The 107,262-nt window shown below is 63.7% G+C and carries 127 protein-coding genes, 1 tRNA gene and 2 pseudogenes (2 of these 130 cut by a window edge); 62 read left to right on the top strand and 68 right to left on the bottom strand.

The genetic code is table 11. The annotated features are described in order from the left end of the window. On the bottom strand, positions 1-751 hold the 5' portion of the coding sequence (gene kdgK1 / locus A6E15_RS02610) for a bifunctional 2-dehydro-3-deoxygluconokinase/2-dehydro-3-deoxygalactonokinase (protein ID WP_076143346.1). Its footprint begins 203 nt before the window's first position; the window shows 751 of its 954 coding nt (coding positions 1-751); the start codon lies at positions 749-751; the stop codon falls past the left edge of the window. A gap of 239 nt (positions 752-990) precedes the next feature. On the opposite strand from kdgK1, the gene A6E15_RS02605 reads away from it, so the two are divergent. Continuing rightward, the gene (locus tag A6E15_RS02605) at positions 991-1,239 is read left to right on the top strand and encodes a hypothetical protein (protein ID WP_076143345.1); all 249 of its coding nucleotides are present in this window, start codon (positions 991-993) and stop codon (positions 1,237-1,239) included. A 17-nt stretch (positions 1,240-1,256) separates the two neighbouring features. Here A6E15_RS02605 and rtcA read toward each other — a convergent pair whose 3' ends face one another. Further along, complete coding sequence (rtcA, locus tag A6E15_RS02600) at positions 1,257-2,309, bottom strand: RNA 3'-terminal phosphate cyclase (protein WP_076143344.1); 1,053 nt, start codon at positions 2,307-2,309, stop codon at positions 1,257-1,259. A 130-nt stretch (positions 2,310-2,439) separates the two neighbouring features. Here rtcA and A6E15_RS02595 point away from each other — a divergent pair, with 130 nt between their 5' ends. Next, positions 2,440-3,834 (top strand): MFS transporter, encoded by a 1,395-nt coding sequence (locus A6E15_RS02595; protein ID WP_076143343.1) that lies wholly within the window; start codon positions 2,440-2,442, stop codon positions 3,832-3,834. Positions 3,835-3,848: 14 nt separating this feature from the next. Here A6E15_RS02595 and A6E15_RS02590 read toward each other — a convergent pair whose 3' ends face one another. Further along, positions 3,849-4,790, bottom strand: coding sequence for a DUF7351 domain-containing protein (locus A6E15_RS02590; RefSeq protein ID WP_076143342.1), 942 nt, complete (start codon positions 4,788-4,790; stop codon positions 3,849-3,851). A gap of 126 nt (positions 4,791-4,916) precedes the next feature. Between A6E15_RS02590 and A6E15_RS02585 the strand changes: the two genes are divergently transcribed. Beyond that, positions 4,917-6,212 carry an MFS transporter gene (locus A6E15_RS02585; RefSeq protein ID WP_076143341.1) on the top strand — a complete coding sequence of 432 codons (1,296 nt, stop codon included), beginning with the start codon at positions 4,917-4,919 and terminating at the stop codon, positions 6,210-6,212. A gap of 9 nt (positions 6,213-6,221) precedes the next feature. On the opposite strand, the gene mutL is transcribed toward A6E15_RS02585, so the two are convergent. The 3 genes from mutL to A6E15_RS02570 all read right to left on the bottom strand — a co-directional run bounded on the left by mutL (position 6,222) and on the right by A6E15_RS02570 (position 10,415). Next, positions 6,222-8,459 carry a DNA mismatch repair endonuclease MutL gene (mutL, locus tag A6E15_RS02580; protein ID WP_076143340.1) on the bottom strand — a complete coding sequence of 746 codons (2,238 nt, stop codon included), beginning with the start codon at positions 8,457-8,459 and terminating at the stop codon, positions 6,222-6,224. Between the two features lie 135 nt (positions 8,460-8,594). Next, positions 8,595-9,497 (bottom strand): hypothetical protein, encoded by a 903-nt coding sequence (locus A6E15_RS02575; protein WP_076143339.1) that lies wholly within the window; start codon positions 9,495-9,497, stop codon positions 8,595-8,597. A 117-nt stretch (positions 9,498-9,614) separates the two neighbouring features. Continuing rightward, on the bottom strand, positions 9,615-10,415 hold the full coding sequence (locus A6E15_RS02570) for an SDR family NAD(P)-dependent oxidoreductase (protein ID WP_076143338.1): 801 nt from the start codon (positions 10,413-10,415) through the stop codon (positions 9,615-9,617). A 116-nt stretch (positions 10,416-10,531) separates the two neighbouring features. Between A6E15_RS02570 and A6E15_RS02565 the strand changes: the two genes are divergently transcribed. Together A6E15_RS02565 and A6E15_RS02560 are read left to right on the top strand one after the other, a co-directional pair. Further along, positions 10,532-10,738 (top strand): DUF7534 family protein, encoded by a 207-nt coding sequence (locus tag A6E15_RS02565; protein ID WP_076148162.1) that lies wholly within the window; start codon positions 10,532-10,534, stop codon positions 10,736-10,738. A 143-nt stretch (positions 10,739-10,881) separates the two neighbouring features. Continuing rightward, a pseudogene (locus A6E15_RS02560) lies at positions 10,882-11,596 on the top strand (DUF2270 domain-containing protein). Between the two features lie 80 nt (positions 11,597-11,676). On the opposite strand, the gene A6E15_RS20220 reads toward A6E15_RS02560, so the two are convergent. After that, positions 11,677-12,141 carry a hypothetical protein gene (locus A6E15_RS20220; RefSeq protein ID WP_139326557.1) on the bottom strand — a complete coding sequence of 155 codons (465 nt, stop codon included), beginning with the start codon at positions 12,139-12,141 and terminating at the stop codon, positions 11,677-11,679. Positions 12,142-12,602: 461 nt separating this feature from the next. Between A6E15_RS20220 and A6E15_RS02555 the strand changes: the two genes are divergently transcribed. After that, positions 12,603-13,487 carry an IS1595 family transposase gene (locus tag A6E15_RS02555; protein WP_076143337.1) on the top strand — a complete coding sequence of 295 codons (885 nt, stop codon included), beginning with the start codon at positions 12,603-12,605 and terminating at the stop codon, positions 13,485-13,487. Positions 13,488-13,930: 443 nt separating this feature from the next. Then, positions 13,931-14,464 carry a hypothetical protein gene (locus tag A6E15_RS02550; protein ID WP_076143336.1) on the top strand — a complete coding sequence of 178 codons (534 nt, stop codon included), beginning with the start codon at positions 13,931-13,933 and terminating at the stop codon, positions 14,462-14,464. A gap of 844 nt (positions 14,465-15,308) precedes the next feature. Here the strand turns inward: A6E15_RS02550 and mutS are convergent. After that, a complete protein-coding gene (gene mutS, locus A6E15_RS02545) occupies positions 15,309-18,014 on the bottom strand; it encodes a DNA mismatch repair protein MutS (RefSeq protein WP_076143335.1) in 2,706 nt (901 codons plus the stop codon). Positions 18,015-18,273: 259 nt separating this feature from the next. Here mutS and A6E15_RS20730 point away from each other — a divergent pair, with 259 nt between their 5' ends. Next, positions 18,274-18,459, top strand: coding sequence for a hypothetical protein (locus A6E15_RS20730; protein WP_175607193.1), 186 nt, complete (start codon positions 18,274-18,276; stop codon positions 18,457-18,459). Between the two features lie 7 nt (positions 18,460-18,466). On the opposite strand, the gene A6E15_RS02535 is transcribed toward A6E15_RS20730, so the two are convergent. From A6E15_RS02535 to A6E15_RS02515, 5 genes are all read right to left on the bottom strand, one after another. Then, positions 18,467-18,715, bottom strand: coding sequence for a hypothetical protein (locus tag A6E15_RS02535; protein WP_076143334.1), 249 nt, complete (start codon positions 18,713-18,715; stop codon positions 18,467-18,469). A gap of 50 nt (positions 18,716-18,765) precedes the next feature. Then, positions 18,766-19,089 (bottom strand): hypothetical protein, encoded by a 324-nt coding sequence (locus A6E15_RS02530; protein ID WP_076143333.1) that lies wholly within the window; start codon positions 19,087-19,089, stop codon positions 18,766-18,768. Between the two features lie 48 nt (positions 19,090-19,137). Continuing rightward, a complete protein-coding gene (locus tag A6E15_RS02525; RefSeq protein WP_076143331.1) occupies positions 19,138-19,383 on the bottom strand; it encodes a DUF7861 family protein in 246 nt (81 codons plus the stop codon). Between the two features lie 85 nt (positions 19,384-19,468). Further along, positions 19,469-20,287, bottom strand: coding sequence for an ABC transporter permease (locus A6E15_RS02520; protein ID WP_076143329.1), 819 nt, complete (start codon positions 20,285-20,287; stop codon positions 19,469-19,471). After that, positions 20,284-21,417 carry an ABC transporter ATP-binding protein gene (locus tag A6E15_RS02515; protein WP_076143327.1) on the bottom strand — a complete coding sequence of 378 codons (1,134 nt, stop codon included), beginning with the start codon at positions 21,415-21,417 and terminating at the stop codon, positions 20,284-20,286. Before A6E15_RS02515 ends, A6E15_RS02520 begins: the two co-directional genes overlap by 4 nt. Before the next feature lie 109 nt (positions 21,418-21,526). Here A6E15_RS02515 and A6E15_RS02510 point away from each other — a divergent pair, with 109 nt between their 5' ends. After that, positions 21,527-22,291 carry a universal stress protein gene (locus A6E15_RS02510; protein WP_076143325.1) on the top strand — a complete coding sequence of 255 codons (765 nt, stop codon included), beginning with the start codon at positions 21,527-21,529 and terminating at the stop codon, positions 22,289-22,291. 30 nt (positions 22,292-22,321) lie between these two features. Here A6E15_RS02510 and A6E15_RS02505 read toward each other — a convergent pair whose 3' ends face one another. The 4 genes from A6E15_RS02505 to thiD form a co-directional block, all read right to left on the bottom strand. Beyond that, positions 22,322-23,014 carry a universal stress protein gene (locus A6E15_RS02505; protein WP_076143323.1) on the bottom strand — a complete coding sequence of 231 codons (693 nt, stop codon included), beginning with the start codon at positions 23,012-23,014 and terminating at the stop codon, positions 22,322-22,324. Then, positions 23,011-24,432: an APC family permease gene (locus A6E15_RS02500; protein ID WP_076143321.1), complete on the bottom strand. Its 1,422-nt coding sequence runs from the start codon at positions 24,430-24,432 to the stop codon at positions 23,011-23,013. Before A6E15_RS02500 ends, A6E15_RS02505 begins: the two co-directional genes overlap by 4 nt. Before the next feature lie 70 nt (positions 24,433-24,502). Further along, the gene (locus A6E15_RS02495) at positions 24,503-25,492 is read right to left on the bottom strand and encodes a TIGR03560 family F420-dependent LLM class oxidoreductase (RefSeq protein ID WP_076143319.1); all 990 of its coding nucleotides are present in this window, start codon (positions 25,490-25,492) and stop codon (positions 24,503-24,505) included. After that, positions 25,489-26,850, bottom strand: a complete 1,362-nt coding sequence (gene thiD, locus A6E15_RS02490; protein WP_076143317.1) for a bifunctional hydroxymethylpyrimidine kinase/phosphomethylpyrimidine kinase — start codon at positions 26,848-26,850, stop codon at positions 25,489-25,491. The genes A6E15_RS02495 and thiD overlap by 4 nt, the downstream gene beginning before the upstream one ends. A gap of 267 nt (positions 26,851-27,117) precedes the next feature. Here thiD and A6E15_RS02485 point away from each other — a divergent pair, with 267 nt between their 5' ends. The 3 genes from A6E15_RS02485 (at position 27,118) to A6E15_RS02475 (ending at position 29,019) form a co-directional block, all read left to right on the top strand. Next, positions 27,118-27,390 (top strand): AbrB/MazE/SpoVT family DNA-binding domain-containing protein, encoded by a 273-nt coding sequence (locus A6E15_RS02485; protein ID WP_076143315.1) that lies wholly within the window; start codon positions 27,118-27,120, stop codon positions 27,388-27,390. 2 nt (positions 27,391-27,392) lie between these two features. After that, positions 27,393-27,746 (top strand): type II toxin-antitoxin system PemK/MazF family toxin, encoded by a 354-nt coding sequence (locus tag A6E15_RS02480; RefSeq protein ID WP_076143313.1) that lies wholly within the window; start codon positions 27,393-27,395, stop codon positions 27,744-27,746. 70 nt (positions 27,747-27,816) lie between these two features. After that, entirely contained in the window at positions 27,817-29,019 is a 1,203-nt protein-coding gene (locus A6E15_RS02475) for a PQQ-binding-like beta-propeller repeat protein (protein WP_076143311.1), read from the top strand. Here the strand turns inward: A6E15_RS02475 and A6E15_RS02470 are convergent, their stop codons facing one another. Continuing rightward, positions 29,020-30,054: an AIR synthase family protein gene (locus tag A6E15_RS02470; protein WP_076143309.1), complete on the bottom strand. Its 1,035-nt coding sequence runs from the start codon at positions 30,052-30,054 to the stop codon at positions 29,020-29,022. Between the two features lie 256 nt (positions 30,055-30,310). Between A6E15_RS02470 and A6E15_RS02465 the strand changes: the two genes are divergently transcribed. From A6E15_RS02465 to A6E15_RS02445, 5 genes are all read left to right on the top strand, one after another. Beyond that, positions 30,311-30,901, top strand: coding sequence for a heme NO-binding domain-containing protein (locus tag A6E15_RS02465; protein ID WP_076143307.1), 591 nt, complete (start codon positions 30,311-30,313; stop codon positions 30,899-30,901). Beyond that, on the top strand, positions 30,894-32,519 hold the full coding sequence (locus tag A6E15_RS02460; RefSeq protein WP_076143305.1) for a methyl-accepting chemotaxis protein: 1,626 nt from the start codon (positions 30,894-30,896) through the stop codon (positions 32,517-32,519). Before A6E15_RS02465 ends, A6E15_RS02460 begins: the two co-directional genes overlap by 8 nt. 164 nt (positions 32,520-32,683) lie before the next feature. Continuing rightward, positions 32,684-33,787, top strand: coding sequence for a putative sulfate/molybdate transporter (locus A6E15_RS02455; RefSeq protein ID WP_076143303.1), 1,104 nt, complete (start codon positions 32,684-32,686; stop codon positions 33,785-33,787). A 152-nt stretch (positions 33,788-33,939) separates the two neighbouring features. Next, positions 33,940-34,413, top strand: a complete 474-nt coding sequence (locus tag A6E15_RS02450; RefSeq protein WP_076143301.1) for a DUF7384 family protein — start codon at positions 33,940-33,942, stop codon at positions 34,411-34,413. Between the two features lie 71 nt (positions 34,414-34,484). Then, positions 34,485-35,621, top strand: a complete 1,137-nt coding sequence (locus A6E15_RS02445; RefSeq protein ID WP_076148160.1) for a guanosine monophosphate reductase — start codon at positions 34,485-34,487, stop codon at positions 35,619-35,621. A gap of 39 nt (positions 35,622-35,660) precedes the next feature. On the opposite strand, the gene A6E15_RS02440 is transcribed toward A6E15_RS02445, so the two are convergent. Together A6E15_RS02440 and A6E15_RS02435 are read right to left on the bottom strand one after the other, a co-directional pair. Next, a complete protein-coding gene (locus A6E15_RS02440; protein WP_076143299.1) occupies positions 35,661-36,212 on the bottom strand; it encodes an XTP/dITP diphosphatase in 552 nt (183 codons plus the stop codon). A 95-nt stretch (positions 36,213-36,307) separates the two neighbouring features. Beyond that, entirely contained in the window at positions 36,308-36,961 is a 654-nt protein-coding gene (locus A6E15_RS02435) for a helix-turn-helix domain-containing protein (RefSeq protein ID WP_076143296.1), read from the bottom strand. Positions 36,962-37,044: 83 nt separating this feature from the next. Between A6E15_RS02435 and A6E15_RS02430 the strand changes: the two genes are divergently transcribed. Beyond that, on the top strand, positions 37,045-38,715 hold the full coding sequence (locus A6E15_RS02430) for an NADH-quinone oxidoreductase subunit D (RefSeq protein ID WP_076143294.1): 1,671 nt from the start codon (positions 37,045-37,047) through the stop codon (positions 38,713-38,715). Positions 38,716-39,079: 364 nt separating this feature from the next. Here the strand turns inward: A6E15_RS02430 and A6E15_RS02425 are convergent, their stop codons facing one another. The 4 genes from A6E15_RS02425 to A6E15_RS02410 form a co-directional block, all read right to left on the bottom strand. Continuing rightward, the gene (locus tag A6E15_RS02425) at positions 39,080-39,364 is read right to left on the bottom strand and encodes a DUF5808 domain-containing protein (protein ID WP_006181523.1); all 285 of its coding nucleotides are present in this window, start codon (positions 39,362-39,364) and stop codon (positions 39,080-39,082) included. Between the two features lie 89 nt (positions 39,365-39,453). Beyond that, the gene (locus A6E15_RS02420) at positions 39,454-41,193 is read right to left on the bottom strand and encodes a bifunctional N(6)-L-threonylcarbamoyladenine synthase/serine/threonine protein kinase (protein ID WP_076143292.1); all 1,740 of its coding nucleotides are present in this window, start codon (positions 41,191-41,193) and stop codon (positions 39,454-39,456) included. Between the two features lie 84 nt (positions 41,194-41,277). After that, positions 41,278-41,412, bottom strand: a complete 135-nt coding sequence (locus A6E15_RS02415; protein WP_006181525.1) for a 30S ribosomal protein S27ae — start codon at positions 41,410-41,412, stop codon at positions 41,278-41,280. Continuing rightward, positions 41,413-41,727 (bottom strand): 30S ribosomal protein S24e, encoded by a 315-nt coding sequence (locus A6E15_RS02410; RefSeq protein ID WP_076143290.1) that lies wholly within the window; start codon positions 41,725-41,727, stop codon positions 41,413-41,415. Between the two features lie 161 nt (positions 41,728-41,888). On the opposite strand from A6E15_RS02410, the gene A6E15_RS02405 reads away from it, so the two are divergent. Further along, the gene (locus A6E15_RS02405; RefSeq protein ID WP_076143288.1) at positions 41,889-43,091 is read left to right on the top strand and encodes an outer membrane protein assembly factor BamB family protein; all 1,203 of its coding nucleotides are present in this window, start codon (positions 41,889-41,891) and stop codon (positions 43,089-43,091) included. Continuing rightward, positions 43,084-43,899 (top strand): hypothetical protein, encoded by an 816-nt coding sequence (locus tag A6E15_RS02400; RefSeq protein ID WP_076143286.1) that lies wholly within the window; start codon positions 43,084-43,086, stop codon positions 43,897-43,899. Before A6E15_RS02405 ends, A6E15_RS02400 begins: the two co-directional genes overlap by 8 nt. Here A6E15_RS02400 and A6E15_RS02395 read toward each other — a convergent pair. Further along, entirely contained in the window at positions 43,863-44,081 is a 219-nt protein-coding gene (locus A6E15_RS02395; protein WP_394329266.1) for a helix-turn-helix domain-containing protein, read from the bottom strand. The two genes, A6E15_RS02400 and A6E15_RS02395, sit on opposite strands and share 37 nt — an antisense overlap. Positions 44,082-44,132: 51 nt before the next feature. Next, the gene (locus A6E15_RS20215) at positions 44,133-44,612 is read right to left on the bottom strand and encodes a hypothetical protein (protein WP_139326556.1); all 480 of its coding nucleotides are present in this window, start codon (positions 44,610-44,612) and stop codon (positions 44,133-44,135) included. 307 nt (positions 44,613-44,919) lie between these two features. On the opposite strand from A6E15_RS20215, the gene A6E15_RS02390 reads away from it, so the two are divergent. Both A6E15_RS02390 and A6E15_RS02380 read left to right on the top strand, forming a co-directional pair. Continuing rightward, positions 44,920-45,690 carry a hypothetical protein gene (locus tag A6E15_RS02390; protein ID WP_245800518.1) on the top strand — a complete coding sequence of 257 codons (771 nt, stop codon included), beginning with the start codon at positions 44,920-44,922 and terminating at the stop codon, positions 45,688-45,690. A 569-nt stretch (positions 45,691-46,259) separates the two neighbouring features. Continuing rightward, positions 46,260-46,523: a hypothetical protein gene (locus A6E15_RS02380; RefSeq protein ID WP_076143282.1), complete on the top strand. Its 264-nt coding sequence runs from the start codon at positions 46,260-46,262 to the stop codon at positions 46,521-46,523. Between the two features lie 211 nt (positions 46,524-46,734). Here A6E15_RS02380 and A6E15_RS02375 read toward each other — a convergent pair whose 3' ends face one another. The 7 genes from A6E15_RS02375 to A6E15_RS21300 are packed head-to-tail and all read right to left on the bottom strand — an operon-like array spanning position 46,735 to position 50,177. Beyond that, positions 46,735-47,748, bottom strand: a complete 1,014-nt coding sequence (locus tag A6E15_RS02375) for a tyrosine-type recombinase/integrase (RefSeq protein ID WP_076143280.1) — start codon at positions 47,746-47,748, stop codon at positions 46,735-46,737. Next, complete coding sequence (locus A6E15_RS02370) at positions 47,745-48,494, bottom strand: DNA cytosine methyltransferase (protein WP_076143277.1); 750 nt, start codon at positions 48,492-48,494, stop codon at positions 47,745-47,747. The genes A6E15_RS02375 and A6E15_RS02370 overlap by 4 nt, the downstream gene beginning before the upstream one ends. Beyond that, entirely contained in the window at positions 48,491-48,733 is a 243-nt protein-coding gene (locus A6E15_RS02365) for a DUF7389 domain-containing protein (RefSeq protein ID WP_076143275.1), read from the bottom strand. Before A6E15_RS02365 ends, A6E15_RS02370 begins: the two co-directional genes overlap by 4 nt. Next, positions 48,730-48,939, bottom strand: coding sequence for a hypothetical protein (locus A6E15_RS02360; protein WP_076143272.1), 210 nt, complete (start codon positions 48,937-48,939; stop codon positions 48,730-48,732). Before A6E15_RS02360 ends, A6E15_RS02365 begins: the two co-directional genes overlap by 4 nt. Further along, the gene (locus A6E15_RS21305) at positions 48,936-49,706 is read right to left on the bottom strand and encodes a hypothetical protein (protein ID WP_245800517.1); all 771 of its coding nucleotides are present in this window, start codon (positions 49,704-49,706) and stop codon (positions 48,936-48,938) included. The genes A6E15_RS02360 and A6E15_RS21305 overlap by 4 nt, the downstream gene beginning before the upstream one ends. Beyond that, entirely contained in the window at positions 49,703-49,948 is a 246-nt protein-coding gene (locus A6E15_RS02350) for a hypothetical protein (protein ID WP_076143270.1), read from the bottom strand. The genes A6E15_RS21305 and A6E15_RS02350 overlap by 4 nt, the downstream gene beginning before the upstream one ends. A 1-nt stretch (position 49,949) precedes the next feature. After that, positions 49,950-50,177, bottom strand: coding sequence for a hypothetical protein (locus A6E15_RS21300; protein WP_245800516.1), 228 nt, complete (start codon positions 50,175-50,177; stop codon positions 49,950-49,952). A gap of 353 nt (positions 50,178-50,530) precedes the next feature. Between A6E15_RS21300 and A6E15_RS02340 the strand changes: the two genes are divergently transcribed. After that, entirely contained in the window at positions 50,531-50,842 is a 312-nt protein-coding gene (locus A6E15_RS02340; protein WP_076143267.1) for a winged helix-turn-helix transcriptional regulator, read from the top strand. A gap of 524 nt (positions 50,843-51,366) precedes the next feature. After that, a complete protein-coding gene (locus A6E15_RS20210; protein ID WP_139326555.1) occupies positions 51,367-52,119 on the top strand; it encodes a hypothetical protein in 753 nt (250 codons plus the stop codon). Between the two features lie 124 nt (positions 52,120-52,243). Here the strand turns inward: A6E15_RS20210 and A6E15_RS02330 are convergent, their stop codons facing one another. Continuing rightward, positions 52,244-52,831, bottom strand: a complete 588-nt coding sequence (locus A6E15_RS02330; RefSeq protein WP_076143263.1) for a tyrosine-type recombinase/integrase — start codon at positions 52,829-52,831, stop codon at positions 52,244-52,246. Positions 52,832-53,030: 199 nt separating this feature from the next. On the opposite strand from A6E15_RS02330, the gene A6E15_RS02325 reads away from it, so the two are divergent. The 3 genes from A6E15_RS02325 (at position 53,031) to A6E15_RS02320 (ending at position 55,424) form a co-directional block, all read left to right on the top strand. After that, positions 53,031-53,516 (top strand): hypothetical protein, encoded by a 486-nt coding sequence (locus A6E15_RS02325; protein WP_245800515.1) that lies wholly within the window; start codon positions 53,031-53,033, stop codon positions 53,514-53,516. 128 nt (positions 53,517-53,644) lie between these two features. Next, a complete protein-coding gene (locus A6E15_RS20205) occupies positions 53,645-53,953 on the top strand; it encodes a hypothetical protein (protein ID WP_139326554.1) in 309 nt (102 codons plus the stop codon). A 601-nt stretch (positions 53,954-54,554) separates the two neighbouring features. Next, positions 54,555-55,424, top strand: a complete 870-nt coding sequence (locus A6E15_RS02320; protein ID WP_076143261.1) for a GIY-YIG nuclease family protein — start codon at positions 54,555-54,557, stop codon at positions 55,422-55,424. A gap of 210 nt (positions 55,425-55,634) precedes the next feature. On the opposite strand, the gene A6E15_RS02315 is transcribed toward A6E15_RS02320, so the two are convergent. Together A6E15_RS02315 and A6E15_RS21850 are read right to left on the bottom strand one after the other, a co-directional pair. Beyond that, on the bottom strand, positions 55,635-56,393 hold the full coding sequence (locus A6E15_RS02315; protein ID WP_076143259.1) for a DUF3800 domain-containing protein: 759 nt from the start codon (positions 56,391-56,393) through the stop codon (positions 55,635-55,637). A gap of 119 nt (positions 56,394-56,512) precedes the next feature. Then, complete coding sequence (locus A6E15_RS21850; RefSeq protein WP_076143257.1) at positions 56,513-56,710, bottom strand: hypothetical protein; 198 nt, start codon at positions 56,708-56,710, stop codon at positions 56,513-56,515. Positions 56,711-56,815: 105 nt separating this feature from the next. On the opposite strand from A6E15_RS21850, the gene A6E15_RS02305 reads away from it, so the two are divergent. The 16 genes from A6E15_RS02305 (at position 56,816) to A6E15_RS21295 (ending at position 65,610) form a co-directional block, all read left to right on the top strand. Then, a complete protein-coding gene (locus tag A6E15_RS02305) occupies positions 56,816-57,139 on the top strand; it encodes a hypothetical protein (RefSeq protein ID WP_076143254.1) in 324 nt (107 codons plus the stop codon). Further along, positions 57,139-57,894, top strand: coding sequence for a hypothetical protein (locus A6E15_RS02300; protein ID WP_076143252.1), 756 nt, complete (start codon positions 57,139-57,141; stop codon positions 57,892-57,894). Before A6E15_RS02305 ends, A6E15_RS02300 begins: the two co-directional genes overlap by 1 nt. A gap of 4 nt (positions 57,895-57,898) precedes the next feature. Continuing rightward, the gene (locus tag A6E15_RS02295; protein ID WP_076143250.1) at positions 57,899-58,546 is read left to right on the top strand and encodes a hypothetical protein; all 648 of its coding nucleotides are present in this window, start codon (positions 57,899-57,901) and stop codon (positions 58,544-58,546) included. Next, a complete protein-coding gene (locus A6E15_RS02290) occupies positions 58,543-59,082 on the top strand; it encodes a hypothetical protein (RefSeq protein ID WP_076143248.1) in 540 nt (179 codons plus the stop codon). Before A6E15_RS02295 ends, A6E15_RS02290 begins: the two co-directional genes overlap by 4 nt. Then, positions 59,079-59,657 (top strand): hypothetical protein, encoded by a 579-nt coding sequence (locus tag A6E15_RS02285; protein WP_076143245.1) that lies wholly within the window; start codon positions 59,079-59,081, stop codon positions 59,655-59,657. Before A6E15_RS02290 ends, A6E15_RS02285 begins: the two co-directional genes overlap by 4 nt. After that, complete coding sequence (locus tag A6E15_RS02280) at positions 59,654-60,442, top strand: ATP-binding protein (protein ID WP_076143243.1); 789 nt, start codon at positions 59,654-59,656, stop codon at positions 60,440-60,442. The genes A6E15_RS02285 and A6E15_RS02280 overlap by 4 nt, the downstream gene beginning before the upstream one ends. A gap of 6 nt (positions 60,443-60,448) precedes the next feature. Next, complete coding sequence (locus A6E15_RS20725) at positions 60,449-60,625, top strand: hypothetical protein (RefSeq protein ID WP_006649200.1); 177 nt, start codon at positions 60,449-60,451, stop codon at positions 60,623-60,625. 102 nt (positions 60,626-60,727) lie between these two features. Continuing rightward, positions 60,728-61,003 carry a hypothetical protein gene (locus A6E15_RS02275; RefSeq protein WP_049890738.1) on the top strand — a complete coding sequence of 92 codons (276 nt, stop codon included), beginning with the start codon at positions 60,728-60,730 and terminating at the stop codon, positions 61,001-61,003. After that, the gene (locus A6E15_RS02270; RefSeq protein WP_076143240.1) at positions 61,004-61,495 is read left to right on the top strand and encodes a hypothetical protein; all 492 of its coding nucleotides are present in this window, start codon (positions 61,004-61,006) and stop codon (positions 61,493-61,495) included. Beyond that, positions 61,495-62,232 (top strand): hypothetical protein, encoded by a 738-nt coding sequence (locus tag A6E15_RS02265; RefSeq protein WP_076143238.1) that lies wholly within the window; start codon positions 61,495-61,497, stop codon positions 62,230-62,232. The genes A6E15_RS02270 and A6E15_RS02265 overlap by 1 nt, the downstream gene beginning before the upstream one ends. Positions 62,233-62,238: 6 nt before the next feature. Further along, positions 62,239-62,481 carry a hypothetical protein gene (locus A6E15_RS02260; RefSeq protein ID WP_076143235.1) on the top strand — a complete coding sequence of 81 codons (243 nt, stop codon included), beginning with the start codon at positions 62,239-62,241 and terminating at the stop codon, positions 62,479-62,481. Between the two features lie 59 nt (positions 62,482-62,540). After that, entirely contained in the window at positions 62,541-63,245 is a 705-nt protein-coding gene (locus tag A6E15_RS02255) for a phage tail protein (RefSeq protein ID WP_175607192.1), read from the top strand. Position 63,246: 1 nt separating this feature from the next. Then, on the top strand, positions 63,247-63,462 hold the full coding sequence (locus A6E15_RS02250) for a hypothetical protein (protein WP_076143233.1): 216 nt from the start codon (positions 63,247-63,249) through the stop codon (positions 63,460-63,462). After that, positions 63,459-63,935, top strand: a complete 477-nt coding sequence (locus tag A6E15_RS02245) for a hypothetical protein (protein ID WP_076143231.1) — start codon at positions 63,459-63,461, stop codon at positions 63,933-63,935. Before A6E15_RS02250 ends, A6E15_RS02245 begins: the two co-directional genes overlap by 4 nt. Then, entirely contained in the window at positions 63,932-64,927 is a 996-nt protein-coding gene (locus A6E15_RS02240) for a hypothetical protein (protein WP_066302486.1), read from the top strand. The genes A6E15_RS02245 and A6E15_RS02240 overlap by 4 nt, the downstream gene beginning before the upstream one ends. A gap of 425 nt (positions 64,928-65,352) precedes the next feature. After that, entirely contained in the window at positions 65,353-65,610 is a 258-nt protein-coding gene (locus tag A6E15_RS21295; RefSeq protein ID WP_245800513.1) for a hypothetical protein, read from the top strand. A gap of 35 nt (positions 65,611-65,645) precedes the next feature. On the opposite strand, the gene A6E15_RS02230 is transcribed toward A6E15_RS21295, so the two are convergent. The 4 genes from A6E15_RS02230 to A6E15_RS02215 all read right to left on the bottom strand — a co-directional run bounded on the left by A6E15_RS02230 (position 65,646) and on the right by A6E15_RS02215 (position 68,249). Next, positions 65,646-66,107: a ribbon-helix-helix domain-containing protein gene (locus A6E15_RS02230; protein WP_175607191.1), complete on the bottom strand. Its 462-nt coding sequence runs from the start codon at positions 66,105-66,107 to the stop codon at positions 65,646-65,648. A 121-nt stretch (positions 66,108-66,228) separates the two neighbouring features. Then, on the bottom strand, positions 66,229-66,660 hold the full coding sequence (locus A6E15_RS02225; protein ID WP_076148152.1) for an SWIM zinc finger family protein: 432 nt from the start codon (positions 66,658-66,660) through the stop codon (positions 66,229-66,231). A 247-nt stretch (positions 66,661-66,907) separates the two neighbouring features. Continuing rightward, positions 66,908-67,918 carry a tyrosine-type recombinase/integrase gene (locus A6E15_RS02220; RefSeq protein ID WP_076143226.1) on the bottom strand — a complete coding sequence of 337 codons (1,011 nt, stop codon included), beginning with the start codon at positions 67,916-67,918 and terminating at the stop codon, positions 66,908-66,910. Next, positions 67,911-68,249: a hypothetical protein gene (locus A6E15_RS02215; protein WP_076143224.1), complete on the bottom strand. Its 339-nt coding sequence runs from the start codon at positions 68,247-68,249 to the stop codon at positions 67,911-67,913. The genes A6E15_RS02220 and A6E15_RS02215 overlap by 8 nt, the downstream gene beginning before the upstream one ends. A gap of 644 nt (positions 68,250-68,893) precedes the next feature. Between A6E15_RS02215 and A6E15_RS02205 the strand changes: the two genes are divergently transcribed. After that, positions 68,894-69,127 carry a helix-turn-helix domain-containing protein gene (locus tag A6E15_RS02205; RefSeq protein WP_076143222.1) on the top strand — a complete coding sequence of 78 codons (234 nt, stop codon included), beginning with the start codon at positions 68,894-68,896 and terminating at the stop codon, positions 69,125-69,127. 57 nt (positions 69,128-69,184) lie between these two features. Here A6E15_RS02205 and A6E15_RS02200 read toward each other — a convergent pair whose 3' ends face one another. Further along, the gene (locus A6E15_RS02200) at positions 69,185-69,982 is read right to left on the bottom strand and encodes a hypothetical protein (RefSeq protein ID WP_076143220.1); all 798 of its coding nucleotides are present in this window, start codon (positions 69,980-69,982) and stop codon (positions 69,185-69,187) included. A 317-nt stretch (positions 69,983-70,299) separates the two neighbouring features. Here A6E15_RS02200 and A6E15_RS02195 point away from each other — a divergent pair, with 317 nt between their 5' ends. Next, positions 70,300-70,758, top strand: coding sequence for a type IV pilin (locus A6E15_RS02195; RefSeq protein ID WP_076143218.1), 459 nt, complete (start codon positions 70,300-70,302; stop codon positions 70,756-70,758). 72 nt (positions 70,759-70,830) lie between these two features. Here A6E15_RS02195 and A6E15_RS02190 read toward each other — a convergent pair whose 3' ends face one another. The 4 genes from A6E15_RS02190 to A6E15_RS02175 form a co-directional block, all read right to left on the bottom strand. Next, a complete protein-coding gene (locus A6E15_RS02190) occupies positions 70,831-71,091 on the bottom strand; it encodes a DUF7386 family protein (RefSeq protein WP_076143216.1) in 261 nt (86 codons plus the stop codon). Positions 71,092-71,335: 244 nt separating this feature from the next. Next, entirely contained in the window at positions 71,336-71,590 is a 255-nt protein-coding gene (locus A6E15_RS02185) for a hypothetical protein (protein ID WP_076143214.1), read from the bottom strand. After that, complete coding sequence (locus A6E15_RS02180; RefSeq protein ID WP_076143212.1) at positions 71,587-71,784, bottom strand: hypothetical protein; 198 nt, start codon at positions 71,782-71,784, stop codon at positions 71,587-71,589. Before A6E15_RS02180 ends, A6E15_RS02185 begins: the two co-directional genes overlap by 4 nt. Beyond that, positions 71,781-71,966, bottom strand: a complete 186-nt coding sequence (locus A6E15_RS02175) for a hypothetical protein (protein WP_049965913.1) — start codon at positions 71,964-71,966, stop codon at positions 71,781-71,783. The genes A6E15_RS02180 and A6E15_RS02175 overlap by 4 nt, the downstream gene beginning before the upstream one ends. 122 nt (positions 71,967-72,088) lie before the next feature. Between A6E15_RS02175 and A6E15_RS02170 the strand changes: the two genes are divergently transcribed. From A6E15_RS02170 to A6E15_RS02130, 8 genes are all read left to right on the top strand, one after another. Further along, positions 72,089-72,523, top strand: coding sequence for a hypothetical protein (locus A6E15_RS02170; protein ID WP_076143210.1), 435 nt, complete (start codon positions 72,089-72,091; stop codon positions 72,521-72,523). Positions 72,524-72,541: 18 nt separating this feature from the next. Then, complete coding sequence (locus tag A6E15_RS02165) at positions 72,542-73,078, top strand: hypothetical protein (protein WP_076143208.1); 537 nt, start codon at positions 72,542-72,544, stop codon at positions 73,076-73,078. 141 nt (positions 73,079-73,219) lie between these two features. Further along, the gene (locus tag A6E15_RS02160) at positions 73,220-75,286 is read left to right on the top strand and encodes a carboxypeptidase regulatory-like domain-containing protein (protein WP_076143206.1); all 2,067 of its coding nucleotides are present in this window, start codon (positions 73,220-73,222) and stop codon (positions 75,284-75,286) included. Position 75,287: 1 nt separating this feature from the next. Continuing rightward, positions 75,288-75,866, top strand: coding sequence for a hypothetical protein (locus A6E15_RS02155; protein ID WP_076143204.1), 579 nt, complete (start codon positions 75,288-75,290; stop codon positions 75,864-75,866). Continuing rightward, on the top strand, positions 75,863-76,672 hold the full coding sequence (locus A6E15_RS02150) for a hypothetical protein (protein ID WP_076143202.1): 810 nt from the start codon (positions 75,863-75,865) through the stop codon (positions 76,670-76,672). Before A6E15_RS02155 ends, A6E15_RS02150 begins: the two co-directional genes overlap by 4 nt. A 193-nt stretch (positions 76,673-76,865) precedes the next feature. Next, positions 76,866-78,041, top strand: coding sequence for a hypothetical protein (locus A6E15_RS02140; protein WP_076148149.1), 1,176 nt, complete (start codon positions 76,866-76,868; stop codon positions 78,039-78,041). Positions 78,042-78,285: 244 nt separating this feature from the next. Further along, positions 78,286-78,552, top strand: coding sequence for a hypothetical protein (locus A6E15_RS02135; RefSeq protein WP_084177325.1), 267 nt, complete (start codon positions 78,286-78,288; stop codon positions 78,550-78,552). After that, the gene (locus tag A6E15_RS02130; RefSeq protein WP_076143197.1) at positions 78,549-78,932 is read left to right on the top strand and encodes a hypothetical protein; all 384 of its coding nucleotides are present in this window, start codon (positions 78,549-78,551) and stop codon (positions 78,930-78,932) included. The genes A6E15_RS02135 and A6E15_RS02130 overlap by 4 nt, the downstream gene beginning before the upstream one ends. A 272-nt stretch (positions 78,933-79,204) precedes the next feature. Here A6E15_RS02130 and A6E15_RS02125 read toward each other — a convergent pair whose 3' ends face one another. Then, the gene (locus tag A6E15_RS02125; RefSeq protein WP_076143195.1) at positions 79,205-79,459 is read right to left on the bottom strand and encodes a DUF7692 domain-containing protein; all 255 of its coding nucleotides are present in this window, start codon (positions 79,457-79,459) and stop codon (positions 79,205-79,207) included. Positions 79,460-79,755: 296 nt separating this feature from the next. Here A6E15_RS02125 and A6E15_RS20200 point away from each other — a divergent pair, with 296 nt between their 5' ends. Then, positions 79,756-81,369, top strand: coding sequence for a hypothetical protein (locus A6E15_RS20200; protein WP_076143193.1), 1,614 nt, complete (start codon positions 79,756-79,758; stop codon positions 81,367-81,369). Positions 81,370-81,672: 303 nt separating this feature from the next. Here A6E15_RS20200 and A6E15_RS02115 read toward each other — a convergent pair whose 3' ends face one another. From A6E15_RS02115 to A6E15_RS02085, 7 genes are all read right to left on the bottom strand, one after another. Continuing rightward, positions 81,673-83,292 (bottom strand): DUF7845 domain-containing protein, encoded by a 1,620-nt coding sequence (locus tag A6E15_RS02115; protein WP_076143190.1) that lies wholly within the window; start codon positions 83,290-83,292, stop codon positions 81,673-81,675. A 2-nt stretch (positions 83,293-83,294) separates the two neighbouring features. Then, the gene (locus A6E15_RS02110) at positions 83,295-83,582 is read right to left on the bottom strand and encodes a hypothetical protein (RefSeq protein WP_076143188.1); all 288 of its coding nucleotides are present in this window, start codon (positions 83,580-83,582) and stop codon (positions 83,295-83,297) included. Further along, positions 83,579-84,100 carry a hypothetical protein gene (locus A6E15_RS02105; protein WP_076143186.1) on the bottom strand — a complete coding sequence of 174 codons (522 nt, stop codon included), beginning with the start codon at positions 84,098-84,100 and terminating at the stop codon, positions 83,579-83,581. The genes A6E15_RS02110 and A6E15_RS02105 overlap by 4 nt, the downstream gene beginning before the upstream one ends. A 112-nt stretch (positions 84,101-84,212) precedes the next feature. Then, positions 84,213-85,094, bottom strand: a complete 882-nt coding sequence (locus A6E15_RS02100) for a DNA cytosine methyltransferase (protein ID WP_076143184.1) — start codon at positions 85,092-85,094, stop codon at positions 84,213-84,215. Next, on the bottom strand, positions 85,087-85,326 hold the full coding sequence (locus tag A6E15_RS02095; RefSeq protein ID WP_049965900.1) for a DUF7563 family protein: 240 nt from the start codon (positions 85,324-85,326) through the stop codon (positions 85,087-85,089). The genes A6E15_RS02100 and A6E15_RS02095 overlap by 8 nt, the downstream gene beginning before the upstream one ends. A gap of 168 nt (positions 85,327-85,494) precedes the next feature. Continuing rightward, a tRNA-Ala gene (locus A6E15_RS02090) sits at positions 85,495-85,566 on the bottom strand. Positions 85,567-85,663: 97 nt separating this feature from the next. Beyond that, positions 85,664-86,359, bottom strand: a complete 696-nt coding sequence (locus tag A6E15_RS02085; RefSeq protein ID WP_076148145.1) for a rhomboid family intramembrane serine protease — start codon at positions 86,357-86,359, stop codon at positions 85,664-85,666. A 313-nt stretch (positions 86,360-86,672) separates the two neighbouring features. On the opposite strand from A6E15_RS02085, the gene A6E15_RS02080 reads away from it, so the two are divergent. Genes A6E15_RS02080 through A6E15_RS02070 form a run of 3 tightly spaced genes read left to right on the top strand, consistent with a single transcriptional unit; the run spans position 86,673 to position 89,936 of the window. Next, positions 86,673-87,596 (top strand): SagB/ThcOx family dehydrogenase, encoded by a 924-nt coding sequence (locus A6E15_RS02080; protein WP_084177324.1) that lies wholly within the window; start codon positions 86,673-86,675, stop codon positions 87,594-87,596. Then, the gene (locus A6E15_RS02075) at positions 87,586-88,674 is read left to right on the top strand and encodes a TOMM precursor leader peptide-binding protein (protein WP_076143183.1); all 1,089 of its coding nucleotides are present in this window, start codon (positions 87,586-87,588) and stop codon (positions 88,672-88,674) included. The genes A6E15_RS02080 and A6E15_RS02075 overlap by 11 nt, the downstream gene beginning before the upstream one ends. Positions 88,675-88,676: 2 nt before the next feature. Next, entirely contained in the window at positions 88,677-89,936 is a 1,260-nt protein-coding gene (locus A6E15_RS02070) for a YcaO-like family protein (protein ID WP_076143182.1), read from the top strand. Positions 89,937-90,796: 860 nt separating this feature from the next. Here the strand turns inward: A6E15_RS02070 and A6E15_RS02065 are convergent. From A6E15_RS02065 to A6E15_RS02010, 13 genes and pseudogenes are all read right to left on the bottom strand, one after another. Then, positions 90,797-91,624 (bottom strand): methyltransferase domain-containing protein, encoded by an 828-nt coding sequence (locus tag A6E15_RS02065; protein ID WP_076143181.1) that lies wholly within the window; start codon positions 91,622-91,624, stop codon positions 90,797-90,799. Positions 91,625-91,868: 244 nt separating this feature from the next. Next, on the bottom strand, positions 91,869-92,474 hold the full coding sequence (locus tag A6E15_RS02060) for a CPBP family intramembrane glutamic endopeptidase (protein ID WP_076143180.1): 606 nt from the start codon (positions 92,472-92,474) through the stop codon (positions 91,869-91,871). 236 nt (positions 92,475-92,710) lie between these two features. Further along, a complete protein-coding gene (locus A6E15_RS02055) occupies positions 92,711-94,567 on the bottom strand; it encodes a serine hydrolase domain-containing protein (RefSeq protein WP_076143179.1) in 1,857 nt (618 codons plus the stop codon). A gap of 21 nt (positions 94,568-94,588) precedes the next feature. After that, positions 94,589-94,663: pseudogene (locus A6E15_RS21845) on the bottom strand (twin-arginine translocation signal domain-containing protein); the annotation flags it as partial. 174 nt (positions 94,664-94,837) lie between these two features. Next, positions 94,838-95,146 (bottom strand): 30S ribosomal protein S10, encoded by a 309-nt coding sequence (gene rpsJ, locus A6E15_RS02050; RefSeq protein ID WP_004215311.1) that lies wholly within the window; start codon positions 95,144-95,146, stop codon positions 94,838-94,840. Then, entirely contained in the window at positions 95,147-96,412 is a 1,266-nt protein-coding gene (gene tuf, locus A6E15_RS02045) for a translation elongation factor EF-1 subunit alpha (RefSeq protein WP_076143178.1), read from the bottom strand. It abuts the gene before it with no gap. A 233-nt stretch (positions 96,413-96,645) separates the two neighbouring features. Continuing rightward, entirely contained in the window at positions 96,646-97,593 is a 948-nt protein-coding gene (locus A6E15_RS02040; protein WP_076143177.1) for a homoserine dehydrogenase, read from the bottom strand. Continuing rightward, on the bottom strand, positions 97,593-98,159 hold the full coding sequence (locus A6E15_RS02035; protein WP_076143176.1) for an amino acid-binding protein: 567 nt from the start codon (positions 98,157-98,159) through the stop codon (positions 97,593-97,595). Before A6E15_RS02035 ends, A6E15_RS02040 begins: the two co-directional genes overlap by 1 nt. A 154-nt stretch (positions 98,160-98,313) precedes the next feature. Further along, positions 98,314-98,679, bottom strand: a complete 366-nt coding sequence (locus tag A6E15_RS02030; RefSeq protein ID WP_076143175.1) for a NifU family protein — start codon at positions 98,677-98,679, stop codon at positions 98,314-98,316. A gap of 59 nt (positions 98,680-98,738) precedes the next feature. Continuing rightward, the gene (locus A6E15_RS02025) at positions 98,739-100,157 is read right to left on the bottom strand and encodes an LVIVD repeat-containing protein (RefSeq protein WP_076143174.1); all 1,419 of its coding nucleotides are present in this window, start codon (positions 100,155-100,157) and stop codon (positions 98,739-98,741) included. Between the two features lie 101 nt (positions 100,158-100,258). Next, positions 100,259-101,236, bottom strand: a complete 978-nt coding sequence (locus A6E15_RS02020) for an ROK family protein (RefSeq protein ID WP_076143173.1) — start codon at positions 101,234-101,236, stop codon at positions 100,259-100,261. 170 nt (positions 101,237-101,406) lie between these two features. Continuing rightward, positions 101,407-101,871: a universal stress protein gene (locus tag A6E15_RS02015; RefSeq protein WP_076143172.1), complete on the bottom strand. Its 465-nt coding sequence runs from the start codon at positions 101,869-101,871 to the stop codon at positions 101,407-101,409. Between the two features lie 92 nt (positions 101,872-101,963). After that, positions 101,964-102,425, bottom strand: coding sequence for a universal stress protein (locus tag A6E15_RS02010; protein ID WP_076143171.1), 462 nt, complete (start codon positions 102,423-102,425; stop codon positions 101,964-101,966). A 104-nt stretch (positions 102,426-102,529) separates the two neighbouring features. Between A6E15_RS02010 and A6E15_RS02005 the strand changes: the two genes are divergently transcribed. The 5 genes from A6E15_RS02005 (at position 102,530) to A6E15_RS01985 (ending at position 106,212) form a co-directional block, all read left to right on the top strand. Then, complete coding sequence (locus tag A6E15_RS02005; RefSeq protein WP_076143170.1) at positions 102,530-103,270, top strand: SDR family NAD(P)-dependent oxidoreductase; 741 nt, start codon at positions 102,530-102,532, stop codon at positions 103,268-103,270. 127 nt (positions 103,271-103,397) lie between these two features. Beyond that, a complete protein-coding gene (locus A6E15_RS02000) occupies positions 103,398-104,090 on the top strand; it encodes a YqjF family protein (RefSeq protein ID WP_076143169.1) in 693 nt (230 codons plus the stop codon). Between the two features lie 211 nt (positions 104,091-104,301). Then, complete coding sequence (locus tag A6E15_RS01995) at positions 104,302-105,099, top strand: YqcI/YcgG family protein (RefSeq protein ID WP_076143168.1); 798 nt, start codon at positions 104,302-104,304, stop codon at positions 105,097-105,099. Next, positions 105,096-105,677, top strand: coding sequence for a cysteine hydrolase family protein (locus A6E15_RS01990; protein ID WP_076143167.1), 582 nt, complete (start codon positions 105,096-105,098; stop codon positions 105,675-105,677). The genes A6E15_RS01995 and A6E15_RS01990 overlap by 4 nt, the downstream gene beginning before the upstream one ends. Before the next feature lie 130 nt (positions 105,678-105,807). Then, positions 105,808-106,212 (top strand): hypothetical protein, encoded by a 405-nt coding sequence (locus tag A6E15_RS01985; RefSeq protein WP_076143166.1) that lies wholly within the window; start codon positions 105,808-105,810, stop codon positions 106,210-106,212. A 33-nt stretch (positions 106,213-106,245) separates the two neighbouring features. On the opposite strand, the gene A6E15_RS01980 is transcribed toward A6E15_RS01985, so the two are convergent. Both A6E15_RS01980 and A6E15_RS01975 read right to left on the bottom strand, forming a co-directional pair. Then, on the bottom strand, positions 106,246-106,689 hold the full coding sequence (locus A6E15_RS01980) for a universal stress protein (protein WP_076143165.1): 444 nt from the start codon (positions 106,687-106,689) through the stop codon (positions 106,246-106,248). A 58-nt stretch (positions 106,690-106,747) separates the two neighbouring features. Next, a protein-coding gene (locus tag A6E15_RS01975; protein ID WP_076143164.1) for a ZIP family metal transporter crosses the window boundary here: on the bottom strand, positions 106,748-107,262 show its 3' portion. Its footprint extends 283 nt past the window's final position; the window shows 515 of its 798 coding nt (coding positions 284-798); its start codon lies off the right edge, out of view; its stop codon occupies positions 106,748-106,750.

Genomic DNA, 107,262 nt, shown 5'->3' with positions numbered 1-107,262 from the left:
TGTCGGTCTCGTAGACCCCGTGGTCGTGGACGACGCTGTCGTGCCAGCCGACCGCGCCTTCTTCACCGCGGGTGACGACGACGCTCGTGAAGTCGTACTGCGAGCCGAGCTTGTGTGCCAACTGTCGCGGGTCGCCCTCGAACCCCAGTACGGTTCGAGCGTCGCGAGCGGCGATCACGAGGACGTCGATGCCGGGGAACAGCTTCGTCAGCGTCTCCCGGGCCTCGTCGGGCGACCAGAGCTTGCGACGATAATTGAAGTCGAAGGCGGTGGTCGTCCCGCCTTTCCGAGCCGCTTTGAGCAGTTTCAGCGTCGTGTCCCGCAGCGTCGAGGAGAGCGCCGGCGTGATTCCGGTCGTGAAAAAGACTCGCGCGTTCTGGATCTTGTCGATGTCGATGTCGCGGACCTTCGCCGTCGAAACCGCCGTGTTCTCCCGATCGTAGATCACGTTCGTCCCGCGGGGTTTGCCGGCGTGCTCGAGGTAGTAGGTCCCCTGTCGGCCCCGGTGGCTCCAAGTCACGTCGGTCTCGATGCCGTGGCCCCGGAGTTCGCTGACGACCCGCCGGCCCAGCGGCGTCTCGGGCACCTTCGATAGCCAGGTCGCCGACGCGCCGAGCCGATCGGCCGCGATGGCGACGTTGCTCTCCGCTCCCGCAGCGCGGACCTCGAACTCGTCGGCGTTCTCGAGGCGTTCGTTCCCCGGCGGCGAGAGCCGGAGCATCGTCTCGCCGAAGGTAACGATGTCGCTCACCGGTCGGCCCCCCGAGTTGTACGGCCGCGACGGTCGGTGTGTCCCTCGGTCATACTCCAGCCAACGAACGGCGTTGGTATAAGTTATGGCGGTCTGTCAGCGCAGGATCACGCTGGACCGGAGGCGTCACTTCGGATGGATAAATCACCTGCGGTGGTGCGGGAGCGACAGACGACTTGCGCCACCAACTGTCGTGTCGACCGAACGACTATACCGTCGCGATTCGAACAGTTTTCCGGATGGTGTCGTCAGACGGGCTCAAAACGTGGTTCGACTACCAACTCCTCTTTCTGGGGCTCGCGATCACAGTGGTCATCGCCACCGTCGTGTGGAACCGGCTGGTGTCCTACCTGAGAACGCTGCTGCTCGCGGCTCCGGAGTTCGATCCCGGGACACCGACGTTCGCACTCGCGGTCACGGGAGCGGGGATTCTCGTAATTTCTCTGCTGATCACGCTGGCGGGGCTGTTGAACCGAGAACGGCTGTGACTCCCTGGAGCCACGATCTACTGAATCCCGTCCAGCAGCGACGAGACCGAGACGAGCGTCGTCGCACCGTCGTCCTCGAGGTCGATCTCGGCCCCGAAGGCCTCGAGCAGGTCACACCGGGTGTCGACGTGATCGGTCACGGCCGGGATCCGAACGCGGCCGCCCGCGAGCGCGAGGAAGACAAGCAGCTGGTCGGCCATGTGCCGATCGACTGGGGCCGTCCCCTCGAGGAAGCGGTTCGCGGCGTCGGCGGCGTCCTCGCCGACCCGCTCGGCCGGTTTCCCGCGTTCGCCGAGCGCCGAGAATCCGGCGATCCCGGTTCCGTGGTCGATTCGAAGCACGAGCGCGGAGCCCGGCGAGGGGCTGTCCGCGGTGGTTTCGTTCCGGTCCGCGAGTTCGGGGGCGTCCGAATCGAGCCGCTCGAGCGCCCCCTTTGCCTGCCGGTGGGCGACGTCGCGGTCGGCCAGCGATGCCGATTCGGTCGAGTAGAGGCGCAGGGCCTCGAGCGATCCCCGCTCGCCGAGGCCGATCGGCTCGAGAGCGGACGGCTCGAGTCGGAGCGTGACCTCGCCGCCGCCCTCGGGGTAGAACCCGCGACGCTCGGCTTCGCAGGCGGCCGCGAGGCCGACCCGTCGGAGGAGCGGGAGTTTCACGCGCCGCAGGTAGTCAAGCGGCGGGGACCACGCCACGTCCGTCCCGCCGGTGATCGTGACCGACAGCGGCGACTCGAGGACCGTCACCAGCGGGAGGACGGCGTTACAGAGCAGCGTCGCGCTGCCGGCGGTCCCGATGTCGACGGCGTACTCGCCGCCCTCGAGTCCGCCATCGCCCTCGATTCCGGGGTCGAACGCGACGGTCTCCGCACCCAGTTCCGCGCCCGAAACGTCTGCATCGCAGATCTCGGCCATCGTCTCGAGGACCGCCAGATGCTGGTGGCGAAGCCCGGGCGTCGGCCGGTCGCCGCGGACGTTCTCGAGGCGGATCGGCTCGTCCGTGAGGACCGACAGCGCGAGCGCGGTCCGGACGAACTGGCCGCCGGCGTTCGCGCCGTCGAGTTCGCGCGGGGACATGGGTTCGACTGCGGGCTCGAGGCACCTACCGGTGGCGGCTTCGGGCCGGCTCCGATGAGTGGGTCGTCAACACGGGCCGTGTTTCCGGTTTGTTAACTTTTTCCACGCTCCGCGGAGGAGTTCCAGCGCAATGCGACTCTGGCACGATCCGCTTCGACGACGGTGGCTCCTGTGGGCGATACTGGGCGTTCTCTTCTTGCTGGTCAACGTCAGCCGGCTCTCGACGGCGGTCCTCTCGGAGGATCTGATGGCCGCCTTCGGAACGACCGGGGCACAGTTGGGGACGCTCCACGCCGTCTTCTTCTGGGTCTACGCGGCGATGCAGATCCCGTCGGGCCTGCTGGCCGACCGGATCGGCCCCCGGTTGACGGCCACCGCCGGGGCCGTCGTGATGAACGTCGGTGTCGTCTGGTTTTCCGTCGCGGAGGGCTACCTCGCGGCGACGCTGGCCCGCGGGCTGATCGGCCTCGGCGGGAGCGTGATCTTCGTCTGCGTCCTCCGGTTCTGTGCGAACTGGTACCGCACCGACGAGTTCGCGACGATGAGCGGCGCGACCTTCGCCGTCGCGGGGTTCGGCGGCGTCTTCGCGACGACGCCGCTCGCGCTCGCAGTCGGGCGGTTCGGCTGGCGATCGACGGTCGCCGGACTCGGCGTCTTCGGCCTCGCGGTAACCGTCGTCGCCTTCGCTTTCGTCCGGAACTCCCCGAGCGCCGCCGGCTTCGAACCGCTCGAGGGCGTCCCCGGACAGGAGGTCCTGACGAACGCCCAGCTCAAATCCTATCTCGCCGCCGTCCTCCGGGACCGCTGGCTCTGGGTCGTCAGCGTCATGCTGTTCTGTTCGACCGGCGTGAACATCACGCTCTTCGGACTCTGGGGCGTCCCCTACGTCGTCCAGACCTACGACGTGACGGTGACCCGGGCCTCCACGCTGACTCTGCTTGGCGGGCTCGGGCTGATGGTCGGCCCGCCCGCCGTCGGCTGGCTGGCCGACCGTCTCGAGCGCCGGCTCGAGCTGATGGTCGCCGGCGGAGTCTGTTACACCTGCTGTCTCGCCCTGATCGCGGTCGTCGGAAATCCGCCGCTGCCGGTCGTCGGTGCGGTGTTTCTGGTGAGCGGCATCAGCCTCGGCGCGTTCGTGCTGGGGTACTCGGTCGTGCAGGAACGCCACCCAAGCAGCGCGAGCGGGATTTCGACGGGAGCGGCGAACGCGGCGGCCTTCACCGGCGCGGCGATCTTCCCGACGCTGATGGGGCGGGCGCTCGACGCCTACTGGACCGGCGACCTCGTGGGCGGCGTCCGCGTCTACACCGAGACCGGCTACCGGATCGCGTTCGGGATCGCCACCGTCGCCGGCGCGATCGCGTTCGCCTGTACGGGCTGGCTCTACTACCGCGAGAAGCGGGGTACGGCGAGCCTCACCGACGCGGCCGCCTCGAGCGGCGAGAACCCCGATCCCGATTCGGACGAGCGGGCCGACGAGAAGACGAACGGCGACGACGGCGGTCGAGGCGTCGCCGGCGAATAAATCCGAGCGTACCGCTACCGGTCCGGTTCGGCGCTCTCGACCGTCGCGGACCGGACCGCGAACTCGTCGTCGACGGTGACCAGCAACGACTCGTTCCCGACGGGGATCGAGACCGCACACCGCCACGGATCCGTGGCCGTCACCGACGCGGCGTCTCGGGAGACGCACCACTCGAGTTCCCAGAACGGCGTCGACGAGAGCGAGCGGCCGCGCTCGGCGGCGAACCGAACGACGCGTTCGTCCTCGAGGAGGACCAGCCCGGGCTCCGGTCGAAGGTGATTACCACACCGGCGACAGCGGAAGGTCGCGATCGGATCGTCCGCGGCGTCCGCGTCGGTGCCGTCGGAATCGGTACTGGTGCCGCCGTCGACCACCGACGGAACCGTGACCGCCATCGGCCCCGTACAGGCCGGACAGACCCCGTCGCGGGCGAGTGCCACGTGGGATCGAACGCGCCGGTCGAACGCCTCGAGAACGTCCGGTAACGAGCGGGACTCGAGCCCGCCCGGCGGAAACGGGTACCTGACGAGTCGGTCGTCGCAGCCGGTACACTCGACGACGAGCCACTCCTCGCGGTACGACGCGACGAGCGACGCCGCCCCGCAGTGCGGACAGCGGCCGTCGATCCCCTCGGGGCCGAACGCGGCCCGCCGGTTGTACGTCCCCGCGAGGATCGAGGTCGCCACGGCCCAGCCCGCGTACCGGAGTTCGTATCCGTCGTCGGTCCGCCTGACGAAGTGCCCCGTCAGCTCCCCGAGGTGGTAGTTGAACTGCGCACTCACCTCGGCACCCACCTGCTTGCGCAGCGTCGAGAACGACGTCGGGTACTCCTCCCCCGTGCGACTCCCCTCGAGGAGCGCCCGCAGAATGTCGACCCGGAGATCGTGTCCGAGCAGGGAGAAGGCGTCGGCGGGCGCGAGATCGTCCGGTACCGATCCCGTACGCTCGCGGTCCATGCCTCGAGAGTCGTACCGACGCCGCAATAATCCTGCCGCCGTGGCGCCCGCAGAAGTGTTTCTAATCCAACCAAAACTCGCGTTCGCGAGCGTATTTCCGGGCCCGGCCGTACGTGAGAGACGACGATGTCTCGAGCGCGCGGAGGGCGATCGGTCGCGATCGCCTACTACCTGTACCGGACGGCAGACTCGGTCGGATTCATCTGGCCGGTGTTTACCCTCTTTCTGTTGTGGAACGACCTCACCTACGCCCAGATCGGGACGCTGAGTGCCATCTCGGCGGTTCTCGTCGTCTCGCTGGAAATCCCGACGGGGTACGTCGCCGACCGCTACGGCCGCCGCCTCGTCCTCGGGGCGGGGCTGCTCGCGATGGCCGCCTCGACGGCGGGGTTCGTCGTTGCCGACACCTTTCTCGAGTTCGCGGCGCTGTACGCGCTCTGGGCGCTCTCGATGGCGCTCCAGAGCGGGACCGGCGACGCGTGGCTCTACGACGCGCTCGGCGGCGACAGAGCGGCGGACGAACCGTCCGAACCGCGGGGGTTCACGCGCGTGCGGGGCCGGGGCGGGGCCGTCCACCAGTGGACATCGGCCGTCACGATGATCGGCGGGGGCTTCCTCTACATCGTCCACCCGACCTATCCCTTCGTCGCCTCGGCGTTGCTCAACGCGGCCGGCGTGCTGGTCGTCCTCGCGATGCCGCGAAATGCGCAGTTCGAGGGGTCAACCGCAAACTCGGGGGAAGCGAACGAGCGGATCGGCGTCTTCGAGTCGCTCTCCGTACTCGCCACGCGACTCGCGGTCCCCCCGATTCGGGCGTTCGTCGCCTACGCCGCGCTGTTTTTCGGCATCGTACACGCGGCCGACACGTACGTCCAGCCGATCACGATCGACGTTCTCCGCGCACGGGTCGGTGGGACGCTCGAGACCGTCGCCGTCGCCGGGATCGCAGTTCGATCGGAGGCGCTGCTCGGGGTCGTCTACGCGGGGTTCGCGGCCGTGGCCGCCGTCGGCAGCTACCACGCCGAGACCGTCCGTCGGCGGGTCGGGCTCCGACACGCGCTCCGGTGGCTCCCGGTCTGTGTCGCCGCGTCGTTTCTCCTGCCGCTTGCCGTCCCGCTGCTCGCGGTTCCGGTCTTCTTCGGTATGAAAGGTGGCGAGGCGCTCTCGAAGCCACTCGTCGCACAGTTCCTCAACGACCGGATACCCGACGCCGGCCGGGCGACCGTTCTGAGCGCGGTTTCGATGGGGTATGCGCTCGTCCGTGCGCCGTTGCTGCCCCTGGCCGGCGTCGTCGCGGACCGGGCGACCCCGACCGGGGCCGTCGCCGCACTGGGCGGCGGTTTCCTCGCGGTCGCCGCCGTCGGGTTCCTCCTCGCGTCGCCGCTCGCCGACGCCACACCGGGGGCTCCGTCGGAGGGGTAACCTACCCCGTCAGCCGCCGTGACCAGGATAATCCCGCTCGAACCGATCCTCGATCTCGGCCTCGTCGAACCGGACGATCACCGGCCGGCCGTGCGGGCAGGAATAGGGATTCTCGCAGTCGTCTAACGCCTCGAGCAGGTCCACGACCGACCCCTCGGTCAGCGACGTGTTGCCGGTGATCGACGGATAGCACGCGAGGTCGCCGAGGAACTCGTCGGCCAGCGCGTCGACCGTCTCGGCACCGGCCTGGCGATCGCCCGCGACGAACGAGGCCAACACGTCCCGCAGCCGATCGGGCTCGAGGGTTGCCTCGAGGACGGCGGGGACGGTCGTCACGGCGACGGTGCGGTCGTCGATCCGGTCGGCATAAAAGCCGAGCCGCGAGAGCGCCTCGCTGTACTGGGTAAAGGCCTCGGCCTCGGCGGCGGTCAACTCGAGTTCGACGGGGTCGGCAAGCGCCTGCGCGGTGGGATCGTCGGCGAAGGCCGCCTGCAGGCGCTCGTAGTTGACCCGCTCGTCGGCGGCGTGTTGATCGATCAGGACGAGTCCGTCGTCGGTCTCACAGACCAGATAGGTGTCGTGGAGCTGGCCCAGCACCCGCAAGGCGGGCAGCGAGTCGAACGCGGTTTCCTCGCCCGTCGCGGCCTCGCCGGTCAGGGTCCGCTGCTCGGTCGCGGCGTCGAACTTGCGGCCGGCGTCGCGGTCGCGATTTCGCTCCGGATCCGCGCTCGCGTCGCGGTTTCGGCGCGAATCGGGACCGCTCGAGGCCCCTGTGGTGGCCGCCGGATCGGACTCCGCCGCCGTCTCGCTCGAGTCGGCGACGGACCCGCCGGTGTCGGACGTCGGATCCGCAGCGGGTTCCGCCGCAGTCGGGGCCGTCGACTCGCTCGAATCCGAGCGGGCGCTCGCGACCCGATCGCCGGCCGCGGAAGCCGCGCCGTCGTCAGCCGCGGAATCGCCGGCGTCCGTTTCCGGCCTCGCGTCCGCGGCCCGGTCGGTCGACGACCGCTCGACCGGGCCGTCGTCGTCACCGTCGCGTCCGGTCGGGCTCGAGTCCGTCGACGCCGCCGTTTCGACGCCGTCCTCGAGCGTCGCGGACTCGCCACCGGCAGCGGCCGGATCGGTCCCGTCGCCGGCTCCGCGCGCGTCGGGCCGGACCCGCGCCTCGCCGGGGGCCGACCGGCCGCGAGGGGCGCGCGAGCGAAGCAGTCCGTGCTCGAGCAGGGCCGACTCGACGGCGGCGTCGACCTGCCGACGGACGGCGTCGTCGTCGTCGAAGCGGACTTCCCGCTTGCGCGGGTGGACGTTGACGTCGACCGCCTCGCCGGGCACCGCGAGAAAGAGCGTCACGAAGGGGTAGCGATCGCCGCCCAGTTGCGTCCCGTAGGCCCCCATGATCCCCTCGCGGACGGCGTCGGCCGTGACGGCGCGGCCGTTGACGTAGGTCGCGAGGTAGTCCCGACTCGAGCGGTTGGTCTCCGGGTGGGAGACGAGCCCGGAGACGGACTCGAGGGGGCCCGGCGGGAGGTCGTCGCCGTCGGCCTCGACTGGGATCATCGAGGAGGCGACCTCGCGGCCGTAGACGGCCAGGACGGCGGCCTGGAGGTCGCCCTGTCCGGTCGTCGAGAACACCTCGCGGCCGTCGTGGGTCAGCGAGACGGCCACGTCCGGGTTCGCGAGCGCGTAGCGAGTGACGACGCGGTTGACGTGGGAAAACTCCGTCGCGGTCGTCTTGAGGAACTTCCGGCGGGCAGGCGTGTTGTAGAACAGGTCCTCGATCTCGACGGTGGTTCCCGCGGGACAGCCCGTCGGCTCGACCGCGGTGACCTCGCCGCCCTCGTAGACCAGTTCGGTCCCTGCACCCTCGCTCTCGCGGGGTCGCGAGCGGATGGTCAGCCGCGAGACCGAGCCGATGGTGTGTAACGCCTCGCCGCGGAAGCCAAGCGTCGCGACGCCCGACTCGAGATCCTCGAGCCCGTCGATCTTGCTGGTGGTGTGTTCGCGGACGGCCGCCCGGAGGTCGGCCTCGCTCATCCCGCGGCCGTCGTCGGCGACCCGGATCAGTTCGGTGCCGCCCGCCTCGACGGTGACGGCGACGCTGTCGGCGTCGGCGTCTAAGCTGTTCTCGACGAGTTCCTTCACCGCGCTGGCGGGTCGCTCGACGACCTCGCCGGCGGCGATCCGGGCGACGGTGTCCTCGTCTAACTGGTGGATCTCGGTGTCGTCCTGGGGTGAGTCGGTAGTCATTGCTGGATTCGATTACGGCGGCGGCGGTACCGTCGGCGTTCGTCCCCGTCGTGCGCACTCGATGGGGATCCCCGTGCGCTCCCATCGGTCCTCGTCCGCAGTCCGTTCATGGTTTTGGCTCGCGTTCGAGCGGCGTTAAATTGTGGTTTGGGACTCGGCCGTCCCCCGCCGCGCCCGCTCGATCGCGTCGCGAACGACCTCGGCGTCCTCGATCGCCGACCGATCACAGCGAACGGCCGGTCGCCACCGGCGCTCGAGGACGAGCCGGTCCTCGGTCGTTCGCACGCTGACGATCCGGTCCCACGGGACGAACCGCCTGTACGACGGAATCAGTCGGGGCTCGACGACGATGCCGTCGGGATAGGCGCGGACGTCGGCGCGGGCGTGCTCGAGCCCGGACACCGAGAACAGCGTCAGGTCGTCGCCGCCCGGGGTCGGGACCGAGAGCGTCGGTGCCCACCCGAGGACGACCAGTACGATCGACGGGAGAAAGAACCGGTACGAGGGCGTGCCGACGACGATCGAGGCCCCCGTCCCGACACCGAACAGGGCGAGGCCGAGCCCGATCAGGAACGCGTGGGTCCCGGACTGATACCACGTCCAGTTCGCGAGTACGGCGTCGCGGTCGTCGATCGCCGCACCGACGTAGGCGTCGCGCGTCGTCCGCGACAGCAGCCAGCCCGAGAGGACGACCGCGCCCGCCGCGATGCCGAGCAGTAGCAGCCGCCAGCCCCGTGAGACCGCACCGGTCGCCGAGAGGACGACGGCACCGCCCGCGACGAGCGACGCGGGTACCCAGCAAGCGACGGTCCGCCACCGCCAGGCACCGAATCGGACCACGGCGTCGGCGGTGACGCGCGCGACGACGGCCCCACAGACCAGGCCGGCGGTGAACGCGGTCGGGAGCAGCGCCACGAGACCGTCGCTCGAGGCCCCCGCGGCGACCCCACCGAGCGCGACGAGTCCGACCGCGACCGCCGCGACGTACAGGCCGACGGCCGCAACCACGTCGATGCCGGGGTTCGCAGGCGTCGCCATCGGTCGCACTTGGGAGCCGGTCGACATATTCGTTGCCCGTCCGTGCCACCGGCGTGACGGCCGGGTCGAGCTACTGGCGACCGACACCGGAACGAAGGTACCGAACTCCCGAAGCCGTCAGTCCTCGAGGCCCAGATCCGCAGACATCGAGTTCCCGGCCCGCGGAACGCCTTTTACCGTCACGGTCTCGCCGTTCATGAAGGCGGCGGCGGGGCTGGCGAGGAACTGCGCGACGTCGGCGATGTCCTCGCCGTAGCCGATGCGGCGGTCGGTCTCCTCGCGGGGCGGCATGTCCTCGCTGTCGATGCCGAGCGTCTCGGCGACGCCGGGCGTCTGGATGAGCCCGGGCGCGATGCAGTTGACGCGGATACCGTCCTCGGCCCACTCGACGGCCAGCGTCTCGGTCAGGCGGATGATCGCCGCCTTGGACGCGCCGTAGTGACTCTCGCCGGGCGCGGCGTGCTGTCCGTTGACGCTGGACATGTTGATGATGGCCCCGCCGTCGCCCTCGCGCATGACCTCGCCGGCGAGTTGGGTGCAGTGGACGGTGCTGTTGAGATTGAGGTCGACGATCGTCTCCCAGCCGTTCGCGGAGATGTCCTCGAACGGCGCGACGAACTCACCGCCGGCGTTGTTCACGAGGATGTCGACGTCGCCGAACTCCTCGACCGTCTCGTCGACGAGGGCCTGAACCTGCTCGCGCTCACGGACGTTGCACTCGACGGCCAGCGCCTCGCCGTCGGCCTCGCTGTCGTTGATCTCGTCGGCGACCGGGCCGACGCGATCCATCGAGCGCGAACAGATGGCGACGTCCGCACCGCCCGCGGCAAACGTCTTCGCGATCGATTCGCCGATTCCCTGGCTCGCGCCGGTGACGATGGCGGTCTTCCCCGCCACGTCGAAGTCTGCTTCGTGCATCGTGCTACCGAGTGCCCCGGTATCTCAAAGTTCTACCGATCGCCGACGGCCTCGCCGTGCTGCACGTTCCGCCGACCCCTAGCGAAATTCATATCTTCGGTCCGAAACCCGTCGGTATGAGTTCGTCTCCGCACCGTCGATTCGCCCGAACCCTGGCCGCCTTCGGTGCGATCGCGGTCCTCCTCTCGGCGGTCGCGTCGCCCCCGGATTCGTACACCCAGATCGTGTACGCTGCCCCGCTACTGCTGCTCGCGCTGCTCCTGTCGGTCCTGCGATCGTACACGGACGCGCTCGAGGCGTTCGAACGGGACGGCAGCCAGTAGTTTCCGGTTCACGTTCTTCTTCCGGAGTCGGAGTGACAATCCCGTTCAGGACAGTTGTGTACTGTTCGACATTCTTCAGGACATGACGCTCAGATGACGCCGCCACCACAACTGCTTATGGAGCGAGGAGGTGTCTCTCCCCTATGACCGATTCGAGTAGCGACGAGTTCGACCCGACGGCACCGGACCAACGGGAGATCGGCCGCGAAATGGTCGACGACAGTACGGGACTCGGTTCGGTGATGGCCCACGCCTATCGCGGAGAGATCGAGTGGGGACGTGGCGGCAGCGCCTCGACGAGACGACGAAGTGGGCGGTGACGCTGATGGCAGCGATCCTGACGTGGGCGTTTTCGAGTACCGATAACCCACACTATATCCTGCTGATCGGGATCGTCGTCGTCACGGTCTTTCTGGGTATTGAAGCACGGCGATACCGGGACTACGACGTCTTTCGCTCCCGTACTCGAATCATCCAAGAGAACCTGCTCGCAAACGCCCTCGATCCGTCCCAGGGACTGAAGATCACGACTGGCGAGCGGAACTGAGCAGGGACTATCGTAGGCCGACGCTGAAAGTCTCGTTCTACGAGGCACTCGCAAACCGGCTCCGGCGCGTGTACCTCGCGCTGCTCAGCGTCCTCTTGGCCGCGTGGGTCTTCAGGATCACGGCGTTCGCGCCGCGCCAAGACTGGCTGACGACCGCCGGAATCGCCCGTATCCCCGGGATCGTTGCGGTCGCCGTTGTGGGTGTGTTCTACGTCGGACTACTAGGCGCCACGTTCTGGCCTCACGAGCGCCATGCCAAGGGCGAATTCCGTGAAGGAGACCCGGACGACTGGAAAGAGACGGACCAGTAACTCCGTTCTCTGTACTTACCATGAGTACTGTGTCCGAGAACACAGACAGAGTCAGACAGGCAACTGATCAGTAGGCTTCTTCAACCCAGTGTCTGAAATCTCCCATCTCCTGGATATTCATCGAAATAGTACTTATGGAACTGAGCTATTTGGTCGACAGTTTTTGAGAGTTTTACTGGATCTATAGAATTGATCTCTAACTGAACCTCTGAAAGCCCAGTGGCAGAACTGCCATCTAATTCTGGATAGACGACTCTGACTGTGGGACATCCGTCAGAGCATAATTCACTGAGGTATGTATCAAAATCTTCTCTCTGATTTTCCTTAGCCCAGACATATGGTCTACTGATAGCGTTCTTAGATGAAATAGTTAGTTTAGTCCGGCCGCGTAATTCCCGAAGTACGGGGATTTTCTTCTTTAGCAGATAAAATGATGAATCACATTCCTCAATGTAGTCGACTTGTTTCACTAAAAACTCATCAACTTCTGAGCTTGAGGTTTTATCTTGTATACTTTCTTGGATAGTAGTGTGCCGGTCTTTCATTGACTCCGTAGTCTGGAGTCAAGTGAAATAGGCTCCAACGATCCCACCAACCGTAAGGCTCCCCACATCAAACCAAGAGAATAAGTTCGTTAGCAATCCTATCATTCCGGATTTACGCTTGTTCGCTGCCAGAATAACAAATAGATTAGTATTGGTTTCAGTGGAGAAGGGACATTCGAGAATTCTACAGACAAGAGATGGGTGTCCGAGAATTCGGGTAGAGTCGGACAGGAGAGCGTGAACCACCGGTAAGTACAGTGAATGGAGTTATTGATCACCCACTCATGAGTTGTTATCTATCCAAGCATTTTTTACTACATAGCTTCATGTGTCAACCATGGACAAAATCGGATACCTACACATAGGGAGTACGCTCATCCGTAGGAGATTGTTGATACTGCTGAACGGTCGCTGTGAAGTCAAAGAGGACAAGGGCACCGCGTCAGCGGTGCCCGACACGAATGATTCCACTCGATGTGTTTGGGTCGGAATCGGTCGCAGCGGACCTGTTGCAGCAGGTTCGCTGGTGTGACGGTGTTACCTGTCCCCGCTGCCGTTCTGACCGAACAGTCAGAAACGGCAGCTACAGAGAGTTCCAACGGTATCTCTGTAAGGATTGCGACCGCACGTTCAACGACAAGACAGGCACGATTTTCGCTCACTCGAAGGTTGCACTCCGCCGGTGGCTGTTCTCGATCTACGCGTTTCTCCGGTTTAACACGAGTCTCCGACAACTCCAGTGCGAAATCGAGGTCACACACAAAACGATGCACCGGCGCATCGAGCGCTTCGCCAGAGCGCTCGATGCGCCCTCTCTCGATCTTGTCGGCCCGGTCGAAATCGATGAAGTGTACGTTTCTGCCGGGAAGAAAGGCCGCAAGCGCGACCAGGAGTCGCGCTCGCGTGGCCTGTCCACGCGTGGGCGAGGTTCATACAACGGCGACAAGCCACCCGTGTTCATTCTCGCTGATCGCGGCACTGGACAGCGGTACGTAATCCCAGCGAAAGCCGCCGACGAATCGACGATTCGACTCCTCTTGGCAGACCGCCAAGAGGAGTCGTTGACTGTCTATACTGACGGCTTTCGAGCGTACGAGCCACTCGAAGAAGACGACGCATTCACCCGTGAATACGTCGTCCACGGTGACGGTGAATACGCCGACGAAGAGGTCCACGTCAATACCTGCGAGAGCCACGCGTCGCTGACGCGACGGTGGCTCTCGCCGCATCGAGGTATCTCGAAAGATAAGCTGACACAGTATCTCAGAGCGTTCCAGCTTCGCCGAGAACTATATCGAAAACCGGGACGAGACGCACTCAAACACGCTATTCGAGCAACACTCTGAAATCAACAATGAACTACGCAAGAGCGTAGGGAGTATAGTATTGCTTCTTGGTGGTACTGCACTGCTACTCACCTCAGGTCAAGCAGTTACTGGCCTAATCAGTTTCACACTCGCAGCAATGGTTGTGTATTCCTTCACTGAGCGGCACAAGCACGAGAATAGGACCTCTCCTGCATAAGCGTAAGTATAGCCCGTCCTGTCCAAGAGAGTTTCGACCCCCCCCCAACGGAATGCTGGCGTTCAATTCGCAGACGTAGTTACCGGAAGAACTGTGTCCGAGAAGTAGAGTAGAGGCGGACAGGAAATCGCGTGCCGGCGGTAAGTCAGAGCTGTCGGTACGGGGAGATTTCGCTTAGATCGCCCTGACGCGGTGTCGCTCATTTCCCTCGCGTATCGCCGTGCCTGCAATACATTCGAGACACTGGAGATCCAACGGCCGACAAATGCGGACGATCGTCGAGGCACTCGAACCCGACGTTCCCTACCGCGTGAGACAGCTGTTCGGTCCCGTGATCACCCGTCTCGGGCGAACGCTCGGGCAGCCCCAGTACCGCCTTCGCGATACCGAATACGTCGGCACCATTCAGCGGCCGCTGGGCGAATTCACGGAGACACTCCAGGAACACGGTTTCGAGTGGGACCTATTGGCGTGGTATCACCAGCCGCCGGTCGGGTCGGAGCCGAACGGTAGCTGGACGTATCGTCGGACGTTGCTCGCCGACAGACAGATCCACGTCATCCTCATCGCTCACTCGCCGACGTATATCGACGTGTTCGCCCACGAGGAGTACAACTGGCTGCGACACCCGATTAACCACCTCTGGCAGGTCGGCATCGACCGGAAAGCCGGCAGTAGCAAAATGCGGCGGTGGATCGAGCGTAACGGTATAGCGGTCGATACCAAATCGCGTCGGCGACGACGAGTCGCACAGGCGGTAATAGGCCTCCATAAGGACCTCGTGTCCATCGTCAAGTAGCGTTGGAACAGAGTCGGACAGGCGATCGTGAACCAGCGGTAAGTACAGGGTGTGTCTCATCCGGTCAGAAGGTGTGATTGGGTAGATAGTGGTGAATATGATCGTTGTATCTCTTCAGGGAAACCCGACAGTAAAGTCCCCAGTCGCACTATAATTAGTTCTCCAAAAACCGTCATCTGAAAGCGCGGCCTCGGTTCCAATCCACAGTTCTTGAGGATTCTGTTCGTGATCTCCAGCAAGAAGAAAATCCGTCTTCACGCTTCCGTGGCCGATGCCAGTAGTGTCTGGCATGTCCAAGATAGTCGTCGATGGGTTATCGCCGTCCTGAGAGAGTGTCGCTTTGTATGCGTGGTCGCCTTCCCGAAGGGAGATCCCGGCTGGTGAGAAGCCAGCAGTGGACGGCGGAGAGCGGAATTTGAGCCGGAGTGAGTCGAGTCGAATGCCATCCGGCTGCCACGAAGTCACAAAGAATGGATAGTACTCGCGTTTCTCGTCATCGGTGAACTGTTTTTGGAACTGAATTCGCAATAGATCCTCGCCGTTCTCGCTAAACGCAGTACGACACCTCCATCGTCCTCGATCACACCATCGGCGGTGAGTCGTGTCTCACCCCCCACCGAAGTACACCCAGCTAAGGGTACAGCCATCAATCCGCTTGCAGCGAGATACTGTCGCCGATTCATGAGGTGCTGTGGTCAGAATGTAATCAAATATCTTTTGATGGGTTGTCATCGAAAAGCTCGCATGTCTCCCTACCGATTCAGCCGTTCCGTTTTCGGAACCCATCCGAGCGACGACTGGTAACTCGCACACCCCGACGTCAAACGCGGCATCGGCGGCCGGCTTACTCCTCGAGTCGCTCCTGTAACTCCTGCACCTTCGAGACGAGTTCGATCGGCGGCGTCGTGTTGACGTCGATCGACTCGAGGTCCTCGAGGACGGCCTCGGTCTCGGGGTCGATCGACTGACCGTCGCCCGCCGTCGGGCCGCCGTCGGTCGACGCCGCGGCGGATCCCTGCCCGTCCCCTGACGCCGCGCGCATCGTCCCGCTGCCCAGATCGAAGACCGCCTGTACCGGCTCGCTCGAGGCCCCGCCTTTCGCCTCGATGGCCTTCTCCTCGCGCAGGCGCTCTAAGACCTCCCTCGAGCGGTCGACGACGGGGTCCGGGACGCCGGCGAGGTCAGCGACGTGGACGCCGTAGCTGCGGTCCGTGGGGCCGTCTCGGACCGTCCGCAGGAAGGTGACCTCGCCGTCGCGCTCGTCGGCCGGGCGAGACGACGTCCCGCTGGCAGCCGGCGACTCCGGGTCGCCGGCGACCGCGACGTGGACGTTGGCGACCCGGGGCAGGTTCTCCGCGAGGCCCGTCAGTTCGTGGTAGTGGGTCGCAAAGAGGGTCTTGGCCTTGACCTCGTTGTGCAGATACTCCGTGGCGGCCCACGCGATCGAGATGCCGTCGTAGGTCGCGGTGCCCCGCCCCACCTCGTCCAAGATGACCAGCGACTCCTCGGTCGCGGTGTGCAGGATGTTCGAGAGTTCGCTCATCTCGACCATGAACGTCGACCGGCCCTGTGCGAGTTCGTCGAGCGCGCCGACGCGGGTGAAGATGCCGTCGACGACGCCGATCTCGGCCGCCTCGGCCGGGACGAAGCTCCCGATCTGGGCCAGCAGGACGATACACGCGACCTGACGCATGTACGTCGACTTGCCGGACATGTTGGGGCCGGTGACGACCAGAAAGCCGCGGTCCTCGTCCAGCCGCACGTCGTTGGGCACGAACTCCGTCGTCTGCTCGACGACCGGATGGCGACCCTGCTCGATCTCGAGGCGATCGCCCCGATGTAGTTCCGGCCGCACCCAGCGGTTCTCGGCGGCGTGAGTCGCGAGACTTGCCAGCGCGTCGATCGTCGCCAAGGCCCGGCCGACGTCCTGCAGCAGTTCCGCCCGCTCGGCCACTTCGTCGCGGAGCTCCGCGAAGAGGTCGTACTCGAGGTCGCCGCGCCGGTCCTCGAGCCGGAGGATCTCGCGTTCTTTCTCCTCGAGTTCCTCGGTCGTGAACCGCTTCGAGTTTTTGAGCGTCTTGATCCCCTCGTAGTGATCGGGGACGCCGTCCGCGGCCGATTTGCCGACCTGAATGTAGTAGCCGTCGGTCTTGTTCCGGTCGACGGTAACGTGTGAGAGCCCGTGCTGGCGCTTCTCGCGCTCGGCGAGGGTATCGAGCCACTCCCTGACGTCCTCGTGGCGCTCGATCACCTCGTCGAGTTCCGCGTCGTATCCCGTCCGGAGGAGTTCCCCCTGGGTCACCGTCGAGGGTGGGTCCTCGACGACGGCCTCTTCGAGGGTCTGGCGCAGCTCTCGGGCGACTTCCCGGTCCGGTCGGTCGACGATCGCCGAGAGGGCGGAGTCGGCCAGTTCCGGCGTCGAATCGATCGTCTCGGCCACGGCCGGGAGAACGGCCAGCGTCTCGCGGACGGCGACCAGATCCCGCGCGTCGGCGCTGCCGTGGCTGGCCTTCGAGGCCAGCCGCGCGAGGTCGTAGGCCTCGCCGAGCCGATCCTGGATCTCGTCGCGGGCCAGCGCCGCCGTCGACAGCGCGGCGACGCCGGCCTGACGTTCCTCGAGCGTCTCGAGCGACCGTCGCGGGCGCTGGAGCCACTCTTTGAGCAGCCGGCCGCCGGCGCTGGTCTCGGTGTGGTCGATCGTCGCGAACAGCGAGCCGTCGCCGTCGCCCTGCATCGTTTCCGTGAGCTCGAGGTTGCGCTGGGTAGTCGCGTCCAGCGTGACGTGGTCGTCGCCGTGGTGGGCCTGGATGCGGGTCATCGAGGCCAGCACGCCCGCGCCGGTTTCCTCGACGTAGGAAAGCACTGCGCCGGCCGCGGCGAGCGTCGGTTCGCCGACCGACAGCCGGTCGACGGTCTCGGTCCCGAACTGGTCGCGGACGGTGTGGGCACCGCGTTTGGGTGCGAACGCTTCGGTCTCGTGGAGGGTCAGCGTCGCGTCCAACCGCTCGCGGACCTGCTCGAGCAACTCGTCGTCGGTCCGCACGTCGGGGCCGGGCAGGACCTCGACCGGGTCGAATCGGTAGAGCTCCGTCAGTGCCTCGTCGGCGTCGGTGGCGTCGGCGACGAGGAATCGGCCGGTCGTCACGTCGGCGAACGCGAGGCCGTAGTCGTCGCCGCCGTCGACGACCGCCGCCATGTACTGGGCGTCGGCGTCGCTCGTCTCGAGCAGGGTGCCGGGGGTCACGACGCGGACGACCTCGCGTGCGTGACCGGAGTCGGTCTCGTACTGGTCGGCGACGGCGACGCGGTAGCCGCGCTCGACTAAGGCCTTGAGATAGGGCGTCAGGTCGTCGATCGGCACGCCGGCCATCGGATAGGACGAGCCGTGTGACGATTTCTGCGAGACTTTGAGATCGAGTTCCTCGCTGACGAGTTCGGCGTCCTCGCCGAAGAACTCGTAGAAGTCGCCACACTGCATCGTCAGGAGGTCGGCGTCGGTCCCTTCCTTGAGCGAGAAGAACTCGCCGACGATCCCCGTCGCCTCGGTCATATCCGGTGACTGTCCCTCCACCGCAAAAACCCTGCGGGATCCGCGGTGAACGTGGTCGGCCGGCGACGGGACCGGCGGCCCTACTCGGAGCCGTCGTCGGTCGGCTCGAGCGGGATCGCTCGATCTCGAGGTCGTCGTAGTCGCGTTCGCTGCCGAGAACTGGCGTCTCCCGCGTGTCGACCATCCCCGCGTGAAGCGAGTCGAAGTTCGTCATCCCGTGTTCGTCCTGATACTTGACCGCCTTGAGAACGGCCTGTGAGTGGTCCTCTGGTCGAACCGGGACGAGTTCGACGAGGTTGGAAATCGCTCGAACGCGATCGACGTCGTAGTCGTCGAGGAGGAGAAAGAGTTCGGCGTAGGCGAGGATCGACGTTTCTACCTCGTGGTCGTCGAGGGCAGCTTTCGCCTCGGCCTGCAACCAGTCAGAGTCCTTGAGAAGCGCTAGCAGGAAATCAGTCTCGACGTACATCGTTCGCCGCCTCCTCGCGGGCCAACTCCCGGGCTTCGTCGCGCAGTTCGTCGATCGATTCGTCGTCGAACGCATCGCCGACGGCTTCTCGAAGTCCCTCGAGCGGGTCGTCGTCGATCGGGATCAGCTCGATGTGGTCGCTGTATTCGACGACGTGAAAACGCTCTCCGTGCCGCTCACGGAGATCCTTCGAGAGATATAGCCGTCCGCGGTCGTCAGTTTCCGTCCCCACCGTTCACACGCATACGGTTACAGTGGGTGCTACTTAGATTCTTCCCAAGATCAGTACAGCGTCCCGCCAAGCGGCACGTCCTCGTCGGGCGAGACCAGCACGGGATACCCCTCCTCGCTCGGAACGCCGACGGTCAGCGCCTCCGATTTGAACCCCGCGATCCGCACGGAGCCGAGATTCGTCGCACAGAGTACCTGTCGGCCCTCGAGGTCGGCGGCGTCGTGGTGGTGGTCCAACTGCGCCGCGGACTGGATCTCCTCGTCGCCGAGGTCGATCCACAGCTTGGTCATCTCCGGCTTCTCGGCCTCGGGGAACGGTTCGGCCTCGAGTACTTCGCCCACTTCGATCTCGACGTCGAACGGACTCTCGACCATGCCTCGCGGTACCGTCGCCACCGAAAACTAGGTGTCGGTCCGCGGCCGTCAGCCGCCCCGGGAGCGGTACCAGACGCGGGCACCGATCGGCGACTCGTCGGCCCCGAGGTCGAGTCGCCGGAGGACGAGGTCCCGGATCGCGACCGTCACGACGAGTTCGATCGACTCGCCGCCCGCGGTCGTCACCTCGAAGACGGCGTGACCGTCCCGCTCGGAGACGGCGGCGATCGTCCCGACGGACCACCGCTCGAGGTCGTGGGTGGGTTTGCGCGCGTGGATCCTGTCGTGGGCCATACGGAACTGAACGGGGCCCGCGGGGGAGAGTCTGGCGGCGGCTGCGGTTCCGGACGCCGTCGGTCCGGTGTGGGCCGGAGGCGGGTCAGTAGTCCCCGAGGACGCCGAGCCGACGCGCCCGGCGGGTCGCGTACTGGAAGACCGCGTAGCCGAGCGCGAGGTACCCGACGGCGACTCCGAGCAGGACCGCGAGATCGGCCGCCGGGAACTCCCAGAGGCGAACGTTATCGATCATCGTCCGCTGGAGGAGGGCGCTGCCCTGCGCGAGCGGGAGGAACCGCAGCCAGCCGAGGTCGAACGCGGGCGCGGAGATCAGCACGATAAAGCCGAACTGGAGCAGGTTGAGCCAGTTGCCGACCCGCTTGTAGAGGACGGTCACGCCGCCGGCGGCCAGTCCGAGGCCCAGTACCGAGACGATGCTGAGCGTCGCGACGACGACGATCGTTCCGAGGTTCAACTCGAGGCTCCGCCCGGTCATGAGCAACATGACAGCGAGGAGCACAGACGAGGTAACGAACGACCGGACGATCTTGGCGAGGCCCTTCAACAGCGCCACGGGAGCGAAGCCAAAGGGCGACATCACGTGGCGCTCGAGGGTCCCCCACTGGACCTCGCTCCCGATGTCGTTCGAGATCGAGGAGTACGCCCCGACCGAGAGCGACCACAGGAAGTAGCCGACGATGAGTCCCTCGATGGAGTCGGTCAGCGCCTGCCCGGCGATCGCCCGGCCGCCGTAGAACAGCAGCCCGAAGAAGAACACCGAGATGACGAGCCCGCCGACGGCGTTGGCCGGGTAGCGGACGAAGATCAGGTACTCGCGGTAGAGGACGGCCCGCGCGAGGTGGCGGTAGCCGGCCGGCCGCGGACGGTCGGTCGCGTCCCGCCGATCCGCTCCCGCGCTCATCGGTCACCTCGGTCGCCGCTCGTCAGTTCGACGAAGACGTCCTCGAGGTCCGGCTCGACCGTCCGGACGCGCTCGAGGGTCACGCCGTCGCCGCGAAGCGTCGCCAGCAGCTCGTAGAGGCCGTCGCTGTCGGTCACGACCTCGATCCGGTGGCCGGCGTCGCGTCGCTCGGCCTCGAGCGAATCGAAGCGCCGTCGCAGCCGCGAGACGAGGGCGGCGTCGATGTCGGCGCTCGCGATCCGAACGCAGTGGCGGTCCGTGTCGGACAGCAAGGCGTCGACGGTGTCGTCCGCGACGATCGCCCCGTCGGACATGATGAGGACGCGGTCACAGACCGTCTCGACGACGTCCATGTCGTGGCTGCTGAGGACGACGGTGAGGTCCTCCTCCGCGGCGAGGCGTCGCAGTTCCCGCTGGAGCGTCCGGGAACTCTCGATGTCGAGCCCGAGCGTGGGCTCGTCGAGGAAGACGACCTCGGCGCCGCCGGCGAGGACGCTGGCCAGCGACACCTTCTGTTTCATCCCCCGGGAGAGATCGCGGACCGGAACGTCGGCTTTCGCCTCGAGGTCGAGCTGGGCCAGCAGCCGGTCGTGGCGGTCGCGGACCGAGTCCGGGTCGACGCCGCCGATCGTGGCGAAGTACCGCAGGTTCTCCCGGACGGTCAGCCGCCAGTAGTCGTTTCGCGCCCCCTCGAGCATCGCGTCGACGGCGCCGTAGGCCGCCCGCGGTCGCTCCCGGAGGTCGATGTCGCGGATCCGGACGCTGCCAGCGTCCGGCACGACCATCCCGAGGATGGACTTGATGAGCGTCGTCTTGCCGGCACCGTTGGGCCCCAGCAGGCCGACGATCGAGCCGGTCTCGATGTCGAAGCTCACCTCGTCGACGGCGATCACCGCCGTCTCGCCGTCGCCGAACCGCTTGGACAGCCCGGTGACGGAGACGGCGATATCGCGGTCGGCCGTCGCCGACGGCTCGCGGTCGTCCGGGCGCGTCTCGGTCGGTAGCCGCTCTTTCTCGATCCCCCGGTCGGTTCCGACCGTGTCGTCGCCAGCGGCCGCGCCGGTCGCCTCGCCGAACGCGGCCACGGCATCGACTCCGTTCGTCGTCCCGCTGTTTTCTCGCGCCGTCACGGTACTGGTTTAAGTCCCCGAGCTACAAAAACGCCCGGCCGCCCGTCGAGACGGAGCCGTCCCAGGCCGGGATATATGACGCTGCCCGTGGGAGGACGACTCGTCAGCAATGTCAGACCGCGACCATCGCGTGTTGATCCCGGTCGACGTCCTCGAGGGAGAGAGCGTCCCGCGGACGCTCGTCGACGCGTTCGCGTCGATCCCGGTCGTCCTGCTGGGCTATCGCGAACTCCCCGACCAGATCGGCACGGAGCAGGCACGCGACCAGTACGGTGACCGCATGCGGGCCGAACTCGCGGAGCGCCGGACGGTGTTCGAGGACGCCGGCTGCGACGTCGCGTCGCGACTGGCGTTTACCCACTCCCGACTGAAGACGTTCGAGCGCGTCGCCGTCGAGGAATCGTGCGACGCCGTCCTGGTCTGCAACCCGGCACCCGTCCTCGAGTCGGTACTCGTCGCGATTCGGAGCGACGTCAACGTCGAACACATCGCCCGGTTACTCTGTACGGTCCTCGCCGGTACGACGCTCACGGTCACCCTCTTTCACGTCGCGACCGACGAGGCGGAGCGAGACGCGGGCGCGGAACTGCTCCAGACGGCGCGATCGGAACTGGTGACCGCGGGTCTCGACGACGAGCGGATCGACCGTACGGTCGTCGTCGACGACTCGCCCACGGCGGCGATCCTCGACGCCGCGGCGGCTCACGACCTCCTCGTCCTCGGCGAGAGCCGACCGTCGATCCGCCGTTTCGTCTTCCGGGATCGCGTCGAACGACTGGCGCGGGAGACGGTCGATCCGGTCCTCGTGATTCGCGGCGAGTACCTCGAGGCGACGGCGGAGGACCCGGAATCCGGCGGCGAAAACGAGGAGTAGCGAACGTGCGGGTACACCGACACGCGGAGATCACGTGCCGTCGGAACTCCGAACGACGAGGACCGGACCGACCGACTCGGCGGCGACCCGCTCTTCGTCCTCGCCCAGGAGGAACGACCGCAGCGACGGGGCCCGCTCGCCCATGACGACGGCGTCGTGGTCCGCAGTGGCGCCCAGGAGTGCCTCGAACGGCGCGTCGCCGACCGCAAGTTCGGTCTCGGCGTCGATACCGGCCGCGGCGAGGGCTTCGGCGGCCGTCTCGAGGGATTCGCGGCCGCCGGGCTCGTCGTCGGTCGCGAGAAAGAGCGTGACGTCGATCTCCCGATCGGCGATCAAGTCGGCGACGAACGAACGAATGCGGTCGACGGCGACATCGCCGGAGAGCGCCACGAGAAGCCGATCGACCGGTCCGGTCACGCCCGGAATAGCGTAAGCGTCCGCTCCGGTCTCCGCGGCGACTCGGTCGATCGTCTGCTCCCGATCGTGGGTGAACACGAGGCGGTGGTCGGCCTCGCTGCCGGCCGCTTCGAACTCGGCGACGAGATCGTCGAGGGCGGCGGTCGCCCGGTCCTCGTACTGGAGTCGCGCCTGGTCCGGCGGCGTCTGCTCGGGCAGAACGTGATAGCCCAGTACCGTCACGTCGGTGGACGCGAGCAGCGTCGGCAGTCCCGCCGGGACCGTCTCGCCCTCGAGGATCGCCAGCGGGACGAGGACTCGAGTCATTGGAGTGCCCCCCTGAGCGTGACGTCGCGGGCGTAGTAGGCGTACCACCCGGCGGTCACGAGCATGATCGCGACGCCGATGAGCTGTGACGCGCGTTGCATGAAGCCGATCAGGGCGAAGCTGGCGAGCGCGCCGAGGATCGGGACGACGGGGTAACCGGGAGTCCGGAAATCGGGGTCGTACCACTCCGGTTCGTCGCGACGCAGTGCGAGCAGGGCCACGCAGATCAGCCCGTACGTGATCAGATGCAGGAACGAGGCGACCTCCGCGAGCAGTTCCACGCGACCGGTCGCGACCAGCACGAGGATCGGCCCTCCGGCCATCCCCAGCGCGACGTGGGGCGTGCCATAGCGGAGGTTGATATTGCTCGCCCGTCGCGGCAACAGGGCGTCCTTCGAGACGGCGTAGATGGCTCGAGACGTGCTGAGGATCGACGCGTTCGCGCTCGACATGGTCGCGAGCAGCCCGCCGAAGACGATCGCGACGGCACCGGCCGCGCCGAGGTAGTGGCGGCCGACCTCGACCATGGCCGTCTCGCCGAACTGCGCGAGTCGTTCGCTCCCGAAGGCGCTCGTCGCGACGAAGATCGTCGCGACGTAGAGGACGCCGACGACGAGGACGGAGCCGACCATCGCCAGCGGCAGGTTCCGGCCGGGGTCTTTCATCTCCCCGGCGACGGTCGCGACCTGTGCGAAGCCCAGATACGAGGTGAACACGAGCGCCGCCGTCGTCAGTATCGGCATCGTGCCGAAGGGCGCGAACTGTTCGGGCGCGGATGGATCGCCGATGAGCCCCATCGCGTCGAGGCCGCCGTATCCGAGGAAGACGACCAGGATCGACAGCAGTAACGCGACGATCCCGTTCTGGAGCTTCGCCGCGTTTTCCGTCCCGGTGACGTTCAACACGGTAAAGCCCGCGCCGAACAGCAGCGCAAGCGGGATGACGAGCCCGTCGCCGACCGCGACACCGAGTTCGGCGAGCGTATCGACGGCGTAGTAGCCGAAGCCGACGAGGTAAAACGCCGTCGCGAACACCAGTCCGAACCACAGCGACAGTCCGACGACGGTCCCGGCGAGCGTCCCCAGACCGCGGGAGATGTAGTAGTAGCCGCCCCCGCTTTTCGGCATCGCCGTCGCGAGTTCGGACGCGGGCAACGCGACCAGCAGCGCGACGAGCGCGCCGATCGCGAACGAGCCCGCCGCGGCGGGGCCCGCCTGTCCGGCGGCCAGCCCCGGAAAGACGAAGATGCCCGCCCCGATCATCGTCCCGATCCCGATGGCGAGGCCGCCGGTGAGCCCGAGCGTCCGCTCGAGTTCGGCGTCGTCGGTGATCGTCGCCTCGTCGGTCTCGACCGTCGGCTCGAGCTGCGGTGACTCCCCGTCGACGTTGGTCCCGCCGACCGACGACGAATCGCTCATACCGAACGCGTCTCACGCCTGCCGTATAGCTCTGCTGTCGAATCCGGGGTATCGGGATGCCGGCGGACGCTCAGTCGGTGAGTTCGTCGGCCAGCAGCGCCAGACTCTCGTCCCCGCCGTCGACCGCGTTCGGCACCGCGAGCATGACCTCCTCGATGCCGGCGTCGGCGTAGTCGGCGAGCCGATCGCGGACCTCGGCCGGCGTCCCGGTGGGTGCCGTCCCGAGGTAGCCCGACAGGAAGAACTCGCGGGGCTCGCTCGGGCCGTCCGCGGGCAGGAACTCGTCCCGGAAGGCCTCGCGTTTTCCCTCGGCCGCCGCGGTCGTCTCGCCGACGAAGACGAACAGCTCGGCGGACTTGCGGATCGCGTCGTACCGGGCCTCGCTCTCGCAGTGTTCCCGCAACACGTCGAGCTTGTCGGCAAACCCCGCGGGCTCGAGGGTGCCGTAGTTCCAGCCGTCCGCCAGTTCGGCAGTGTAGCGCAGCGTGAACTGCTCGCCGCCGCCCCCGATCCAGATCGGTGGGTGGGGCTCCTGAACCGGCTGCGGTTCGCAGAAGGCGTCCTCGAGGTCGACCTCGAGATGGCGGCCCTCGTGGCTGTAGCTCTCGTTTCGCCAGAGCCCCTGTACGATCTCTATCGTCTCGGCCAGCCGGCGGAGCCGTTCGGCGGGTGGCTCCCGGAACTCGTAGCCGAAGCGGTCGTACTCGGCCTCGTACCAGCCCCCGCCCAGTCCCAGCTCGAGCCGGCCGTCGCTGATCCGATCGACCTGCGCCGCCATCTTCGCCAGCAGGGCGGGATGGCGGTAGGACTGGCTGGTCACGAGCGTCCCCAGTCGCACCTCGTCGGTGGCCTCGGCGACCGCGCTCAGGGTCGTCCAGCACTCCTGTGTCGCCCGCCGCGGGTCGCCGATCCACGACTGGAAGTGGTCCTCGAGCCAGACCGCGGCGTAGCCCAGCCGCTCGGCCGCGAGTGCGGTCTCCCGGACCGTCTCGATCCCGGTGCCGTACTGGGGCAGGACGATGCCGGTCTCGAGGGCGGCGTCGCCGTCGGCAGGGCTCATCGGGTCACCTCGCGCTCGAGCGCCAGGGTCCGGTCGGCGAGCGTCTCGGGGTCTTCCGCGACGAGTTTCACGAGCGCCTCCTTCCCGACCTCGCCGCGGTCGACGACGGCGACGGGTGGGTCGTCGCGATCCGCGAGGGCCCGCCGGGCCCCCCAGCCCATCGTACTCCCCTCCGTGTCCCTGATCTCGGCCGGCTGTTCGCCGCGGTCGTATTCGGCGATCGGCCACCCGAGGGCCTCGAGCGCGGCCTCGATATCGGCGTCGAACCGGCAGTTGACCGCGAATCGCAGATCGGGGACGAACTCCCGCGCGGAAAGCAGGAAGCGAGCCACGTGGCTCGAGGCCCCGAACCGGACGCCCCGGTTGGGTTGAATCCCCGAGAGCGTGTTCGTAATGCGGCCCTCGACGGCGGCGGTCTCGGCGACGGACTCGGCGTAGGGGGTCGCGCCGGCGACGTTCATCCCCACCTCGGGGACCAGCGCGGAGACGTCGGCCGCGACGAACCGGTCGACGACCGCCTGGACTTCCTCGGCGGTGGGCTCCCGGGCGGCCTCGTTTCGCAGCGGGACCATGTGGTTGACCGCGCCGTGGCCCTCGCCCACGTCGTAGGCGTACCGCACCGCGCGGGCGAGGAAGTCCGTCGCACCCTCGACGGCGGACTCGAGCGGTTCGTCTTTCGCCAGTCGGGCTGCGATCGCGGCGGCCAGCGCACAGCCCGAGCCGTGGGTGGCGTCGGTCCCGACGCGGGGGTGTTCGAACGCCCGGACCGTCTCCGCGGTGACCAGCGTGTCCCGGACCCGCTCGCCGGGGACGTGGCCTCCCTTCACGAGGACGGCGTCGACGCCCGTCTCGAGGATCGCCTCGCCGGCCTCGCGGGCCGTCTCGTCGTCGGTGACGGCGATCCCCGTCAGGGCCTCGGCCTCGTCGGCGTTTGGCGTCGCGACCGTCGCCGCGCCGAGCAGGTCCTCGTAGGCCCGTTCGGCCGCCGGCTCGAGCAGGCGGTCGCCCGAGGTCGCGACCATCACGGGGTCGACGACCAGCGGGAACTCGAAGTCCCGGGCGCGCTCCGCGACGGCCTCGATGACCGCGGTCGTCGCGAGCATCCCGGTCTTGGCCGCGCCGACCGCGAAGTCGTCGGTGACGGCCTCGAGCTGGGCCGCGACCTCCTCGACCGGCAGGACGTGCGTGGACTCGACGCCGCGGGTGTGCTGGGCGGTGACGGCGGTGATCGCCGACGTGCCGAAGACGCCGTGGGCGGCCATCGTCGCGAGGTCGGCCTGAATCCCCGCGCCGCCGCCGGAGTCGCTGCCCGCGATCGTCAGCGCGACCGGCCGGTGCTCGGGTGCTGGTGTTCGCATACGGAACCGTATTCCCGGCTTATACTAAGCGGTGATGGTCAGCGACGCTGAGAGTCGTCCGCAGTGCGATCGACGCCGTCTCCCGTTCGAGGTCGCTCATCGGTCACGGAGGGAGACGACCTCGAGACGGGGACGCCTCGCCCGCGGTCGTTCGGGGCGGAACCATCGGCGGACGAAGCGGCCGGCAGATCCCGTCACGACTGGTTTCGAACGGCGACACGCAGTCCGGACGGCAGCGTTATGAGTATGGATATGATATGAATACGTATGGGCGAGCCAGAAACACGGAAAGTCGGCGATCGCGGGCAGGTAACGCTGCCGAAGCGGCTTCGAGAGGCGTTCGATATCCACGGCGGCGACGAGGTGACGATCCGCGAGGAGGACGACAAGATCGTCATCGAGAAACCGACGTCGCGGGCGGACCTCGCGGAGGGGTATCGACGCCGCGCCGAACACCACCGCGCCCTCGCCGCCGAGATGGACGGGGCCTCGCGTGAAGCGAACGCCTCCCTCGGCGACGCACCCGACTGGGAGGAGTGACGATGCACGTCCGCCGCGGCGACATCGTCGTCGTCGAACTCGATCCGACGCGCGGCTCCGAACAGCGGGGGACCAGACCCTGTCTCGTCGTCCAGAACGACGTGGGCAACGAGAACGCCCCGACGACGATCGTCGTCCCCTTCACCACGTCCTACAGGGGCGAGCGTTATCCCTTCGAAGTGCTGATTCCAGCCGACGAGTGTGCCCTCCGCGAGGACTCTGTCGCGCTCTGTAGTCAGGTTCGAACCGTCTCGATCGACGACCGGATCACGGGCGTCGTCGGATCGGTACCGGACGACCGGATGGCCGAGGTCGACACCGCCCTCGAGTACAGCCTCGGCTTGCGCGAGGTCTGAGCGGCGGGGCGGAACGTTCGATCATCCGCTCCATAAAATACATTCGTCTACCCTCGCCAACAATCATCGAATGCCTTCCAGACGCGAAGTGATGGCCGCCCTCGGTGCGACCGGTATCGCGACCGCCGCGGGCTGTCTCGGCGGTCTGTCGGTCGATCCCGGGACGGACGAATCGTACGCGTGGCCGACGGGCGGCGCGGATCGGCGGAACTCGAGAGCGATCCCCGACGGCGTCGCGCCGCGCGAGGACCCTACCGTCGACTGGCGCGTCGATCTCGAGTCGGCGCACGCGACCGCCGACCCGGTCGTGGTCGACGGGACCGTCCTCGCGACGATCGGAACCGACGTGGTCGCGTTCGATCGGACGAGCGGGGACCGGCGCTGGTCGATCGACCCGAACAACGAGGCCAACACCTACCGCGGGGCACCGACCGTGTACGAGGGGCTGGCGTACGTCCCGGAAGTGGACACGGTGACCGCTCGCGACCTCGAGAGCGGCGCGGTCGAGTGGAGCGAGACGTTCGAGGCGACCATCGGACGGGGGTCGCTACTGGTCACCGACGACGGGGAGAACGGCCGCGTCTTCACGGCCGGCGGCAACTCTCTGCACGCACTCGACGCCGGAACCGGCGAACGCCTGTGGGAACAGGAGCTACTGGGGACCCCGGAGCACTCGCTCGCGAAGTACACTGACTACGTCTACGTCGCGACCGACGGCGGCGAGTTGTACGCCGTCGACGAGCGGGGGACCGTCCAGTGGCGGCGAACCGTCGAGGCCGGCATTCGGAGCGGTCCGGCGGTGCGGTCACTGGACCAGAGCGGGTCCGAGTGGGGCATCGCCGTCGTCGGCGGCGACGGGACGGTCGTGTACTTCGAACCGGACGGAGCGCGGGCGTGGGAGACCGAGATCGGCGGGTTCGGCGACGACGGCATCGCTATCGCCCACGAGACGCTGCTCGCGCGCTCGGGACCGCGGGTGTTCGCGCTCAACCTGGCCGACGGGAGCGTTCGCTGGCGGCTCGATCTCGGCGAGAGCGCGCACAATCCGCCGATCGTCGTCGGCGACACGGTGTACGTCGGCGGCGATCGGCTCCGCGCGATCGACATCGAGGGCGGAATCGGGGTTCGATCGTACCGAACCCGCCACCTCCGGTTCGAGTACGAACCCACCGGCGCGGTCGGCTTCGTCACCGCGGCCGACTCGAAGCTGTTCGTGACAACGAACGTCTTCGGTACCGAGACGGAAACCGCCGAGTTGATCGTTCTCTCGTGATTACGAGCCGTCGCTCGCCGCGGCGGCCAGCTCCGCGTAGGCGTCCCACGACGGATCGGCGTTCGGGTGCGCGAGCCGGTCCCCGTCGACCAGCACCTCGCCGCCGTCGTCCTCGAGCGCCTCGACCCGGCCGATCTCGGCGACCGGCGTCCCCCGATCCGTGAGCGCCTCGCGGACGTCGGCGACGCCGTCGGGGTCGACCGCGATCAGGAGCGAGCCACAGCTGGTCGCCGCCCAGGGATCGATCTCGAGGGCGTCACAGACCTCGCGGACGCCGGGGCGCAACGGGACGGCGTCGCGGTCGATCGAAAACCGGACGCCCGCGCCGTCGGCCATCTCGTTCAGCGCGCCGGCGAGGCCGCCCTCGGTCACGTCGTGCATCGCCCGGACCGGCCCCGCGGCGGCCGCCGTAAGGGCGTCCCGGACGGCGTAGACTTCCTCGAGGCGATCCTGCGCGGCCGAGATCGTCTCGGCCGACCGGTCGATTTCCTCGCCGAAGAGCGTACTCAGCAGGCCGACGGCCTCGACGGCGGGACCGTTCGTCAGGAGGAGTCGGTCGCCGGGGCGAGCCCCGTCGGGCCGAACGATGTCGCCGTGGTCGCCGACGCCCATCGCGGTGGCCGCGCCGACCCACGGGTGGGACGGGTCGGCGTATCGCGCCGTGTGGCCGGTCACGACGGCGACGCCGAGGTCTGCACACTCGGCGTGGATCGTCTCCCAGACGGTCGCGAACTCCTCGTCGGTCATCGATTCGGGCAGCGTGAAACAGATCGAGAGGTGCGACGGCGGGACGCCGCTGACGGCCACGTCCGCGAGGACGAGATCGAGGGCGAACCGCGCGGCCCGCTCGAGGCCCAGCGCGGGCAGGATCGAGAGGGGGTCGGTCGCGGTGACCAGCGCGCGGTCGCCGATATCGAGGACGCCGAAGTCGACGCCGTGGGTCGGCCCGAGGGCGACGTCGTCGCGGTCGGCACCGAGATTCGGCGCGATGTGGCGGTCGAAGAACGCGCGGTCGATCTTTCCGAGGTCGCTCACGGTTGATCGATGCCGATCGGGGATCTTATGACTGCTGGTACGCCCGAGTAATCGCGTGCCTGCGGGGGCCTCCCCGCTGACACCCGCGGCGGTTCCTCGCCGACCGCCGATCCGTGCGAAGCCGTGTCGTAACACCGGCGTTACCCAACTATTTGGGGAAACGGACTATCAGGATCGCGTGTCTGTCCCGAATAGCTATGGAAAGAGATCGGGGCGGGACGGGCGGAGTTACAGGCATCGAATCACGGGGGCCCGGATGCACGGCATAATCCTGCAGACGCTCCAGTCGTTCGTCGTCGACACCTACGGCGAGGACGCCTGGCTGGCGATTCAGGACGCGGCCGACATCGAGGAGAAAGTCTACGTCCCGGTCACGGTCTATCCGGACGGCGACGTCTACGAGATCGCCCGCACCGCCGGCGAACTGACCGATCAGAGCCCGCGGACGATCCTCACCCGGTACGGGCGGTGGGTCGTCCCCGCGTTGCTCGAGACCTACGACCTCCACATCGACGACGACTGGGAGGGGCTCGAACTCATCGCGAACATCCAGCAGTTCCACACCTCACTGCGGACCCGGGACATGACGACGCTGACGACCCCGCGCATTCGGTCGGAGCGGATCGACGAGGACCGAGTCCGGATCACCTACGACTCGGACCGGAAACTCTGTGACGTGGCCCGCGGCGCGATCCGGGGCGTCGCCGACCGCTTCGACGAGGACCTCGTCGCCGAGGAACGGACCTGCATGCACGAGGGCGACGACGCCTGCGTCTTCGACATTCGGCGGCGAGCGCCCGCCGAAGCGGGTGCGGCCATCGTCCGCAGCGGGGAGGCGAATGACTGACCCCCTCGGGACGGGCGGGACGGGCGACTCGTCGCCGATCCCCGGGGCGATCCAATCGGATCGACCGGTCGGTTTCGCCCTCGCGGTCGCCGTGGTCGGACTGGTCGTCGTCGCCGTCGCGGCGGTCGCGCTCGGCGGCCCGACCGCGGCCGTCTTCGGGGCCGGCGTCGCCGGCGTCGTCGTGACGAGCGCCACCGCGGCCGGGATCGCCGCCGCCTCGAGCGCCCGAACCGCGCCGGGCCAGCGCGATCGACTGCGCCAGGGGATCGCCGACCTCACCGAGCGGGTGACGCGCCTCGAGGCCGGCGAGTACGACGACTCCTTCGACGGCGACCGCGAGGACGAGTTCGCGGCCCTCGAGTCATCGCTGGCCGGGATCCGGGAGCAGTTGGCCGACCGCGACCGGACGGACCGGTCGCTGGACGAACTCGAGCGGACGGTCGAGGCCCACGCGGAGACGACGCGGGCGGTCGCCGCGGGCGATCTCACCCGGCGGTTCGAGCGGCCGGACACCCACGAGTCGCTCGACGAACTGGCCGACAACTCCAACGCGATGCTCGCGGAGATCGAGGACACCTTCGGGACGCTGAAGTCCTTTTCCGGCGAGGTCGTCACTTACAGCCGCGAACTCACGACGAGCATGGAGGCGGTGCAGGCCGAGGGCGAACGCACGAGCGAGGCGCTGACCGAGGTCGTCGCGGACAACAGAGAACAGAACGAGCAGCTGCGGACCGTCACGGCCGAGATGGAGAACTTCTCGACGACGGTCGAGGAGATCGCCGCGACCGCCTCCGAGGTCGCCGACACCGCCGACCGGACCGCACGCGTCGGCCGGCAGGGGAGCGAGGCCGCGGGCGACGCGATCACCGGCATGGCCGTGATCGACACCGAGACCGAACGGACCCTCGAGGAGATCGAGGGCCTCGAGGCCGAGGCCGAGCGGATCGACGAGCTGATCGAGTCGATCAGCGAGATCGCCGAACAGACCAACATGCTGGCGCTGAACGCCAACATCGAGGCGACCCGGTCTGACGGGACCGGCGGCGAGGGCTTCGGCGCAGTCGCCGACGAGATCCAGACCCTCTCCGAGGAGGTCTACGACTCCGTCCGGAACGTGGAGGAACGCCTCGAGGGACTCAAGGAACGGGCGATGGCCGCCGCCGACGAGGTCCGGACCAGCCGCGACCGGATCGAGGACAGCGTCGCCGACGTCGAGGACGCCGCGACCGCACTCGAGGAGGTCGCCGGACTCGCCGAGGAGACCAACGACGGCGTCCAGGAGATCTCCGCGGCGACCCAGCAGCAGGCGTCGACGACCCAGCAGGTCGTCGTGCTGGTCGAGGACGCCGCCGAGACGAGCGCGGCGACGGCGACGACCTCCGCTCGAGCGGCCCGCCGGGCGTCGGCTCAGGCGGAGGCGCTCTCCCACGTCGCCCGGAGCGCGACCGTCCTGACCGAGCAGGCCGGCGAGCTGAACGCACAGCTCGTCGCCTACGATACCGAGAGCGGCTACGACCTGCCGGAGCCGCGGACCGCCGCCGACGTCGATCCGGAGGCCGTCTCGACGGCCGACACGACACCGGAGACGATCGGCAGTGGCGGCACCGCGTCCCGATAACGGCGGTCGGGCTGCCGCCGGGACCGACTCGCGGCGGGCCGTTCGGACTGAGGACGGGATCCGAGCTGCCGCTTCGTAACTATCGTCGGTTACTCTCATCGGCTCTCGAAAGGTCGAGACGTTACTGGCAAGAGTCAAGTTCGTCCTCGAATTACCGGGGATAGATGGCGTACTCCTTCGGGTCGCGGAGCGATCACGACCTCGAGTTCTCCGCGGGCGAACTCACGGGTGCGCTAGGGGATTCGGTTACGGTGTTGCCGCTGCTGGTGGCGCTCGCGGCGACGACGAGCGTCTCGCTACCACACGTGCTGGTCGGGTTCGGCGTCTTCCAGATCGTCTGGGGACTCTACTACGGACTGCCGCTGTCCGTCGAACCGATGAAGGCGCTGGTCGGGCTGGCGATCGTCGGCGCACTGTCGTACGCCGAACTGGCCGCGGCCGGACTGCTCGCCGGCGGCGTCTTGCTCGCCGTCGGCCGGTTCGGGTTCGTCGGCCGGCTCCAGCGGGTCGTCGGCGAGCCCGTCATCCGCGGTGTCCAGTTCGCCGTCGCGCTCCTCCTGCTCGAGGCGGCCGTCGACCTCTCGCTCGGGAATCTCCCCGTGGCGGCGGCCGGGCTCGGCGTCGTCGGCCTGCTGGCGCTGGTCGGCCGCGCCCGAGCGAGCGCGCTGGTCGTCCTCGGGCTCGGCGCGGTCGCGGCCGTCGCGACGGCGGGCGTCCCGACGCCGACCGCGCCCGCGCTCGCGGTCTTCCCCGCCGGCCTGCCGTCGGTCTCGGCCGCGGCCCTCGAGGGGACCGTCGCGCAACTGGGCATGACGATCGGCAACGCCGCGATCGCGACCGCCCTGCTCTGTGGCGATCTCTACGACCGGGAGATCTCGGCCGACGCGCTCTCGCGGAGCATGGGCGTGACCTGTCTCGCGGCGATCCCGCTGGGCGGCGTGCCGATGTGTCACGGCAGCGGCGGGCTGGCCGGCAAGTACGCCTTCGGCGCGCGGACCGGCGGCGCCAACGTCCTGCTCGGCGTCGGCTACCTCGCGCTCGCGCTGGTCGCCGCCGGGGCCGTCCTCGCGGCGTTCCCGATGGCCCTGCTGGGCGTCCTGCTTGTCGTCGTCGGTGGCCAGTTGGCTCGAGCGGCCCTCGAGCCCGTCTCGGGCCGCCGGTCGCTCGCGCTCGTCGCGGGGGTCGGCGCCGTCGGCGCGGTCGTCAACGTCGGCGTCGCCTTCGTCGCCGGGGCCGTCGTCTTCTGGCTGGACTCCCGTCGGTCCTGAGCGGTCGCGGCGAGCCGGACGACCTTTGCTGCCGGGGAACCAACCGTCACCGATGCCACCGAGCTGGGCCGATCTGTTCGACCGCGGTGCGGAGTACGACGGCGACCTCGAGTCGATCCAGGACGAACTCGCGGCGATTCGGGAGGAGAGCGATGCCTGAGGAGCCCGATCCCGCCCGCGTCGTCGCGGACGCCGACGTCCTCGCGGCGGACCTGCTGGTCGGCGGGTCGGCCCGCGAGGCGCTCGATCACGTGCGCCGCCACTCGTGGGTCGAACTGGTCGCGAGCGACCCGCTGCTCGAAGAGACCGAACGTCTGGTGACGGCGCTTTCCGACGCCGACCTCGCCGCCGATCACCGCGAGCGCCTCGAGGCCGAGCGGGTCGCGGTCGATCACCCCGAGGACGACCACCCGGCGCTGGCATCGGCGTATCGGGGCGAGGCGGCGCACCTGCTGTCCGACGACGAGCGGCTGCGATCGGCGGAAGCCGGCCTGACGCTCCAGCCCCGCGTCTCGGTCAGCGTCCGGCCGCCGGACGCGTTCACGCGCCTGTTCGATCCCGAGAGTCTGTACGCGGCCGTCGAGGGTGGCGAGTACCCGGGGCCGGACCGGGATCCGCGAGCGTAACCGCCGACTGCGGGCCCGACACACGAAGAACGTGTGACTTATGCGGGGGGAGCCCCTTATTTATGAGGGGAATGACCGATCTACGCGATCTCCGAACCGGACTGAGCTACGGGGACGTTCTCCTCGTCCCGCAGCGCTCGCCCGTCGACAGTCGCAGTACCGTCGACCTCGAGACGCCGTTCACGCCGAGTATCGACCTCGAGACGCCGCTGGTCGCGGCCGCGATGGACACCGTCACGGAGGCCGAGCTGGCGATCGAACTCTCACGGGCCGGCGGCCTCGGCGTGTTGCACCGGTTTCTGACGGTAGCCGAGCAGGCCGAGCAGGTCGAACGAGTGAACGACGCCGACGAGCAGGTGGCCGCGGCCGTCGGGATCAACGAGGACTACGTCGAACGAAGCGACGCGATCGTCGATGCCGGCGTCGACGCGATCGTCGTCGACGTCGCCCACGGTCACCTGGAGCGGACGCTAGAGGCCGTCGAGCGACTCAGCGAGGCGTTCCCGGCAACGGACCTCGTCGCGGGGAACGTCGCGACGCCCGCGGGCGTCGAGGACCTCGCGGCGGCCGGCGCGGACTGCGTGAAGGTAGGAATCGGCCCCGGCTCACACTGCACCACTCGGAAGGTCGCCGGTGCCGGCGTCCCGCAGTTGACGGCGGTCGACGACTGTGCGAGCGCGGCCAAGGACCTGGACGTGACGATCTGTGCCGACGGCGGGATCCGCACCTCCGGCGACGCGGTCAAGGCGTTGATGGCCGGGGCCGACACCGTGATGGTCGGGAGCCTGTTGGCCGGCACCGAAGAGGCCCCCGGCGCGGTCGTCGAGGTCGACGGCACCCGGTACAAGCGCTCGCGGGGGATGGCGACCACCGCGGCCGCGGAGGATCGCGACGACAAGGACGTCGACGTCGACGCGGACGAGGGCGTCGAGGCCCTGACTCCCTACAAGGGGCCGGTCGCCGACGTCGTCGAGGAGTTCTGTGCCGGGATCCGCTCCGGGCTCTCCTACTGCGGCGGCCACACGATCCCGGCCGCCCGCGAGGGTGCCGATTTCATCCGCGTCGCGCCCAGCGCGAAGGACCGCGAGGGGTATCACGCGGACCACGACTGGGAGGGCGTCAGCGTCGAGAGCGAATCCAAGAGCGTCTCCGAAGCGGACCTGACGGCCGACGACGCCTCGAGTTCGCCGGCCGAAGGCGACGACTGAGAACGACGTCTCACCGTCGGACGACGGCCTGTCGGTCCGCTACTCGTCGCGGTCGGCGTACCACTCGGTGAACGCCGCCAGCGCGCGCCCGCGGTGGGAGATCGCGTTCTTCTCTTCGGTACTCATCTCGGCCAACGTCTGCCCGTTGTACTCGAAGATCGGATCGTAGCCGAACCCGCCCTCGCCGCGGGGCGCGACGAGCGTCCCGGCGACCGATCCCTCGAACGTCTCCGTACCGCTTTCGTCCGCGTACGCGAGGACGGTCCGGAAGTGTGCGCGGCGGTTCTCCTCCTCGCTCGCGAGCCGCCAGAGCCGCTCGACGCCGACGGTGTCCTCGACGTACGCCGAGTACGGACCCGGGAACCCGCCGAGCGCGTCGACGAACAGGCCGGCGTCGTCGACCAGGACCGGCTCCTCGCCCCCGAGTTCCGCGACGGCCTCGCGCGCCCCGTGGGCCGCGATCTCCTCGAGCGAGTCGCTTTGAATCTCGGTGTAGTCGTACTCGATCTGCTCGACGGGCTCGATGCCGGAGAGATACTCCCGCGCCTCGCGAGCTTTGCCCTCGTTGCCGGTGACGAATCGAACGGTCATACCCGAGCGGGGGGCCGCGGGCGGAAAATAGGCGTCGGTTGCTCGCCCGAGTCGAGGACGGCACCGACAGACGATCGGGACCGCGACGCGCCCGGCTACAGCTCGAGGGCCTCTATCACGGCCGCTTCCGCCTTCCGGAGGTGTTCGGCGGCCGTCCCGGGCGCGCAGTCGAGTTCGGCGGCGACGTCCTCGACGCCCGCCGCGCGGGGGACCTCGAAGTAGCCGCGGTCGCGAGCGACCCGGAGCGTCTCCCGCTGGCGCGCGGTCAGCGCGCCGACCGCCGCGTCGGCCCCGTCGTACTCGCCGACGCGGTCGACGGTCGTCTCGATGCCGTCGGGCATCCCCTCGAGCGCCGCCTGGAGATCGGTCGGTTCGCCCACGACGGAGAACCGGACCGTCCAGTCCGAGCGGTACTCCAGCGGCGGGAGAACGACGAGGCTGCCGGCAGTGAGGCCCTCGAGGAGCCTCGCGTCGACGTCGGCCGGCAGATCGCGGACGTAGACGGTGAAGGTTCGATCGCCGGTCCGCGTGAGTTCGTAGTCGTCGACGCGGTCGGTCTCGGCGAGCGCGGCCTCGTAGACGTCTGCGTCGCCGACGACGTGAAAGATGAAGGCGTTGTCGTCGTCCTCGCCCGCGAAGTTGCCGTGGACCAGCCGATAGGACTCGAACGCGTCGCTCTCGGCGACGAACCGGTGCATCGGGTGGATCGTCTCGGCGTCGAACCGCAGCGTAAGCCGAACGGTCTTCACGGCCGGATGATCCGGTCTACGTATATAAATAGCCTAGCCCGTGACGCAGAACCGACTCGCCTCGGGTGGCCGAACGAACGGCCATGACAGCGGACTCGACGCTCGATTCGCGGCCGGCGAACGGCGGCGATGCGGACGGGGAGGAGACGCTCGCGGGCCTGCTCGGGGACGCGGTCCTCGGGCGGGACGACCACGAGAACGCGCCGGCGGTCGTGGTCCGGCCCGACGAGGTACAGACGGTGCTGGCGACGCTTCGCGACGAGGCGGAGTTCGATCACTGTTCGTGCGTGACGGCCCAGCAGTATCCGGACCGCTTCGAGACGATCTATCATCTGCGGTCCTACGCGGACCCGACGCGGGAGGTGAGCGTGGTGGTACCGACGCCGACCGGCGAGCCGAAAAGCGAGTCGGCGACGCCGGTCTTCGAGACGGCCGACTGGCACGAGCGGGAGGCCTACGATCTGGTCGGAATCGAGTACGAGGACCACCCCGATCTCCGGCGAATCCTCCTGCCGGAGACGTGGCAGGGGCATCCCCTCTCGCTGGACTACGACGGGGAGCAATCGCAGATCGTTACCCTCTCGGAACACGCGAACCCGATCGCTGGAAGCGAACGCGACGACGCCTCGGAGACGATGTTTCTCAACATCGGCCCGCACCATCCCTCGACCCACGGCGTCCTCCACGTGAAGGCCGTGCTGGACGGCGAGACGGTCGTCGACGTCGATCCCGACATCGGCTACATCCACCGGTGTGAGGAACAGATGTGCCAGCAGAGTACGTACCGCCACCAGATCATGCCCTACCCCGATCGCTGGGACTGGGTGTCCTCGGGACTACTCAACGAGTGGGCCTACGCCCGCACGATCGAGGCCCTCGCGGACGTCGACGTGCCGGAGTACGCGCAGGTGATCCGGACGATGGGGGCCGAACTCTCGCGGCTGGCCTCGCATTTCATCGCCGTCGGCACCTACGCGCTGGACATCGTCGGCGAGTTCTGTGCCGCCTTCCAGTATGCCATCCGGGATCGCGAACTCGTCCTCGACTGTCTCGAGGCGCTGACCGGCCAGCGGATGATGTTCAACTACTTCCGGCTGGGCGGGATCGCCTGGGACCTGCCCGAACCCCGCGGGGAGTTCATCGCGGACGTTCGGGACGTCCTCGACGGCCTCCCCGCGAAACTCGAGGAGTATCACGACCTGCTCGTGACGAACGAGATCTTCCAGCGCCGCTGTGTCGACACCGGCGTCCTGGAACCCGAGGCCGCGAAGGACTACGGCTGTACCGGGCCCGTCGCCCGCGGCTCCGGCATCGACTACGACCTCCGTCGCGACGACCCCTACGGCTACTACGACGCACTCGAGTGGGACGTGGTCACCGAACCCGACGGCGACAACTTCGCTCGCTTGCTCGTCCGACTGGGCGAGATCGAGGAGTCGGCGAAGATCGTCGAGCAGTGTCTCGACCTGCTCGCGGACTGGCCCGAAGACGACCGGACGGTCCAGGCAAACGTCCCGAGAACGCTCAAGCCGGAGGCCGACGCCGAGAGCTACCGCGCCGTCGAGGGCGCGAAGGGCGAACTCGGGATCTACATTCGTTCGGACGGCACCGAAACGCCGGCGCGGTTCAAGATCCGCAGCCCGTGTTTCTCGAACCTCTCGGCGCTGCCCGAGATCGCCCGCGGCGAGTACGTCGCCGACCTCATCGCGGCGATCGGGAGCCTCGACTGCATCATGGGCGAGGTCGATCGCTGATCGCGTCGATCAGTTCATTTCGACGGTGACCACCATTCTCTTCGAAATCACTCCGACGATAGACGTACCACAGCGGAACGACCACACCGAGAAGCGGAAGTCTCGCAGTTAACGCCGGAAGGTGTTTTATTTTCGGGTCGGTATACCCTCTCCGTCGGATATCAATGCGGAGAAGAAGATAGCCCAGATATTGACCGATGATCGCGATTACTGCGATTGACAGTAATATCTCCTCCATTTTAGTATCCATTTCCCACTCATAATAAAACAGTTTAAGCAAAGAGATCAGTGAGATAAACACCGACATACGGAATTATGCATGGGCGCTCTCAGAGCTACTAGCGCGGCTAAAAAGGAAGCGCGCTTAGTCGTCGGTGTCGTCGACGATGACCTCGACGGGCTCGTCGACCGACTCCTCGTCGTCCCCGGACGCGCCCTGTTCCTGTTGCCAGAGCAACGCGCCGGCGACGGCGACGACGATCCACGAGCGCCAGTTGGCGAGGTTGAGGGTGTAGCCGACCCCGAAGGGCTTCTCGACGAGCATCCCCTCGCCGGGCTGCCAGTACGACGAGAGCATGCGACTGATGCTCGGTCGTTCGAAGTTGTACGGTACCCCCAGGATCTCACCGGACGTGGACTTGTCTGCCATGCTCGGCGATACGTCGTCCCCCAATAAAGGGATTGTGTGCTGGTGCCGTCGCCGAGATCGGCCGCCGGCAGTCGGATCACCGACCCGCCCTACGCGTCCGACTGGTAGCGGCCCCTGCCTTCGACTGCCCGCAGCCGCTCGAGGACGCGCTCCGCGCCGCCCTCGCGATATCCCGCACGGACCGCCTCGCGCAGCGGTTCGGGGTCGTCGGCGGTCCCGACGAGGCTCTGGTCGAAGACGTGGAGGTCCATCGCGTAGTCCTCGACGTGGTCGGTGTGGTAGCCCAGGCCGAAGTCGATGAGGTAGGTACGGCGGTCGCTCGTACGAACGTTACGCGTCGTCGGATCTCCGTGGACAAAACCAGCGTTGTGCAGCCGCGCGAGGTGTCGTCCCACGTCTCGGACCCGCTCGACCGTCAGCGACTCGCGGAGGTCCCGCTCGCCGACGTACTCGAGTTCCAGTCGGGCCTCGCGGGGGTCGACGTCCGAGAGGACCGGCGTCGGCACCCCCTCGCGGCGGGCGAGGCTGGTCAGGCGGGCCTCGAGGGTCGTCCGCTCGCGGCGAAGCCGGTCGTCGAGTTCGGGGTGGCGGTAGGTCTTTGCCTCGCGGCGTTTGGCGACGCGGCCGGCCGCGGGCTCGAGGTCGACGAGCGCCTCGGCCCCGCGGACCTGCGTGTCGCCGTCTGCACGTCCCACTGCGAGGTCCGGTTCGTCGGAGCGCTCGCGGTTCCTTGCGTCACCGCTCGCCGTTCCGAGGTCCTCGCTTCGCTCGGACCTCGCCCGCCACGTGACGGGCACCTGATCCGGCCGGAAATCCGGATCGACGCGCGAGTCCGCGAGCGCGAGCGTGTCGCCGGCCTCGTACATCTTCGCGCCCAGCACGGCGATCATGCCGGCGTTGTCCCGCAGGAAACGCGGCTCGGGCGCGTGGAACCGGGCCCCGCGCTGGGCGCACATCTCCGCGAGCATCTCGCGCAGGCGGGCGTTCTGTCCGACGCCGCCGCCGAGGACGAGTTCGTCGCTGCCGGTCAGCGAGAGGGCGCGTTCGGACACCTCGGTCAGCATGCCGAAGACGTTCTCCTGCAGGGAGTAGCAGACGTCCTCGACCGGCACTCCGTCGTCGTAGCGCTGTTTGGCGGCGCTCATGATGCCCGAAAAGGAGAAGTCCATCCCCTTGACGACGTAGGGGAGGTCGACGTAGTCGCCGTCCTCCGCTGCCGCCTCGACTTTCGGCCCGCCGGGGTGGGACCAGCCGACGTGGCGCGTGAACTTGTCGATCGCGTTGCCGACGCCGGTGTCCATCGTCTCGCCGAGGACGCGATAGCGCCCGTTGCGGTAGGCCAGCAGGTGCGCGTTCGCGCCGCTGGCGTTCAGACAGACCGGCGCGTCGAACCCGGAGGTGTGGCGACCGATCTCGAGGTGAGCCACCATGTGGTTGACGCCGACCAGCGGTACCTCGAGCGCCTGGCTCAGCGCGCGGGCGGCGGTGCCGACGACGCGCAGGCACGGTCCCAGTCCGGGACCGCGCGAGAAGGCGACGGCGTCAACAGGCGCAGCCTGTTGGCCCGACGAGCTCCGCTCGTCGACGTCGATCGGCGGTTCGCTCGCGGGACCGTCGTGGGTCTCGCGGGCGTGTTCGAGGGCGCGTTCGACGACGCGTGGCACGGCCTCGTGCATGTGTTCGGCGGCCTCGCGCGGATGAATGCCGCCGCTCTCGGGCTGGTAGGCGTCGCTCTCGATGAAGACGTCGTCGGCTGCGGCGTCGAAGACGGCCGCGCTGGCGGCCCAGGCGGTGCCCTCGATACCGAGGATGCGGGTGTCAGAACTCACGTGTGGTCGCTACCGCCGCTCGGCCGCGGCGCGTAGAGAAACCGGTTGCGGTTCGCGGGGGATCGCGCTGCGGTCGATCCCGCCTTACTCCCACTCGGTGTAGCTGCACTTCCCGCAGTGTTTGCGGTCGCCGTGGTCGGCGAGGAACACGTCACCGCAGCGGGGGCACTGTTCGCGTTCGGTACTCCCGTCGTCGTTGTAGAGTTCGTAGCGCGCCATTTAGGCTTCCTCCGGTTCGGCCTCTGCTTCGTCGTCGGCGCCGATCTTGTTTCGCTCGAGCATGTGGTCCTGCTCGACGTCGCGGGCGTCGTCGGCGGTCTCGTAGACCTTGGCCTGTCCGACGGTCTTTCGCATCCCGAACTTGGTGTCGAGTTTGCGGATGACGACCTCGTCGGCGTCCTTGTTCAGCTTCGCGGCCAGACTGTCCCGAACCTGCAGTCGCTCGGGGGTCGCGTCCTCGTGGGACAGTTCGAAGGTCACGTCGGTCCGATGCAACATGGGGTTTTCCTCTTCGGAAATGATGTCGACGTCCATGATATCACTCAGTTACCCTACTATCCCCGTGTAGCGCCTAAAAGCATTTCGAAGCGGCCACCCGTCGTTCCCCGCGCGGTTTCGAGACCGGAGTCCGGTCCCGTGGTGCAACCGGATCGAAAGTGAACGTATTTACTTATTGAACATACACGTTCACAGGAATGCCCTCCAGACGACAGGCGATCGCGAGCGGCGTCCTCGGGGTTGCCGGCCTCGTCGGCGGCTACGCGGCCGTCGACGACCGATCCGACGCCACGACGATCGACTGGCCGATGGCCCGCTACGACGCCGCCGGAACCGGCCACAGCCCCGACGCGGTGGGCCCGAAAGACGACCTGCAACTCGCGTGGGAGGGGCAACTCGAGGACACCGGCGGCTTCGCGGTCACGCCGCCCGTGGTCGTCGACGGGACGATCTATGCCGGCAACGAGGAACTCGTCGCGTTCGACGCCGCGAGCGGCGACGATCGGTTCTCGTACGGCATCGAACACAGCTCCAGTCCCGCCTACGTCTCCCCTTCGATCTACCGGAGCGGAACGCTAACGGTCGGGACGGACGACGGCATCGCCGGCCTGAACGCCGACGGCGGCCTCCGGGCGTTCGGCGTCCAACTCGGTGCGAACCGATGGGACGGACCGGGCCCGTCTCCGTCCTCACCGCCCGTGAAGGCGCTCGAGGGGGCAACTCCGGTCCCCGCGGACGGGACGGTGTACGTCGCCATCCCCGACCGGAGCGAGGTCGTGGCGCTCGGGGCCACCGACGGCAGCGAACGGTGGCGGCGACGGCTCGACGCCGGCGACGGGTCCGGCGTTACCGTGCGACGGCCGGCGGTCAAGGACGGGACCGTCTTCGTCACCGGCTGGCCGTCCCAGGTCCGGGCCCTCGACGCCGAAACGGGCGATGTCGTGTGGAGCGACGAACTCGACGACGGGATGGTACTCCCGCCGACGGCGACGGCCGACGGAGTCGTCGTCCCGACTCGAGGCGGTCTCTCGGTCTACGAGGCGAACGGCGACGTTCGCTGGTCGCGGGACCTCGAGGGGAACGCGACCGATGGCGCGGTCGCCGTCGCCGATGGCCGGGTGTTCTTCGCGGACGGCACCGAATCGCTGCACGCGCGCGACCTCGAGACGGGGGCCGAGGAGTGGACGCTGTCGTTTACCCAGGAAGCGGCCCCCATCGTCGCGGACGGCGTCGTCTACGTGACCGGCGGCTACGACCTCGTCGTCCTCGACGCCGCCACGGGCGACCGGCGGTTCACCCGCGAAACCGACTGGTTCTTCTCGCAACCGGCGGTCGGTGACGGCGTTCTCTACGTCGTCGACGGCGACAGCGTCCTCGCGCTGGGGGGAACCCATGACTGACGACGACGGCGACGGCGACGACCGGGAACGAGCAGCGACTGACGACGCCGACACGCCGCCGACCGGGATCGCCGGTGCGGTCCCGCGTCTCCGACGCGATCCGGCGCTGCTGGTGCCGTTTACCGTGGCCGGACTCGTCCTCGCGCTCCTCGATCGGCTCCGGCGGTGGGACCCGATTCCGACGCAGGTCACCGGCGACGATGTCTCGATCGGGATCGAATACGCCGGCTACCCGACCGGCGTCCCGGACACGGTCCGCTCGCTCGGGGCGCTCGTCGACCTGAAACTCCCCTATCTCGTCTGGGCGATCGGTCTCGAGGCCCTCGCGCTGGCGGTCGTCGCGGCCGCCGGAACGGTGACCATCGCACGAACGCTCGCGATCGGCGACGGCTGGGACCGGCCGCGATGGAGACGGCGGTGGCTGGCGTATCTCGGACTGATCGTCCTGTTCGATGCGGTCGGGCGGGTGGTCGGCTCCCTCGGTGACGTCGGGCTCGTCTTCGGAGCGGTACTCGCGGTCCCCCTCTTCGCCGCGTTCGTGCGGTTCTTCCTCGCGCCCGCGTTCGTCGTCACCGGTTCGGGGCCGGTCACCGCACTTACCCGGAGCGCTCGCGCGACCCGCGGGATCGGCTGGCGGCTGCTCGCGCTCGTCGTCTGTTTCGGCCTCGCGGCGTGGCTGTTGGGACTCGTTCCGTTCGTCGGGACGGCGCTGAGTACGGCCCTCGTCGGCTCGATGCTGGCTGTCACGATGGCCACGGTCCGAGACGGGCGCTATCGCGACGGGCCGGTCGCCGCCGGATCGGGGTGACGGTCGGTCTCGGTGGCCCGCTCGGCGGCGCCGCTGATGAGCGACGACATGAGCCGGGCTTCGATTCGACGGAGGTGTTGGCCGACCGTTCCCGCAGAACAGTCCAGTCGGGCGGCGATGTCCCCGTAGGTGACCTTGCGAGGTTCCTCGTAGTAGCCTTCCTCGACGGCGACGCGTAACACCTTGTAGTTATCAGTCGCCGAGGTTTATCTACTCCCGCCGGCATTTGCTAGTCAGGAATGTGGCTCCCACATCACGAGTGGCGAGGCTGAGACGTAGAGAGTGTCGCCGTAGTGAAGCGGTAACTCGGATTCCGGTAGATATTCTCGAACGGTTGGATGCAAGTAGATCGATCCAACTCCTACGTCAAGGATATCGAACTGAACATCAGCTCGGGGTAGCGCATCAACTTCTCTGTCTTTCACAATCCCATAACAGTCTGCGTTCCACTGCGAATACCACACGGCAGGTGTAGTTATTCGTGGGGTGTTCACTTCCTGTGCTGTAACCTGATTCGCAGGGTGAGCAAGAATAGTTAATTCTCGCTCAACACCCGGAAGCTCCGAAATCCCTATGAAATGATCCGCGATTTGCAACCTGATTGTTACACCAGTTGATAATTCGGCAACGGCAGTACTCACATTACAACCGTCAGCTGTCCGGTCGTGTTCGAGTGAGAGTGCTGTCGTCGTAACCTCAGGGAGATCACCCATCCAGATTATATAATATTCCGCAGTCGTGGTTGAAAAATCTTTTAACGAGAAGGGGTACCATACTGACCGATATGTGCTTCAACCGTACTTACCGCTGTCTTCGAGGACGGGGTTCGCGGACACCGCGAGACACTAAGGACAATGGATATATCCGTCTCTCCTCGTAGTAGTAAGCCAATCAGATGCCGACTCGAGTTGTCCAGCAGCACCACCATCCGGACGATATCAACTATTCCCTCGAGGATGTCAGTACGGACCCGGATGCGTTCGAGGACAAACTCCGCGACCCAACGCCGATGTCAAGGTGATGGACTACTCGCTCCCGGACGGCGACGTGCGTGTTCTCTATACAACGGGTGTCTCGGGGACGGCTGGCGATCTCGATCGGGAAATCAGTCCCGCTCAGTTGGAGGAAGACTTAGAGCCGATGGATCCGACGAGCCGGGTCATCGCGATCTGGTTACTCCAGTTCTTCGCGGAGATGCAACAGGAAGAACAGGAGAACGGGAGTGAACTCGCGATCTACAAGGATCTCGAGATCGATCGAGTCCCCGAAGCGGTCGATCACGTTTCGTGGGATGGATCGGCGACGGATGTTGCCGGGAGCCTGATGTCGAATCTGATCCTGAGACACTCGCTTCCGAACGCGAATCACCGAACGGGGATCACGATGGCACAGACCTATCTCGAGGCAGCTGGGGCCGATTTTGAAACGCCGAAAACACACACCGAAGAGTACGAATGGCGTGAGTGGGTCGACCCCTACATCGTCGAGTCAAAGCGGCTGCTCACCGTTCGACGACACAACCTGTACTTCCTCACGTTGAAACAGAACGGGTGTGTGATCGTCCGCCGAAAGCACGATATCGAGATTCCCCTCGAGGACTACGACCTCGATATGCACTACTACGAGGCGTGGGAGGAATACGCCGAGCTGCACGAGGCACACTGCATCGAGTTCGCAGAGGAACTGGCCACTCGAGGTGGGGAGGGGAACCTCGTTCAGGAGCCGGCACTATCCGAAGAGGGATTCGTCGACTTCCTACGTAGCGAAAACAGCAGTTCTGAGGCGGAATAAGACTTAGTCGCGGAGGTGCGCGTTCGATCGCGCCAACTCCCGGAGCCGCTCGTTGTCCGGGACATCGTACTGTTCACTGACATCGCGAACAGCTTCTTGGAGAGTCATCGTTGCTGTAAGGATTTATGGGATTGCTATAGATAAAACTTCCCAACACAACCTTGCTTTCTGTGAGTAAGAGAAACGCCGGAAAGTCAGCCAAATCGGAACGGCTTATCTTTGTATTTCACTATTAGCTTTCGAGAGTAAGGAAAAACGACTGTAATTCACCTGTTTGAGGGCGGATAATCTTCTGGGTCAATAACGGAAACTTCCCACGTTCCCGTATCAGTCCGTGTCACCCGTACTGGCTGATCTTTCACGTTGCCCTCTTCGTCTACCGATCCGAGCGCCCGAAGGTCGCTCTTCGGGAGTACAACACCGCCCGACGTACGACCGACTCGTGTCAACTGGTGGATCGGCATGGCTACGTTCCTAACTTGGTCTGAATCTGTTTAAGCATTAATCTTATTAGTACGATACTATGATATTCCCGACCGCTATCACTCGCTCTCGAGTGCCATCGAAGCATGGGTGCAGACAACCCACCACCGACTGACGAGAAGCCTCTCGACGAGGTCTACCACGACCGGAATCTCCTCGCGATCGCCTTCGCGAGAGCGATCCGCCTTACCTGGGGCCCGAATACCGCCGGCTGGTACTGGCACGATGGATGGCCCGTCGTCTGGGTCGACACTCCGACCGGCCAGAAATCCTGGCACGTTACGCCCGACCTCGAGGATGTCCCCGAGCGCTCGTCTCCCCACCAGTCGAGACCGACGCGATCCGCATGAACGGACTCGAGACGAGTCCCTGCTGTTTGGAGTCTCCTCCAGTTCACGACTGTGTGTCCCACAGGAATCAGGACTCCCGGGAGTCACGCGAGCGAAGCGAGTGTGACTACGGCGAGTCCACGACTGAACGAGCGGATCGACGTGAAGAAGTGGACTCGCCGGGATGGTAGCCCACACTGTTTCGACGTATATGGCTCTGTATTCCATGATATCACCGATTTAGGTGCTTGCGTCGGACCTGCATTTTCTCCTTGTCAGTTCGTGCATCGTAGTGACGATACAGAACATCGAGCGAGACATCCATTCGCTCACCCACCGTCTCAGGTGGGGTATCGTTGTTCAGGTGGTGCGTGATCGCACCGCGTCGGACTGCGTGCGGCGATCGTGACGACGGACACTTGCTGAGCGATGCATTGCGCCCTCGAGCATCGCAGCTCTCCGGCGTCCGATCGTGTGGACACTCGGCGTAGGAACAGGGGTGCAACGCCCGCATGACCCAGTTGTAGATCGTGCCCGGTTGCGGCCGGGTATCTTTCCGAGTCGTGAACAGCGGACGGCGACCGTACTCATCGACCACATCATTTCGGTCGGGGTTGTCGACGTAGTCCTCGAGGACCTGGAACGTCTGTGGGCCCAGATAGACCCATCGCTCGCCGGCCTCGCCGTTCTTGAGTTTCGTCCCCTCGTCGATTCGGTGTTCGACTCGAACCGCGTGTTCGTCTGGCTCGAGATCGTCGACGTCGAGCGAGTGAACTGCGCTCCGGCGCATCCCTGTCTCCCACATGAGTTCCAACAAGGCGTGTTCGCGACTCGCGTACTGGTGCCGGTTGTAGTACGCCAGCGCCCGCTCCGCACGATCCGCGGAGAGGAACACGTCTTTCGACTCGGCTCCGTCCGGCAGCTCCGGCGCGTGGACCTTCTCAGCGAGCCCTTCCTCGACGGCTTCGATATCGGCCCACCAACGGAGCGCGACCCGAATGCTACTGAGCTGTTTCTGTAGCGTGATCGCGGCGATATCCCCGCGTCGCCACGCGACGAAATCGGCGATGTCGCGACCAGAGAGGTCGTTCAGGTTATCGATATCGCGCTCGTCACACCACTCGAGGAAGTAGTTGAGCCGCGTCCGCGCGTTCTGGAGCGTCGACTCCCGAACGCTGGGCTCGCGATGACGGAGGAATCGCTCGACGCCTTCCTCGGGTGACAGCGGCGCGAGATCGTCGCTCATTGGCCACCCCCATGTTCAGACTTCGACTGTGGCGTTCGCGCGTTCCCATCATCCGTCGCTGCAACTAGCGTCTGTTGTTCGTAGGTACCCGTCCTCGAGTCGAAGACGTGCCTCCCGAGTTCAGGGTGAACTGCGTTCCGCAGCACCTGAGTCGGATCGTTTGAGGTGCCGAGGTAGATGTTCTTGGAGGTAGAGATCCCTAACCAAGACTCGAGTTTTTCACGGTCAGACGGATTCCCACTTGTAAACGGGAAGTCTCGCGCCGGTTCCTCGAAATCCGGGATATGATAGTTGGACCAGAAGAGATGTCTCCCGACCTTCTGTCCGGGGATCAATTCGTCGTAGTACGGCTCAACGTTCTCAACGACCCAATCCCCGTCGAAGAACCTATCTAAGAACACAATCTCCTGATAGAGCCGCATATCGGGGTATTCAGGCGACCTATTCCGATTATGTGCCTTATCGGAGTGCCACATCGCGTAGCTAACTCTCGAATGACTCTGACACGGTGGACTCGCCCAGATGAAATCCCAACCGTCGTCGTAGTGCTGTTTCAGGAACGTGTGAGCGTCCGCAACGACCACGTCATCCTTTGGGTAGTGGCGCTGATACTCGGCAGCGACTTCGTCGTCGATCTCGACGGCCGTCACTTCAACATCGTCCCAGAGCTTTCGATTGCCACCAATTCCTGCGTACAGATTTAGGACGCGTGTACGTTCAGCACTGCTCAAGGAGTCACCAATCATGCTTCGACCTCCCCAAGTTCAGACTGATCGTCAGCGAGCCGACGACTGCGAGAGTTCTCCGGCTGGATGTTCCGGACCTCGTCGGCCCAGTCCTCGAGCTGCCGGCGAACACGCTCGAGTTTGTGATCGAGTTCGTCGACGGTCTCGGCGCTGACCTCCGCGCGGATCTTGTCGCGATCGTCGGTCGACGTACCGCGCGTGAGTTCAGTCGTGATCGAGATCGCGTCGTCCTCGCTCATGCGCTGATCCTCCGTGTCGCGTAGTTACTGAGCCGGCAGAAGACACCGCCTCGGCGGAGTTCTCTACCGTCCTCGGTGTGGACGATGTGGCCGCCGGCGTGACACTCGGTACAGCGGTAGCAGGGCGTATCCGCTGATCCCCACGCGACCCGTCGCGCGGGTTCACCGCAGGTCCTGCAGGTCACCGTCTCGGGTACGACCGTCATGCCGATCCCTCCTGCAGGTTCTCGAGAACGCGCTCGAGGTCGTCCTCGACATCCTCGTGCTGGGCGTGTTTCGCGTTGATGTACGCCAGGTCGACGCCCGTTCCCCACAGCTCCGACCGGCGGAGTTCACGCGCGAACTCGATCACGATCTCGTCGACGCCGCGGTGATCCTCGCCGGCGAGGTGGAGCCGATCGACGATCGTCCTCGGGAGATCGGTGCTGTCCGGAGCCCCGTCGTAGTCGACCATCAATTGGCCGAGGCCGGCGAACGCTTCGACGCGGCCGTCGGCGACGACATCCCAGTCCTCGATGTGGCTCCGAGTGAGTTCGTAGCTCGTCTCGAGGTCTTCGTTTCCGAGCAGCGTCTCGACCGCGGCGGACTTCCAGCGCCGGCGATCGCGGAGCTTCCAGAAGTCGATGAACTCCGCCAGCGTCTCGAGGCGGTACTCGACCGAAACGGTGACCGGTCGCTTCTCGATCGTGGCATCGCTCCGCTCGGAGACGCGAGTCACCGGGCCCGACGCCGTGACCAGGAACGAGTGCGGGAGTGGGATCGTGCCGGGATCGTCGGGCGTCGGCAGTTCGTCGGCGACCGTCGTCGCGTCCGGGACGGCGACGCCGCCGTCGGTGGCTATCTCTGGCCCGGCCTCGTACTGCTGCTCGAGTTCGGCCGCGCAGTCCTCGCAGACGTAGCCGTCGGGCGTGATGACCTCTTTCCACCCGTCGCAGCTGGGTGTCTCGCAGGAATAGAGGCTGTTCCCGCTCATTCGTCATCCCCCTCCCCGTCCTCGAGCGGACGGAAGTTCTGCTGCACCATGTCGGGGACGGGGAGATGCCCGTCGCGTTCGTAGCCCGCGTCCTCGAGGGCCGCGTCGATCTCGTCGACGTCTTGCTCGTCAGCATCGCTGTGGATTACGAAGTGACCGCAATCGTCGTCGTACTGCGCGATGCTGTCGGGATCAGCGTCCGGGATCGATTCGACCGCATCGACGAGCGCGTCGTCGACCATCTTAGATCCCCTCCTGCTCGCGACGAGTCACTTCGTGGTCCTCGATCGCCGTGTGAATCGCCGTTAGTGACCGCATCCCCTCACCGTGGATCGCGTCGAGGGTGTTGATGACCTCGGTGAGAACCGCGTTCTGATACCGCAGTTCGCTGGCGATCGTCTCGAGCGCGTCCGCTTGGCGTCGCGCCTCGGGGGATCCCGCAGTCGGGCCGCCGTCAGCTCGGAAGGGCACGCAAGAGCGACAAGCCGGTTCGTCGCTGCCCGCGTCGTAGCCGTCCGCTCGAGCGCCGCAGGCGCACCGAGCGTCAGACCTTTTGGATGGCGATGCCTCTTGCCGTGCGTGGGGTACACGCCCCACGAGAGTTCCGCAATTCATTGTGGATTCCGGAGCTACCTTCTGGGCGGCGTGCCAGCGCCGCCCGGTCTCACATACCAACAAGAGTCATCTTCAGCCAAGTTGGTAGCTCCGTGTTTCTGTGTATAGGCTCACTCTGCATAAATGCAACGACTGACTAAAGTAGGTCATAGTTCTATGGAGTGGGGAAAACCGTAGGAATAGGTTTGTGTGTTCTGAAGTGGGCAGTAATGAGGAAGTCGGGAACGTGGATGACGATCTGGGACGATCGTATTCTCGAGACTCTACGAAAGGAAGGCGCAAAACCAGTCGGTGAACTTGCCGAAGAAGAGGGTCTCAGGATTTCTCATTCTTCTGTCTCACGACGCTGTAAGAAGCTCGCCGAAAACGGATTACTGACTCCGCTCGGAAATGGCGTATATATCATCACTGATCGAGGAGAGGCCTATCTTGATGAGGAGTACGACGCTGAAAACGGAGTCTACCTTAACGGAAACGGCTCGAGAGACGGCCCTACGGCGAGTGAAACCTCGGAATCGTGACGGACCGAAGACCAGCTCGATGGATGTGTACACTCGATGAACGAATCCTCGAGTACCTCGAAGAGGATTCTTGGTCAACCCCTCGCTACATGGAACAGGCTATGGGATTCAATGCTTCTCGAGGGAGGATTCAAGAGCGGTGCAGGATGCTTACACAGGCTGGTCTGGTGACACCCGTGTTTAGTGATCATCACATGTACGAGATCACGGGTAGAGGTCAGAGGTATCTCGAGGGAGAATTAGATGTAGAGAACCTTCCTCAGCCTACGATTCATAGTCTCCTCTAATTATACCCATTCGGCTACCGACTATCAGCAATAAGTACAGACGAAGGCCTTCCGGAAGTTGTCATGCACCTCCTCGATAGCTATTAGAAGCCGTGTACTGAACGCAGACTATCTATTATCATCCGAACAATGAAGATATACTCTTTCAATATGCGCACATAATTAGTCGTGGTCGCCTAAAAGGGAAACCATATCGTAAAGGATAGGGTGAGTAGCCAGAATTCGTTACTATACAATATGTTGGATTATCTATTAGCTATTTCATTACAACTATCCTCACCACCAAAATGGCTTACGGGTTGGGCAGAGGTGATTTTGTCTTCATTTTCCGTCATCATATCTTACCTTCTCTATCGGCTTTACGGCCAGCAGAAGGAACTTTTAGCAGCAGATCATAAGGCAATTGTATCTGGTAAACTACAGGATTCTGATACGATCGAGAGTGAAATAAGCCTAAGCAATTACGGAAATGGTATTGCTAAGGATCTAAAGTTGATAACATATTTTACGGTTCCAGAAGACTACAAACAGAAGTATTCTGAAGTCGGTGTTTATCTGAATCAAGATGGACTAGAGGGAGTAGAAGGTTCTGTATTACAGCCAGGCGAAAAAGAAGAGTTTAGTTGCAAACCTAAAATTGGAGTTAGAGAAACAGAAGACTCCGAGACCTGGGACATGAAATGGCTCTTGGAGGCTTTTAACGAAATGAAACAAGATGGTATTAAAGAAGTTAAATTCTGCTTCGTTGTGGAATATCAAGAATTCACTGGAGAATCACAGACTGTAATAATCACTCCATTTGCTGCAACTATTGATCTCCAAAATGACCGGTACAGTGGCTACCCAACGGGCATGGAATTTATGGCTACAGATGAACAAGAGGCTAAGAATGTATTTCCAGAGGCGTTATCGGCTCATAGACATGAAATTACTATCAGAGATCAAATCAGAATATGGATTCATAGACTCAAAGAGATGATAAATATTTGATGGTTGTGCATTATCGTAGATATAGGTGGGTGAATATGCGAACTGTTTTCAGAATGCCATTACCATAATCACCGGCACTAACGGAAATAACAACGCTAAGTCCGCACATATATTGAGCGGTAGCTTAGAGCCAACCAACTTTCTCACGCTCCCGCTGCTGTGCTTCAGGGCTGTAGCTTCCTCGATAATGCTCGAGGAAGGTCTCGAGATCGTTCCATCCGCCCCAGTCACAGACCAGTAGCGGATCAACGTCGTCGGAGGCGAGCGCGGTCGCCCAGGTCCGGCGGAGATCGTGGAAGCCGAGATGGTCCCACCCAGCGTCTCCCGTCTCGTCGTACAGCTGGTCGGCAGCCGATCGGACCCACCGCCGGAGTGACCGCGTACTGGTGATCTCGACGAGCGACGAGCTGGTCGGTGCGTCGCGTACGTCGTCGACCGTCCGGATCGTCGTCGCGAGATCTCGCGGGACCGGCGTCTCTCGGAACTTGTCGCCCTTCCCGTGCCAGACGCGGAGCATCGTCCCGGCGTCGGTATCGACGATATCCTCCGGCGCAACGTCGAGGACTTCGTGTGAGCGGAGGCCGCATCGCGCTCCGAGTGCGAATGCAATTCGCTGCTGGGTATCGTCGGCCACCTCGAGCAACTGTTCTACTTCGTTCTGGCTGAGCCAGACCTTCATGTCGTCGCGGTTCTCGTGCTGTTGGAGATTCATGCGTCCGGGTTGCCTGCATTCCGGACAAAAACCGCCAGCAATCTAGTTCTTTCGGTGGTCCTCGAGGGGGAGATCGGGGTGATTCTGTCCGACTCTACCGGAGTTCTCGGACACAGCGCTCGCAGTAACTACGGATACATATTTATCAGCCAAGGAGTCCCCCAAAGCACTTATTCGGCTCTCCAGACAATTAAGCGTCATGAGCACGGACAATAGAGAAACAAATCAATCTGATCCACCTTTTGCCGACGACCCGGACCCATCTAATAACGAGAAGTTCTTGGAAGAGAGACTAAGCACACTTAGAGAACGATATTCATACGAACGCCTTTCAGATTTAAGTGCTCGCCGACTCGGGGCAATAAATCCAGATGAGGAAGGTATGTCAGAGAGAGACTTTCTGCATCAGGAGTTTAAGGAACTCTACGAGCGGTTTCCTGATGAGAATAGTGACCATACAATGCGTCGGTGGGTGTTGGGAGATGACTATCAAGGTTTAGCTCCGCTAACACTCGAACAGAAGCAGCGCATCCATGATTGCCATCACGAGTGTAGTAGGAATCTCGACAGGGCACGTCAGGACGCATTAGAACGTGAGGACCTGACCAATCCCCTCTCAAAATTCGCTGCATGGCTGGTTGATTTCGCGGACGCTGTAACTCCCGTATTCTCTATCCAAAGGTGAGTTCCTGACCGAAAACAGCCATTCCCGTACAGACGATCGTCCGGCCCTACTAATCTTCTCGGACACAGGAAATTTTGTCTATGGAAATGACACTACACTATTTTCTATCTGAGTGGGGAGTTACTAGCATGGAGATCAAATGCCGTCTACCAAAGGTCATACTTGTTGCTGAAAGCGAAAGGGAACACAAAGTCGCTACATGGGTATTGGAGTGGGGACCATGGCTTACAGTGATCCTTGCATTTGCAGGTTTAGTGAACTACCTCTGTTCTGGCCCCTTCTCAGAAATTGTGATAGTAACCTTCTTTGCTTCTATCACCGGCATCGCTAAAGCAGTCCACGTTGAACCACCAGCAGCAACTGCTGCTACAACTGTTCCAGTTCCAGCAGTCACTGGTGAAAAATCAGACACAAACTCAGAGAATGGTTCTGGGTGATTTGACCTGGATATAAGAGGACAGAAGAGCCTATACTACTCTACTTCTCGGACATCACTACAGTTAGTACTTCTACAAACCCACTGGACGGTAAACGAAGTAGGTTCAAGTGCCATTAGAGTAACTATTAGATATGTTTGAAGTGCTGCAGTATATACGTCGCAAGATGAATGCCCTCTACGGATGGTGGAAACGAAAGAACCCAAGGAAGCAACCGTTTACTGAACAGTATGTAAGTTGGCCGCGAGAGTTCTTACAAACGGTATTCTTTCGGGGAGTATCTGCGCTTACCACCCTTATTACATCGATAGCTCTCGGGCTGTACTCAATCCTTACTGAATTTCTTCTTGGGACAGTTTTTGATTTATGGAACTCACCAACCAATCATACACAGAACCTAGTTCAAATGCTCTCTTCGTGGGTTTCTCAATTATTCTGGGGTTGTATCACTATCTTCAGAGACATGTATGAATTTGTGAAAAACAGCCTCAATTCATAGCCAGAGCAACTTCTACAAACCTACAGGCCACGACATCAAGGTTCGGATTTCAACTGAGGGTTTAATGATAGGTGATCGGCTTGTATTGTACAACGAACAGACATGGACGAGGGAAATCTGTATGCGGATGACTGGATGGAAATAAACTGGAGCGAATGGCTATCTCTTGATCCGACAGACGATGAGTTGACGGCGATCTCGACCGATCCGGGACTCTACCGCGTTCGCCATCATGACCGGGACGGCCTCGAGTACATTGGTCAAACCGGCCGGAGTACACGTGGACGGGTGAGCGCGCTGGCACGGAACGTCTACTCCGAAGAGATGCCGTTCCGTGATCCACACACAGCTGCACCATGTCTGTGGGCAGTTCGTGATCGAGACGGACCGGCGTTCGAAGTGTCGACCGCGACACCGTCGCTCGCTACTACCGATCAGGACCGGAAGGGCCTCGAGGAAGCACTCATCGCGATCGCCCGTCGTGAAATGGATGAGAGCCCGACCGCGAACTTCGGCCGGATCATTCCCGGCTACTCACAGTCGGGATACCGAAGTGATGGATACGTCGGTGGCCCGCTCGAAGACGGAGAAATTGAACCGAATACCGAACCCGGTCGTGGGCCGGTTCCCTGGAAGAACGTCGACGATGTGACCGCACCTGACTGGATGGGTCTCGAATGGAGTGATCCCTATCGGCTTGAAGATCGACTTGAGCCGGATCTACCCGACGCAGGTGTCTATCGGATTTGGTACGAAAGTGATGCGCCACCACTGGCGTATATCGGCGAGACGAAAGCATTCACACGGCGACTCCGAGAACACGAGAATACGTTCGGCAGTGAGGCGCTCTTTTCAGTCGCCATTCCAAACGGAATGGATGCAAGACACAAGCGGACCGAGATTGAGACTGATCTAATTGGTAGTCACTATCTCGTAACAAGTCAATCACCAATAGCGCAGTTTGGAAACTAAGTTACTAACGGAAATCAAATCTTGTACGGTTTATTAAGTCGCCTCCTTTACAGCAGCCTGTATAACGAATAGATACTGTCGAGGTTTAATTTGCAGATATCAGTGCGGTCCGTAAGTTATAATGTGCTTCCGCTTAGACATTCGTATAGGAGGGAGGGCGCAATGCCCGTGGATTCTTCCCCCTCTGTTCCTACTTTCGTAGACCTATCTTTAGTCGGGGAAGATTGCGGGCTCCGTAAGGCTGTAACCATCGGGGTCCCGAAACAAATGTTCAATTGCTTGGAAGCCATGACTGTCATTATCATATCGATATTGATGGCGGATTTGGTAAGCTACAATATCTGCTAATTGAATGCCTGGACTCATCTCTGATGGAGTAACGGTCACGGTATCCATTATTCTAGGGAGAGTTGAGTCGTATTTTGAGCTAGCTCCATCCAATTTGATACCACTATCTTGGGCTTGGTAAATGAGTTCTCGAAGTCTAGCGTCGATACTCCTTTCGGAAGCATCCATCGTAATCATTCCTACTGCGTCATCAGATTGGAGCTGTTTATGAAATCGGTCAGCAATTGCTCTAAATGCTAGTCTTTTCGGGGGGTTTGCATAAGCACCATATTCTTCCTTTAGCTCATATTTATCTATCACCATCCCCATCAGCATCGGCTCAATATCCAAGATTAATTCAAAGAGATCATCTCGAAGATCACTGGATTCCTCATTAGAAAGTTGGCTATAGGGCCCATTATGATGGCAGATATCGGCATAGTGTATTTCTTCAGGCCGATCCATAGGGGATGAAAAATACTTGTTTATGATGTCATGCAGTTCCTGCTTCAATAAGTGATTCTGTGCTGGTGACAGAACGACTCCGCCATAAATGAGATATGGCTCAGTACTATTCCCACCGTGATCAGGTAGCCAACCGCTGTCCCCCGACTCATCAAGATATAGTAATTTTGTATCCATTGCTAATCCATACTAACCATAAATACATAAAAGCTTGTCATATGAGGAATGAGAACGGAGTTAGAATCATCAAATATATGAACCCATATATTGTACCGTTCAACAAGAAATTCGATCGATTAGACGTTTTGTACCGGATAATCGTTCGGATCAATCAACGATACTTCCCACGTTTCATCACCTGTCCGAGTGATCCGTACTGGCTGATCTTTCACGTTGCCGTCCTCATCTACCAACCCGAGCGCCCGAAGCTCGCTTTTCGGGAGTACAACACCGCCCGACGTACGACCAACTTGTGTCAACTGGTGGATCGGCATGGCTACATTCCTAACTAGTGCTGAATCTGTTTAAACATTAGTCTCACCAGTACGAGACTATGATATTCCCGACCGCTATCACTCGCTCGAGAGACCCATCTGACCATGGGGACAGACAACCCACCACCGACTGATGAGAAGCTTCCCGACGAGGTCTATCACGACCGAAATCTCCTCGCGATCGCCTTCGCGAGGGCGATCCGGCTCACCTGGGGCCCGAACACCGCCGGCTGGTACTGGCACGACGGGTGGCCGGTCGTCTGGGTCGACACTCCGACCGGCCAGAAATCCTGGCACGTCACCCCCGACCTCGAGGATATCCTCGAGCGCTCGTCGCTCCAACAGACCGACCCAGAAGGCGGCTACGACGGCCACTCGCGGACGCTGAAGAACTGCCGGCTCGCCCGCTATATCACCGGAGCCTACTGATGACCGAACGGATCGAGTTCGGATCGAAAGCGGCGGCCGACCAGTTCCGCGACGACTACGAGGATCACCTCTGCACCGACGACGATCGCCGGCTCAAAACCGTCGCGATCTCCTCGGACGCACCCGACCACGTCCTCGAGACGGCGACGATCGAGGCCGCGGCGGGGCGCTCCGAACGCGGTGGCCGCGGCGGCCAAGCCGAGCTGACCGACCACGAACGCGAGTCGATCGACTTCTCACGAACATCGGTTCCCCACGCCAGGAGCGTGAAGGGGCTGATGCTCAAGGAGGGCGTCGACGACTGGCTCGCGTACTACGATCACACGCTCAGCGTCGACGAACACCGCGAAGTGGCAAAGCGAGCGACTCGCGACGAACGCGGTGACCGGCTCGACGCCGAGACCAACGTTGACGATCGTCTCGCCGATCTCGAGGGAGCGCAGGACGAGCAGTGCGGCCACGCTCGCGACCACTGCGAGGACGGCGAAGACGAAGCTTGCGAGTTCCTCGTCGAGTCGTGCGGCTTCGACGAGGAAGACGTCGAGGCCCTCGTCGGCGACGCTCGAGCGGACGACCCGCCGGGCGAACTCTACGGCGCCAAGAATCTTGCTTGGCGACGCTATCAGATCGCCGTCGCGGAGGCAAAGGAGGCCGCAGCAGCGATCAACGAACTGAACGACCTCCTCGGGGAGCCGACCACGGCGTTCCGCGAGCTGGGCCAGCGCGAACTGACGAAAGACGACATCGACTGGTAACACCATGACAGGCTACTACTGCCCCGTAGAGGGGTGCGAGAAGCACGAAGACGAATGGGACGACGACCAACCGCCGTTTGCCTCCAAGGAAGGGGTTCAGGGCCACGTCAACGCTAAGCCGGACGACGACCACCAGCAGGCTCGGGACGCAGGGGCGTGGGTAGAGGCCCCCGAGGCAGGCAAAGCAGGGGACGGCAAGGGGGACGAGAGCGACGACGACCAGCAAACTGACCAGCAAGAAGGGGGCGATCAGGGGGCCTCGAGCGGTGGCTCGGGCCCCTCGACCAGCCCCTCGAGCGACGACGACATGACCACGACCAACGACGACCAACCGGACGACCAGGGAGAACCCGAAGACAGCAAGGACCCGTGGGACCCAGACGACCAGAGCGACGACCAGCAAACAGGGGGCCCTCAGGGGCCCTCGAGCGGTGGGTCGACCCCCTCGACCGGCCCCTCGTTCGGCGGACCGAGTCTTCGGACGACCGCGCTCCTGATCGGAGCGGCCGTCGCGATCGCCGTCGTGATCGTTCTGTGGCGTCGCCGCCGGTCGGACTCGATCGATGTCGACTCGGCCGACCCGACCCCCGACGATGAGGACGAATCGACCGGCAACGGCATCGACCGCGAAAGTGGGGGTGGCCTCCGGTGAGCGACGCCGGCGACGAGCCCGAGGACGACCTCGAGGACGCCGGTGACGAACCCGGGCCCGAACTCGAGGAGGACGCCTATGCGGAGGTCGACCCGGAGATCGCCGAGCAGGTCGCCGCGGCCGATGCCGAGGATGATGCCGACGACGCCGGCGACGAGGTAGATGTCGACGACCCAGCGGACGATCCGGACGCCGGCGACGGCGCGGACGAGTCGTCGAACGACCTCACTCCCGGCCACATCTACTGCAAGGCGCTCGGAGCAGGTGCGACCATCGGGCAGGAACGGATGGGGTCGGGCGTCGACGACCGATCGGAGTCGATCGAGGAGTACGCGGCCCTCGCGAAGGACCTCGACTTGGACGACTACTTCGATCAGTGGTACGCCGAGAACTTCGGCGGAGATCCCGACCTCGGACCCGGACAGGGGCTCGTCGCGTTCACGTCTCTGTTCGCGGTGATGGTCCTCGTCGAGGACGCGGAGATGCTCGACGGCGCGCTCGATTCGATGAACGACCTTTCGATGGAGGAAGCATGAATCTGCGAAATCTTGCAACCGGCGGAGATCCACGGAAAGCGATGGCAGAACAGTTCTTCAAGAGCCAGCAGGCCGAGGCGTTCCTCTCGATCGTCGCCCATCGCGAGCGGCGGATCATGGAGGCCGTCGCCGACCTCCAGGAGGCGGCCGGCGACGACATCGAACCCATCGAGGGACTGCCGACGGTCGACGACCGCGTCGGTCAAATCCGCTCGATGGCCCTCGCGATGATCGACGGCTCGCTCCCCTCGTGGTACGTCACGGAGGCGATGCACGACCTCGAGAACGCTGAGGAAGCCGCTCAGTACGCCGACCAGACGGCGGAAGAGTGGCAGGAGACCAAAGAGACGTGGGCCGACCGCTACCGTGAGCAGGGAATCGAGGGCGGCGTCGACGAACTCGCGACGGCCCACGTTCGGGCCCGCTTCGATGTCGACGACCTCGAGACGTTCCGCGAGGCCGTCATCGAGTGGTCCGACGAGAGACGGCAAGCCGTCCTTGAGGAGGCACTCGCCGGCGGGCTCGAGATGGCCGAGCAAGGCATCTACGAGGTAGCGGAGGACCTCGAGGAATGAACCTCGCGTTCGGTGCCCGCACGAACTGGGGGAAAAGCTACGGCCTACAGGCGTACACGGAGCGCAACGCGCCGGAGTACGACCGGACGGTTCTCGTCGACTACAAGGACGAGTACACCGGGCTGGTCGAGTCGGGACTCCTGCAGCGGCTCCCGGTCCGACCCGGCACGGAGAACCTGTCTCGGGCCGAGTGGCGGCAGATCCTTGAGGACAACGGGAACCTGCAGCTCGGTCGCGACGGGATGACCGACGACGCCTGGCGCGAGACGATCGCGACGGTGATCGAGGCGCTGGCCCAGCTGGACGAACGGACGTTCCTCGGGTTGGACGAGGCCCACCGGCTCGCGCCGCAAGGGAAGGGCTACCCGGACGCTTTCGACACGCTCGCGACGACGTGGCACGGCGACGGAATGGGCGTCGGGTGGGTCACTCAGCGGTTCGCGAAACTCGACGAAGACATCGCCTCACAGTGTCAGGCGTCGATGCTCGGCGGCTTCGGCTCCGGCAACGACCTCGACAAGGTCCGCGGCATCGTCGAGTACCCGGCCGACGTTCACAAGGCCGACGCCGAAACCTGCCCGCGGACGCTTCCCGACGATCTCCTCGTCGACGGCGAACCGCTCACGCTTCGCCGGTTCAGCGACGACGCGGGCAACACGATCGGTTCCGAGTGGATCTACTCGGACGATACAACGCTGCAGCGGATCGACTCGCGCGATTGGACGCTCGAGAGTACCCACTACGGGAGCGACCGGGTCCGGATCAAACACCCCTTCGACGACTAACTCACGATGAGAACCGACATCACGCTCCGCGGGAGCAAGGCCGACCAGTTCGAACGGATTCAAGATCGCCTCGAGGACCGTCGCGGTCACGAACTTTCGCGGGCCGATGTCGTTGGGGCCCTGATGGCGGACTTCGAACAGGACCTCGAGGACGATCGTGGCCGACAGCGGCCGCGGCCGTGACGGCGGTCCGCGGGCAACTGCGGGCAACCGCTGCGGTCCGCGTCGGCTGACTGCGGTTCTAACGCGCTCTTATTCCTGTTTTCGGCTGTTTGGTCGGGTCGCATGGCAATGCAATTCGATCAGGCCACGGAGGTCCTGACTGACAGTGACGTGTGGATGGATGTCGGCTTCGTCGCGGGCGGCTACCTCGTTCCGTACCTCGTCGACACCGCGACGGGGACGATGCTCCCGTCGGAAATCTTCGGTATCGGTGGGATGGCTGTCGGCGAGATGGTCGTCAACAACCGAGCATTCACCCTCGGATCGGGCGCATTCGCCGTCCGCGAGGCTGCCGAGCGCTTCAACGCTCAGGGCATGATCAACGAGGTGCTGGCGTAGATGAGTCTGCAACTGTACGCCGCCCTCGGCGACTCGAGCAAGTATGTCGAGACGCAGACGAACACGCCGGACCAACTCACTCCGGTGCTGTCGATCAACCCCAAAGACGGCGTCGGCGTCCTCTTCCGCAACCGCGTCGACGTAGGCGACAAGGCCGGCATCCCGATCTACGGGAAGTTCGTCGACACGAACGGGAATCCGATGCCGGCCAGTACCCGCGTCGCGATCGGGTACCAGGCACCGACCGACGAGTCGATTCAGGTCGTTTCTGATCCGAAGTCGACCATCGCGAGCTACATCAAGAACTCAGTCTCGGACCAGCAGGACGACCGGAAAGTCGACGCGATCAAGCACGCCCTCAAGGGGAACGGCCTCGAGGTCCGCGACATCGACGAGGCGTATCTCCTCGTCGAGTCGTCGGCCCAGATCGACCACTCGCAGAGTGAGATCTACTTCGAGGAGTCGGCGCTGGCGGAGGTGGACCTCGAGTAATGTCGGTCAAGAGGCAACTCAAGTCGGCCGACTGGGTCCCTGGCAGCGTCTCTCTCCGTGAGTTCAACACCCAAGCGGGAACCCCGGGAGAGGAGTCGGTCGTCGCGGAGATCGAGACTGGGCGGGCGCTCCAGCTCCGGGACGACCCGGACAGCGAGCTTCGGCTCGTTCTTCCGGCACACGAACACTTCGCGACCGACGGGACGGCCGACAACTCCGAGACGTTCGAACTCGGCCACAACCTGATCGAGAGCCCGACGACCCAGGACTTCCTGCTGTGGGAGGATGGAGCGGTCGTCCAGCCCGACAGCGTCGACTACGACGCCAACGCCTTCGACTACACGTCGAGCGGGACTGACACCGACCTCGACGTCTTCTACGTCGCTCGCAACCCGGCGTCGGTCGAGATCCGCAAGACCGCACCCGGCGCGGGCGGCAAGGTCAACCAGACGCTCAAGGAGGCACAGACGGCGATTCTGCACACTCGCGATCAGGCCCAGCAGGAAATCACGTTCGGCTTCGATCGGACGCCGCTGCAGCCGTACGTCCCCCGCAAGTTCCGCCTGCAGGTCGCTGTCGACGCGCCGTACAAGGTCGCGTTCGAGGCCCCCGAACGGGCCAACGGGACGCCTCGAGCGAACAACGCCCTGCTCTCGCTGCCGCGGTTCCAGACCGAGGCCCGCATCGAGGGGCTGGGGACGCGCGTCAAGCAGGACATGATCGGAGTCACGGGGTGATCTCCCGTGCAGGGCGGTCTTTCGGAAGGAACCGAACCCGGCGAGCTTGCGGTCACCGCGACGGGAACGTCGTCGGAACCCACCGCGACCACGACCTCGAGCCCGGCGAATCAGAATCAATCCCAGCAGCCGCCGGAGAGTCCGACGGCGCGGCTCGTCTACGGCACGCAGTGGACGCAGGACGACATCATGATCGCCCTGCTGGCGCTGCAGGTGGTGCTGCTGGTGTTCGTCACGATCCGATCATGAACGCACACACGCAGGGGCTCACAGGCCCCACCGACGGTATCGACAGGGAGGTGAGATAGATGCCGGGACCTGCAGCGGCCCTGGCCGCCGGTGAAGCGGCCGACAAGGCCGGCGACGCTGCCGAGCCCGCCGCAGAGGCGATGAGCGATGTCGCCGACAATCTCGGCGACGCGGCCAAGGACAGCAAGGGCTTCAACATCGCGATGGTCATCGGTGTCGCGATCGTCGGCTACGTCGTCTATCGCTGGATGCAGATGATGCGCGGGCCCGGCCAGACCGCCGACGGGATCGGCGACGCGCTCGGCAACATAGTCGGCGGGACGACCAACGCTGCCGGTGGAGCTGGCGACGCCGCGGCCGGTGTCGGCGGCGCGGTCGGTGACATCTGGGGCGGCTCGACCGACGCGGCCGGCGGGATCGGCGGCGCGATCGGCGACGTGTGGGGCGGCGCGACCGACCTCGCGGACGGCGCGAGCGACTTCGGTGGCGATGTCCTTGGTGACACGTGGGACGGCGTGACCGATTCCGCGGACGGTGTCGGCGATACGATCGGCGACACCTTCGACGGCGTCACCGACGCCGGCGGCGACCTCTTCGGCGGTCTGATGGGTGCCGGTGACGACGCGGCCGACGCCGGCGGCGACCTCGTCGACGGCGCGACCGACGCTGGTGGGAACCTTGTCGACGGTGCGACCGATGCCGGCGGCAACCTCGTCGACGGTGCCGGCGACGCCGTGGGCAACCTCACCGGAGGGCTGATCTAGAATGGAACCCACCGCCTTGCTCAACAACTTCGGCTTCCCGACCGTCGCGTTCCTGCTCATGTACCGCCTCTACCTGAAAGAACGCGACCAACGCCGCGAGGAGCGGAGCAAGTGGCTCGAGGCGATCCAAGAACACACGGCTGCCGTGCGCGATCTCCGGCGCGACGTGCGGACGGTCGCGACCGACGGCGGCGAGCAGGAGGGGGATGCATCGTGATCGGCTCCTCGACGGTCGGCCCCAACAGCCCGATCGAGCGCGTCCTCGAGGACTACGGCGTCGGAGCCTCGTCGTGGGGCGAAGACCTCGTCGAGAGCGACACTGAGCGGCTGCTACTCGCACTGTTGCTCGAGCATCGGGGGGAGAACGCGGTCGAGGCGCTCAACCCCGAAGCGGACGACAGCCAGGAGGCGGCGTACTTCGTCACGGAAAGCCCGCTCGCGGTGACCTCGACCGACGAGGAACGGCTCAACTGGGGGTTCCCAGCCTCCTCTGTGACGATCTGGGGATTCACCGAACCGATTTACGTCGCGTTCCGCTCGGACGGCGACTATCGCAAGATCCCGCTCGAGCCGGGCAACGCTCCGTACCACGAAGCTCCGCCGGGCGGGCTCGGTGCCTCGAGCGCTTGGATTCGGAAGCGTAGCGACGACACGAACGACACGCAGGTAATCGTCAAAGCCAACAAATGACTACTATCGGAGAAAAGACCGCAGACTACGCGACGTTCATCGACGATCTCGTCGGCGCACTCACAGGATTCGATAACTGGAGTGACGCTGACAGCTACGTCCAGAACGACGGTACTGGGAAGACAGACGACGAAGACGGAACGGAGTGGCACAACAACGGCCGCGTCCTCGAGGACACCAACACTGGGACCTACCTGCTGTTGTACCTCCACCATTCCCGATTCGACAATCACGACAACGACGATGTGTCGGGCGTTCGGCTCGTCTACTCGTCGGACTGGAATACGTCCGAACACTACCCAGCCGGCGACACGAACATCGGCAACGCCGATGCGAACGACCTCACGAACAACGTCGGCTTCCAACTTCGCGATAGCTACACCGACGTAGTCACCCAGTCGTACGACCGGTACAACGGTTCCACGTACGGTATCTGGGGCAGCTCGAATTCCCTGAATCGAGACGTACTCCGGGGAACGAGCGTCAGCTACATCATGTCCGTGAACGCCGACGGATTCAACATCGGTCTCTGGAACGACAACGACGGCAACAACGGGATCGCCTGTATGACCGTCTTCGACTACCTCGGTAGTCGATTCTTCGACGATCCATCCGTCCCGTTCCTCGCGGCGACTCGAACCTCGTTCCGGTGCCACAGCGTGGCCTACGGATTCAATTCCTACTGGTCGCAATCCCGAACCTTCGACGTGGACGCAGTCGGCCACGGTTCCGCGCCCCTCGAGGCAGCCGACTGGGGAATCATCAACCCCTCGAGCGAGGACGACACGTTCTTCTTCCGCTATCCGGCGGTCTACAAGAACACGAATCAAAGCGTGCCCGTCGCATACCTCAACGAGGCCGTCCCAAACGATGCCCAGGAGGGCGGCGCACACGGCGACGATTTCACTCACGACGGCACGAGCTACAAGGTCTTCAAGCAGTCGGGAGCAAGCCGCAATAACGTCGTCAGCGCCGGTCTACGGAACGAATAACCATGGTCACGCTCACCACCGCTGCTGCGATGGACAACGGCGGCATAGCGACGACACCGCTCACGACGATCTCCCGTCTCAGTCCGTCGAACGATCCGGTCAGGCAGACGGTAGCGTTCGACTCTCGAGCGGGGGACGGACGTGCCTCATCGGCACAGCGGACTCGATCGCCCGTCCCGCTGTCTACAGACCCAACGACAGGGTTCACCACGACCGCACGGCTTGGAGCGGAAAATACGCCACTTCGGCGGTCAGTTCCCTTTGACCCACTGGGTGCAGGGGTAGCCCGACGGACCCCACAGACACGTTCATCGTTCGGTGTCTCCCTCGAGCAGACCACACTCATTCCGGGCTCGTATTTCCGCTCACTGCGGGGCATCGCGATCGATACGGACGGAAACCCCCTCGGTGACGCGAAGTACATCATGGCAATGGGTGATCTCCCCACGGTCGGCCCGGTCGCGGACGACGGGACGTTTACCGTCTATACGCTCCGCTCGAACTACGACGACTTCGTCCTCGTCGCCAACTCCGGACGAGAGGGCGTCGACTATACCTGGTACACGCCGGTCGACGTGGAGATCGGTCCCTCCGAGAACGATGTCGTTCTCGTCTTCGAGCCGCGCAAGTTGACCGGGCTGTACGCCGGGCCAGGGACTGAAATGGGCGGCTCGCTTCGGTAAACGGCGGTCGAATAGAGAAAAGCGACGAGAGGCGCTTACGCGACTGCTTTTTCGCCCGGTTCGACGGTATCCTCACCGTCGGTGTAGCGCATCGGCGGGACGATCACCCAGACGTGCTGGTTCCCCGCCCACACCGAGACGTATCCCTCACTTTCGAGGGGCTTGATGATCTCGTCGAGGACGGCGCTCTTGGGTGTGGTGTTGTCGTAGAGCTTGTTCTTGGCCATCTCGAGTTTGACGCGGCGCTTGTCCTTGTGCGGAGCCGACGCCCGCTCGTGGAGGATGCGGTACGCCTCGGCGAGTCGTTCGTCGTCGGGAAGGACCGGCTGGGGCGCGTCGAGATCCCCCTTCGCCTCGACTTCTTTCTGGACCAGCTCGCGAAGCTTCTCGCTTCGGTTCATGTCCTCGCGGTCGGCGATCTCGTCGAGCGTCTCGAGCAACTCGTCGGGACAGCCGAACGAGACGCGGCTCGAGGGGTCGTGATCCATCCGTCCCATCAGTGGTTCACCCCGATTTGCATATCCCGTGAATACGCAGACGGCGTCGGGATGTACAGTTCGTATGCAAGGGGGGTGGGGATGCCTACGGAGGCGGCTATCGCGCGGGTGTGCGTGCGCGTCATGCGCGACCCTCCATCTCCCGCTCGTAGTCGCGTGATCGTTCGATCGCCCCGTCGTGGGGTTCGCCCTCGAGCGCCTCGTTGGTCGCGTGTCGCATCTCGTGTTCGTCGTCGGGACTGCCGTCGGTCGACGCCACGTCGATCAGCTCGAGGAAGTCGGCTTTGCGGAGTGTGCAGAGATGGGCACACGGACCGTCGTGATACTCCCAGCCCTTGCAGTCGCACCGCCCGATGTACTCGCCGTCCTCGATCCCGAGCGCGCAGTAGTGGACGCTCTCGCCGTCTCTGAGCGTCACCTTGTAGCCGAACCGTCCGAACGATTCGATCAGCGCCTCGCGTGGATCCGCTCGAGCCCACGACTCCGTCTCGCCGTCGCGTTCAGTCAAGAAGTCGAGAGGTCCACCATCGGATGGTGACTGGAAGGTACTCACGCGAACCACCCCGATTTCCTTCGATCTAATCGCCGGACGGCGTCGACCCGGTTGATTTCGGGGGAATCACTCGGATTTTTGCCCGGTTGTTTCCGGCAGGGGCCGGAGAGCAAACTGTTTGCTCGAGCGCTAACGATGCGACTTAGCGGATAGTTCGAAATGTCAAAACAGGGGGATGGACTCGCCGGGATGTTCGAACCCCTTCGAGTCGTGCGGTTTGGCTCGTCTTTCTCATGATTGTGATAGGTTACGGCAGGTTCTCTCGTCGGACTTCCATCTTCTCGCGCTCGGTACGGGCGTCGTAGTGTTCGTACAGAACCTCGAGCGACACGTCCATCCGCTCGCTGACGATCTCCGGCGTCGTCTCCTGGTTGAGATGGTGCGTGATCGCTCCCCGGCGGATCGCGTGGGGCGATCGCGCCGACGGGCACTGTGCAGGATGACCATCACTCCCTCGAGCGTCGCACGAGCGCGGCGTCTCGTCGTGCGGACACTCCCCGTACGTGCAGGGGTGCAGCGCCCGGACGACCCACTTGTAGATGGTATCGCCCGTCGGCCGCGTCCCCTGTTGGGTCGTAAACAGCGGCTGACGGCCGTGATCGTCGGTAACTCGCGGTCGATCCGGGTTATCCCGGTACGCGGTCAGAACGGCGAACCACTTCGGGCCGAGATAGACCCAGCGGTTCCCGTCGTCGCCGTTCTTCAGCGTCGTTCCCGTCTCCGGCCGGTGTTCCACACGGACCGCGTGGTCGTCCGGCTCGAGGTCGTCCACGTCGATCGACTGCGCGGCGCTTCGACGCATCCCCGTCCGCCAGAGTAGCGCGATCAGCGCGTGATCTCGCGAGCCGTAGTGATGCCGATCGAAATACTCGAGCGCGGTCTTCGCTCGCTGGGCGTCCAAAAAGACGTCCTTGGACTGTGCCCCGTCGGGGAGGTCCGGAGCGTGGAGCTTCTCCGCGACCCCTTCGTCGACGGCCTCGATATCGGCCCACCACCGGAGCGCCTGACGGACGCTACTCAGCTGTTTCTGAAGCGTGATCGGCGCGACATCGGCCCGTCGCCAATCGACAAAATCCGCGAGTTCACGCCCATCGAGCGTGTTCAGGTTCTCGATGTCCCGCTCGTCGCACCACTCGAGAAACACCGACAGCCGGTGTTTCGCGTTCCGGAACGACGTATCGCGGACACTGGGGCGGTGATGACGGAGGAACCGATCGACGCCTTCCTCCGGGGAAAGCGGTTGCAGGTCGTCACTCACTCCGATCACCACCGCTCCAGTTCTCGGGACTCCCCCACCGGAACTCGGGGTGGTCGTCCTCGAGTTGGTCGCGCTCGAAGAGGCGATCCTGTAGCCACGTCTGCAGCGCGGGCCCGGATCGATCGTGCGGCGGGTGATCCGGACAGTGGTGGTCGTCGACGCGGGCCGAGAGATCGTCGAGACACGCGATCATCTCGACCAGCGCCGCGTTCTGATACCGCATCTCCGTCGCGATCGCCTCGAGCGCGGCGGTCTGTCGTTCGACCGCATCTGCCTGCCGCTCAAGCGCCTCGAGTTGCGCCTCCAGGGCGAGGAACTCGTCGGAGGTCATGCTTCACCTCCCGCAGGTCGGAGCCCATCGCGCCGGAGGACGAGTTGATCGCGCGGGATCAACCGATCAGTCTTCCGATCACGCAGTTCGTCAAATTCGGGCTCGACATCGTCGCCATAGTTGCGAGCGCACTTCTGACACCAGAAATGGTTGTTCGTCGGTTCCCACGAGCGGTGACCGTTCGGACAGACGAACCGCCACCGATCCGTACGGTCTGCTAACCGGATCTCCTCTTTGCTCGCGCGCATCATGTCAGCCGTCTCGCTATCCCATAAAAGGGCTCGGCCAAACGCGCGGAGTGAAAGTGAAAGTGAAGCTATCGACTGTCGACACGTCCGATTCGGTCGATCGGGGGCTTTATCCCCCGTAGCATCGTGCGATTGCATGCTTCCGTAGCCTGTTTACGGGAGCCAGGCGGGCCGGTGCCCCAAACACCGGGTCCGCTTTTCTCTCGAGGACCCGACCGGGCAGCGGCGGGTCCGTCTGGCCTCCGTTGCTAACAACCGAAACATCCCACTCACTTATACTTAACCGACCGTACGTTAATCTCTAGTATACCATATGTTGTTACCAGTGGCTTCAACCAGTATTGATAAAATGGCAGTAGGGAACGTGACTGTATGCGACGACCGAGGGTGTCGTGGATGACACAAGCCGACGATCGCATCCTCGAGACCCTTGCGGACAGCGATCTCATTCTTTCACCAAGGGTCCTCTCGGCTAATATCGACTACTCGAGACACTATCTGAGTACACGGCTCGGAAAACTCTGCGATGCAGGACTTGTCGATCGTATCGACGAGGGATTATACCGAATTACTGACCGCGGTCATGCGTATCTCGAGGGGAAACTTGAGGCAGATGAAATAGAAAAATAGTGCTTCACCCAAGGTCAGCGGGTACCAACGTAGAACAGACCGATAGCGGGACGGGAGCTACTGATCCCGGCCGTATCCGAGCGCGCGAGCGGCAGATGCTGACAGTGTGACCGCGCGGTCGCCGACGGTCACGGGCTCGCCGGCCACCGAGGCGATAAGATCCCCCAGTTCCGCGAGATAGGTCTGTGGCCGGTCCTCCATAATCTGGACTGAGTCAGTCGTCGGATCGGTTAGTGCCCGGTTCTCGAGATAGCTATCCACGAACCGTTTGCGGACCGACTCGGGGGCGTCCTCGAGATACCACGGCAAGGAGAGATTGTCAATCTCGGTTTTGGCCCCGACCGGCGCGCCGAGGACGGCCAGCACGCGACCGAGGACGGCCCCATCTTGTGCGGGCGCGACGGTTTGGCTGGTGTCCGGGCCCGCTGCGGTTTCGGTCCAACCGACGCCGGCAAGCTCGAGGGCCGCCACGACGCTTGCCGTCTCGGGGTCGGCGCGGAGCGTAAACTCGGGTTCGAACTTGTCCCGCGGGATCGTCCCGCCGGCATAGACATTCGCGACGAGGACGTTCAGCGGTGTGATATCGTCATATGTGACGCCAATCCAGTCATGCTCGTGGGCGGTATAGAGTGCCTGCACCGCACGCGGTGTCGTGTCTTTGGCGACCCACGGATCAACGCGACCCGTTGGCGTGTTCGTCGCGGCCGCGATCGTCGCCACGCCGGCCGTCGGGTTATCGGCAGCGAAGGTCCGAACGCGGCGATACTGTTGGACGACTGTCCAGGTATCGTCGTAATCCCCGCCGTCGTAGGTGCGGGCGAGATCCTGTTCGGAGACAAGTTCGATGTCGGGCATGGCACAACGGTTTCCCTGTGGTTTCAAATTCATATCGATTCGACACAGTGTCGGCAAAATCGCCCGCCGGCATGGCCTTCAAGCGGGCGCTGGAATCGGGATAGCACCCGCTGATTCTCAGAACTGAAAGCCCATTCACCCGGACTATCAGGTACCTATATATGTACCCAGCCACCTGCAACTGACTGTGCATCGGTGACGGCGGCTCGAGAAAGCGGGGACGACGGGTGTGTTCCAATCCCCTGTCCGCAGTCGCCCGTTCGGTTCGGGTGGGAAAAAGCTTTCTCACCGTTCAGGCCCGGTGCCGTGATCAAACTATGGACGGAAAGCAAATCCGCAACAAGTTGATTGGATCGGATGACCAGCGCGCAGTGTCACCAGTCATAGGTGTCATACTTATGGTAGCTATTACCGTGATACTCGCAGCTGTGATCGCAGCCTTCGTGCTGGATATGGGTGACCCCGGAAATCAGACGCTAACCGCACAAGCAGACATAACCGGTGACGGATCAACTACGGTTGGTGTCGAAATTACTGGTGGAGGAGATGATATTGACGGTATTGCCTTTGTTGATTCCTCTGGTACCATTGAGCATGTAGACGACTCCTTAGATAAAACTGGAGCATCTAATGATTACAAGGCAGGAAGTGGTGAGCCACTTAGTAAGGGCACTGAATACACAGTGTATGTCTATGAAGGCGACCTGTCATCTGGTGGTTCAATTGATGACGCTGAAGCTAGTCTTGAGGTCGGGGATGTCGAAACGGGTAGTTAAATAACACATCTCCTTCTAATTCGTAGAACAGCATTTTCTAATAGTTGATTTTCTGTATGAACTCTGTCACAGTTATCGCCAACGGCTCTCGATAGAGGACCGATACCGAAGTCCAATCACCGACGTATTCGCGATCGCCTGAATCGTTTCGGGATCATACTTGCCTCGAGCGTCGTCGAGATTTTGCTCGTGTTCGATCAAATTCTCGAGGGCGGCGTCGATGACGACGGACATCGGCGGATCGTCGAGGTCGTCTTCGGCTACGATCTCACTGGCGCGCTCGAGTTTCAGCTGTCGTTGGTCGGTAAGTTTGAGGCTGGTTCGTTTGGTCATGGCTTAAGCGATGGTATGCACGGGGGTCGGTTCGCGTCGCTCGCGGGTGAGCAACTGGTCGGTCCTTTATGAACGGGGGCCGGGGCTCCGTCGTGATCATGGCGGGGGCCGGCCGGATCGGGTCCGATTCTATGCACCTCGCGAGCCCATCGCCCACGGCAGGGTGCATACATCGAGGTCTCCGTATACATCTGAGTGCGACCCCGAGGGGTCGGCTTCGAAGACCCGGTTGCAGGGCTCTCGATCATAGACCGATCCTCAGTACGGTCCTCATGTACCACTCGTAGACGAGAACAGACCCAACGAATGCGAACCCGAGGGTAGCATAGTGGCCGTTCTCGTACACGGCGCGGACCTCGGTGAACAGCGGGTAGAATACGACACCCATCGGAAGAATGGCTGCGATCGCGAACCCGAGCGCTATCACCCAGTCCCGCGGCCTGGTCCCTCGAAGACTGGCGGTGAGTGATTCGAACACCGTTGGCCTCTCGTCGCTCACGCATCGATCTCCTCGCCTTCGATTCCGGCGAGTTCCTTCGCCTGCTCGAGGTCGTCTGCTTCTTCGAGAACGCGGGCGATCGCCTCCTGGACGAGCTGGGGGAGCCGAGCCCGGAGTTCGATCGCGGCCGTCGCTTCCCGCTCGAGGTCGCGGCGTTGCTCGCGTCTGGCTTCCTCCAAGTACTCGTCTATCATGCCTCGATCTCCTCGACCAGCTCGAGGGACCACTGACCGTCGTCGACGTGACGGATGTGCATGTGATAGTCGCCGTCGATCTCGCCGTCCTCGTCGAGAAGGCCCTCGATGCGCATGTCGTCTTTCGGCATCGTGATGCCGACCGAATCGCGATCGATCTTTCGCAGTTTGTTCAGCGCCATATCCGGCGGGCAACCCGCCCTCTCATAAAACTTCGTGACTCTCTGGGTTCCAAGTGGGTACCCCAAGGGGAGTATCCCTTTATTCCGAGGTTTTTCGGAGAGGCGGGTTGCCGACCGAGCGTATGGCACTGAGTTTGCCAGCAAGTACAGTCCCGGACGCCGTGCGCCGGGAAGATGGTATCGACCTGATTGATAGCGTCCTCGCGCCCCTGTTCGTCCTTGCGTCGTTCTCGGTCGCGGCGGTCGGGACGTTCACTCTGAACGCGCCGTTTAACACCGGCTTCGAGGGCGTTCTGGTCGCTTCGAACGGAACGGAAATCACGTGGGGATTCCTCATCTCCATGATCACCGTCGTCGCCGCGTGGGTCACGAACGGGCAGACGGACATCAGCGACTACACCGACCTCGAGACGGTCGTCTTGCTCCTGATGTTCATCCTGAACATCCTCTCGGCGCTGGTGCCGGCCGTCTCGGTCGCGGTCGAATCGACGTGGCCGCTCGGCTGGTTCATGGTGTTCCTGAACGGAGCCGGGTTCTACCTCATCGCGTACAAGTAAAACTCGGAGGTAGAACCTATGAGACTCAACTTTCGGAAGGATACGACGGTACTCGTCGGCCTGTTGCTCGTCGCGTCGCTCGTGACGATCGGCGTCGCCGGGGTCGCGAGCGCACAGAGTTCGGAGTTTTCGACCAACGAGACGGTGACCGTCTCGAACGAATCGACTCCGATCAACGTCTCGGTTACGTGGAACGAATCGGTCACCGATCCGGCGAACACGTCGGCGTCGGTCACGTTCTACAACGAAACCGAATACGCGGACGACCCGGCCAACGCCACGATCGCGCTCGAGGACACGATCGCGGCCGACGCGGGGAACACGACGACGGCCAGCTACGACGAGAATGCCAGCGGTCTCGAGCTGGACACGGATTACCGAGTCGTCGTTTCGGGCCCGTCGACGGTCGACAGTGCATCGGTTGAAGATAGCTCCGGGTTCCTCGGGGGCGTGCCGGGCGTCGGCGACGATCTCGGCGGTGGCGGGATGCTCGTTGGGGGCGCGGTGATCGGGCTCGCCGTGATCGGCGCGGCGATCTGGACCATGCGCGACTAAGCGGACCAACCTACCAATGACTTCGCACATTTTTGGCGGTACGACGGTGTGGCATAGTTCGGTGATCGTGGGGTACATCCTCGCGACGAGCGCGACGGTCGTCGGGCTCGCGCTGGCGGTTCAATCCGGGGTGGGGGTCTGATGTCGGCCCACAGCCCACGGCCCACCGAGACGGACGATGGCTCGAGCGGGATGACCCGGCGCGGGCTGGTCCGGCGCGCGGCTGTCGCGGGCGGGACGATGGTCGCGGCCCCGGCCGCGGTCGATCAACTCGCGCCACGCTACTCGCCGGTCGGACGGGCGGATGCCTCGCTACTCGTCGCGGGGACGCTCGTCGCGGGCGGGGCGGTCGCAGGGCTGCTCGTCGGAGTGGCCGCGACCGGCGGCGGTGATGCGAATGCTGAGGCGATCCTCGAGCAGCGAGCGAACGAACTTCACGACCGCATCTATGCCGACGCGACAGAGATGCGGATGGGGCAAGAGCCGACGATCGAATCCCTACAGGGCGATGTGGCGATGCTCCGGCAGTTGGCTCGCTCGGATGCTGGGTTCTCGATCATGCAGTCGGCAAGCGATGAGGTCGGAGAGTCCCAAGCGACCACGAACGCGAAGGACGCCGTTCGAGACGCCTTCGCCAAGGTCGAAGCGAATTTCTTCGATATGTGGACGACTGAAATGGATAAGGCTCAGCGACGTGCTGGCCTCGCCGGAGACAACGATAAGCTTGCCTACCAAGATGTGTTCGACGTATTCGGTGATTACTCGACGGGAGACTACGCAGGGCACTCGCCCGGAGCGATGGACCCTAACTCGGCCCTCGGCGAGAACGGCGAAAACCCGCTCTCGGAAACTGGCGCGGAGCTTGTCAATGGCGACATGCACACGGTGAGCGTCATCCACTACGTTGACGACTACCCGCAGATCGAGAAAACCAAGGAGATTATCATGGTCCCGTGGTCGAGTGTCCCGAGCGTTAGCAGCAACCCTTATAACGAACTCAACTCGTCGGACACGGCGAACCTCGCGGACCCGATTTCTGTCATCGACCTCGAGAATGAGACGTACAACGATCCTAACATCGGAATGGGCGGCCAGTGGGGCGCGAAAGCCTTAGACCGGGAGTCCGCCGACACTGCGGAGATGATCAACGCGACCGAGTGGATGGCGGTCCACGACCAGCTAATGACGATGCTGGACGAGGAGCTAACTCACGTCGAGACGATGGTTAGCAACCTCTACCAGCCAGCAGTAGACGGCGAAATCGACGTGCATTCGCTCTCGAGCGGCTCGGCGGTACTCGAGGAAGCAAGAGACGGCAACCTATCGACGTGGAAGGAAGTGGCCGGGATCTACCGCTCCATGCGCATGGGCGAAGCGAAAGACCCGGCGGTCGTCACGCTCCCGAACGGGGTCGAACTCGAGGGGCTGCTTTTCTGGTCGGAACCCGATCTCAACGACGGATTGGCGGTCGGGGAATCGATCAATCCGAACAACACGACTGGACGGCTCTATCTGGCCGCCGAGATTCGCAGCGTTCCCGAGCCGGAGCAGGAGGATATGGCGTCGGTCACGATCACGGTCGAGGACGGGTCGGGAAACGCCGTGACGGACGCCGTGATCAATGTGAAGGGCGGCGATACCTCGCACTCGGTGGACTCGAACGGAGAGGTGTCGGTCGAGGTCGAGGCCGGACCGACGACGTTCTACGTGACGGATTCTGATGGGACGACAAGCGAGACGGCTCGGACGATCGAGGTCGCCGACGGCGACTCGATCTCGATCACCCACGACGGGACCGACCAGTCGTCGTTCAACGCTGATCCGTTCAGCGGCGAGACGCTGACTTCGGACGACGAGGGGAAGGCGATCCCGGTCCGGCTGTCGGACCCGTTCGCCATCGAAGGCGTCCACGAGAAGCCCGATGCGACGGCGCTCCAGTTCGAGAAACCGCTGACAGTCGAGCCGAGCGACGACTTCGGGAAGTACAAGGACGCCGCAGAGGACGCCGCGCAGGACGAGGAAGAAACGCGCGAGGAGACGACCAAGGTCGTCATCGAGCAGACGGGCGGCGGTCCGGGCCCGATCTTCGACGGTGGGAATCCGCTCGAGGACGGCGGCGGGTTGCTCGGACTCGGGATCATCGGCGTCGTCGTGCTGGCCGTCGTCGGGTTCGTGACCGATATGATTCCGGGGCTGGGGGGCAACTAAGATGCGCCGGACAATCGCACTCGTCGCGGTCGCGATCGCGATCGCGATGGGCATGGGCGTGGGCCTTGGGCCGGCCGCCGCGCAGGAGCAGCCGGCCAACCAGACGGCGAACGAGTCCGACCAAGTGCCGGTGGTCGACCCTGAAGGTGAAGACGCCCTTCGGACGATCGACAACCAGACACGGGTCACTGATTGGTCCTACTCGCCGGGACGGTTCACGCTCGAGATCGAAGCTGACGAGCCGACCACTGTCTCACTCACTGAGTCGGGATCGTTCGAAGAAGACGCGGAGAGCTACAACTACGCCAAACACGAACTCGAGGAGGGAACGCAGACGGTCACGTTCATGGTCGCGCCGCGGCAGGGCGGAAAGGGCGCGGCCGTCGCGATCGCCACCCAGCAGTCCCTCGAGAACGGCGGCGGGGCGGTCGTCTCGACCGGGACGGTCCAGAGCAACCCGTTCAGCAACTTTGGAGGAACGAGCGGGCTGTTCTCCGGCGTCGCGATGACCTCCGGCTTCGCCGGGCTCGGTGCCTGGTATGTCGTCCGCTCGGAGAACGACGGGGTGGTCGAAGCGTGAGCCTCGAGACCAGCGGCACGTTCGGCAACTGGCGCGACCGCGTGACCTACGTCTTCGCCGAGGCGCAGTTACTCGTCTTCGCCGTGCTGTTCAGCCTCGGCGTCGCGCTTCTGTGGATCCGGCCGTCGGTGCCGGGCATCCCGCCGATCGCGGTCGGGTGGTTCGCCGCGGCGATCCTCTTAGGACCGCCGCTGTTCGCGATGTTCGTCAGCGGGGCCCGAAAGCTCCGAAACCGCCGGATGGTCGACGTGTACCACATCAACGGCGTCGACGATACCCGCCGCAAGCTCTACGTCGCCCCCGAAGTCTGGAGCGAGAAGACCGTCGAGGGACCATCGCCGTACCGAGTGAACGACGGCGACGGCTTCGAAGTCCGCGAGTTCACCTACCACGAGGACACCGGCCAGCTCGTCGTCCGGGGCTGTTACTTCAGCCAGTTGGCCGACTCCAAACTCGTCACGATCAAGGCCATGCTCGAGGACATCCACGGCGATCTCGTCGACGCTTTCCTTGAGTACAATCGACTCCGCGGCCGGATATCGAAGATGGGGCTCGAGATCCAGAGCGACGTAATCAACGAGGAAGCCGAAGCCGACGAGCGCGGGCTGATGAACCCGCGGACGACCGTTAAGGATCGCTTCGAAGCAGCCAAGGACGACGCCGAGGCTCGAGACGTCGACGAGATCAAAGACGTCTCTCAGTATGTCGACGACTATACCGAGACCCACGGCGATCGGACGCCCGTTGAAGCGGACGAATCGGCACCAGAACAGCCTGCAGCGACTGACGGGGGGACTAACCGATGAGATACATCCACGACGGAGAGCTACGGAACCGAACAGTAGACCCGCCGACCGTGTTCGTCTTCGATGAGCTGGCGACTACCAGGACCGGACGGACGAATACCGCGCTCAGGACGGCACTACTGAAACAGCGGAAAACAACCACCACTCCGCTACTCGTCGGCCATGAACCGAGCCAATGGAGGTGGACCGATCGATGAGCGACGAACAGGACAACTTCACGGTCGGCGGCTTCGCTGAGTGGCAACAGGGCAACCAGGCGAAAGATCCCGACGAGGTACTACCACACACGGGGTTCGTCCGCGACGAACAGATCGACCGCCAGATGACCGTCCGCGCCCTGCACCACGATCCCGATCGGTGGGACGGCAAGGCGGCAGCGACCTATATGGACGTACAGAAGAACCGTGACATCCTCCGCGGCGAGGGCGGCCACACCGCTCGCCAAGCCCTCGAGAACGGCGACACGCTCACGCTGAAACACTACATCGGTGACCCGAGCCAACAGGCCGATCTCTCGGGTATCAAGGCGATCACCCGCCTGCAGGAGATCGTCGCCGGGCCCGCACCCGTGATCGTGGTTCTCGGCGAAATGGGAGCTGGCAAAACGAACCTCGCATGTCTGCTCCTGCAGCTCCGTGACCGCTGGGTCGACGGCGATCTCCTCGTCGGCTCGAACATCCGGACGCTTCCACGTAACGACGACTGGGTGCGCGACGACGGCACCGTCGAGGACGGCTGGATTCCCAACTTCCCGCTCCTCGAGGAGTGGGTCGGTCAGGACGGCAACCCGGTCGAGAACCCCCAACAGCCGAAAGCGTTCGTCGGCGACGAGTTCTCGACGAACGCCTCGGGAACCGGCTCAGACGGCCAGAAGGTCCGCAAGCTGATGGGGCCGCTCGTGTTCAAGATCCGCAAGTACAACGGGATGCTCATCTACATCGGCCACGACGAGTCGTCGATCCATCCGATGCTCTGGCGCGTCGGGACAATCATCAAGAAGCCCGATCGCAACAACAAGGGGAAAGCGATCGTCGCCGACCGGATCTCCGGCGGCAAACTGCAGGACGTAGACCCGCGCCCGTTCACCGGCATTCCACCCGCGGACTTCGAACCCCACACGAACGACGAGGCCGACTGGTCGTGGTCGGCTCCCTCGAGCAAGGACGACGGCCCGGCGATCGCCGAAGACGAGGTAAAACGGGTCGCTGCGTGGACGATGGAAGAGTGCCGGCAACAGGGAATGTCGGCCCGCGAAACCGCCGAGTTCGTTCCGTACAGTCACGCTACCGTCTCGAACTGGTGGAACGACATCGATGAAGGCGGTGAGAAGCGAGAGTGGGTTAACACCGTCGAGCGGGTGATCGCATGACTGCGTCGGGGTGGAAACCTGTAAAGCGTAACCTGCCCCACTTTAGAGAGAAGCCCAACGCCCACGGCCCACCGCGTTCGCTCCCGGTCGGGAGCGAACGGAGAGCGATGGGCCCGCCGTCGCTGCAGTCAGCGGAGGAGGATATATATCAACGCGCGGAGCGCGTGTGTAGACCTCAGAAAAGTGATGTTTTCGAAGGGCGATTTCGAAGAAATCGCGACGCGCGTCATGGAGGGCGATCGCCGTGGCGGTGATCCTCCTTCGAAACCTCGCGTTCGTCGCTCGGTTCACCACCGTCGATCTCGCCCATCAGCTCCGGCGCGACCTCGAGCGTGGGGTGTTCTCGAAACAGACCCTCGGGTTGATCGGCGTCGCGATCGCCGTCGCGGTGTTCGCGCTCGGGCAGGGTGAGTGGTCGGTCGCGGTCCTGTCGCTCCTACTCGCTGGGTTCTTCACCTACGGCCCCGCTCGAGCGGATCGACGCTGGCGAGACGATCGGAGGGTACCGTGAACAGGTCGAAACGCGCGAACCACTTCGGAACAGCCGTCGAGAAACGAATGGCCGAGAAGCGCCGCTTCGACCTCGAGCGGGCGAGCTGGCACGACGCCCGGTTCGGCAACGGGACGCCGGTCGAAATCAAGTCGACCATGCACGAACACTCGGACGGCCAGCCTGGTAACTGGAAGGTCTACCGCGAGTACCACGAAAAGCTCCAGCGTCACGACGGCTGGTACTGTTTCGTCGTCTACCGGCCACATGGGCGCTCGGGCTGTACGGTCCTCCGGGACAAGATGGTCCGCGCGGGTGATCTCCCGCTACTCCGATGGCACGGGGGCGGCGATCACCGCGGGACCGAACAGGCGAAGGTTTCGATCGACTCGATCTTTTAGGAGAGAGTGTCTAACCGGCACCGTTTGCTTGTTTCCAATCTGTATGGCCAACAGGATTATTGTAGTCCAATTGAAACTCATAAACGGCGAGGAACGATTCGGTCGTTGTCCGACAGAATCTGCCGACTCCGAGACAGGCGGCACCTCGCCCCTGGGATCATTTCGACACCAATTGTCACCTTGACAGGGGTCTCAGGCCTATCCGATCGATTCCCATCATCGGAAGGGGGCTTCAACGCCGGCTCCCAGTCGGCGTTTCTCGAGAGACCGATTCACTCTGTAGTGACGACGATCTCGTCTTCGATATCGAACGTCATCGCTCGCGTCGACAGCGTCTCGGCGATCTCCCGGCGCTGCTCGAGGGTGAGGTCGTCGCGCTCGAGGACTTGACGGGCGGCTTGGACGAACTTCGGTACGTCGTCGCAGGCGCTCACGACCGCTTTCGTCTTGTTGCAGTCGTAGAAGTCGGCCGCGCGTTCGATCGCGTCCCGTCGGTACGCGTAGTCGCCGTCGGTCCTGATTCGCATACTCGTACACACGACCCCCGAAATCCTAGTTTTTTCGACTCACTGGACGGCCCATTTCGGCACACAACCGGCGGAACCTGTTGGTCAGTTAGAGACGAACGACGGTTCAAGCGACGGATCGACTCGAAATATGCACACGAGGTGTCGCGGCTCGTGTGCATATTCGGGAATCGAATTCTGTCGACGTGCGACCCCAGGGGGGAGGGAGAGAAGATACGAAAAAGTGAAGAGTGAGATACTTGTCTACCAGTAGTATTTTTGTTACTGACTTTCTTGGTCAGACACAAGAACCGATCATGGAACAAACTCGTATTATTCAACGGAGCACTAGCCCAATTTATGTCTATTACCGAGAGATTCAAGATACAGATCTAAACACGCGGACTATCACTGAGGAGGAAGATATAATAAATTTCAATGATGTGTTAGACGGATTTGAACGGCAAACAGGCCAGCATGAGTTTGATGATCTTGATATGGACCAAAATCCTAAGCTCATGCTCAATTCTATTTTTGAAGGATATCCCGATCATAATTCACAGCAGTGTGTGATGCTTGTAAATGACTTCTGTAGCAGTATGCATACAAGTGCTCGTCAGGAAGGAAAATATGCAGTTTTGATCATAACTGAAGACTCCATATTTATATGTCACACAGACAGTAAGGAAAAGTCAATCACAAAAAATGCAGATGTGATCGAAAGACTGCTTGATACAGATAATGTCAATAAATATGCTGAATTCCGACAACAGTCAGAAGAGACTATTGTTCGACACTATGAACGCCATAGGACCAAATCACTTTCCGATTGGTTGGGTATTGAAAACTTTGAAATATCATATCAGGATGCTGGCGAGATTAGTATATTTACAGAAATTGACGACTCTACATGTGCATTCCAATACGAAAAAGACGAGTTTGTGAATAAGTTCCTCAACACTGACAGTGGTTATGAGATTATGGAGAATCTTTTTCGAACGCCAACTAATGAATATTCTGTCGAGCAAATCCAGTTCGGTCGACGGAATTATGAAAACACCGACGACTTCCTTCAGGATTTCTACAGCCTGTATTACGATGTAAAATCATATCAGGATCATTTTGCACAGGTAGCTAGCTCTATGGAACCTTGGCAGGGGAACATCTACGACCACAAAAACAAGGTCACAAAAGGAAAGAACGGGCAGAAATTTGTAATCAAAGACCACAATGATTTCAACATTGTATTTGCATATAAAAACATCGAACTTTCCACTCAATGGAGGCTCGAACTCACCCAGAAGTTCCTTGATGGTGTACCTACGCAGTTCACCCACGCCGGGAATCCTTTTTCTGAAGAGCCAGTCAAAATAGGTTGTTTCGAGATCTACAACGATGTCGAAATTGATGGCCTCGATGAGCTAAATCGACTCTACGAAACTCTTCAACGCGGTGGAACTGGAGAACAGCTTTCAAATCTTCTTGCGTATGTGATTTTTGTTGTTGCAGCAGAGTGGTCCGAACCTCCTTTAGCTCAATTCTTCCCACAGCTCGCGTCAAAATACGCAAACCGACTGGATGCTGATGGCGTTGTGATCCGTGACGAGGATAATATTCTTGAGTTCAAGTCGAACGAATGGTTCGGAATTAGTGATGATGATGAATTAGCTAAGCGAATCTCAAAAGAAATACAGGGAGATACTCGTCTCCTCATCGGTGGTATTGACGAAGAGGATCAGTCTATCCGCCCAATCAATCGAAACCGGTTCGATTCAGAGAGAAATACATCGATCAGAAATAAAGTTAGAAACCTAAATGGAGACCATGATTCGATTACCCTGAAATCTGTACGGTTAGGCAGTGGTGATTGCCTACTGTTCGTCTTCAGTGTTAGGGGAGATCATTCATTCAATTTTGACGCTATCGCATAACTGCAACTACAGTTTGATGTAGAGACACATTCCACCAACACCTCCGTTTCATGTGGATCAACTGGAAACCTGCGGAGGCGGGGGTGGAGCGTTGTAATTTTTTGGTTCAGTCCCCTTGGGGACACCCGCCAAGGGGGCTTTCGCGCGAAGCGCGAAACGACCCCGCCGGCGTTGCGGTGCGATCGCGGTGCCTCCCCCTCCCTCGAGGGCGAAATACAACCAGCGTTGTCTAAGCACCAGTGTTAGTCAAGCAAACTTGCAGAAAACAGCGAAAACGACAGCGTTGCCACTATGCGGGCCGGTTCAGCGGTCCGCAACTGCGCCGACGAATCCGGTCTCAGTCCCGCCGCCCGGAGTCTTCCAGGTAAGCTCGACACCGCGGAGGACGGTCGGGTCGTTCCCCGACTTCGACCACTTCTCGAGGGCCTCGGTGGCGATCGTCGCGACGTTCTCGAAGCTATCGGCCTTCAGTCGCGAGAGGATCGTATCGATCCGCATCTGTCGCGGATCGCCGTTCTCGTCGAACTCGAGGTCGGCGCCGTTCTTCGCGAGCCACTCCTGGAAGGGCGACGACTCGGCGACGTGGTCGGCCAAACCCATGATGTGTTGCATCCGGTCGGCGTAGCTCTCGATCGCGTACTCGGCCGACTCGACGAGCGCCCGCAGTTCCTCCCGATACTTTCGGGCCCGGAACGACACGTCGCCCTGATCTAGCTCGAGGATCTCGCCGAGGTCGGAGATCGCCCGGTAGATCGTCGCGGGGTGCTTCCCCAGCTGGTCGGCGAGATCGTCGACGGTCGCACCGCCGTCGGTCGCGACCGTCTCGGTCACGTCGCGGGCGGTGTCGCCCATGTCCCGCAACGTCGTCATCAACAGGTGGTCCGTCTTCGCCTCGAGGCGGGGTGTGGGGTCCTCGTAGAGTTCGACCAGGTCGTCACGGGCGACCGCGTCGAAGTGATCGTCCGCGACGTAAACGCCGCTCCCGTCGGGCCCGAGCGGGATGTCTTCCCAGTGGAGCGCGTTCAACAGCGTCTCCTCGATCTGCTCGGTGACCTCGTGGCGATCGGCCCACGCCCATCCCTCGCCGTCGTTCATCGACTTGTTCACCAGAACCTCCACTTTCGGATGGTACGACGGGTGATCTTTCGAGACCGCGTCCGGATCGGCCAGCTGGTAAATCTCGAACTTCCGCCCGTAGGTGTGGCCGGGCAGCAACTCGCCGGCCGACGTGGGGTTCAAGAACAGCCGGTTCTGGTGGTTGATGATCTCCTGATTGTCGATATGGAGTTCGGCCTTCACGCCCTCGAGATCGGAGAGATAGTGCGCGACCTTCTGCAGCACACCGGCCGACGACAGCTTTTCCGCCCACTCGCGGCGAATGCGGACGTAGCGCTCGTACGCCCACATCCGACTCGCCGGGTGCGGCTCGGTTCTGAAGTACTCGGAGTGAATCCGCTCGCCGGCATGATCGAAAATCGCCTCGAAGAACTCCGGTAGCAGCTCGAGTCCGCGCTCGGGTTCGATGTTGCTGGTGTGGAACTCGACGTCGACGCCGTCGACCTCGCCGACCTGATTCTCCCACGGGAGCTGTAGTCGCTCGCCGCTCTCCCAGTGACGCATGTTCGGGAACCGCGGTGAGAGGTTGTACGATGCCTTCCGCTCACCGCGCCCGCGGCCCTTGATGTCCCACTCGTAGAGCCGCTCGGCGTTGATCCCGTCCGATAGTCGCGGCGCGAAGCCGGACTTGCTGTAGCTGACCTCGAGGTGCCAGGGCTCGCCGTCGATCTCGGTGTCGATCTCGAGGTAGCCCTCGAAGGGCGGCCCGAGCATCACCGATGACAGCGCGTCGTACGGACCGCGACCCCAATCGGGCCACTTCCATCGGCCCTCGATCTCGTGCGGTGTCGTCTCGACTTGGGACACCGCTACTCACCCCGTTCACTCTCGAGCAACCCGGTTAGGACCGCAACCGGGTTCCACCACGTCGCGCCCTGACACGGGTAACAGACGTGTTTGAACGACGTGCAGTCGCTCGCCTCAAGGGCGGTCGGGTCGGCGTCGGGTTGGTCCAGTTCCTCGAGGCTGGCGCGCTTGACGCGGGTCCGTCCACAGCCCACGCAGACGGCGTCGACGGGGATCCCGGACTGTCCGGCCTCGGCGCTGGCCAACTCGGCCTCGAGGTCGCGATCGTCGCTTTCGGTGTCGACGCTCATCGGGATCCCTCCACGGATACCGACGGATCGACGCCTGCCGGATCGATCACGTGCGACCACGCGAGCTTCGCGACCTCGGACTCCGAGCGCTCCCCGCCGACCTCGTACCACCGGCCGGAGAGCAACTCGTCGACGAGCGTCGCCGGCACGATTGCCCGCGCGACCTGGGGCAGTCCCGGCCGCGGCAGGTAGACCACAAACAGGTACATCCCGCCCGCCTCGAGCAACCGGTCGTGCGCGGCGCGCTTGACGTAGAACCGTCCCCGAGTCGACCGATCGCCGTTGCTCGTCTCTATCTGACAGCCCTTGATCTCGACAGGGACGCCGGGCTCGACGAGGACGATCCCATAGAACGGCAGCGACTGATCCGGCTCGAGGACGGCGGTCGTCTTGGCGTCGTGCCAGGTCGCGGTCCGATCACCGACGTACTCGAGCGCGTCGACGGCCTGGACGATCTCGCCCTCGAGGGCGTCGCCGCTGGCCTTCGGACTCTCGAGTTCCGACGCTCGAGAACTCATAACGGGCCCTCCCGCGCGTTCCGAACCGCGCGCGTACACTCGGGACAGAGTCGGCGAAGCGCGTCGACACGGTCACCGCAGCGTTCACACTCGTCAGATTCGACAAGCCGGCTCATCGCGAACCACCGTCCTCGCTATCGGTCGCTGTGTCGCGCGAACACGGCTCCCCACCATCCGCGACTGCAAGTAACGTCTGCTGCTCGTAGGTGTCCCTCGAGTCGAAGACGTGTTTTCCGAGTTCAGGGTGGACCGCGTTCCGAAGTACCTGAGTCGGATCGTTCGAGGTACCCAGATAGATGTTCTTGGACAGCGAGATACCTAACCACGACTCGAGTTTGTTCCGGTCGGAGGGGTTCCCACTGGTGAACGGGAAATCACGCTCTGGTACGTCGAAATCGGGGATGTGATAGTTCGACCAGAACAGGTGTCTCCCGACTTTCTGACCCGGAATCAGTTCGTCGTAGTATGGATCGACGTTTTCGACGACCCAGTCCCCGTCGAAAATCTTCTCGAGGAAGACAATCTCTTGATAGAGTCGCATATCCGGATAGTCCGGCTCTCGACTCGCGTTGTGCGCCTCGTCGGAATGCCACATCGCGTAGCTAACGCTTGAGTGACTCTGACACGGTGGACTCGACCAGATAAAGTCCCAATCGTCGTCGTAGTGCTGTTTCAAGAACGTGTGAGCGTCCGCGACGATCACGTCGTCCTCCGGGTACTGGCGCTGATACTCAGCAGCCACTTCCTCGTCGATCTCGACGGCCGTCACGTCAATGTCGTCCCACAGCTTCCGGTTGCCGCCGATCCCGGCGTACAGATTCAGGACACGTGTTCGTTCGGTACCGCTCGAGGACTGTCCGCCGTCGGTACAGATCTCTCGATCCTCGAGCGCGCGGCGAACGTCGGCGTCGGTCGCTTGATCGGCCGGATGGGCGATGGGCGTCCGACTATCGACATCGTACAGCTCGCTCGCCCGGACGAACCCACTACGCATCGGCCTCACCCCCGTGGCGGCCCTCGGAGGTTTCCGGATCGGGGACCGCCACGTCGACACCAGCGGCGGACCCGCGGCTCAGACGCGCGTACGTATCGCAGTCACCACAGCGGTGGGCCCGGTCCTCGTCGTCGCCGAAGACCCGGCGGAACCGGTCCGTCACATGAGTGCCACAATGGAGACAGGTAGACTGCGTTACCTGTCTCGAGAGTGTGGTACTCACGCCGACCACCCCGGATTTCCTTCGCGGAAATCACGGGACTGCGCGGACCCGAATTCGGCATCGTTCGTCCCTCGATTTCCTACGGGGGTTTGTACGAATTCGGAACCCGCGTATAATTCGGTAGCAGTCGCGAGACTCGCGACTAACCGGGTAATTCGAAACGTTACAAGAGTCGAATGGACTCGCCGGGATTTGAACCCGGGGCCTCTTCCTTGCGAAGGAAGCGATCTGCCACTGATCTACGAGCCCTCGCGCATTCCTATCCGTGGTTTCTATTTGAGGCTTGTGTTTCGACGCGGGGTCGGGAGACACCACCACGGGTGCGGACGGTATTCGAGGATATCACTCAGACTCTCGCGGAGTCCCTCCCTGCTCCGACAGCGAGGACGCGTGCCCGCCCGGCGACGGCACCGACGACGAAGCCGGTGAAGTGCGCGAGCAGGGCGACGCCGGGGGAGGCGGTCGCAGCGGTGACCGCGACCGCGAGGCCGACGACCACGAGCGCCGACAGCCAGGGCGGGACGTCGACGATCGAGCCCAGCCCGCTCGAGAGGCGGTTCGACGCGAGGAGGTAGCCGAGCAGGGCGAAGACGGCGCCGCTGGCACCGAGGACGCCGGGCGAGGGGGCGACGGGGACCAGTGGCACCGACGCCAGCAGTCGCGTGAGAACGATCTGGGCGGTTCCAGCGACCGCGCCCGTCACGGCGACGAAGGCGTGAAAGCGGGCCCGCGTCGTCGCTCGCGCGACCGGCCAGCCGAAGACCAGCAAGGCGAGGCCGTTCGAGACGAGGTGGCCGAGGCCGTCGTGGGCGTAGACGCTCGTGACGATCGTCCACGGGTTGGCGGTCAGCGGCGGTCCGAGGACGAAGAACGTCCCCATCACGCCGACCAGCGCGGTCAGCCCCTGGACGACGAAGACGAGGACGAAGACGACCAGCACCTCGAGGACGGCGCTGCTCGAGCGGGGCCCCGACTCGTCGGTCCCGGAATCGGCCTGCAGGTACGTCCCTACCTGTGATCGTGACCGAGAGCGCCGTTTCATATGGACGAGTACGACGGCGAGCGACAAAAGTCCCAGCGCGGTCGTGATTCGATCGACGGTATCGATGGTGAGACGGGGTGGGGAGTTTCGCGTCGACTCTCTCTCGGAATCACAGTTACTGTCGGAGGCAGTACTGGAAGCGGCGACTCCACTCGTAGCGTATCCACCGGTCGTAATCGAGATGGCGTCGGCAAGCGAGTCGCCTTCGAACGCTCCGAGGAGACTGGTTGACGCGGGGTGTGTGATGGTTTGGTTCTTGTCTTATTAAAAATAGATATATTTATTGTCTAGGTAGACAAATTCATAGTCAAGAATGGATACAGCCATATTGAACCAGTTGATGACGGCGGAGTACAGTGGACGAGCGACGCGTCCGAAGCCGGATCGGGAGGACCTGTACCGGTACACACACAAAGAATTTCTCGACGCTGATCTTGCCGAGATATTCCACGAAAATACGAAACTCACCGAAAACACGAACCGCATCGACGACCGGACGACATCGATGTTTTTGACGAACGAGACGATGACATATGTGTGCCAGCAGATCAGTCCGGACTACGAGGGGAGGGAAGTCGTGGATTTGCCTGCTCCCGACGAGTCGCTCGAGACGGACGTGGCTGTCGCGATCAAACGGCGCCGATCCAAACGGTCATATGCCGGTGAGGGGATCTCCAGACAGACGTTATCCAATCTACTATACTATAGTTGTGGCATTACGGAGACTTCCGTCCCGAACGACGAAAGACCGGTCTCCGGTGTCGAAATGGAACTTCGCGCGTATCCGTCTGGAGGAGGGCTCTACCCGGTCGAAACCTATCTTGCAGTACTCACCGATAGCCAGTCGCTCGATCGAGGGCTCTACTACTACGTGCCACAAGGCCACAAGCTTCGAAAGCTGGGTGGAGCAGCCGAGTGTTCCGACGTTCTGGATGCGTTCCAGAAGGGGGGCGGTGTGACGGTAGAAGATGCAGCCGTCAGTCTCCTGTTCACCGCCGCGTTTTGGCGCTCGAAAGCGAAGTACGGCACCCGTGGATACCGATTTGCGCTTCAAGAATCGGGGCATATCATGCAAAACGTACAGCTCGCGGCGACGAGTTTGGGCCTTCACTCCATTCCGATATCGTCAGTAAACGAACGCGCTATGGAAGACGTGCTTGATATCAACGGCGTCGACGAAAGCATCGTGTATACGGGCCTCGTCGGGGTTCCAGCGGAGGTGGAAGATGATGCGTGACAGCGGACATTCGTCCATTGAGCGACTGGAGAAGCCGAAATTGAATCCATCGTTCGTTGCGATCCAGTCGGGAGAGAATACGTACCACATTAGGGCGGGTCCGTGGACCGGGCCGGTACTTACCATCGAGGAAACGGACGAGGAAGATGCGATCGGGGATCTCTTCGAACACTTGGACGGAGAACACACCCTCGAGGAAATCTTCGAGGCGTTCGATGAAGACGACCACGCGGCGATCACGTCGTTGCTCGAGCGGATGGAAGACCGGAATATAATCTACGACGGGGCAGATATCAGAACCGACTACGGCGGCCCCCAGTTGATGCTTTCGCCGCGGTTCAAACGCGAGGATCGCAGGCGACTGGATGAAACCGATGCGCTGGTGATCAACGCGGGTTCGATCGGTCCACAGGTCGCTCGGGACTTGATCGAAAGCGACGTCGGAACGGTACGCTTCGCTCAGCCGATTCCGGAGGCCCGGGCCGACGTGTCGGATCTTCGTTCGGACGAGCGATTCCAGCAGGTAGCTGACGGGGATTACAACGACGCCATCGCGGACGCCACTGCAGTGATTTATGCTGCGGATCGGGCCTACCCGGCTCTCGGCGAGGAAGTGAGCAGGATCGCAGACGAAACCGGAACGCCTTGGATGCTCGCTCAGGTGAGCGGATTCGATGGCTTAGTCGGGCCGACGGTTTTCCCGGGCGAGACCGGCTGCTATAATTGTCTGCAACGCCGGATCGCGGCGAACATTAACGACGAAACGTACGACATGTATCGGGAAGCACTCTCACGACAGTCGGGACTTGCGGCCGAAGGACTCCCATCATACAATCGAATGGTCGCTGGGTACGCCAGTATCGATTTTCTCCACCTCCTCGCGTACGGTCAGTCCTTTACCGTCGGCCGATCGCTTGTGATCAACTTCTTGGATCTCTCGGTTGAGGTTAACGACGTGCTTCGGCTGCCTCGATGTGACATTTGTGGAAAGGATCCCGGCGATGACACGCCGCGGTTCATCACGATCCGAGATCGAGTCAAGGCGGGAAAACTCGAGCGGCTGAGCAGGGAGGGATAAGTATGCGTATTACGGAACACGATCGACCGCTTCCGGCCGAATACGAGTGGCTCCTCGGGCGAAAGACTGGAATCATTAAACGCATAAACGTCTGGTACTCCGACCGGGCCAGTCCGCAGTTGCTCTCGAGTGGGATCATCGAAACCGATACGAGTACACTCCGCAACGACGACAAATCCAGCATCGAAGCAGGGGGAAAGGGTGAGAACGTCAGCGCGGCCCTGCAGACCGCATTCGGTGAGACCGTCGAACGCTACTGCATGGACATACCCGACGAAGATCGCATTTGTCGTGGCGCGTACGCCGAGATGAAACGAGAACACGAGGTCGTTGATTTTGAGTACTTGGATATCTATTCGGATCCCGGATCGATTCCACAGATCGAACCGATCGATACGGATACGTCGATCCCTTGGACGGCAGGCGTAAACCTTCTCACTGGAGACACGATCTATGTTCCCGCGGAACTCGTCTGGAGTTTCAAGGGGCCGCTCAAGAACGACGAGAGACACTTTATCGGGACTTCGAACGGGGCAGCTGCCGGTCGTAACGCCCGTGACGCAATTCTGGCAGGGCTCTATGAGGTCATCGAGCGTGATGGGTTCATGGAGACCTGGCTCAACCGTTTGTCTCCTCGAAAGATCCTTCCGGAACGGGTGCCCGGGTTGGATGACCGATTGGAAGCGTTTTTGCCCACCAACCACTTCGAATATCATCTCTTCGAGTACGACACACTGGTCGATGTACCGGCCTACGGGGCCGTTCTCGTCAATCAGCGCGATGAGTATCCGAAGTTCATGATCGGTAGTGCTGCCGGCCCGGATCGGAGCGAAACGATCGAGGAGGCGCTCATCGAAGCGGCACAGGGTTGGATACATATTAACAAGCTCAAAGCAGATCGGAGTCCCGACTCGGTCCGGTTCGGCGATGAGATCTGGAATTTCGAGGACAACGTCTTGTTGTACGGCAACCCCGATAACTTCGCTAAAGTCGAATTCCTACTCGACGGCGACCCAGGTGCCCCTCGTCATGAACCGCTCGGTGAGGCAACCTACAGCGAGTGTCTCCGCCGGCTCGAGGCTGCTGGATGTACGCCGATCTGCGTCGAAATAACGACACCCGAAACCGCCCACGTCGGCATTCCTGCCGTTCAAGTCATCGTCCCCGAATTGATTCCGTTACAGGTACCGTCGGCTATCCCCGACGAACACCCGCGGTGTGAGGGGAGCGACATCTATGAGGTTCCGCATCCGTTTCCGTAAGCTCCGCTCGCGGAACGGAAGACGTAGTCGGTCCGCATATCACAGCCACACCGATTCGACGATAGAACAGAAGAGACGATTTCAGGGGGAGAGGAGTCTTGGCTGCGACCGACCGGAGACACAGTACGAAACAGCCCTCGGACTGTGGTCGAAAAATTCGGGGAACAGTTGTGAACAGTTGACTCCCGCGCCAATGCGGAAGCGAACTGCTGACGGTTACAGGCGGTCAAGGCAAATGCCCCGGGGCTTGACCCCGAGGCGGTTCACGCCGACCTACTGCCTACGTCCCGCAGCAACACGGGGGAAGGACGCCTGCACAGCAGGAGCAGGAACCTGGCGCGACCGCTTCAGTTGCGTCACTATTCTCGCTCTCGTCGCTAATTTCAAACTCCATACTGCAAGTTACTAATAGAATCGACAGAATATAAATTTTTCTTAATTACTATTAAATAGCTATTCTATCGGGAGAAAAGTTACCGGAGACTCGAGAAGAAAGCCCCGTCGTTTAGCGTGGGGAGGATGTCAAATCGTAGTTGGCGGTAGCACCGTAGCCGACGTGTTGCACGACGGGAGTCAAACCGAGGATCGAAAAGCAGTGGGTACGCTTGAGCCAGGAGTCAATGTAGGATATGTCACATTAGATGGGTTCGAATGCCGTCTCTCCCGTCGACGAGAATCGTTCGGATATGCGTCTCCGCCGCGGGATACTTACGACCCACAACCCAGTGTTCGAAATCCGTGGTCCGTCGGGGAGAGAGGTATCAAAACGATTGCCAACGGATACAGCGACTATGCAGGAGAACCGCGTCCGTCGGTTGAATGCGCTGTCGCTGGTGATGCTAGCCAGGGGGAGACTCGTTTCAATCGGTGCGATGGGGAACTCGTGCGACAACAGTGAACGCAGTTCCAGCCGCTAAAAACTGCTCGTTTTCCGACGCCTGTTTTATTTCCATGAGCCACTGCTCCGCCTCATCCTGACTGATTAAACCGGTCTCTATCATCGCCTTCAGTCTCGGTTTCAACCGGAACGAAAGGGTCGCTTTCTCGGCGTCGGCGATCGTGACGGTGTGAGCGTTCGTTTCGATATCATCGAACCCGGACTCGCTGAACAATCGGTATAATTTCCGCCCTATCGAGGGGTGCTGGACGGGAACGAACTGAGGTTCCATGATATCGGACCCGATCTCGGAATTCGGTGCATCGAGGAGATACATCTCCCAATCCGGTTCGACGGCCCAGATCAGCCCACCGGATCGAGTCACACGTTTTAATTCCTGAATAGCAACTTTAGGACGGGAGACGTGCTGTAGGACGCGGGACGTTCTCGATCGGTCGAACTCGTCGCGTGAAAACGATAGTTCTATACCATCGTCGGTGACGAATCGTGTGTTTTCTCGATCACCGTATCTCTTTCTTGCTTCTTCGACCATCGATTCGCTCTTGTCTGCTCCGACGACCGTCCCCGTCTCACCGACGTATTCGGCGAGACCGTCTACGTCGACCCCGATACCACATCCCAAGTCGAGAATTCGATCCCCCTCGTTCGGACGGAGCGCTCGATAACTGTATTCTTTGGCTTCTTTAGCCCATTGCGTATCAGACACCGAATCGAGGTACTCGATATACTGTTCCGGATCGTGACTGTCGTCTATATTCTCCCAGTCGACCTCTCCGAAGTGGACATCCATACGTCGAATAAAATAAGCATATGTATTTAATTTATTGATAATAGCGGAAGTTAAATCGGTCGAGGGACTCATACGGCCCTATACGTCGGGGACGCCGGTGAAAGGTTCCGGCGTGGATCGTCAAACGGACATCCATACCGCTTTGCAAGCGTTGCTCCAACTTTGACGACTGCCGTTTCGAATCGTAGGTCTGGGTGTACGAAGGAAACGCTCAGTATCGAATCGGGAGGAGTTCTTCGGCCGGTCAAGGCGTGTCGATATGGACTACAACGGCTGCAAGGTTGTATCCACAGTGTGCCAACAGCGGGGGTACGAGTGATCCAGTCACTACGAAAAGCGTCCCGTAAACGAGGCCGTTCTCGAATTTAAATAGCATCTCTGTCTTCCCGTAACCACTATGATGGAGTCCGAACGAGAAGGCAGATCCGACAGTATAGACCACGGTTCCGAAGCGATCGGACAGAAAAACGTAGCCCGCTCTGAAAATAACCTCCTCGAAAATCGGAACGAATAATACGGGCGCCATCGTCACCAGCGCTTCCGTCCCCTTTCCGATAGGATCCCCGACCACACGTGTCTTGATGTACGTATCAACGGCGTACACGCCGATCCCGAGCGGAATCGCCACAGGATACAGCCACCGAAACGCCAGTGGGATCTCGATCGGACTGGCAAATACAACAGCAGTACCGATGACTACCAGTAAACCGCTGTTAAACCAGTGGGCATACCGACGAAAGTTGATCGGGAGCCAACGGCGTACCACAACGTAGACGGTCATTACGTACGCCAGCGAGAGCAGCGGGGTGGCCAAGAGTAGGCCTATCCAGAACGGAGGGATGACGTCCATCAGGATTATTCCGATCTTTATACAGTAAGAACTTGTGATTCTCGCTTGCAACCGAGGGCCACACACTCGACTACAGCGTTTCTCACATGCACTCGGCCACCGAATGAACGGTTAACACGGTTGTAGCGGTGCATCGCAGTCACGAGGCCGCCGACATGGCTGTTCTCTGGCGTGTATCACAACGACGGCGCTGCAATAGAGGGCGGAAGCCACCGGCGCAGCGATCGCAGCGCTCGTCACAACGCCGACATCCCGAGGAGGTTCCAGTAGCGAAACAGCCACAGGAGTACTGCGAGTGCACCGACGACGAGGGTGTAGTGTACTCGAGCGGGGAGGGACCAGAGCCCCTCGTACCAGGCCAAAACCGTGTAGACGGCGCCAACGAGCGTTGCGGCGGCAGCGGCGGTGGGCATGACAAACAGGAGACCGAAGCCGGGAGGTGGCCGATTGATAACCGCTGGACCGCCGAAACGCGGAGCGAGCATCCAAACGATCATGATTGCCGTGACGAATCCGAATAGGAGCGCACCAGCGCCGCCTGCTGACCATCTCGAGCGCCGTGTCCGTGTAGATTCGGGCGGCGACGATCCTCGGTATCGACGAACCACCGCGGCGAGGGGCCAACCCAATACCCCTGAGAAAGCGATGAGCGACGATCCGATTGCCAGTCCCGTCTGGATTGCCAAGTCTTCGTGTCGGGAGACCGGAACGAGTGTATATGGCAGTGTGCCGGTGGCGCGGGCCGTGATCTCTTCGTACGGCAATGGGCTGATCGAAAGTGCCGTAATCTCTCCGTCGTCCTCGTGAAACACGAGCGTCCGTTGGTCGTCAATCCGACGGAAGACGAGCGGTTCGACCTCGACCCAGCGAGTCGTACTGGCCCCCTCGGTAACCAACATCCCGTCGTCCTCGATCCGTACCTCCGTGTCGGGAACGAAGTACGCTGCAAGCAGTGATTTCTCATAGGTCGTACTCTCGGTGACCTGAAGTTCGCGGTACGTCCCCTCGAGATCGTCAGCCCGCTCCGGGCGGCCGTCGGGAGTTAGTTCCCGCTCGGTCGTCGGGACATAGCGATCGAGAAACGCGTCCTGAACCGACCAGACCGCAGAGCCGGGCTCGGTTCCTAGAAACGAGACGAACAGCCCGAGATCGAGTTCCGGCACGAGGATGAACGAACTTCGGTAACCGGGCCCGTCTCCGGCGTGGGTAAGAAGGCGAACGTCGTCCCGATGGCGTTCGAAAAACCCGAACGCCATCCCGTCGGCCGTCTCGTGGGGAGCGAACCACTGTCGGTGCATCTCGTCAGTCGCGGCTTCGGAGAGGATACAGCCAGCGTCGGTCGCACCGCCGTTTAGGTGGGCCAGCATGAACTGTGCCATGTCGTCTCCCGTCGACCATAGCCCGGACGCGGGCGGGCTATTTGAGTACCACGGAAGATAGTTCATCAGGTCGTCACGGGTGTCCGACTCGAGGTGATTTGGAATCGCCTCGAACGTGGTTCGATCCATTCCGAGCGGGTCGAAGACGTTGGTTGCGGCGTACTCGTCGAACTGCGATCCGGTGGCGTCTGCCACCAACTGGCCGGTCAACGCGCCTGCGTAGTTCGTGTACACCAGCAATTCGCCCGGCGGGCGGATCCGGCTCGGCTGATAGGAACTGACGGCGTTTTCCAGAGATTGTCGATGCTCGAGGCCAACCGTCTCGTTCCGGATCCGGTTCTCGAAGCCAGCGGTATGGGTCGCGAGGTGTGAGACCGTAATCGGCTCGTCATACGTGTCGGGAATCGACACCGACTCGAGAACATCGTTTACGTCCTCGTCGGAATCGATACGATCCCGTTCAAGCAGTTGCATCGCCGCGGTGAAGGTGATCAGTTTCGAAATCGAACCGGTCTGGAGCGGTGTGGCATCGGCTGTTACCGGGGTCCCGTCGTACGGTGTCTCTCCGTACCCCGCTGAGAGAGCGACCGATCCGTCGTTGACGATCGAGACGACCGCACCGGTTGCGTCGTGGCTTGCGAGTTCCGACTCGATCGTCTCATCGACGAAGGTTTCGAGGGCATCGCGATCTACCGGGAGAGAGCCGGGATTCATCGCGTGTGTCCGGTCCGGAACCCCGCCGAGCCCTATCGCGGCACCCGCAGTGGCGCTTCCAACAAGAAACCGCCGTCGGGAACTGTACACTGCCATACCAATAATTATAATAATACACAATATTGAAAGTAACGGTGCGACACGTCTAACGCGTGCGGATCTGTCGCATCAACGGATCGCTGATGGTTCTAAGCGGTCTACCCGTTGTCCAGTCCGGATCAGCCGGTATAAATGAAAAGAGCCGAAACGATACTGGGGTTCTCGCTACGGCTAATCCTCGAGAACGATCTCGATCGAGACGTCGTTCGGCACCTGAATGCGCATGAGCTGTCGGAGTGCGCGTTCGTCGGCGTCCAGATCGATCAGGCGCTTGTGGACGCGCATCTCCCAGTGCTCCCACGTCGCAGTGCCTTCGCCGTCAGGCGATTTCCGGGTCGGCACCTCGAGGGTCTTCGTCGGCAGCGGGATCGGACCGCTCAGGTTGACGCCGGTGTTGTTCGCGATCTCGCGGACGTCGTCGCAGATGTCGTCGAGGTCGTCTGGACTCGTGCCCGCGAGTCGAACGCGTGCTTGCTGCATTTATTCTTTCTCGTGGACTTCGAGGACCTTGCCGGCGGCGATGGTCTGACCCATGTCGCGGATGGCGAAGCTCCCGAGTTCGGGGATCTCGCTGGCAGGCTCGATGCTGAGGGGCTTCTGCGGTCGGATGGTGACGACCGCGTTGTCGCCCGACTGGATGAAGTCGGGGTCTTCCTCGGCGACCTCGCCAGTGCTGCCGTCCATCTTCTTGTCGATCGACTCGATCGTACAGGCGACCTGCGCCGTGTGTGCGTGGAAGACCGGGGTGTAGCCGGCCGTGATCACGCTGGGGTGTTGCATGACGACGATCTGGGCCTGGAACGTCTCTGCGACGCTCGGCGGGTCGTCCGCGGGACCACAGACGTCACCGCGGCGGATGTCGTCCTTGCCGATGCCGCGGACGTTGAATCCGACGTTGTCACCGGGTTCGGCCTTGGGCACCTCTTCGTGGTGCATCTCGATCGTCTTGACCTCCCCGCCCACGTCAGAGGGCTGGAAGGAGACGTTATCCCCGGTGTTCATGACGCCGGTCTCGATACGGCCGACGGGGACGGTACCGATGCCCGAAATCGTGTAGACGTCCTGGATCGGCAGTCGGAGCGGCGCGTCCGTCGGCGGCTCCGGCTCCGGCAGGTCGTTCAGCGCCTCGAGCAGGGTCTCGCCGTCGTACCACGGCGTGTTGTCGGAGGATTCGGCGATGTTGTCGCCTTCGAACGCCGAGATCGGGATGAACGAGGCGTCGTCGGTCTGGAACTGAACCTGCTTGAGCAGCTGGTTGACTTCCTCGACGACCTCGTTGAACGTCGACTCCTCGTAGTCGACGATGTCCATCTTGTTGATGCCGATGATGAGTTCGTCGATACCGAGGGTTCGAGCCAGGAAGACGTGCTCCTGGGTCTGGGGCGCGACACCGTCGTCGGCGGCGACGACGAGAACGGCGTTGTCGGCCTGCGAGGCCCCGGTGATCATGTTCTTGACGAAGTCTCGGTGGCCCGGACAGTCGACGATCGTGAAGTCGTAGGCGTCCGTCGAGAACTCCTGGTGGGCGATGTCGATGGTGACACCACGCTCTCGCTCCTCGGCGAGGTTGTCCATGACGTAGGCGAACTCGAAGCCGCCCTTCCCCTTCTCTTCGGCTTCTTCGCGGTGCTGTTCGATGACGTGCTCGGGTACGCTCCCCGTCTCGTAGAGGAGTCGCCCCACGAGCGTACTCTTCCCGTGGTCGACGTGACCGATGATGGCCAGGTTCTGGTGTTGGTCGCTCATTGTTGTAGCTCACGCGCAGAGGCGCTTATATCGGTCCCTTTGGCTCGTTGCGGTTAAAACCATTTCGAAAGCGTATTCGGTCCATCCCGCCGCCCTCTTGCGGTTTGGCTAGCATTCACACGACACGGACCGCTCGCGAGAGCGGGATTACGACCAGTCGGTCACGCACGGCGTCGAGAACGAGCGACCGATCGGAAGCGCCGAAAAACGAAGCGTCCGGGGGAGACAAACGGTTACAGCGGCGGGAGACGGCCGACGTCAGACAGCACCGCAGTCGCCGTCTCCGGGCCGCCCGCGCCGCGGCCGCTCGAGTGCAAGGAGCCGGCGTTGCGGGTCTCGATCTGGACGATGTTTCGCGTGCCCGTGACCGCGAGCGCGCCGTTTTCGGGGACGAGTCGCGGGCCGACGCGGACGCCGTCGCGGGTCGCCTCGCCGATCAGCCGGATCGTCCGGCCGTCCTCGGCGGCGAGATCGAGCGCGCTGCCGGGAATCGACTGGATCCCGTCGACGCTCGCGTCCTCGAGTGCGAATCCGCCGTCGGCGAGTACGTTCGCGAGGATGACGAACTTCAGCGCCGCGTCGGTGCCGTCGACGTCGAAGGTCGGGTCGGCCTCCGCGACGCCGAGGTCCTGGGCCTCCGCGAGGACGTGTTCGTAGTCCAGTCCCTCCGCGGCCATGCGCGTGAGGATGAAGTTCGCGGTGCCGTTGAGGACGCCGCGGACGGCGGTGACCGATTGGGGCGTGCAGTCCTCGATCGTCGACAGCACCGGAATCGCGCCGCCGACGGTGGCCTCGAACCGGATCGAGCCCGCGCTGTCGGCCTCGAGCGCGCGGAGTTCCTCGTAGCGTTCGGCGACCGGGCCCTTGTTGGCCAGCACGGCGTGGCGGTCGGCCTCGAGCGCGCGCCGGACGTGCGAGAAGCCTGGTTCGGCGTCGCCCAGCGTCGTCGGCGTCGCCTCGACGAGGACGTCGTACTCGGTCTCGAGGACGTCCTCGGGATCGCTCGTCCCGAGGGTCTCGTCGCCGGCCTTGCGCTCGAGGGCGGCCTCGACGGCGATCCCGTCGGGGTCGACCGCGGCGCTCGTGGAGTCGGCCAGCGCGACGACCTCGTGGCCGTACTCGCCGGCCAGATCGGCCACCGAGCGGCCGACGTCGCCGGCACCGAGGATCGCGAGCCGCATCAGGCCTCACCTCCGAGCAGCGGTTCGACGACGGTCAGCCCCTTGTCCGAGCCGATCGATCGGATCGCCGCGATGGCTTCCTCGGAGCGGCCGGAGTCGATCGCCAGCCGGGCGCGAGCGCTCGAGATGCCGTCGGTGCCCTCGGGCGCGGCCAGCGAGAGGTCCTGAACGACGGCGTCGGCCTCGTCCTCGATCCGCGAGAGGGTGTTCGAGAGATCGGTCTCGACGAGGTTGCCTACCAGTACGACGCTGACCTCCTCTCCGTAGTGTTCCTCGCCGGCCTGAATGACGTTGACGCCGGCGTCGCGCAAGGCGTCGACGATGTCGTCGAACCGGTCGGGCGGGCACTCCAGATCGACCTCGACGGGGATGTGTCCCCGCGGTGTGATGTTGCCCCGCTGGTGGTGAATGCTCAACAGATTGCCGCCGTTGTCGGCGATCGGGGCGAGCGCGCGAAGCAACTCGCCGGGTTCGTCGACCAGCTCGAGCCGAACGGTGTACGCGCGGACGCCGCCGTCGGTCTCGGCGTCGGGCTCGTCCTCGCCGGAATCGGGCGCGTCACCCATCGCCGACACCTCCCGCCTGCAGGCGTCTACTCGTCATGGTATCTAACGTCCGTAACGGGCGCGTAAAAGGATATAGGACTTCCCAAAACTATCCGCCCCTGTCAACATGAGACACACGGGGTTCGAAGCGAAGCACGAACCGGCGTCCGAACCGTCAGAGGTGGTCCTTCCCGGGGTTCGAGGATCCCCAGTCGCCGCGGCCGCCCTCGGTTCGGTCGATGCCCATGATCGACTCGGGCTGGTCGGGGCCGCCGAGACTGTCTCGAGCGTCCGGCACTCGAACGGTCACCTCGTCGATTTCAGGCCACGTGATGAGCTCGGCCTCGATGTTGCCCGTGGTCACGTCGCTGACCGAACACCCCTTGCAGCCGCCGCCGAGTTCGACGATCACCTCGCCGGTCTCGGGGTCGGCCGCCCGCACCGCGCTGGTCCCGCCGTGCATCTGAATGATCGGCATCTCCCGGGCCATCCACTGCTCGACGCGTTCTTTCAGAGACGGCTCGTCCTCGGAGTCGGTCATGTGCCGTCCTAGTCGCTCGAGCGGGGTATACCTTCGGTCACGACCCCAAAACAGCCGAATTAATCCTGAACGTTTCCGTTCCCGCGTCGGCGGAGCCACTCGAGGCCGGCCGCGCCCCCGGCGAGGGCGGCGAGTCCGGTGAAGCCGGGAATCGAGTCGTCGCTCGCGGTATCGTCCCCCGCCCCGTTCCCGTCGGACCCGTTCGACGGATCGGGGTCTCGCAGCGACGGCGGATCGGCCTGTTCGCCGGACTCGATCGGAAAGGTGTAGAGTGCCCCCTCGAGCGCGGTGGTGGGAATCGCCTCCGTACTCGAGGCGACGAACGTCTCGCCGGGGACCGCGACGCGGGCCGTCCAGAAGGCCGTCTCGTCGGGGTCGCGCCACCAGGCGAGCTGCTCCGGCTCGTTCGGGTCGGAGACGTCGTGGATCTTCACGCCGCCCCGATACCACGACGAGTAGAGGCGGTCGTTCCGGAGGTCGAAGTTGTGCGAGGTCGTCCACTCTCCGTCCGCGTAGCGCTCGGCGTCGGTCCGGGGCGGATCGATCGATCCCCTGTGGACCGGCTCGGCGGGGTCGCTCACGTCGTAGAGATCGATCTCGCCCGGCCGATCGGGCGCGTCGCCGCCGGTCGCCCAGGCCTCTCGGCCGACCGCCAGAAGATCGCCGGCCTCGTCGACGGCCGCGTAGTGGTCGTTGCCCGGCAGTCCGTAGACGGTGTCGTCGCGACCGGCCCCGCGTTGGGCCTCGAGAGTGGTATCGGCGACGTGGGAGACGTACGCGGGGGCGGTCGGATCGCTCACGTCAACCAAGTAGGTGCCGGCGTTCCAGTAGGGGAGGTAAGCGACGTCGTCCTGTACGGTGACGTCGTGGAGATAGCGGCCGAGAAACGGCCGGTCGCGCCAGCCGGGTTCGCGGTCCAGCAGCGACCACGAGCCGACCTGCTCGATCCCGTCTGCGACGTCGAAGATCGCGAGCGCGTTCGTTCCCGTCTCGAAGTCGTTCTCGGCGACGAACAGCCGGTCGCCCGCGAGCGTGCAGTTGTGGATGTGAAAATCGGTCTCGTACTCGTCGACGGGCGTCGGCTCGGCGGGGTCGCGCACGTCGTAGCAGCGAACCCCCATCGGCTCGTAGCCGGGGTTGGCAGGCCCTGCGACGACCAGCCGGTCGCCGTCGACGCTCACGTCGAGGACGTTGCGAAGTGACTCGCCGCCGATCTCGACGTCGCGCTCAGCGAGGACCGTCGGCTCGGCGGGATCGCTCACGTCGACGGTCGCGAATCCGGTCGTGGTCGCGAGATACGCCGTGTCGCCGTCGTCGCCGACGACGGCCTCGGCGGCGGCCTCGATGTCGACCCGGCCGAGCGGTTCGTAGGAGGCCTGTCGCGCGGTCGCTGACCCCGTTCGAGCCGTCGTGACCGTGGCCGCGCCCGACAGCGACACCCCGACAGCGCTGGCCCGGAGGAAGGCTCGTCGCTCCATACGTATCGCCTCTCGTCCAGCTATATAGAAGGGGCCACTCGAGCGGAGCGGGAGACGGTCACGGAACGCGAGTCAGCGATCGCTCGTGGGCGGACGACCGGTCACTTCCCCAGCCGCCGTCGGTTACCGGTCCCGCCGGTCAGCGCGCTCGCGAGCGCGCCCTCGACGACGACATCGTCGCCCTGGTCGGTGACGCGGATCTCGGGGACGTTGGTCATCACCATTTCGGAGACGCGCTCGCGGATCGGGTCGACGACGAGTTCCTCGTTGTGCAGGGCGACCGCGCCGCCGACGGAGACGACGAGCGGGGCGAAAGCGTGGATCACGTTGGTAACGCCGATCGCGTTCCAGTGAGCGAGCTGGTCGATGACGTAATCGGCCAGTTCGTCCTCGCCCGCGAGGTCGAAGACGTCCTTCGCGGTGAAGTCGGGTCCCTCGAGCGGGAGGGCCGTCGAAATCGTCGGGTCGTCCTCGGCCAGCAGGCGGGCGTAGTCGGGGATGGCGTTGCCCGAGCAGTAGGCCTCCCAGTGACCCTCGTGACCGCAGCCACAGGTCAGTCGACCCCGGGGATCGACGACGTAGTGGCCGACCTCGCCGGCGTTGCCGTCCCAGCCGCTCAGGATGTCGCCGTCACAGCAGACGCCGGCCCCGATCCCCGAGGAGATGGTCACGTAGACCATGTCGTCGGGGTTGCGGTCGGCGTGGAAGCGCTCGCCGATGACGCCGGCGGTGGTGTCGTTGTGGAGAAAAACGTCGTCGCTGCCGATCAGTTCCGAAATCGGCCCGGTCAGCGGGATCCGATCGATCGAATCGGGGAGGTTCGCCGGATCGATCACCGCCCCTTCGGCGAGGTCGAACGGTCCGATCGACCCGATTCCGGCGGCGACGATCCGCTCGGGGTCGATCCCCGCGTCCGCACACGCCCCCCGGAGCGTTCGTAGCACACCCTCCGTCACGTCGATACCAGTCGGCCCGCGCGGCGTCGATCGGCGGGTCGCACCGATTCTCGCCCCGTCGGCCTCGGCGACGACCGCCCGGACGTTGGTCGCGCCGAGATCGACGCCCGCATAGTAGACCATGCAGTCCTAGGGACGACCGCGATCCTACTTAACTATCAAGATTGTACTCGCTGTCGAGTTGCGATCTCGATACGTCACAGCTGAAATCCCGACTGTCCGGGGCCGTGACCGGGAAAAACGCTGTCCTGACCCGAGATCGGGCGGCGGGCGCGAGACGACGGGATCGCGGCCTACTCCATCACGTCGAGGTCCCGGAAGTACGTGACCGGACAGGGGGCCTGCAGGATGATCTCCTGCGAGACGGAGCCGAGAACGGCCTTTTCGGCGGGCGAGCGACGGCGGCCGCCGACGACCATGCGGTCGGCATCGACGTCGACCGCCAGATTGACCACCTCGCTGCTGACCTCGCCGAGTGCGCCCTTGATCTCGTAGTCGACGCCCGCGTCTTCGAAGCGCTCCGCGAGTTGGGGTACCGGAGCGCGCTCGGCGGCGACCGCGTCGGGGTCGACGTCGCCGGCACGAGCGTCGAAGCCCAGTTCCTCGTGGACGTCCTCGTACTCGTCTTCGGTGAAGGCGTGGCCGATCACGACCCTTGCGCCGAGGGGGGCGGCGATCTCGAGGACGGTCTCGGCGAGTTCCGGAGCACGTACCGTGTCCATCGGTCCGACCGCAAGGAGTACTGTATCGATTGCCATACCGCCACAGTGGTGGGGCCACCCGCTTAAGTATTCTCGTCGTTGCAGTATTCCAGAAATACTCGACGGGACTCGGACCGAGCCTCCCGGGGCTACTCCTCGAATCCGTCGCTGCGGACGAACGTGACGGGGCAGGGTGCCGACAGCATCACTTCCTGGGCTGTCGAGCCGAAGATCGCCTTCCCCGTCGGCGACCGTCGCCGGCCGCCGACGATGACCCGGTCGGCGTCGGCGCTCTCGGCCAGATCGACGATCGACGGGCCGTGTTCGCCGACCGCGCCCCTGATCTCGTAGTCGACGCCGTGTTCCTCAAGGACGTCCCGGATGTCGTGAATCGTGGCGTGACGCGACGCCACCTCGCCGGGATCGATCTCGTCGACGGTGGGATCGAACTCGAGGCGGCCGAGGACGTCGTCGTACTCGCTGCTCGTGAACACGTGCGCGAGGACGACCGTCGCGTCGGCGGGTTTCGCTACCTCGAGGACCGCGTCGGCCAGCAGTCCGCTTCGGTCGGCGTCGCCGGGACCGACAGCAAGCAATACTGTCTCTAGCATGGACGTGAGTTGCTCGCGCAGCGACGTAAATCCGAGGGTCACGGGAGCAAGCGGTCGCGGCCCGTCCCGGGCGATTTTTCCACGTCCTCGCCGACGGGGGAGACATGGACGGACCAGACCTCACGGGGCAGACGGTACTCGTCACCGGTGCCGGCCGCGGCGTCGGCCGCGAGTTCCTGTTGGCGACGGCGGACTGCGGCGCGAAGACTGCGGTCCACTACCACACGAGCGCCGACGCCGCCCGCGAGACGGCCGCTGACGCCCGCGACCGCGGTGCCGAGGCGGCGACGACGGTCCAGGCCGACGTGACCGATCCCGACGGCGTCGACGGCCTCTTCGGAACCGTCGAGTCGGAGTTCGGGAGCGTCGACGTGCTGGTGAACAACGTCGGCGACTTCGCGCCCGCTCGCTGGGACGACCTCTCCTTCGAGGCCTGGAACCGCGTCCTCGAGACGAACCTCAACGGGACCTACCTCTGCTCGAAGCGCGCCCTCCCCGAGATGCGCGAGGCCGGCTCCGGCCGGATCGTCAACGTCGGCTACGCCTCGAGCGAGCGAGCTATGGTCAGCCCGAAGAACTTCCCCTACTTCGTCGCGAAGACGGGCGTGTTGATGTTCACGCGGATGCTCGCGGCCGACACACAGGACGACGGGATCACGGTCAACGCGATATCGCCGTACGTCGTGGAGAACTCCGACGAATTCCCCGCGGATCTCCCGCGGGATCGGCCCGCGAGCTTCGAGGACCTGATCGCGCCGCTGTATTTCTTCCTCGATCCCGATAGCGGGTACGTCAGCGGCGAAAATATAGAGGTCGACGGCGGTTGGCTGCCCGAGGACGTGTGACTCGAGCGCACCGCGGCGCACGCGGGATAGAATAGTCGCGGTCGGCGGCGGCTGGCTGCGCGAGTCGACGAAGGCAACTGACGCCGTTTGGCTACGGCTTTTCCCGCGGGCGGTCCCTGTCTCCGGTATGGTGCTTCCGATCGCGATGGGATGGCGACACCTGCTCTTTGCCAACTGGTCGGTCGACCCGGAGGTCGTCGCGGCTCGGCTCCCCGACGCCCTCGAGGTCGATACCGACGACGGCCGGGCGTGGCTCTCGGTCGTCCCCTACCTGAACGTCGACGTTCGCCCGCGGGGCGTCCCCGCGGCCGCCGGCGTCGACCTGCCCGAACTCAACCTCCGGACCTACGTCATCCGGGACGGCGAGCCCGGCGTCTACTTCTTCAGCCTCGACGCCGAGGGGGTTCTCGGCGTCCTCGGTGCGCGGCTGTTCCACCGGCTGCCGTACTACTACGCCGATATCGAGATCACCGGGACCGACCGCGGGATCGCGTTCACGAGCGAGCGCCGGCACCCGGGTGCCGCTCCGGCCGAATTCGTCGGCACCTACGAACCGGTCGGGGACGCGTTCGCGCCCGAGCCCGGTTCGCTCGCGGCGTTTCTCACCGAACGCTACCGCTACTACACGACGGCTCGAGACGGGACGCTTCGCTACGCCGACATCGACCACGAACCCTGGACGCTCCGGGCGGCGACGGCCGAGATCGAACGGAACACGCTGTTCGAGGCCAACGGGTTCGACGCGCCCGCGGGGACGCCGGTCTGTTACTACAGTCGCGGCGTCGACATCGCGTCCTCGCGGAATCGGCCGTGGGAGTGAGCCGACCGCGAGGGCAGGGCCTGCGCCGATCGAAGCGGAAACCCTCGCGGCAGCCGAACGCGCCCGACAACTCGCCGAGTCGAGCGTCCGCCGTCGTACCGTCGCGATCGCCGGCGTCGTGTGCGTCGGCGGCCCACTCGAATCGCGGTGATTACCGGTCGCTCGGAAAGAGCGGAACCTACATATTCACGAGGTCGAACGGGCACGTACGATGAACGAACCTGGTATCCAGTCGCTGATGGACCAGGAGACGCTCGCCCGGCGCGTTCGCACCGGTAACGCCCCCGAGTGGGTCGCCGACCACTGGCACTCGTTTCGTGAAGGGCTCCTAGGCGAGCGAAACGGTACGTCGTTTCCGTGTTTCTTCGGGGCCGAATCGGTCCGAGACGGCGAGCCGATCTACACCGCAGTGCCGTCGATGAGCGACGCCGACGCGCTGTTGACGCTGCGCGATCGGCTGCTCGAGTACCTCGAGGTCTACGAGGACCACTCCGAGCGGGCGTCGCTCGTGACGTTTTTCAAGCCGCCCGCGGAGCCGCTGTCGGAGCGGGAGTACCACGACGCGCTCTGGCACGTTCTGCAGACGCTGCACTGTCACGATCCCGAGCCCTGGCCCGCGGACATCCCGACCGATCCCGACGATCCCTACTGGGAGTTCTGCCTCGGCGGCGAACCCATGTTCCCGACCTGCCGGGCCCCCTTCTACGACGAGCGCAAGAGCCGGTACTGTCCGATCGGCCTCGAGATCACGTTCCAGCCGCGGGCGCTGTTCGAGTCCCTCGACGTGACCGCCGATACCGAGGCCGGCCAGCGCGCCCGGGACGTGATCCAGGACCGCCTCGAGGAGTACGACGGCGTCTGTCCCCACGCCGACATCGGCGACTGGGGCGTCGAGGGCGACCGGGAGTGGCCCCAGTACATGCTCTCGTCGGACGAGGAGCAGGCCCCGTCGACGTGCCCGATCACCATCACGCGAACGCACCCGAAACCCGCCGCGCGGCTGCCATGACGGCGGCCGGGACCGCGATCGGTGACCGACTCCGAAACGCCTCGCTCGTGCTCGTCGACCTCCAGCGTGGGTTCGACGACCCCTCGTGGGGCGAGCGGAACAACCCCGACGCCGAAGCCAACGCCGCGGCCCTGCTCGAGCGCTGGCGCGAGACCGATCGGCCGGTCGTCCACGTCCGACACGACTCGACGGAGCCCGACTCGCCGCTCCGGCGCGACGGGGCGGGGTTCGCGTTCAAGCCCGAGACCGCGCCGGCCGACGGCGAGCCGACGCTCGTCAAGTCGGTCAACAGCGCGTTCGTCGGGACGGACCTCGAGGAGCGGCTTCGCGATCGGGACGTCGAGACGCTCGTCCTCGTCGGGCTCACGACCGATCACTGCGTCTCGACCACGACCCGAATGGCGGAGAATCTCGGCTTCGAACCGATCGTCGTCGCCGACGCGACCGCGACCTTCGGACGGACGTTCGACGGCGACTCGTTCGACCCCGAAACGGTCCACCGGACCGCGCTGGCCCACCTCGAGGGCGAGTTCGCCGAGATCGTACGCGCCGACGAGTTGCTCGCCGCCGATTCCTGATCTCGCGGACGACGCGACGTTCGGACTGGCCGCAGTTGTACCGGGAACTCGCCCGAGAGACCGGCTGCGGCGGTCGCCGACCGCACCGATGACAAAACAGTAATAGAACGGGAGAGACTCAAGGAGACCAATGAGTGACGATCGACGACCGGTCGTGGTCGTGTTACTGGGGAGTGCGCTGGCCGTGGCGGGACTCGTTCACCTCTGGCTGCTCCCGCGATACCTGCCGAACGAACCGGTGTCGGCCGGGTTGGCACTGATCGCCGGCTGGGCGAGCGTGACGCTGCTTTGTTACGCGATCGGGCGGCTCCAGTCCGCCCCCCGGGAGTTGCCGAACATGCGCTTTGCAGACATCGGCATCGCGCTCCTGTTGCTCTCGCTCGTGGTCGCGCTGGCGCTCGATGCAGTCGGACTCGCGTCGGAGGCGGCCGCGCCGGTCTATGCCCTGCCGGCGCTCGGCATCTACGCCGGGGTCGCACTGATCGGCTGGTCGATCGGCCGCCGGACGGAAGCGATCAACGAGATCGTCCGCTAGCCGCGATCGGCCGCTCGCCCGGTCGGGAACGGCTCACTCGACGCTCGATTCTGAGTTGGCGACGAAGACCGGCACGTCGCCGAACCGGACGACGTGGTCCGTGACGCTGCCCATGGCCATCCGGTGGACGCCGCCCCGACCGCGGGTCCCCATGACGATGAGGTCGGCGTCGACGTCGCGGGCGTACTCCAGGATCGCCTCCGCCGGCGGCCCGTCGAGGACCGATCCGGTCGTCTCGAGGCCGGCGGCCTCGGCGGGCTCGACGACCGCGTCGACCGACTCCTGGGCTCGGCCCCGCATCGCGTCTTCGGCGCTTGCGGCCTCGCCCGGGAGACGGAGATCGCCGAGCGGTCCGGTATCGGCGACGCTGACGACGTGTACCGCCGCGTCGTGGGCGGTCGCGAGGTCGATACCGGTCTCGGCGGCGGCCTCGGCGTGGTCGCTGCCGTCCGTCGGAAGCACGATCGTATCAAACATTTCTCGGCAGTACGACAGGCGCGGTGAAATTCCTACCGGAACGGGACGTCGATCGGGATCAGACGAACGCAAGCGGCACCATCACGGCCACGCCGACGGCGATCCCGACGGCCAGTTCCGGCTTGCCGCCGCGAGGGAGTTTCTCGCCGACGTCGAGCGCCTCGGGAATGAACTCGGTGAGGACGAGGTAGATCATCGCGCCCGCGGCGAAGCCGAAGCCGTAGGGCAGGAACTCCCTGGCGTAGCGGACGAAGCCGAACGCGAGTACCGCCCCGACCGGCTGGGGCAGGCTCGAGAAGACGGCCCACCAGACCATCTTCCACTCGGAGACGCCCATCGAACGCAGCGGGATCGAGATCGCGGTCCCCTCGGGCACGTTGTGGATCGAGATCGCGATCGTCATGAAGATCGCCAGGACGGGGACGGTAAAGCCGAGGAACTGCGCGCCGCCCGCGAGCCCGAGGTCCGCGAAGGAGACGCCGACGGCGACCCCTTCGGGGAAACTGTGAACGGTCAGGACCCCGAGGATGAGGACGAGTTTCTTGAAGTCGGCCTGCTCGTACTCCCGCGGAT

It is taken from the genome of Natrinema saccharevitans, from assembly GCF_001953745.1.
Taxonomy (GTDB): Archaea; Halobacteriota; Halobacteria; order Halobacteriales; family Natrialbaceae; genus Natrinema; species Natrinema saccharevitans.
Note: the sequence above shows the minus strand (reverse complement) of the source record. Positions and strands in the feature narration are given on the sequence as shown.

What these genes read in the sequence shown, in the direction of transcription:
- A6E15_RS02605 (WP_076143345.1), top strand. Translation starts at nt 991, where the DNA reads ATGGTGTCGTCAGACGGGCTCAAAACGTGGTTCGACTACCAACTCCTC.
- rtcA (WP_076143344.1), bottom strand. Translation starts at nt 2,309, where the DNA reads ATGTCCCCGCGCGAACTCGACGGCGCGAACGCCGGCGGCCAGTTCGTC.
- A6E15_RS02595 (WP_076143343.1), top strand. Translation starts at nt 2,440, where the DNA reads ATGCGACTCTGGCACGATCCGCTTCGACGACGGTGGCTCCTGTGGGCG.
- A6E15_RS02590 (WP_076143342.1), bottom strand. Translation starts at nt 4,790, where the DNA reads ATGGACCGCGAGCGTACGGGATCGGTACCGGACGATCTCGCGCCCGCC.
- A6E15_RS02585 (WP_076143341.1), top strand. Translation starts at nt 4,917, where the DNA reads ATGTCTCGAGCGCGCGGAGGGCGATCGGTCGCGATCGCCTACTACCTG.
- mutL (WP_076143340.1), bottom strand. Translation starts at nt 8,459, where the DNA reads ATGACTACCGACTCACCCCAGGACGACACCGAGATCCACCAGTTAGAC.
- A6E15_RS02575 (WP_076143339.1), bottom strand. Translation starts at nt 9,497, where the DNA reads ATGGCGACGCCTGCGAACCCCGGCATCGACGTGGTTGCGGCCGTCGGC.
- A6E15_RS02570 (WP_076143338.1), bottom strand. Translation starts at nt 10,415, where the DNA reads ATGCACGAAGCAGACTTCGACGTGGCGGGGAAGACCGCCATCGTCACC.
- A6E15_RS02565 (WP_076148162.1), top strand. Translation starts at nt 10,532, where the DNA reads ATGAGTTCGTCTCCGCACCGTCGATTCGCCCGAACCCTGGCCGCCTTC.
- A6E15_RS20220 (WP_139326557.1), bottom strand. Translation starts at nt 12,141, where the DNA reads ATGAAAGACCGGCACACTACTATCCAAGAAAGTATACAAGATAAAACC.
- A6E15_RS02555 (WP_076143337.1), top strand. Translation starts at nt 12,603, where the DNA reads ATGATTCCACTCGATGTGTTTGGGTCGGAATCGGTCGCAGCGGACCTG.
- A6E15_RS02550 (WP_076143336.1), top strand. Translation starts at nt 13,931, where the DNA reads ATGCGGACGATCGTCGAGGCACTCGAACCCGACGTTCCCTACCGCGTG.
- mutS (WP_076143335.1), bottom strand. Translation starts at nt 18,014, where the DNA reads ATGACCGAGGCGACGGGGATCGTCGGCGAGTTCTTCTCGCTCAAGGAA.
- A6E15_RS02530 (WP_076143333.1), bottom strand. Translation starts at nt 19,089, where the DNA reads ATGGTCGAGAGTCCGTTCGACGTCGAGATCGAAGTGGGCGAAGTACTC.
- A6E15_RS02525 (WP_076143331.1), bottom strand. Translation starts at nt 19,383, where the DNA reads ATGGCCCACGACAGGATCCACGCGCGCAAACCCACCCACGACCTCGAG.
- A6E15_RS02520 (WP_076143329.1), bottom strand. Translation starts at nt 20,287, where the DNA reads ATGAGCGCGGGAGCGGATCGGCGGGACGCGACCGACCGTCCGCGGCCG.
- A6E15_RS02510 (WP_076143325.1), top strand. Translation starts at nt 21,527, where the DNA reads ATGTCAGACCGCGACCATCGCGTGTTGATCCCGGTCGACGTCCTCGAG.
- A6E15_RS02505 (WP_076143323.1), bottom strand. Translation starts at nt 23,014, where the DNA reads ATGACTCGAGTCCTCGTCCCGCTGGCGATCCTCGAGGGCGAGACGGTC.
- A6E15_RS02500 (WP_076143321.1), bottom strand. Translation starts at nt 24,432, where the DNA reads ATGAGCGATTCGTCGTCGGTCGGCGGGACCAACGTCGACGGGGAGTCA.
- A6E15_RS02495 (WP_076143319.1), bottom strand. Translation starts at nt 25,492, where the DNA reads ATGAGCCCTGCCGACGGCGACGCCGCCCTCGAGACCGGCATCGTCCTG.
- thiD (WP_076143317.1), bottom strand. Translation starts at nt 26,850, where the DNA reads ATGCGAACACCAGCACCCGAGCACCGGCCGGTCGCGCTGACGATCGCG.
- A6E15_RS02485 (WP_076143315.1), top strand. Translation starts at nt 27,118, where the DNA reads ATGGGCGAGCCAGAAACACGGAAAGTCGGCGATCGCGGGCAGGTAACG.
- A6E15_RS02480 (WP_076143313.1), top strand. Translation starts at nt 27,393, where the DNA reads ATGCACGTCCGCCGCGGCGACATCGTCGTCGTCGAACTCGATCCGACG.
- A6E15_RS02475 (WP_076143311.1), top strand. Translation starts at nt 27,817, where the DNA reads ATGCCTTCCAGACGCGAAGTGATGGCCGCCCTCGGTGCGACCGGTATC.
- A6E15_RS02465 (WP_076143307.1), top strand. Translation starts at nt 30,311, where the DNA reads ATGCACGGCATAATCCTGCAGACGCTCCAGTCGTTCGTCGTCGACACC.
- A6E15_RS02460 (WP_076143305.1), top strand. Translation starts at nt 30,894, where the DNA reads ATGACTGACCCCCTCGGGACGGGCGGGACGGGCGACTCGTCGCCGATC.
- A6E15_RS02455 (WP_076143303.1), top strand. Translation starts at nt 32,684, where the DNA reads ATGGCGTACTCCTTCGGGTCGCGGAGCGATCACGACCTCGAGTTCTCC.
- A6E15_RS02450 (WP_076143301.1), top strand. Translation starts at nt 33,940, where the DNA reads ATGCCTGAGGAGCCCGATCCCGCCCGCGTCGTCGCGGACGCCGACGTC.
- A6E15_RS02445 (WP_076148160.1), top strand. Translation starts at nt 34,485, where the DNA reads ATGACCGATCTACGCGATCTCCGAACCGGACTGAGCTACGGGGACGTT.
- A6E15_RS02440 (WP_076143299.1), bottom strand. Translation starts at nt 36,212, where the DNA reads ATGACCGTTCGATTCGTCACCGGCAACGAGGGCAAAGCTCGCGAGGCG.
- A6E15_RS02430 (WP_076143294.1), top strand. Translation starts at nt 37,045, where the DNA reads ATGACAGCGGACTCGACGCTCGATTCGCGGCCGGCGAACGGCGGCGAT.
- A6E15_RS02425 (WP_006181523.1), bottom strand. Translation starts at nt 39,364, where the DNA reads ATGGCAGACAAGTCCACGTCCGGTGAGATCCTGGGGGTACCGTACAAC.
- A6E15_RS02415 (WP_006181525.1), bottom strand. Translation starts at nt 41,412, where the DNA reads ATGGCGCGCTACGAACTCTACAACGACGACGGGAGTACCGAACGCGAA.
- A6E15_RS02410 (WP_076143290.1), bottom strand. Translation starts at nt 41,727, where the DNA reads ATGGACGTCGACATCATTTCCGAAGAGGAAAACCCCATGTTGCATCGG.
- A6E15_RS02405 (WP_076143288.1), top strand. Translation starts at nt 41,889, where the DNA reads ATGCCCTCCAGACGACAGGCGATCGCGAGCGGCGTCCTCGGGGTTGCC.
- A6E15_RS02400 (WP_076143286.1), top strand. Translation starts at nt 43,084, where the DNA reads ATGACTGACGACGACGGCGACGGCGACGACCGGGAACGAGCAGCGACT.
- A6E15_RS20215 (WP_139326556.1), bottom strand. Translation starts at nt 44,612, where the DNA reads ATGGGTGATCTCCCTGAGGTTACGACGACAGCACTCTCACTCGAACAC.
- A6E15_RS02390 (WP_245800518.1), top strand. Translation starts at nt 44,920, where the DNA reads ATGGACTACTCGCTCCCGGACGGCGACGTGCGTGTTCTCTATACAACG.
- A6E15_RS02380 (WP_076143282.1), top strand. Translation starts at nt 46,260, where the DNA reads ATGGGTGCAGACAACCCACCACCGACTGACGAGAAGCCTCTCGACGAG.
- A6E15_RS02375 (WP_076143280.1), bottom strand. Translation starts at nt 47,748, where the DNA reads ATGAGCGACGATCTCGCGCCGCTGTCACCCGAGGAAGGCGTCGAGCGA.
- A6E15_RS02370 (WP_076143277.1), bottom strand. Translation starts at nt 48,494, where the DNA reads ATGATTGGTGACTCCTTGAGCAGTGCTGAACGTACACGCGTCCTAAAT.
- A6E15_RS02365 (WP_076143275.1), bottom strand. Translation starts at nt 48,733, where the DNA reads ATGAGCGAGGACGACGCGATCTCGATCACGACTGAACTCACGCGCGGT.
- A6E15_RS02360 (WP_076143272.1), bottom strand. Translation starts at nt 48,939, where the DNA reads ATGACGGTCGTACCCGAGACGGTGACCTGCAGGACCTGCGGTGAACCC.
- A6E15_RS21305 (WP_245800517.1), bottom strand. Translation starts at nt 49,706, where the DNA reads ATGAGCGGGAACAGCCTCTATTCCTGCGAGACACCCAGCTGCGACGGG.
- A6E15_RS02350 (WP_076143270.1), bottom strand. Translation starts at nt 49,948, where the DNA reads ATGGTCGACGACGCGCTCGTCGATGCGGTCGAATCGATCCCGGACGCT.
- A6E15_RS02340 (WP_076143267.1), top strand. Translation starts at nt 50,531, where the DNA reads ATGAGGAAGTCGGGAACGTGGATGACGATCTGGGACGATCGTATTCTC.
- A6E15_RS20210 (WP_139326555.1), top strand. Translation starts at nt 51,367, where the DNA reads ATGTTGGATTATCTATTAGCTATTTCATTACAACTATCCTCACCACCA.
- A6E15_RS02330 (WP_076143263.1), bottom strand. Translation starts at nt 52,831, where the DNA reads ATGAATCTCCAACAGCACGAGAACCGCGACGACATGAAGGTCTGGCTC.
- A6E15_RS02325 (WP_245800515.1), top strand. Translation starts at nt 53,031, where the DNA reads ATGAGCACGGACAATAGAGAAACAAATCAATCTGATCCACCTTTTGCC.
- A6E15_RS20205 (WP_139326554.1), top strand. Translation starts at nt 53,645, where the DNA reads ATGGAGATCAAATGCCGTCTACCAAAGGTCATACTTGTTGCTGAAAGC.
- A6E15_RS02320 (WP_076143261.1), top strand. Translation starts at nt 54,555, where the DNA reads ATGGACGAGGGAAATCTGTATGCGGATGACTGGATGGAAATAAACTGG.
- A6E15_RS02315 (WP_076143259.1), bottom strand. Translation starts at nt 56,393, where the DNA reads ATGGATACAAAATTACTATATCTTGATGAGTCGGGGGACAGCGGTTGG.
- A6E15_RS21850 (WP_076143257.1), bottom strand. Translation starts at nt 56,710, where the DNA reads ATGCCGATCCACCAGTTGACACAAGTTGGTCGTACGTCGGGCGGTGTT.
- A6E15_RS02305 (WP_076143254.1), top strand. Translation starts at nt 56,816, where the DNA reads ATGGGGACAGACAACCCACCACCGACTGATGAGAAGCTTCCCGACGAG.
- A6E15_RS02300 (WP_076143252.1), top strand. Translation starts at nt 57,139, where the DNA reads ATGACCGAACGGATCGAGTTCGGATCGAAAGCGGCGGCCGACCAGTTC.
- A6E15_RS02295 (WP_076143250.1), top strand. Translation starts at nt 57,899, where the DNA reads ATGACAGGCTACTACTGCCCCGTAGAGGGGTGCGAGAAGCACGAAGAC.
- A6E15_RS02285 (WP_076143245.1), top strand. Translation starts at nt 59,079, where the DNA reads ATGAATCTGCGAAATCTTGCAACCGGCGGAGATCCACGGAAAGCGATG.
- A6E15_RS02280 (WP_076143243.1), top strand. Translation starts at nt 59,654, where the DNA reads ATGAACCTCGCGTTCGGTGCCCGCACGAACTGGGGGAAAAGCTACGGC.
- A6E15_RS20725 (WP_006649200.1), top strand. Translation starts at nt 60,449, where the DNA reads ATGAGAACCGACATCACGCTCCGCGGGAGCAAGGCCGACCAGTTCGAA.
- A6E15_RS02275 (WP_049890738.1), top strand. Translation starts at nt 60,728, where the DNA reads ATGGCAATGCAATTCGATCAGGCCACGGAGGTCCTGACTGACAGTGAC.
- A6E15_RS02270 (WP_076143240.1), top strand. Translation starts at nt 61,004, where the DNA reads ATGAGTCTGCAACTGTACGCCGCCCTCGGCGACTCGAGCAAGTATGTC.
- A6E15_RS02265 (WP_076143238.1), top strand. Translation starts at nt 61,495, where the DNA reads ATGTCGGTCAAGAGGCAACTCAAGTCGGCCGACTGGGTCCCTGGCAGC.
- A6E15_RS02255 (WP_175607192.1), top strand. Translation starts at nt 62,541, where the DNA reads ATGCCGGGACCTGCAGCGGCCCTGGCCGCCGGTGAAGCGGCCGACAAG.
- A6E15_RS02250 (WP_076143233.1), top strand. Translation starts at nt 63,247, where the DNA reads ATGGAACCCACCGCCTTGCTCAACAACTTCGGCTTCCCGACCGTCGCG.
- A6E15_RS02240 (WP_066302486.1), top strand. Translation starts at nt 63,932, where the DNA reads ATGACTACTATCGGAGAAAAGACCGCAGACTACGCGACGTTCATCGAC.
- A6E15_RS21295 (WP_245800513.1), top strand. Translation starts at nt 65,353, where the DNA reads ATGGCAATGGGTGATCTCCCCACGGTCGGCCCGGTCGCGGACGACGGG.
- A6E15_RS02230 (WP_175607191.1), bottom strand. Translation starts at nt 66,107, where the DNA reads ATGGGACGGATGGATCACGACCCCTCGAGCCGCGTCTCGTTCGGCTGT.
- A6E15_RS02215 (WP_076143224.1), bottom strand. Translation starts at nt 68,249, where the DNA reads ATGACCTCCGACGAGTTCCTCGCCCTGGAGGCGCAACTCGAGGCGCTT.
- A6E15_RS02205 (WP_076143222.1), top strand. Translation starts at nt 68,894, where the DNA reads ATGACACAAGCCGACGATCGCATCCTCGAGACCCTTGCGGACAGCGAT.
- A6E15_RS02200 (WP_076143220.1), bottom strand. Translation starts at nt 69,982, where the DNA reads ATGCCCGACATCGAACTTGTCTCCGAACAGGATCTCGCCCGCACCTAC.
- A6E15_RS02195 (WP_076143218.1), top strand. Translation starts at nt 70,300, where the DNA reads ATGGACGGAAAGCAAATCCGCAACAAGTTGATTGGATCGGATGACCAG.
- A6E15_RS02190 (WP_076143216.1), bottom strand. Translation starts at nt 71,091, where the DNA reads ATGACCAAACGAACCAGCCTCAAACTTACCGACCAACGACAGCTGAAA.
- A6E15_RS02180 (WP_076143212.1), bottom strand. Translation starts at nt 71,784, where the DNA reads ATGATAGACGAGTACTTGGAGGAAGCCAGACGCGAGCAACGCCGCGAC.
- A6E15_RS02175 (WP_049965913.1), bottom strand. Translation starts at nt 71,966, where the DNA reads ATGGCGCTGAACAAACTGCGAAAGATCGATCGCGATTCGGTCGGCATC.
- A6E15_RS02170 (WP_076143210.1), top strand. Translation starts at nt 72,089, where the DNA reads ATGGCACTGAGTTTGCCAGCAAGTACAGTCCCGGACGCCGTGCGCCGG.
- A6E15_RS02165 (WP_076143208.1), top strand. Translation starts at nt 72,542, where the DNA reads ATGAGACTCAACTTTCGGAAGGATACGACGGTACTCGTCGGCCTGTTG.
- A6E15_RS02160 (WP_076143206.1), top strand. Translation starts at nt 73,220, where the DNA reads ATGTCGGCCCACAGCCCACGGCCCACCGAGACGGACGATGGCTCGAGC.
- A6E15_RS02155 (WP_076143204.1), top strand. Translation starts at nt 75,288, where the DNA reads ATGCGCCGGACAATCGCACTCGTCGCGGTCGCGATCGCGATCGCGATG.
- A6E15_RS02140 (WP_076148149.1), top strand. Translation starts at nt 76,866, where the DNA reads ATGAGCGACGAACAGGACAACTTCACGGTCGGCGGCTTCGCTGAGTGG.
- A6E15_RS02125 (WP_076143195.1), bottom strand. Translation starts at nt 79,459, where the DNA reads ATGCGAATCAGGACCGACGGCGACTACGCGTACCGACGGGACGCGATC.
- A6E15_RS20200 (WP_076143193.1), top strand. Translation starts at nt 79,756, where the DNA reads ATGGAACAAACTCGTATTATTCAACGGAGCACTAGCCCAATTTATGTC.
- A6E15_RS02110 (WP_076143188.1), bottom strand. Translation starts at nt 83,582, where the DNA reads ATGAGCGTCGACACCGAAAGCGACGATCGCGACCTCGAGGCCGAGTTG.
- A6E15_RS02105 (WP_076143186.1), bottom strand. Translation starts at nt 84,100, where the DNA reads ATGAGTTCTCGAGCGTCGGAACTCGAGAGTCCGAAGGCCAGCGGCGAC.
- A6E15_RS02100 (WP_076143184.1), bottom strand. Translation starts at nt 85,094, where the DNA reads ATGCGTAGTGGGTTCGTCCGGGCGAGCGAGCTGTACGATGTCGATAGT.
- A6E15_RS02085 (WP_076148145.1), bottom strand. Translation starts at nt 86,359, where the DNA reads ATGAAACGGCGCTCTCGGTCACGATCACAGGTAGGGACGTACCTGCAG.
- A6E15_RS02080 (WP_084177324.1), top strand. Translation starts at nt 86,673, where the DNA reads ATGGATACAGCCATATTGAACCAGTTGATGACGGCGGAGTACAGTGGA.
- A6E15_RS02075 (WP_076143183.1), top strand. Translation starts at nt 87,586, where the DNA reads ATGATGCGTGACAGCGGACATTCGTCCATTGAGCGACTGGAGAAGCCG.
- A6E15_RS02070 (WP_076143182.1), top strand. Translation starts at nt 88,677, where the DNA reads ATGCGTATTACGGAACACGATCGACCGCTTCCGGCCGAATACGAGTGG.
- A6E15_RS02065 (WP_076143181.1), bottom strand. Translation starts at nt 91,624, where the DNA reads ATGGATGTCCACTTCGGAGAGGTCGACTGGGAGAATATAGACGACAGT.
- A6E15_RS02060 (WP_076143180.1), bottom strand. Translation starts at nt 92,474, where the DNA reads ATGGACGTCATCCCTCCGTTCTGGATAGGCCTACTCTTGGCCACCCCG.
- A6E15_RS02055 (WP_076143179.1), bottom strand. Translation starts at nt 94,567, where the DNA reads ATGAATCCCGGCTCTCTCCCGGTAGATCGCGATGCCCTCGAAACCTTC.
- rpsJ (WP_004215311.1), bottom strand. Translation starts at nt 95,146, where the DNA reads ATGCAGCAAGCACGCGTTCGACTCGCGGGCACGAGTCCAGACGACCTC.
- tuf (WP_076143178.1), bottom strand. Translation starts at nt 96,412, where the DNA reads ATGAGCGACCAACACCAGAACCTGGCCATCATCGGTCACGTCGACCAC.
- A6E15_RS02040 (WP_076143177.1), bottom strand. Translation starts at nt 97,593, where the DNA reads ATGCGGCTCGCGATCCTCGGTGCCGGCGACGTCGGCCGCTCGGTGGCC.
- A6E15_RS02035 (WP_076143176.1), bottom strand. Translation starts at nt 98,159, where the DNA reads ATGGGTGACGCGCCCGATTCCGGCGAGGACGAGCCCGACGCCGAGACC.
- A6E15_RS02030 (WP_076143175.1), bottom strand. Translation starts at nt 98,679, where the DNA reads ATGACCGACTCCGAGGACGAGCCGTCTCTGAAAGAACGCGTCGAGCAG.
- A6E15_RS02025 (WP_076143174.1), bottom strand. Translation starts at nt 100,157, where the DNA reads ATGGAGCGACGAGCCTTCCTCCGGGCCAGCGCTGTCGGGGTGTCGCTG.
- A6E15_RS02020 (WP_076143173.1), bottom strand. Translation starts at nt 101,236, where the DNA reads ATGGTCTACTATGCGGGCGTCGATCTCGGCGCGACCAACGTCCGGGCG.
- A6E15_RS02015 (WP_076143172.1), bottom strand. Translation starts at nt 101,871, where the DNA reads ATGGCAATCGATACAGTACTCCTTGCGGTCGGACCGATGGACACGGTA.
- A6E15_RS02010 (WP_076143171.1), bottom strand. Translation starts at nt 102,425, where the DNA reads ATGCTAGAGACAGTATTGCTTGCTGTCGGTCCCGGCGACGCCGACCGA.
- A6E15_RS02005 (WP_076143170.1), top strand. Translation starts at nt 102,530, where the DNA reads ATGGACGGACCAGACCTCACGGGGCAGACGGTACTCGTCACCGGTGCC.
- A6E15_RS02000 (WP_076143169.1), top strand. Translation starts at nt 103,398, where the DNA reads ATGGTGCTTCCGATCGCGATGGGATGGCGACACCTGCTCTTTGCCAAC.
- A6E15_RS01995 (WP_076143168.1), top strand. Translation starts at nt 104,302, where the DNA reads ATGAACGAACCTGGTATCCAGTCGCTGATGGACCAGGAGACGCTCGCC.
- A6E15_RS01990 (WP_076143167.1), top strand. Translation starts at nt 105,096, where the DNA reads ATGACGGCGGCCGGGACCGCGATCGGTGACCGACTCCGAAACGCCTCG.
- A6E15_RS01985 (WP_076143166.1), top strand. Translation starts at nt 105,808, where the DNA reads ATGAGTGACGATCGACGACCGGTCGTGGTCGTGTTACTGGGGAGTGCG.
- A6E15_RS01980 (WP_076143165.1), bottom strand. Translation starts at nt 106,689, where the DNA reads ATGTTTGATACGATCGTGCTTCCGACGGACGGCAGCGACCACGCCGAG.